Source organism: Magnetospirillum sp. WYHS-4 (genome assembly GCA_039908345.1).
Taxonomy (GTDB): domain Bacteria; phylum Pseudomonadota; class Alphaproteobacteria; order Rhodospirillales; family GLO-3; genus JAMOBD01.
In genome coordinates this window covers 1-104293 of the sequence record JAMOBD010000003.1, presented here as the reverse complement: position 1 = coordinate 104293, position 104293 = coordinate 1, and the positions used below count along the sequence as shown (strand labels likewise).

Here is a 104293-nt window from a genome sequence, read left to right as displayed (position 1 = left end):
ATTGTAGCCGATAGGGAACCGGGGTCCAGCCGCAACTATTTCACGGCCATATCCGCGCTCGGCATTATTGTAGCCGATAGGGAACCGGGGTCCAGCCGCAACTGCGGCGGCGGGCGGCCGAGGAACGGCTTTATTGTAGCCGATAGGGAACCGGGGTCCAGCCGCAACGGGTGAACAGCATCTACGCGCGGCCTTGCGATTGTAGCCGATAGGGAACCGGGGTCCAGCCGCAACCTACTTTGTTGGTCATGCCGATGAAGTCGCATTGTAGCCGATAGGGAACCGGGGTCCAGCCGCAACGGTCCTTGATGGTGGCCGCCAGGATGCGGAATTGTAGCCGATAGGGAACCGGGGTCCAGCCGCAACAAGATGGTCAACCCGCCGATGACCGGGCCAATTGTAGCCGATAGGGAACCGGGGTCCAGCCGCAACAAGGGCGCGCCCCTATGCGTTCAAGTCTATATTGTAGCCGATAGGGAACCGGGGTCCAGCCGCAACTGGGCCCGCTGCGAGGTGAGGGCGCGCAGGATTGTAGCCGATAGGGAACCGGGGTCCAGCCGCAACCAAAACACCTCCACGGCGGTGATGCAACGGATTGTAGCCGATAGGGAACCGGGGTCCAGCCGCAACCGGACGTGCCGACGAGGACCTGCGTAAGCTATTGTAGCCGATAGGGAACCGGGGTCCAGCCGCAACTTCGGGCCGACACGCGGGCCGACGCCATGATTGTAGCCGATAGGGAACCGGGGTCCAGCCGCAACGCTATCTCTTTCACGGTCCACCACGCCAATATTGTAGCCGATAGGGAACCGGGGTCCAGCCGCAACCCTGCCCGTTCCATCCATCGTCCGCCCCTCATTGTAGCCGATAGGGAACCGGGGTCCAGCCGCAACTTTGCCGTGGGGCTTTCCGCCCCCGGCAAGATTGTAGCCGATAGGGAACCGGGGTCCAGCCGCAACCGAACCATTCGTTCAGTACCACGGCGGTGCATTGTAGCCGATAGGGAACCGGGGTCCAGCCGCAACAACCGACAACGACCGCCGGGATGCCGTCACATTGTAGCCGATAGGGAACCGGGGTCCAGCCGCAACGTCCGCATAGATCGGCAGGACGAAGCCCAGATTGTAGCCGATAGGGAACCGGGGTCCAGCCGCAACTCCCGCCTCGTCGGCGATTGCGTAAATTGCATTGTAGCCGATAGGGAACCGGGGTCCAGCCGCAACCGCCAGGGCGGTTAAGGCCGCCTCGTGGTCATTGTAGCCGATAGGGAACCGGGGTCCAGCCGCAACATGGAGGAGGAGCTGGAGAACCCGATCGGATTGTAGCCGATAGGGAACCGGGGTCCAGCCGCAACGACGCGCTGCGCCGCCTCGTAGGCCGGATGATTGTAGCCGATAGGGAACCGGGGTCCAGCCGCAACGCGTCCGCCGTGTTGCGCCGGACCCGGATGATTGTAGCCGATAGGGAACCGGGGTCCAGCCGCAACAGCTGCACCTGGATGGTGGCCTCCCGCATGATTGTAGCCGATAGGGAACCGGGGTCCAGCCGCAACGATCCGGCGCGAGACAGGAAAGTCGAAAAGATTGTAGCCGATAGGGAACCGGGGTCCAGCCGCAACTTCCGACACCCGCTGCCAATCGGCCCCACGATTGTAGCCGATAGGGAACCGGGGTCCAGCCGCAACACCGTACTGCCGGCCCCGGAAGCTGGACCGATTGTAGCCGATAGGGAACCGGGGTCCAGCCGCAACCCACCACCGGAGCGGGGTCTCGCAATGATCATTGTAGCCGATAGGGAACCGGGGTCCAGCCGCAACTTTATCAATCAGTTGCCCAGGTAACTCAGTATTGTAGCCGATAGGGAACCGGGGTCCAGCCGCAACAGTTTTCTCGACACCACCAACAACCCGATGATTGTAGCCGATAGGGAACCGGGGTCCAGCCGCAACACGCTAGCCCGTGCGGGGCTTGGCAACGCCGATTGTAGCCGATAGGGAACCGGGGTCCAGCCGCAACCCGCGCGCCTCCAACATCAGCTTGACCCGCATTGTAGCCGATAGGGAACCGCCCTTCTTGCCCCCGTCCTCGCCGGGCGCTATGAAGGCCGGTATGTGCGGGATCGCCGGACTTTTCGCTTATGGCAGGGAGGCGCCTCCGGTGGATCGGGCGGGGCTGGAGGCCATGCGCGATTCCATGGTCCGGCGCGGGCCCGATGGGGCCGGTACCTGGATCGCCGAGGATGGACGGGTCGGATTCGCCCATCGCCGCCTCGCCATCATCGGTCTTGGCGATGCCGGGGCCCAGCCCATGGTCTCGGCCGACGGGCGGTTGGTCATCGTCTTCAATGGCGAGATCTACAATTACAAGGTTTTGCGGGCGGAGTTGGAGGCCCAGGGCGTGCGCTTCGCCACGGCGACGGATACCGAGGTCTTGCTGCAACTCTACCGTCGCGACGGGCGGGCTCTGGTGGAACGCCTGCGCGGCATGTACGCCTTCGCCATCTGGGACCTGGACAAGCGGGGGCTCCTGCTGGCGCGCGATCCCTTCGGCATCAAGCCTCTCTATTACGCGGACGATGGGCGGGGCCTGGCCTTCGCCTCGCAGGTCAAGGCTTTGCAAGCCGGCGGCCTGAGCGGCGGACTGGACGCGGCGGGGGCGGTTGGCTTCTTCCTGTTCGGCGCGGTGCCCGAGCCCTTCACCATCGACCGGGCGGTCCGGTCCCTGCCGGCCGGCCATACCCTCTGGGCGGACGAAAAGGGCTCGGCAGAGCCGTCGGCCTTCTTCGATCTGGGATGCGAACTGGCAGCCCCCGGGCCGGCGAGCGACTTGCCGGAGGCCTTGCGGGACAGCATCGCCCATCACTTGGTGGCCGATGTTCCTGTCGGCGTGTTCTTGTCGGCGGGTCTGGACTCGGCGACCATCGCCGCCCTGGCTTCCGAGGCCCATGGGGCGGGGCTGCATTCCTTTACCCTGGGGTTCGAGGAATTCCGCGGGACCGCGAGAGACGAGGTTCCTTTCGCCGAGGCCGCCGCCCGCGCCTTCGCCACCGCCCACCGGACGCGTCGGGTGGCCGCCCCCGATTTCGCTGCCGCTCGCGATGACCTGTTGGCTGCCATGGACCAGCCGACCATCGATGGCGTCAATACATACTTTGTGGCCAGGGCGGCACGGGAAACCGGACTGAAGGTGGCGCTATCGGGCCTGGGTGGCGACGAACTGTTCGGCGGCTACGACACCTTCCGCCAGGTTCCCAGACTGGTCGGCGCGCTCGGCTGGATTCCCGGCGGACGGGTGCTGGGCAAGGGGCTGCGGGCAGTCTCCGCTTCCTTCCTCAGGGGACGGACCTCGCCGAAGTGGGCGGGAGTGCTGGAATACGGCACTCGCTACGGCGACGCCTACCTGCTGCGGCGCGGCCTCTTCATGCCCTGGGAACTCCCCGAGGCGCTGGACCCCGACCTGGTCCGCGAAGGCTGGCGGCGGCTCGATCCCCTGGCGCGGTTGGACGCCTTGCAGGCGCCCCTGGCCGACCCGCGCCGCAAGGTCCAGGTCCTGGAAACGAGCTGGTACATGCGCAACCAGCTTCTGCGCGACGCCGACTGGGCCGGCATGGCCCATTCCCTGGAAATCCGGGTTCCCCTGGTGGATATCGGCCTGTTCCGCGCCATCGCGGCCCTGGAGGCCGGCAAGCGCGACATGGCCCGGGCGGTCGGGGCGCGGCTGCCCGAGGTGATCCTCAACCGCCCCAAGACCGGTTTCTTCATTCCGGTGCAGGACTGGTTGCAGGGCGTGGGCGCCGAGCCGGGCTACCGGGGCTGGGCCAAGCGGGTATTCGCGGCATTCTCGTGAAGAGGCTGGATGGCGGAGGGCTGTCGAAGGTGGTATGATGCGAGCCTACTCTTAGGATAAGAGGGACTTGAAAGGGCAGAAGCCCATGGTCGACAATACCGAACTCAGCCGTATCGACGTCGTCCATTCCACCGACGCGCGGCCGCGCTGGCAGCGCCGTCAACCTGGCGGCCAGCAGCATTCCAATCATGGCGCCTACAGGGCCCCGGCGCGTGACGCGACCGAGTTTCTTGGTCTTTCGCCGCGCGAGTTGACCCCCGCCGTGCAGAAGGCCATCGCCGGCCTGATGGCCGAGTTGGAGCACGAACGCCGCGATGCCGACCTCGCCCAGGAGCGGGTTGCCTACTTGGAAGAGCTGATCACCCACCATTCCTACCTTCCGGTGCTGAACCGCCGCGCCTTGTTGCGCGAGATAGGAAAGGCGGCGGAACGAGCCCGACGCACGGGCATCGCTTCCGTCTTCGGCCTGATCCATCTGCGCAATACCGAGGCCGTGCGCCGCCGGTTCGGCCGCCGGACCGCCGATGCGATGCAAGTCTTCGCCGCCGATCTGATGAACGACTCGGTACGCGAGACCGATGCGATCGGTGCGATTTCCGATGGTGATTTCGGCATCGTTCTGGCCCTGGCCTACGAGCAGGGGGCTGCCGAGAAGATCCGCGAGATTGTGGCGACGCTCAATCGCCAGCGCGTCACCTGGGAAGGCACGCCGATCCCCTTCGAGGCGGAGGGGGCCGTCCGTCCAATCTCCGCCGGGGAGACGCCGGAAAGCGTGGTGGCCGATGCCGACCGGGACCTTGTGGAGATGGAGGACCGGTTGCTGGAGGCCAAGCTTGCCTCGCCCTGGGAAACGCCGGTCAAGCGATGATGTCGGGAATCAGCATGTTTTCGAGGGCGGATATCTCGTCCTTGAGCAGCAACTTGCGCTTTTTCAGGCGCTGCAGGCGTAGCCGGTCGACGGTCGGGTTTTCGGTCAGGCGTGCGATCACGTCGTCCAGGTCGCGGTGCTCCTGGCGCAGGCGTTCCAGTTTGTCGAGAGTGGCCCGGTTCTCGTTCATGGGCCCGATCTTACCAGAAACGGTCACCGGTCGGTGAGCTTGAACTCGATGCGGCGGTTGCGGCGCATGGCGGCTTCGTCCTTGCCGGAGTCGAAGGGCTGGAACTCGCCGAATCCTGCCGCCACCATGCGTTCCGACGGAATACCCTGGCCGTTCAAGTAGCGGACCACCGAGATCGCCCGCCCGGCCGACAGTTCCCAGTTGGAGGGAAAGCGGGGCGTGGCGATGGGCACCCGGTCGGTATGGCCGTCCACCCGCAGTATCCACTGCAGGTCGGCCGGGATGCGCGCCGAGACATCCTTCAGGGCCTTGGCGAGCCGGTCGAGCTGCCTCTTGCCGGCCTCGCCCAGGTCGGCGGATGCGGTATCGAACAGTACCTCCGACTGGAAGACGAAGCGGTCTCCCACCACCTGGAAGTCGCTATGGCTGCCCAGGGCCTCGCGCAAGCGGCCGAAGAATTCCGAGCGGTACTTGACAAGTTCTTGCACCTTGCCGGCCAGGGCGGCGTTGAGCCGCTGGCCCAGGGCCTCGATCTGGACGTTCTGTTCCTTGGCCTTGGCTTCGGACTCGGCCAAGGTGGCGGTGAGGGCCGCCATCTGCTGGTGCAGGGCGGCGATCTGGCGGTTCAGCAGGGCGACCTGGGCGGCGGCTTCGGCGGAGACGTTCCGTTCGCCGGCCACCTGCCTTTCCAGGTCTTCCTTGAGGGCCTTGAGGGCGGCGACTTCCTGGATGAGGGCCGCGGCCTCGGAACGCTCCTGCTCGGTGGCGTCGACCGCCAATTTGAACTCGTCACGTGCCCGCACGGTGGCCTGCAATTCCTCGGACAGCATGGCCAAGTTACCCGAGAGGTCCTGATTGGCCTTGCGCTCCAGGGCAAGGAGGTCGGCCAATTCGCCCACTTGGCCCTGCAGGCGCTTGAGCGCCTCGTCGCGACCTGACAGGGCCTCGGTCAGCAGGAACTGCGCCACCACGAACAGGGTGAGCAGGAAGATGACGACTAGAAGCAGATTGGCCAAAGCGTCGACGAAACCGGGCCAGATGTCGGCACCTGCGCGCAAACGACTGCGGCTGATACTGCCCGCCATGGCCTAGCGGCCCGGTCCGGGGCCGGACGACGGCCGGTCCGCGGCGGCGATGGTGCGGGCGAGCAACTTGATCTCGCTTCGGATCTGCTGCACCAGTTGGTCCCGCCCGGCATGCAGGTCCTCGACCAGCCGCGCCATGTAGAGATCGATGTTGCGGATGTGGGTGCGCGTGGTCTCGTCCATTGCTCCCGACGGTGCCGCCACGGCAGCGGCCGGTCGGGCCTGGGAGGAATAGGCTTCGGCCAGGCGCATCAATACCGGGCGCAGTTCGGCTTGGCCTTCGGCCAGCTTGAGCATCAGGGACTGCTCGGTGCGCATGTGGTCGGTCAGGGTGCCGATGCGGTCGCCCAGGGCCATCAGGTTGTTGTTGGCCGCGATGCGTCCTTCTTCGCCGCGGGCCAGGGTCCGTTGGAGGTTTTCCAGGCTCTCGGCCGTTTGTTCCAGCAAGGCCTGGACGTAGGCCGGTACGCCGCCGGTATCGCCCTCGCTCGAAAGGGCGCCGCTGGATAGACGGGTGAGGCTGGACAACCATTCCTCCAGGTCGTTGTAGAAGCGGTTCTGGGCCTGGCCCGCCTGCAGGTCGAGGAATCCCAGCACAAGCGATCCCGCCAAGCCGAACAGGGAGGTGCTGAAGGCGGTGCCCATGCCCGCCAGGGGCGTTTCCAGGCTTTTTTTCAGTTCGGCGAAGGTGGAGGCGATATCGTTGCCCGAAACGGTCATGCCGGCGATTACCCGGTGGATGGACCCGACGGTTTCCATCAGGCCCCAGAAGGTCCCCAGCAGGCCGAGGAAGATCAACAGGCCGATGGTGTAGCGCGACATGTCGCGGGATTCGTCCAGTCGCGAGGCGATACCGTCCAGCAGCGAGCGGGTCGACAGGGCCGAGAGGGTGAACTTCTCCCGCTTCTCGCCCAGCATGGTCGCCATGGGGGCCAACAGGCGCGGAGGCTTGGCGCCCGACATGGCCGGCCGGTCGCGCATGAAGCCTTCCAGCCAAACGGCCTCGGGATAGAGCAGTGCGACTTGGCGGAAATTGAAGGCGATGCCGATGATGAACACGCCCAGGATCAGGCCGTTCAGCGGCACATTGTTCATGAAGGCGGCCAGCAACGGCTGATGCAGCAGGCCGATCAAGATCCCCACCGCCAGCACGAACATAATCATCCGTACCAGGTAGCGCCGCGGTTTCGCCATGGCGCCCGTCTCCTCTGTCATCGGGGACGGGGGCATCCCCATTACGGGTTAGCGGTCGACGATCATCACATCGACCCGGTTGGCTGGCTCACCAGCCGGCTTGTCGCCCAGGGCGCGCACGTCGATGCGCGTACTCCGGACACCATTGTCGATCAGCAGGCTGCGCACCGCAAGGGCCCGCGACAGGGACAGCCGGCGGGCGCTGCTCGGCGTCACGGCGGGGCCGGACGCATAGGCGACCAGTTGCAGCCGTTGTTCCTCGTTGGCGTTGATCTTGTCGGACAGGGCCTTCAGCGAGTCCTTGGAAGCGGCGGGAACGGAGGCGCCCTCGCCCTGGAAGACGACCTTGTGAGCGACGGTTCCGGAGACTGCCTCCGACCCGGCGGGGGGGGCTGTGGAAGTCGACTTGGGTTCCACCCGGGCGAGTTCGGTCGGTTGCGTCGGTTCGACCTTCTTCAGGGCCGGCGGTGCCGGCGGTGCGACCGGCTTTGGAGCGGGAGGCGGTTCGGCCTTTCTGACCGGAGGTGCCGGAGGCTCAAGCGGGGCCGGCGGCGCGGAAGGCCTCTTGGCGGCCGGCGGTTCGGGGGCGGCCGGCGGCGCCGAAGGCAGCTCGATGGCCGGCTTGGCCGGCGGAGCGGGCGGAGCCGCGGGAACGTCGATCTTGGCCTGTGGCGCCGGGGCCCTGGCGACTTGCTGCGGCACCGCTTCCTTTTTCTTCCTGCGTGGCTCGGCCGTCGTCCTGGGGGGCGGTGCGAAATCGGAAACGCTTGCCGCGCCGCCGGAAGCCTGGGGCATGGTCAAGCCGGCCGGCGGATAGAATTGCGATTGGGGGATCGCCGATCCCGGCATGCGAAGCTGTCCGCCGCCGTAGCTGGGACCGGAATAGGTGGTGACACCAAGAACGGGCGCGCCGGACAGGCCACCCGCGCGGCCACCGTCGATGACGCTATAATCGACCACCACCGAGTCAGAATATTGGGCCGATGCCGTTCCCATGGCGGCAATAACCAGGGCTCCTGCGCCCGCTGCCGTCAGAAGCCTGGACCGGATGTGCCGCCGAGCCTCGATCATGAACCGCCTCCCCTGCCCCTGGCCGCCTTTACGCGCCGGGGCGAAACTCTCCCGTCCCAACATAGCCAAGGGGCCGCTCGCAGACAACCGCTTTGCTCAATCGGCCGGACCGGGCGCCGCCTTGGCCAGCAATTCGCCCAACGGCCCGTGCAACCGGCTGCCGGCGCAAAGCACGCTGCCGGTCTCCATCATCTTCTGGCCGCCGGCCAGATCGGTGACCAAACAGCCGGACTCGCGGGCGATCACGATACCTGCCGCCATGTCCCAGGGACGGATGTCGGTTTCCCAGTAGCCGTCGAAGCGCCCGGCCGCCACATAGGCCATGTCGAGGGCCGCCGAGCCGAATCGACGCACGCCGGCCGAAACCGCCATGACGCCTTCCAGTTGGCGCAGGAAGAGCTTGTGGTCGCGGGTGCCCTTGAAGGGGATGCCGGTGGCGAAAACGCATTCCGACAGGTCGGTACGAGCCGCAACCCGCAGGCGGCGGCCGTTCATGAAGGCGCCGCTGCCCTTTTCGGCCCAGAAGAGTTCGTCCTGGACTGGAGAATAGATCACGCCCGCCACGACCTCGCCGTCCCGCTCCAGACCGATGGAGATGGCGAAATGGGGTATGCCATGCAGGAAGTTGGTGGTGCCGTCCAAGGGGTCGACGATCCAGGTGTTGCAGGTGTCTTCGCCGCAGATCTGACCCGATTCCTCCAACAGGAAACCGTACTTCGGGCGCGCCTTCGCCAATTCGGCGCGCAGCATCTCCTCGGCGCGGCGGTCGGCGGCGGAGACGAAATCGGCCGGCCCCTTGCGGGAAACCTGGAGGTGTTCGATCTCCCCGAAGTCGCGCACCAGCTTGCGTCCTACCTTCTCGGCGGCGCCGCACATGATGTTGAGCAACGCCGACAGGGGTTGCCGGCGGTTGACGCGGGCGGTGGCGGTCATGGGGCGTCAGTCCTTGGCGCGTTCGACGTATTCGCAGGATTCGGTATTGACCACCACGCGGGTGCCCGTACCGATGTGCGGCGGCACCATGATCTTGACGCCGTTTTCGAGGATCGCCGGCTTGTAGGACGAGGAGGCCGTCTGGCCCTTCACCACGGCGTCGGCCTCGACGATGGCCAGGGTCACGGTGACCGGCAGGTGGACGGCCACTGGCCGGCCTTCGATCAGGTCGATGGTGACCGCCATGTTTTCCTGCAGGAAGACGGCCGAATCGCCGACCACATCCTCGTCCATGGTGAGTTGCTCGAAGGTCTCGCTGTCCATGAAGGTCAGGTGGGTGCCGTCCTTGAACAGGAAGCTGCACTCGCGTTCGTCGACGTTCAGGCGTTCGACGGTGTCGGCCGTGCGCCAGCGCTCGTTGGTCTTGTTGCCGGAATCGAGGGCGCGCATTTCGACCTGGATGAAGGCGCCGCCCTTGCCGGGCTGGATGAGCTGGATCTTGAGCACCGTCCAGAGCTTGCCCTGATGGTCGAGCACCATACCGGGACGAATCGTGTTGGCTTGGATCTTCATGGCGGAACCGTCTACAAAAATACCGGGGAATTGGGCGCGGACCCTAACAGGTCGCCTCCCGGAAGGCAACCGGCCGAAATCGCTTCAGGCGCGGACGATGGACTTGATCTTGGCGCGGCGCATGCCCGACTGGGCGGCGATCTTGTTGTCCTGGTCCTCGATGAAGGTGCGGGCCGGGGCTTCGCCGTCCAGGCCGTCGAGCAGTTCCGACGGCACGCGGCGGTTGGATGTCAGGGTGCCGTCCTCGTAGACGACGTTGAACATGACGAAGGCGGCCTTGGCCGATTGTTTCTTGCGAGCCATGACTTACTGTCCTTCTTGGGCCTGAAAAGCCATGATCCACCCGGCGGCGGTCCGGATGGCGGCGTTCCCGATAGGGAAAAGGGGATGGAATTCCACGTCCACCCTAGCGCCGTGGCCCACGAATTACAACGTCCGTGGCCGAATCGGTTCGGGAATAGCTTAGAACTGCAATACAGCTACCACGGCGTGGATCAGCAGCGTCACCGAGACGCCGACCACGATGGAACGGGCGATGGCGTAGTTGATGCTGATCACCGATTCCTGGCGTCCCATGCCGATGCGGATGGCGATCCAGCCGGCGCAGGCCACGCTCAAGACCGTTTTCAACGATACCCAGCCGATGCTTCGCCACAGGATGTGAGGGGTGCGGAAAAGGCCATGGAAAAAGTGCTCGCGCCACAATTCGAAAGGCTGATCGGGGAACAGGACCTGCCAAGTCTTGAACGATGTCCAACTTGCCACCGCCATGGAGGCGGCCGCCAGAATCAGCGCCCCCCCCACCATGTTGATCATGATCGAGGCGGTCAGGTAGCGCCTTCCGGGCACATGCAGGTTGCGCATGGCGCGGAACTGGGAACTGAGCACCCGGTTGCCGAGATCGGCGGTGATGACGGCGTTGTTGCGGGCCACCATCAGGATACAGGTGATGAGCGGGACGGCCACCGTGGCCTCGATGAAGCCGATGCCCATCAAGGCGTCGTCGTGGACGAAGGACCGCACGTAGTCTCCCAGCAGTTCGTAGTTGAAGCCGAACCACAGGGTGACGAAGCCGACGATCGTCGCCCCGGCGAAGGTGTACATCAGCATCAGGGGCGAGGCGCAGAGGATCCAGAAATACTCGTTCAGATACCGGAGGAACCAGCGGGACGGGGAACGGGGCACGGCTCCCGCCGTCCAGGCGGCGGCGAAGTTGCGCGCCGCGCCGGGCACGGGCGCAATGTCGGAAGCCCCCAGCACTTCCATGGCCTGGCCGACTTCCTCCAGGGCATGTTCGATCGCCGCACGCTTGGGCGGCAAGACCCGCAGTCGGCGGCTGCTGGGGTCGAGCAACAGCACGGAATCGGCCAGCGGCAGCAGATCGTCGAAATGATGGGCGACCACGATGGCGGGCCGGCCCATGCGTCGACAGATGTCGCGGATCAGCATCGCCAGCTTGAGCGCCGCATGGCGATCCAGGCCCGAATTGGGTTCGTCGAACAGCAGTAGCGGCCGGTTGGCCAGCAGGGTGCGGGCGATGGCGATGCGCTGGCGCTGGCCGCCACTGGAGGAGGCCACCGTCTGGCGCGGGTCCAGGTCGGCCAGCAGGGCGGCGGTCTGGGCCACCAGTTCCGGGTCGGCGCGGCCCGTGTGGTCGATGGCCATGGCGATGTTCTCCGCCGCCGTCAGGTCGTCGAACAGGGCGTTGCCCTGGAAGACCAGTCCGCCCACGTCGCAGCGTTCGCGCGCCAGATCGTAGGTTTGCCCTTCCTGGTGCAAGGTACCGGTGACCCGCCATGAATCGCCATCGTCTCCCAAGAGGCCGGACAGCACGTTGATGATCGTCGATTTGCCGCTGCCGCTGGGCCCGACCAGCAGCACCACCTCGCCGGGACTCAAGGCGAAAGCCCCGTCCTCGAGCAAGGTCTTGCCGGCCGGGGTGACGATGCCGAGGTCCTCGACGATCAGGCTGGGAGTCCTGGCGGTCATCGGCCCTCCGCCACCAAGCCGATGCCGGCCGGAAGGTCGCCGCGCACCAGCAGTTCCTGCTGGGCCGGGGTCATGAGCAGGACCAGGAAACCGCTGCGGCCGCGTATCAGGTTCTTGACCACCTGGGAGACCAGGGGATTGTGGTCGCGTTCGTGCCGCAGCCGCATCAGCCAACGCGGCAGATCGCGGGTCAGGCGCTTGCCTCCGAGCGGGGACGGCGCCGGGGCATCGCCCAGCAGCCGGGAATCGGTGAGCATCCGGGAAGCCAGCGGCAGCATGCGCGGATCGTCGAGCAGCGCCATGCCCATTTCACTGGCCAGCGTCGAGGCCAGCCCGGTCATCTCGCCGCTGGCCGCCAGGGCGGGCAGGGTTTCGACCAAGTGGGCGTGGACGCGCTCGTCGCGCAGCAGGTCGACCGTCACCCGTGTCAGGGGCGAACCTTCCGTCTCCTTCCCGCCGCCCACCAGGCTGCCGGCGTAGCCCTTGAGGGTCTGCCAGAAGGTGCTTTCCGCCCGTTCCAGGACGATGGGCAGGAGCCCGGCGGTCACCCGGTCGACCAGATGAGGGTCGAGGGTGCGCGCGGCCCGCGACAGAGTCACCTGGGTGACCGGGGCGTACCAAGCCCGGCGGAGCGCGGTGCGGATGATGTCGGCCAATACGGGCCGATATTCCAGGTCGAAATAGGGCGAGGCCACGGCGGCGAGGATGGAGCCCCGCAGGTAGGCCATGGCCTCCCGCCCGAAGGCCTTCAATTCGGTGCGGTCGGATTCCGGGATCAACGCCCAGGGCACCCGCAGATCGGCCTCGTAGAGGCGGACCAGACGGGTTTCCAGATGTTCGGCGCAGCCGCGTTCCTCGAAGGCGCGGATACGCACCGAGAAGGGCGCTTCCACCAAGGCGGATCCGCACTGATAGGGAAACAGATCGTCGCCGATCAGGAACACCGCTCCGCCGCGCCCGGCCCAATAGCCCATGTTGTAGGTGGAGCGGAAGGCGGTTCCGGCTTCCTCCCAGGGCAGAAAGCGCGCCGGCAGCACCCGGTAGCCGGCGGCCACCACGCCGGCCAGGATGAACAGGCTGACGAACGCCATTACGGACCGTTGTTCCAGCCAGGCCGAAAGCCGGTTGAAGCGACGGGCGGCGGCGGGTGTCACCGCCCAAACCTCCCACCTTCGCTCCGTGCCGCGATGACGCTCTCCATGCCGTCGAGGCGCAGGGAGACAAATTCGATCAAGGCCATCAGGGCCTTCTCGGTGATGGCGGCGCGGGCGCCCTGCAAGGCCTCGCGCAGATGGGTCTCCAACTTGGGCCGGTTGCGGATGGCGTCCATGCGGTCCAGCACCTGCCAAGCCATGGCCCAGTTCGAGACCGCGAGGCCCGTCGCCCGTGCCGGGACGTAGGCCCAGGAGGCCGGTAGGCCGAATCCCTCCAGGAAATGGACGGCGCCCGCCGTCGATACGGCCGCCTCCACGGCGATATCGGCGATGGGGCGGCTGATTTCGGACAACAGTTCATGCACGGCCATGGACGGATCGGCCAACTCGGCCAGCATCTTCTCGTCCACCACGTAATGTCCGCCGTCGGCCATGCGCAGGGTGTGGCAGAGGGAGCGGAAGGTGGCGTTCTCGGGACTCCAGATCGGATCGGGCCGCCAGCCGCTGGCATTGTCCAGCACCTCGATACCGGCCGCATGGGACTTGAGGAAATCGCGGAAAGCGCGGTCGTAGCGGTCGCAGTTGCTGAGGAGGTCGCGTCGCAGTGCCCCGTATGCCCTGCCGATGGCGTTGCGCACCGGACCCAGGGTCACCTCGGGCGACAGGACGACCTTGCGATAGCGCTGTACCAAGCCGCGCACGATTTCGCCGTGGGTGCGTTCGACGGCGGCCGGCCGGGCGGTGGCCTCGATGGCGCCGTCGGTAACGGCGATGGCATCGTAAAGCAGGCCGGCACTGGTGGAATAGGTGAACAGCTCCTCGGCAAAGGCCGGAATGCGGGCCGGCAGAAGCGCCAGGGCCGGTTCCAGTTCGGCGCGCAAATGTTCGGCGGCGATCAGTCGCAGGCGGGCCCGGTCCTCGTCCATGGTGCGGCGCAGGGCGGCAACGAACTCGTTGAAGTCGCCGGTATCCACTTGGCCGCGCCGGGACACCGCCTCGGCATCGTGCCAGAGCACCACCGCCTGCATGGCCGGGGAGGCGGAAAGGACGGGCGGTTCCGGGCGGGCGGGGGCCACCGGGGCCGCATCCTCGGCCCACAGGCGGCCGGCGGCTTCGCGCAGCTTGTGGACTCCCCTTTCGAAGTCCTCGCCGATGGCTGCCGCATGCCGATACAGATCGCCGCTCCGGTTGCGGGCGTCGGTCAGCAACTCGGGGCAGAACAGATAGACCAGCGCGGAACTCAGGCTGGCCACGGCCAGCAGCGCCACCGTCGCCCGCAAGGCAAGGGACCGGGCCGGCCGGCTCGGAGCGGCGGGGATCACCATGCTAAAGGACCTGCACCTGGCGGTCCATGAGATGTTCGATGCGTGCCTTGATGATGTAGAACATACGGTTGTCGATAAGGCTCATGAGCATGGCGTTCTCGGCCATCATGTCCCTGGCGTCGCTGCCCGTCAACTCCGGGGCTCCGGGGTAGGAAATGCGCACGTAGCGGAAGAAGAATGCCGGCTTGTCGAATTCGATGGCCGAGATCAGGTTCACCCGGATGGTCCGTTCGACGAAACCGCCTTCGATGCCCAGCAGGGTGACCAGAATGCCGAACCAGCCGCCCTTGGTGATGCGCAGCCGGTTGCCGTCCAACTCGAGCCGGCCGCCCGTCCCCTTGGCGACCAGGATACCGGGCCGCGGGTGATGGGAAGGCAACTCTTGCCTTGTCCAGTCCAGAAGCTTGGCGAACAGCTTCTTCACGGGGCCTAACTCGATCCGGGGAAGAGCGATCATGATACCAAATTTCCGCCGCCCTAACCCACGGCCTCCACCCGGCTGGGGAAGATGCTGAAGATCTTCGAGAAGCCGCTGATCTCGAAGACTTCGCGCACTTCCGGCCGAATCGCGCAGATGGACAGGCGGCCCTGCGCCGCCTTCATGCGCTTGGCCGTCACCAACAGGACTCGCAGTCCGGCGCTGCTGATGTATTCGAGACCGGTGAAGTCGAGCACCAGGGCCTGGGTGCCGCCGTCCAGCAGGGCCACCAGACGGTCTTCCACCGGCTTGCAGGTGTTGCTGTCGAGGCGTCCATTCAGTTCCACGACCACTTGGCCGCTTTCGTTGCTTTCCCGCAGTTCCATGTCATTCCCCGTCTTGGCTGCCGGCCCCGCTCAAGGCCTTGCGCAAGGTGATGATATTGAATCCGTCTTCGCGGCGATAGTCCACCCGATCCATGACCTTCCGCACGAAGAAGACTCCCAGGCCGCCGATCGGCCGTTCGTCGATATCCAGGGACAAGTCAGGATCGGGGATTTCCAGCGGATTGAATGCCTTGCCGTCGTCGCGGATCTCGCCGACCAGGTGATCGCCCTCGACCGCCAGGCGGACCACGATCTCGTGGCGGCTGTCCGCCTCGAAGCCGTAGGTGATGGTATTGGTCAACAGCTCGTCGAAGGCCAGGGTGAAGTCGAAAACCACCGGAGGCGGTGCGCTACAGGATTCTCCGAATTTCTTCACCTCGTCCATCAGGCGACCGATTTCGGGCAGTTCGTTGGCGAGGCGGACCTCAAGGCGATGGGTCATGGCGCACCGGCCGTCAAGGGGCGGGTGAAGTGCAGGGCGACGCAGGTGATGTCGTCGGATTGGGCTGCTCCGGCGGCGAAGCCTTCCACCGCGTGGACAACCTTGTCGACCAAGTCGGCGGCGCCCAGGCTTTGGCCGCCGTCCAGTACCCCGGCCAGCCGTGCCTCGGTGAACAGCCGGCCTCCCGTATCGAAAGCCTCGGTAACGCCATCGGTGTAGAGGAACAAGGAGTCGCCCGGTCCCAGGTCGACGGCGCCCTCGGCGTAGCTTTCGCCCTCCAGGACCCCCAGGGCCATGCCGCCGGTGGTCGGCAGGGCCCGGCCGATACCGTCGGCCCCGATCAGGAAGGGCGGGTTGTGTCCGCCGTTGGCATAGCTCAGATGGCCGGTCGCCGTGTCGAACACCGCATAGAACAGGGTGACGAACATGCCGGTGTCGTTTTCCTGGGACAGCAGGTCGTTGGCCAGGGCCAAGCAGGGGCCGGGGCCGGCGGTGGTGGGCGCGGTGGCGCGCAGCAAAGTGCGGGCCACGGCCATGAAGAGCGCCGCCGGCACGCCCTTGCCCGAGACGTCGGCAATGGCGATGCCCAGCCGGTTGGCATCCAGCCAGAAGAAATCGTAGAAATCGCCGCCCACTTCCTTGGCCGCGATCATGCGGGCGTGCAACTGGACGTCGGGGCGGCTGGGAAAGCGGGTCGGCAGGATCGAATGCTGCATGCGCCGGGCCACGTCCAGTTCCTGGCGGATGGAGACCAGTTGGCCGTGGTCGTTGAAGATGCGGGTGATGGTCTCGAACCAGGGCCGCCAGCCCTCGGGCACGTCGGGAATGCCGACTGCCGCCGCGCGGCTTTCCAGCTCGATGTGATCGACCAGCTTCTGGGCGGGGGCGATAAACTCCCGCCGGGTGGCCCGGGTCGCCATCAGCAGCATCAGGGACAGGCCGATCAACAAGGCCGCCACATCGGTGCCGGCGTCGACGAACAGGTCGCGCAGCATGGCCAAGCGGTCGCCGACGTAGACCAAGCGCCAGGGGGCGTCGGCCAGCTTGCGCGACCAGACGTAATGGGCGCCGACGGCGTCCAGGCTCTGGGAGGTGCCGGCCAGAAGCGTCGCCGGATTAAGGCTGGCCAGGGCCGGGGGCAGGGCGTCGGCGACGGTCTTCACCGCCTTGTCGGCGGAAGCGACGGCCGTCGGATGGGCGAGCAACTGGCCGCGTTCGTTGACCACGAAGAGCGTCCCGTGCGGAGAGGAAAAAGCCCGCACGAACTCGTTCAACACGTCCAGGGTCAGATCGAGGGCCACGGTGCCGCGAAAGCCGTCGCCTTCATAGACCGGGGCGCCGCAGGTCACCATCAGGCCCTTGCCGGCCTGATCGATATAGGCCTCGGTCCAGAAACGGCGGCGCTCCCGGTTGTTCTCCGGCAGGCCTTCCGTATAGAAGCCGTGGGTATAGAGTTCCGGAGTATATTTGAACTCGCTGGACGGCACCCAGGGATGGATGAGGATGAAGTTCCGCTTCGAGGTGTAATAGGACCAGGCCGCATTGGGGATGTTCTTGGCGATCACCTCGAACAGCGGATTGAGGGATAGCGCCATTTCCAACTCGTACCGCAGGCTGTCGTCGAGGGGTTGCTCCAGGCCGGTCAGGTTGCCGGTATGGCGGCGCTCGTAGGGCTTGGGGATATCGTCCAGCCGCCACATGCCCTCGCTGGCCTGGGCGAGTGCCGCTTCGAGCAGCGGCGGGCGGGCAGGGGGGCGGGCACCCTGGACCGTATACCAGGATTCGCCCGCCAGGCGCATGGCTTCGACGTAGTCGGCGCTGCTCTTCATGATGAAGTTGAGCGCCTGGGCCCGCTCGTCCAGGCGTTGGACCAGCAGGTCGCGCTCGGCCCGGCGGCGCTCGTCGAACTGCAAGTAGGCCAGACCGCCCGAAATGAACAGCACGACCGTCAGCGTCAGCCGCATGATCCGGTTGAAGCGGGCGGAGAAGCTCGAATCCCTTGCCGGCGAATCGCTCATTCTGCCCACCCTTCTCCGCGCAAACCGTCGATCCTCCCGCGAAGATCGGCGGAGAGTCAAGTATGCCATCCGGCCGTTTGCATCGGGGCTACTCTTTCTTTACCATGTCGGAAAATGTCAGAATAGTTGGGGGAAGAAGATGTCCGTCTCGGCAGCACGCGTCGGGCGCTGGTTGTCCGGTTTGGCCATTCTACTCCTGGTTCCGCAGGCCGCGGCGCAGCCGCCGGGCGAGGCGATCGAGGAATTCGCCCTGCGCAAGAACTTGGCGATCGCCGCTCCCGCCGTGATGCGCCCCTATGCCGAAGCCGCGGCCCAGTACTTCGTGGCCCGTCGGCAGTTCCCTGTTCCCGCCATCGACTATCAGACGGCCACCAATGCCTTTGCCCGTTTCTGCAAGGGCATCGGCGTCGAGTATCCCGACGTGGTGGTGGCGCCCCGGCGGATCAGCCGCAACGAATTCCGGGTCTGCGGCGAGCAGGGGGTGTCGGAGATCGTCGAAGTGGCGGTCGGGCACGAGGTGCTGGTGCTGGCGGCCCGTCAGGGGGCCCTGCCCTTCAACGCCACGGCGGAGACGCTGTACCGGGCCCTGGCCCTGGAAGTACCCCGAGACGGGGTCTTTTATACCAACGCCGCGCGGCGTTGGACGGACGTCGACGCCAAGCTGCCCGACACGGAAATCCAGGTGGCCCTGCCTCCGGGGGGCAGTGGACTCCGGCATCTGTTCGACGACCGTGCCATGGAAGGCGGCTGCCGCTACGTGCCCGAGATCCGGGCCATCTACGGAGCCGGAGACCGGGTGCGCAAGTGTATCGCGGCGCGCGAGGACGGGCGCATTTCCGAATCCGGAACGGCGGAGGCGATGACCAACTTCCTCAATAGCATGCCGCCCGGCGCGCTGGCGGTCGTGCCGCGCCGTGTCCACGACAGCCTGATGCCGACCTCGCCGTTGTTGCCGTTCGAGGGCGTCCTGCCCACCCAGCAGAGCGTGGAAAGCGGCGAGTACCTGCTGAGCCGCAAGATATATTTTTATTTCAAGGTGGGTCACATGCACGGCCGCAAGGGCTACGGCGTGACGCGCGGCCTGCGAGAGTTCCTGTTGGACACGGCCAGCGAGCAGGCTGTCGATCCGGGCGGCTTCTTCGAACGCCTGGGCCTGATGCTGCTGCCACCTTCCGACAGGGCCCGCCAACGTCTGGAAGCGCTGATGCAACGCCCCATGAGCCGCTAGAAGGAAGCCCGCCATGAAATTCCCGTTGCCGCCGGCTCTTGTAACTGTCCTGTGGCTAACGTCCGCGTCCTCGGCCGGGGCGGGGCCCAACAACGAGGCGGCGACGGCGGTCCCAGAACCATCCCTGGTGCTGACCATCGAGGAAAAGGCGCTGTCCGCCTGGGCATCCACCAAGTCGGCGGTGGGCTCCTTCCTATCCGCCTTCCTGCCGCCCTCGCCGGCCGAATTCGCCACCCGTATCGGCAACCACGAGACCGAGTTCTGGTCCTTGCTGGCCGACGCCGGCTACCGTATCAAGGAGGTCGAGACTTCGGTGGGCTTGGTGCCCGGCGTGTCGGCGACCTTCCAGATCGCCCGCGAGATGTCGGAATCGGACCGCGAGTTCCTGGAACGCCGCCTGGACGGTTTCGCCAAGCGGGACGGCAGCGTGGTGGCACGCCTGCAACGGTCCATCATCAACGTGTTGTTGGAAGCGGCCGAGACCGAGGTCTACCGGATCGAGACCCTGGACGTGGTCATGTTGCCGCTGCCCAAGGCGCGCTTCGTCCTCACTCCCACCGACCGCCTTTACGATGGCGACCACCAGTCCATCCTGCGGGCCATCGATACCCTCAAGCGGCACGCGTCCTGACGGCAATGGTCTCCCGGCGTCTGCGCAATGGTTTACTTCTGACGGGAGCTTTGGCGGCCGGCGGTTTTGCTTTGGCGTCGGTGCTGCCGGTCGAGAGGTTTTCGCGGGGCGATGCCTGGGCCAAGGCGCCGGTCCCCAGCGGCAAGGCAGCTTACGAATGGCGGAAGTTCGCCGCCATTCGCCTGAGCCAGATCGACGACGAGGCCCGCGCCCTGCTCGGCCACGCAGAGCTATCGCTGGATGCGGTTCTCGACCCTTTGTTCGACCGCTTCGCCGGCCGGGTGCCCGAATTCGGTGCCTGGGCTTTTCGCTGGCGGACCAGTTACGTCCTGTTGCGTGAAGGAGTGGGGGCCGCTGCAGCCTGGCCCGGCAGCGACCGGCATGCCGGCTTTCGCGAGTCGATTCAAGGAGCCTGGGACGACGTGGTGGTCGGCCAGTTCGAGAGTCTGGTCCTGCAGCCGGGCGGGGGAGGGCGGGCCATCGAAGATGCTCATCGGCGCTGGTGGGACCGGGTGACGCGGGCGATCCGCGATTCCGCGGCCGACGGCCTGCTGGTCGTCGCCCTCTACCGGCAGCGGCCGATGGATGCGGGGGCGGAATTGCCCGAGGCCGCCGCCGCCCCGCCGCTGCCCGATGACGGATTCCATCCGCTGAACGGGACTCCGGGTGAAATCGAGGGCCGCATGGCCCGCCCGGTGATGGCGCGGCTCGCCTTTCGAGGCCCGGCGGTGGTGACCGCGGGCGTGGTCGGCGAAACGCTCTCCGGTGCGGCCGATGTCGCGTTCCTGGGCGGTCCCGCCAGTCTGGCTCTGACCGTGGCCGGGGTGCTGGGCATCGACTACCTGATAAGCCGCCTGGATGAGGCGGTGAGCCGGCAGGCTTTCGAAGAAGACGTTCAGGCCAAGCTCCGCCGTGCCAAGGCCGACCTGCGGGCTCGCTGGCTGGATCAGGCGCGGCGGGAGATCGACCGGCAACTGGATTACGCCCGCGCGCAGTTGGACCGGGCGGTCAAGGTGCCAGTTGCAACAGGGCCTTGAAGGGGCCGCTCGGCCCCAAGTCGGCAAGCAGGTTCCGTACCTGGGCGAAATAGGCGTCGGCGTGGTTCAGGATGACCGGCTCCAGTTCGGCACGGGTTTGCTCGAAATCCAAGGATTCCAGGCCGATCCAACTGCCCCAGGCGAAGATCTCCCAGGCCAGCCAGCCGATCAGGGCGCCGAACAGGTTGATCGGGATTATCCCCAGGTGCACCAGGATCAGCAATCCGACCCAATAGACCACATAGGAACCGAAATAGAGGCCGACATGCTGGCCGACGGCGAAGATGCTTTCGCCCTTTGGCGTGACGAGGCGCGCCTTGTCGACGATGGACGGGACCCGTTCGAACCGCGATGCCAATCCCGCGCCGATGGCGGCGCCCAGGTCGTGCCAGACCGGATCGGGAGCGGTGAGGGCGTTCAAGGTCATCCGGATGGGTTGGCCAGCCGCTCCGGTGAAGTTTAACGGCGGCAAGTCCATCAGGCGGCGGTTCCACTGGGCGAAGGAGATGCCGCGTTCCTCCTGGAGCAACTGGAGGGAGCGGGCGACACGGGAACCGAATTCCTGGGCGGTCTCGCGTCCGATGCCTTGCAGGCGGCGGCGGGTGTCTTCCGGCTTCATGACCTGTTCGGAGAACTGTTCCTCGAAGGTGGCCATCAGGGCCGGGGTCCCGGAATCGCGGGTCTCGCCGGTTGCCAGGTTATGCAGCCAGTCGACCGCATAGTAGTTGTAGGCTCGCAATTCTTCCAGCTTGCGCCGAGCGAAGGAAAGGTACCAGGGCAGGAAGGCCGACGACACCCGCTCGTTCAGGGCGTGGGCCAACTCGCTTATCCGCTTCTGGGCCAGGGCCTGGCTTTCGCGGCGGGCGGTCAAAAGGATTTCCGCGATCTGCCGGTCGACGGATTCCCAATCCTCGGCGGATGGCGGCGGCAGGGGAGCGGCGAAGGCGGATGCCACCGGGGTGGGCATCGGGGGGATTTCGGGCCCGGACGCCGGCCGGTCATCGAGCAGTGCCAGGGCTCCCGCTCCCAGCAAGGCCGCCAGGGCCAGTAGTCCGGCACGGCGTTGGTTCGACGAACGAGGGGGTGGGGCGGGAGGGGCGGGAGGCGGGACGGTCATCGGCCCCTATCAGGCCGCTTCGATGCGGTTGTACCACTTGCGCGACCCCAGGCGCAGCCAGTCGCGCTTGGCCTTCAGGCCGCGGCGCTTGGCGATGCCCTTGACCCGCTTTTCGGCTTCCGCCTTCTCCAGGGTCTCGTGGGTCATGGTCTGGTAGATCTTGACCGCCTCGCGGAATTCCTTGCGCGAGATCTTGCCTTTCTTGGACATGCGTTCCAGGAAGGGCTGGAGGTAGACCTCGACCTGGCTTTCCAAGGTGGCGTTGCCGGCATGGGCGGTGTTGAACAGGATGCCCTTGGCCTCGTCGAGGGTCAGGCCGAAGTCGGAGACCCCGTCCTTGAGCATCTGGTGCTCCTGCTCGACATAGATCACCTTGCGTTCGCCGCCATGCAGCCGGACGTAGTCGGCGAAACGCCGCGCCTTGCCGGAGGCAAGCCCCGGATCACGCGAAAATGCTTCCTCGACCGCCATTCGTTTGCCAACTCAACGGTTGAAATCCCAGGCGAAACCATACCGCGCCGCCCCGAGAAAGCAAGACTTTCAAAGTTCAGGCCGTCTCGGTGGGAGCCTCGCCCTTGAACCGGAGCGCAAGGCAGGTGGCGTCGTCGGCCTGTTCCAAGCCGGCGGCGAAGCTTTCGACCGCAGTAATCGCTTCGACCACCAGGGCTTGCATGGACAGGCTCCGGCTGCGGCGCATCACCTCGGCCAGCCGCGCCTCGCCGAACAGGCTGCCGTCGGGGGCGAAGGCTTCGGTCAGGCCGTCGGTGTAGAGGAACAGGGTCTCGCCCTTGCCTAGCTGGACGAGGACTTCCCGGTAGGTCTCTCCGTCCATTACGCCTAACGCCATGTCGCCCGTGCTGGGCAAGGTGGAGATGGTCCCGTCGGCTCCCAGGCGCAACGGCGGATTGTGGCCGCCGTTGGCATAGCGCAGATCCCCGGTGGCGGTGTCGAGAATGGCGCAGAACACGGTGACGAACAGGTTCTGCGGGTTGCTGCGGCAGAGCCGGTCGTTGACCTGGGCCAGCAGCGTTCCGGGCGAGCCCTCGGCGCTCGCCATGTTCTGCATCAGGGTACGGGTCAGGACCATGAAGAAGGCGGCCGGAACGCCCTTGCCCGACACGTCGCCCACCGTCACCAGTACGTGGCGGCCGTCAAGGGCGACGAAATCGTAGAAATCGCCGCCCACCTCGCGGGCCGGCGCCATCAGGCCGAACATCTCGTAGCGGGGATGGCGCAGGAAATCCGTGGGCAGCATGGCGATCTGCAGCGCCTGGGCGACTTTCAGTTCCTCGTCGATGCGATGGTGCGCCTGGACCAGAAGATCGGTCTTGGCTTCCAGGTCGCGGGTCCGTTCGCGGACCAAGCCGTCCAGTTGTTCCTCGCGGGCCAGAACGTCTGCGGCCATGCGCCGGAAGACCGCCGCCAGACGGCCGATTTCGTCGGGGCGGGCGGCGGTGTCCGCCAGGGCTTCCGGCTTGAAGCTGCGGGCTTCCATGGCCATCGCCGCCTCGGTGACGCGGGTGACCGGTCCGGTGACGCGCTGAGCGGCGAGAACCGAGACCAGCGCCCCGACGGCCAAGGCGATCAGGACGATCACCAAGGTGATCCGAGTCTGGGAATGCAGCATGCCGCGCAGCTTGTCGGTGGGCAGGCGCACCAGGGCCAGTCCGATGGCCCTGCCCTCGTCGATTACCGGGGCCGCCACGGCCAGATGGCCGGGACGTAGCCTGCTATCGGTCTCCCCGGCCGCCAGAACCTCGCGCAGCAGGGCGAGTTCGGCCTCGTCCGGCTGTGGGTTGGTCTCGGAGCCGTAGACCGAGGCGTGGGCGATGGTTTCCAGGTCGTTTCCGATCACCCAGATGGCGTTGATGTCGCCCCCGGCCAACAGGCTCTTGACCATGCGGTGCAGGCCGACCCGGTCGGCGACGGCTTCCAGGAAACCGACGTCGACGCCCAATTGCACGATGCGCGGCCCGTCGACGCCCGGCACGCCCACGTATTTGAAGACCCGGTTGTCGATCTCGCGTTTGCGGGCTTCCTGCACCACCCGGTCGGCCTTGCCGGTCAATAGGGGCCAGAAGGCGTGGGCCTGGGGCTGTTTGGCCGGGTCCGGATCGAAGGTGAAGTCGACCCCCGGCAGGCTGTGCAGATAGGCGTGGCCGTTCCGGTCGGTGATCCAGAACTCCGAGATGGTCGATTGGCGGACGATGTCCTCCAGCATGGCCGCGATTTCACCGGGACCACGACCCGCCGCTTCCGACTCGGCGATCAGGCGGCCGGCGATGCGGGCCGCCGAGACCATCATGTCGCCGACCACATCCTCCATCTCGCGCGGGAGTTGGCGGGCGAGGACGGCGCTGCGCGCCAGGACCTTGGCGACCAACTGGCCGGACATCTCGGCCTCTTCCAGCATGGCGCGGTGGCTGCTCCAGGCCAGTAGGCCGGAGACCGCGGTCACGGTCACAAGCAGAAGAGCGGTGACCATGAGGGTCAGACGGCGACGATAACTCACCGGGACTCCTTAAGACATCTAGACGTCGGAGACGATACCGGTCCGGGCACGAGTCGTCGAGCAATGTGGTAACCCATTGTCCTACCGGCAATACCCCGGTAGGTCTATTGCATCGCTTCGGGCCCCATGGTACTCCTCGGGGTGACGATTCTCCTACTTAGGATTGCGCATCGCCCTGCATTTTTTGTGCAGTGGTTGTTCGGAGGTAATTATGGGTACTGTGCGTTCCAAGGGCGGCTCGAAGGCCGCCGATCTGCCGGAAGTCCCGGCGGATGACACGACGGCGGAAACGCTGAGCACCAAGGCGCCTGTTTCGATTTCCTCCGCGGAACTCGACCAGTTGCGGCACGAGGTCGGGCGTCTCGATTCGCGAGTGCTGACCAGTCTGGTGATCGGCGCTTTCGCCATCCTGATTGCCGCGCTGTCGCCCATGTGGGGTACTCAACTGGTGGCCAATGATCCCGGATCGGTGCGGTCCTCGTTGCTGGCAACCGTTCACCTGCGCACCGCGGCCGCCACTTCCCAGCCCTTCGAGAAGGACTGGGTCCTGTTCGCCAAGGCGGTCCCGTTCAAGGATCGCGAGTTGGCGACCCTGTTCAACAGCCTGGGCGGAATCGCCAAGACCGGCGCCCCGACGAAGGACGAACTGGTGCGCCTGTTCTCCGGCATGCCCGATCAGATGCTGGTCGGCAAGGTCATGGGCCGGGACGAAGGCTGGGTGAACTGGACCGCTTCCAAGGTGGCCTCCGCCGTGCGCCTGGAGTCGGTCGTGTCCATGGTCGGGCCGGCGAACAGTTCCACCGCGGATCTGAAGGTCGTTCACGAGGCGGATCGGAGCTTGGCCGCCGGCGACTTCAAGGGCGCCATCGTCCACCTGGAAGGCCTGACCGAGACGGCGGCCGAGGTGGTTGCGCCTTGGGTGGCCAAGGCCAAGGCGCGTATCACTCTCGACGAGACCCTGGCCAAGATCGAGGCGCTTGCCCTTGATCGGGCCGGCAAGGGCTCGCGATTCACGTTCAATTGACGCGGCGAGCGCGTCCCGGCATCATTCCCCGCGCCCCCCGGCGCGGGGGGTGCCTTTTTCCTTTTCGGCCCAAAAAAGACCATGAACCCAGAGTCCATCAAGGCCGCCTATCGCCGCTATGCGGCCGTCTACGATCTCTTGTTCGGAAGCCTTTTCGCCCCCGGTCGCCGGGCGACGGTCCATATGGTCAACCAGCGGGCCGGCCAGCGCATTCTGGAGGTCGGCGTGGGCACCGGGCTTTCGTTGCCCTTCTATCGCCACGATGCCTCGGTCGTTGGCATCGACCTTTCCATCGACATGCTGGAGGTGGCGCGTGATCGGGTGGAGCGGGACGGCCTTGCCCACGTTCACGGCCTCCTGGAAATGGATGCCCAGCACATGGCCTTCGCCGATGGTTCGTTCGACGCGGTGGTGGCCATGTACGTGGCTTCGGTGGTTAGCGATCCGGCCAGACTGATGGCCGAGATGCGGCGGGTCTGCGTTTCCGGGGGCGATATCGTGGTGGTCAATCATTTCACCTCGACCCATCCCCTGTTGCGGGCCGTCGAGATGGCCTCGGCACCCCTGTCGGGACTGATCGGATTCCGGCCGCATTTCGAACTCGACGCCTTGCTCGGCATGGCGCGCATGCGTCCGGTCGAGGTGCGGAACGTCAACATGTTCGGCTACTGGCGTCTGGTTCGTTTCCGCAACGAGATCGTGGGCACCGAGGCATTGGCGGCGGCCCATTCCCGCGAAGGCCTGGGCCCCTTGGGCCTGGACGCGTCGGGTATCTGAGCGTCGGCGGTCGCCAAGCGGGGCAGGGAGGACGACGTGGAATTCTCCATCGCCCTGTTTCAAATCCTGGCGGTCGTCGCCTTGCCTCTCGTGGTGGCGAACGTCGGCACCCACCTGCTGCACCATGTGGCGACTCCCGATTTCGGGGCGGTCCCCATCCTGACGACCATGTCGCGCCTGGAGGGCGTGCTGATCGGCGGGTTGCTGCTTTACGGCAACTTGGAGGCCAGCCATTTCGATCTGGAAGGCCTGTTTGTGCCGGAAAGTAGCTGGAATCTCGGTTTCTTCGAGTTCCTGACCGGCCGGGGCAACATCTTCTCCTATGAAGTCTGGCCGGTTCTGGCCGCCGTCCGCGACCAGTCCCTGCCCGAGGTGCTGGTGGCGGTCGCCGCCAGCTTGGTGTTGCCGGTCGTGGTGACGGTCTGGGTTCACCGGTTATGGCCCCGGCGGGACGCTTGGCGGGCACTGCTTTCCTGCCTCGGCACGACGGCCTGGACTGCCTGGATGACCGTCTACTTGGTCTCCCTGACCTTCTGGGCGCTCTACAAGCTGAATTTCTGGGCCTTGGCCCTGTTCGCCCTATACTACCAGTACCGGCGCAGCCATCACTGAGGAATCACGCGGTCGGCGACCGGCCGGGGAACGGAGGGCATGCGATTGGCCTGGGCGCGCCGATAGATGTAGTCACCCACCAGGGCGCCGCCCACGGCACTGGATACCGCATAGACGCGGCTGACCGCCACCGCCCCGGTGGATGCGGAAACCGCCGTGATGCCGCTGCCAGCGGCCGGCATGGCTTCCGCCATGAAAGGCAGGGCGGCGGTCCCGCCCATGGCGAAATTGAACAGAACGACACCGCCGATGGCGCCCAGGCCGGCGGCCAGGAGCCGACTCTCCACGGCTTCGACTTGGGTGTCCTTGTCGCCCATGGCGCCCAAGTCCTCGCGAAGCGTGCGCCCGGCGGACGGAGACTCGGCCGGTGCCTGGGCCACGACTTGCCCGCGCGGCTGTTCGGCCGCCGGGGCGGGGCCCGCCCAGAGCATCGTTCCCGTCAGGGCCAGGGCCGTCGCAGTCATGAAGCGTACCATGGTCGTCTCCATCCCTTCCCCGATGAACCTAGGACTTCCTGCCGATAAGATCGAGAGCCAATCCGGCCAGGCCTTCCGTCGCCGCGTCGACCGCCAATCGGGCGCGGGCCTCGACCAGCCAGCGCTGGGCCAGGGTCGCCGGCGGACCCTCCAGTTGGGTCAGGACATCGATGGCGCCCTTGAGGTCGTCCTCGGCCAGTTTCTGGACCGTGCCGTCGATCAGCTTGAGATTGGGATCGCGGTCGGCCGGACGCGGGCCGGTCGGTGCGATGGCGGAACTGACCCATTCCCGCATGCGGTCGCTCCAGGGACGGTCGCCACCGTCGGCCAGGGCGCGCAGCTTGGGTACCAAAATGGCGCTGAAGCTATCGCGCAGTTCGGCCACCGTGGCGACGCCGGTATCCGAATGGGCGTTCAAGCGGTCCAATGCAGCGGCGAGGCCCGCTTGGTCACCGGCCAGGCGGCGCACTTGTTCGACCTCGCGGGCGAAGGGCTTGTGGGTCTGCGATAGGGTGCCGAGTTGCTGGATGGCGACCGCCAGGCGGATCGCGCGAACGAGGCCGCGGTCCTCCCTGACTCCGCCTTCCAGGGCAGCCAGGCGGCCCTCGGACGCGCCGCCGAGTCCTTCCAGGGCGGCAAGGCGCTGGTCGATGGCTCCTGCCACCGTGTTCAGGTTGTTCAGCCCGGCCAATAGGTTGCCGGTCGCCGTGCCGACCTCGGCCATCTGGGCCTGGAGACCGGCGAGACCGGACTCGGTACCGTTCAGGCGTTCGGTGACGGTGCGGATATTGCCGCCAACCGCATCGAAGGCTTCCAGGCGCTTGTTGACCGTGATTATGCGGGTTTCGAAGGCGGTCAGACGGCCGACCGCGTCGTTGATTCCGGATTCCAGCATCTCGACGCGCTTGGCGATGGTGTTGCCCCAGGCCTCGATCTCGGCAGGCGCGGCAGGCATGGCGCCGCTGGGGACGGGTGCCGCCAGTGTTTCGACGCGGGCCGCCAGGCCTTCGGTGGCCTTCTCGATCCGCCCGAGGCGCGTCGCCGTGTCGGTGACATTGGTCTCTCCAGCCTGGGTGCGCGAGGCCAACAGGGCGATCTGCCCACGCAGGCCATTCATTTCGTCCTTCAGGATTTCGATCTCGCTACGTGGCCCGATCAGGAAGGCCACGACCGGCTCCTGCCCGTAGTTGGCCTTCAGCCAGGGCTTGAAGGTCGGCATGGCGAGGGACGCCGCCGCCCCCACCAAGGCGAGGAAGGCCAGAAGAAGGGCGAACCAGGCGCGTTTGCGGATAATCACCGTCTGCGGCCGGACCTGCTCGGGCTCGATCTTGGCCGCGGCCGGCGGGAACTGCTTGGCCAGATCATCCAAGGCCTCGGGATCGACCCCGGGAATTTCGTGTTTGTGCGTCATGGTTCCTTACCGCAATCCCTCGTCATTTCGGCCAGAAAATGGCCTCGATCTCGTGGGCCACTTGCGCCACGTCCACGGCGGCGGCCCCTTTGGGCGCCAGGACGGTCGGCGATGTGCCGTAGAAGGTCGCCTCCTGAAAGATGACCCGGTCGTTGAACTGGGCCGTGAGCGGCGCAACCTTCAAGCTTTCCAACTGCTTGCGGGCATGGACCGCCACCTGGGACCGTTTCACCCGGCAGAGCACCGCGCGGGAGTCGATGGCGCGGCGCGACAATTGCGAGGCGCTTTCCACCAGCTTGCGGGTCCGCATGGCCTCGAAGACGTTGGCCTCGTCCGTCATTGCCGGGATCAGCACCAAGTCGGCCGCACCGATGGCGAAGATCATCGCCTGGTTCTTGAAACCCGCGCAGTCGACCAGCACCAGATCGTGCTCGGCCGCCAAGTCGACGATGGCCGGAATGATCGCGTGCTCGTCCGTCTCGGTGCAAAGGGTCAGCCCCGACAACTCGCGGCCCTTCTTGTGCCAGCGGGTCAATGTCTGGTTGGGATCGGCGTCGACCAAGGCCACCTTGTGTCCTTCGGACGCCCAGTAGGTCGCCAAGCAGGCGATGGCCGTCGACTTGCCGGCCCCCCCCTTTCCGGTGGCGGCAACCAGTACCTTGCCCGGCCGCGCGCCCCGTCCCGCAGAGGCCGTCTTTCTATCCTTGCGTGCCAACGGTCGCTCGCTCCCCCAAAAGCTCCGGCTCAGAGGCCCGAGTCGGCGGCGCCGACCCAACGGATGCGCTGAGTCTCGTTGCCGGGAATATGGGTGACCGCGAAGTGGCTGGGCTTGCGGTAGTTGAGATTGGCCGCCGCCTGTTCGGCTTCGTATTGCCGGTACCACCAATGGCCGCCCAGGCCGCCCACGATAGCCGAGATGGCCGGCGGAACGCAGAATGCGCCATGCAGCACCGCCAAGCCGGCCAGGGCACCGACGCCGACGGCTGCCACGTTTCCGGTGGTCAGGAACGAGGAATCGCCAGCGGCGGGAGCCGTCGGCTGGGCGGCCGCCAAGGTCTCGGCGTGGGCGAAACCGGGCAGAAGGACGATGCAGAGGGCAGCAAGCAACCGCTTCATGGCGAACTCCGTTCCTGGTTGTCGACCCGCTTCGCTCCCCCGCGGGGAAAATGTAGCATAACCGCCCTCGAATGAGAAAGCATTCTAGCCCCCGTGCCCGGCCGGCAGCAGGTATTCGAAGGGGCGCGGGGAAATGGCCAGGGCCCCGGTGAAGGGGTGGTAGAGCAGCAAGGTCATATAGACGATGGTGGCGATGCCCGCCGCCAGCAACATGGCCATCGCCACATGGGCCAGAAAGCTGGGGCCGGCGAAGAACCAGTTGAACATGATGGATAGCAGGGAACTGAACAGCAGCACCCCCCAGATCAAGGTCCGGAGCTTGGGCCGCACCGAGGCCAGCCGTTGCTGTCGGCTGTCCATGGCGTCGGCGAGGAACTGGTCGGCCTGAAGACGGGTCAGGCGTTCGTGCTCGTCGACGTTCTCCAGCTTGGCGTAGCCCCCGAGCAGGCGCTGGAAGGCGGCGCGGGCGCCCAGGCTTTCGCGGCCCAACTGCATGGTGATGAACTCGTTCTCCACCACATTGATCACGTAGGTGCGGACCAGCCCGCGGATTTCGGGGACCTGGGGATTGGCAAGCTGGGCGATGGTCGAATCGAAAAGGCGCAAGGCCGTCGCCTCGGTCTGCACCTGGGTGCGTGCGTCGGTGTACCGGAAGGCGGCGGCGATCAGCACGAACGCCAGCAAGGCGGCGTAGACTTCGGACAGGAACTGGTATTTGGCCCCGCTTACCAGGTTATTGTCGGCCAGCACGAGGGGATCGGTCACGTGGCCGACGAAGGCCGCCCCGACCAGGGAAATCAGCATCGTGCCGCCCACCACGGTCGCCATGCCTAGCCAGACCGGCTGGCTGGCCACCCAGAGCAGCAGGGTGTCGAGCAGCGGCAGGACATCGTAGGCGAGATCGACCGAGGCATTCATCGCGCCAACTCCAGGAAGGGGCTTGGATCGACCGCCAGGTCGCCGGCGAAGGGGTTGCCGAGCACGAAGGCGAGGAAGACGTTGACGAAGATGCCCAAGCCCAGGACCGCGCCCATCCAGAGCTGTCCACGCAGGCTGTGCATGCCGAAGAAGGCGTTGAAGGCCACCGAAATGAGCACCAGCGCCAACAGGGTGAACCAGGTGAGCGTCGCGATCCTGTTGGAGACGTTGTTGCTGAAGCGACTGGTGCGGGCCTCGACCGCCTGGGACACCACCAAGTTACCCAGCGCCAGCACCGATTGCTGGCGGGGGTCGGACGGCTCGATGGCAAACCAGCTGTTCAGCAGGGTCTCGAAGGCGGCGACGGAGATCGGGCTCTCGTCGCCGGTTTCCATGGTCGGCCATTCCGTCCGCACCACGCTGTCGGCGTAGCGCGACAGGTTGGCGCGGAAGGCGGCGGCTTGTTCGGGCGGAAACTCGGCGACGATCTGCGACAGATTGCGCCACGCGGCGGCCTCTACCTGGACGTAGGTGTCGGCGTTGCCGTAACGGGTGCCGGCCTCGACCATGAAGAAGGCCATCAGCCCGGCGAAGATTTCGGCGATGAAACCCAGCTTGAAGGAAGCCACCAGGTTGTTCTGGATCAGGCTCGCCTGGGTGACGTAGTTGTTGACCGCCAGCACGCAGAGCAGCGAGAACAGGATGCCGCCCGCCAGGATGACCGCGGCCACCGTCCAGGTCGGCAGGTGGATCAGCCAGAGGAACCATCCCCCGGCGCCGGAAATCTCGCCCACCAGATCGGTGATGAAGTCCATCCGTCTCCGTTCCTATCGCGGCGGCCCAGCCGCCCTGGCGGCCGCACGCGCCACCTCGGCGTAGGGCTCGCTGTCCATGCCGGCATAGCCGCCCAGGGGATTGGACAGGACATGAATATACATCAGGATCACCATGACAAGGGCGACGAAGAACCAGCCCATGACCAGCTTGGTGAACAGCGAGGGCAGGCCGGCGAACCAGATGAACAGCAAGGTGGCTCCCAGGGTCAGGTACAGGAAGATCTGCAGCCCCTGGGCCAGGGGAAAGAGCGCGGACTCGATGCGGGCCTCGCGCGCCGCCGCCAGTTCGCGTACCAGCCGGTTGGCAAGGCGCAGATGCAGTTCCTGGCGGGGTGTCGCCACCTCGGTCGCGGTGACCGTGGCCGCCAGCCTGGACAGGGCGTCGGCCGCCGCCTGGGAACGGCCACCTTCCCGCATCTGGCGCCAATCGGCATCGGCGATGGTCTCGGCATAGGCGGCGATGGCCAGGAGCGTGCGGGGGCGTGCCGGCTCCGGCATCGCCTCGGCGGCGCGGGCCAGCAGCCCGAGGCGCGTCGCCTCCTGTTGGATGCGGGCGTTGACGGTGCCGTAGTGCAACCAACTGATGCTGACCCCGAACAGGATGGCCAGAAGAACGATCTTCTGGAACATCGGCATCTTGGTCTGGATCAGGTCATTGTTGTCGGCCAGCTGGCGCTGGGTGGTGTACAGATCGAAGGCCAGGGTGCCCAGCGTATGGACCGCCATCCCGCCCAGGATGAACAAAAGGGTGAGGGGAAGCAGGTCGAGGTTGAGCAGCTTGACCATCATGCGGGGGCTGCGGCCTTCGGGTCCGTCTCGCGTCCGCTATCGGCCAGGATGGCGAAGCGCCGCACCAGCCAGACGATGCGTTCGAACAGGGTGGTGGCGTTGAACAGCACGTCCTGGGCCCCGGGATCGCTGGCGCCTTCGCCGTGCATCAGGGTGCGGCGGATGTTTTCCATCAGGTCGGTCTTGTCGCCGGTCAGGACTTGCAGGAATTCGGCGTCGTCGCGATCTCCCGCCAGTGCGGCCGGCAGGGTGGTGAGGATCAGGTGCAGGGTCTCGGCCAGATGGCCGAACAGCCGATGTTCGATGCCTATCCGCCGCGCGTCGGCCAAGATCCCGGCGAATTGGTGCAGGCTGTCCTGCAGGGATGCCAGCAGGCCGTTGCGGTTCTGCAGGGTGATGACCCGCTCCAGCATCACGCCGTGCAGATTCTGGGTCAGCAGCGACTTGAGGAAGGCGTCGGTGTCGCGCATCACTGCGGAATTGGCATCGCGCAACTCGGCCAGCGGAATGGCCGGGGCGCCTTCGTCCGCTTCCTCGCGCACCGTGGCCAGGTAGCCGGCCAGGAAGCCGACTTGGCGCAGTTGCTCCCGTTCCGCCAGGTCGGCGGCGGTGACCGCGTCCAGCAGGGCGTGTTCCGAGATGTACTTCGGCCGCGACAGGGTCTCATGCACGGTCGGCGGCGCTAGACGGGCCAGCAGCCGCAGCAACGGGTCCTCGAAGGGCCAGGTGAGCAGCAGGGCCACGACCTGCACCAGCAGGTAGACCACCGCCACCTGGAGGCTGAGGCTGTCGCCGACCAGGGCCAGGGTGGACAGGGCCGGCTTGCCGGGCAGGACGTAGTCGAGGAGGAAGAAGGGCAGAACCCCCGCCACCCCCACCACCTTGAGCCCGGCCTGATAGAGCGAAAGCTGCCGGCTGGTGCCGACGATGTTGGCCGACATGAAGGCGACGTTCAGGCAGGACGAGAAGTTGGCTCCCAGCACGATCATGATCGCCTGGTCGATGCTGAGCAGGCCGGACGACACCATGGCCACGGCGATGGCCGAAACCGTCTTGGCCGTCTGGACCACCGGAGTGAGGGCGGCCCCGAGGGCGAAGGCCAGCCAGGGGGAGCCGTGGGCGTAGACCAGGAATTCCCTGAGCCCCTCGACATTGCGCAGCGAGACCGAGGCCTCGCGGATCATCTCCAGGCCCTGGAACAGCAGGGCCACTCCCAGCAGGGCGCCGACCATGTGGCGGAACCGCGGGGACTTGTCGAGATTGAGGAAATAGCAGGAGCCCGCGATGCCCACCAAGGCCAGCACCGCGTCGTGGATATCGACCGTGGCGATGAAGACCAGGACCGAGGTGCCGACGCAGGTCCATGCGATCAACGGCAGGCCCTGGCGCACCTGCATCACGCCGCTGGACACCAGGCCGACGGTGATGAAGGTGACGGCGTTGTTGCTTTGGGTCACCGCGCCGGCCACGGTGCCGATCATGGCGGATAGCCAGCGATTCCCTGTCGCCTTGCGCACGGCGGCGCGCAGCTTGAGACTGGCGAGCTGGGTCAGGCTCGACGTGATGAGCTTGACCCCGATGAAGAACAGCCCCAGGCCGGCGAAGATGGAAATGGCGACGGTCAGCGTCATGCACCGCTCCCGCGGCTATATCGTGCCGTCACCCGCCGGTCACCCGGGCGTCGAGACGGTTGCCGGCGCCAGTTCCACCGCCGCCCCCGCTTCCGCCCCATGGCGCCTTCCGCGCAGCCGTTGTGCCGCCAAAGCCAGGGACAGGGCGGCGGCGACCCCGCCACCGGCCAGGACCGGCCAGGACCCGAGCAGGTGTCCGTAAGCCATCCAGGTGCCGCCACTGGCGACAAACAGCAAATAGGTGAGCGCGGTGGCCGGACGCAGGCCGGTGCCGCCCATCTGCCGCTTCAACTCGATCAGGAGGCCGATGGCGAGCAGAGCCAGGGCGCCGCCCAGCAGCCAGTCGGACAGCTTGAAGCCGGCGAGGCCCGGCTCGCCGGGCGCCGATGCCGTGGCGGGTACGCTGCCCACCCGGCGACTGACGCCCATCACCTTACGGTCGACCTTCTGGATGGCGCGCATGAGGGCGCTGCCTTCCTCGCTGAGCGCGCTCACCTTGGGCGAGACGCTGAAGGCCACCTTGGGCAGGGGCAGAAGCTGGACCTTCAGTTCGGAAACCAGGAATTCGTCGCCGCTGTTGATGGCCATCACGGTGCCGACGATGGTGCGCTGGACTTCCGTATACAAGCCGGGATCGCGGATCTTGGACTTTTCCAGGCTGGCGTCGAGAAAATCGATGTCCGCCGCCGACAGTTCGCGGATCATGGCGAACTTGAAGGCGATGGTGGGGATGATGCCCACCTGGGTATCGATCTCCTTCAGCTTGTAGCCGGCGATATTCAGCAGCTTGAACAACTCCGCCTTATCTTCTTCCGATACCGAGCGGGCCAGATGGCTCGGGGGCGGCGGGGCGATGACCGAAAGCCCCGACTTGACCATGCCCCAGGTCCAGCCGACGGCGGCCAGGGCGCCGTCGAAGGCGGTGACCGCCAGGTTCGGCCGGTCCTGAATCAGGTCGGTGGGAATCCTCGAAGCCGCGGCCGGTTCGGCCGCCTTGGCCGATGGCCCTGTCAGGAGGGCGACGAGGGCGAAAAGCGAGACGAACGTCCGGACCTTCATGGGATGGCTCCTTGGGGCTGTCGGCGCGGTCATCGTTCGAACCGGGCCAGGCGCAGGCTGGCGTCGCGGACGGCGATGCGTTCGTCCTCCGGCATCGGGACCACCCCCAGCGGTATCAGGTATCCTTTGGTCCCGACCGTGGCGTCCCGGGTCATCTCGGTAATCAACTCGCGCAGGCCGCCGACCAGGCCCTTGCCCGTGTAATCCTTCACGTGGGCCTTCTTGACGTAGTAGTAGAGGGGGCGGACGAATTCGTATTCGCGGTTGGCCACCGTCTCGCGGCTGGGGATAACCCCTTCGAAGGCCACGATCTTGGCGATGTCCGACAGTTCCGTCGCATGGCGCAGCGACATGGTGGCGATGGTGCCCGGGGGCGCCTTCGACAGGGCGGCGCGCATGTTATCCAGGAAGGGCACGCCGACTTCGACGACCCGGCCGTCGCGCCGCAGCGTGGTGCATTGGCGGACGCGTTCGGCGGCCTCGAAGATTCCTTTGAGTTCCGAGATGTTGCGGCAGGCGCCCTGCAGGACACGATCATTGAAGAAGCTGCGTGCGCCCAAGGTGCGGACCGGCAGGATGGCGCGGATCTCGGTCTTGGGCAGCTTGGAATCGACGTCGCTCCACAGCTTGTGGGTGTTGGGCACGAATTCGTCGTTCTGCGGCAGTTCGTGGGCCAGGGCGTGGAACACCGCGTCCATGGTCAGAGGCAGGTCCTTGTCGTCCTTGCGCTGCACCAGCACCACCGCCTCATAGCCGACCAGGATCTCGATGATGTCGGTGACGCCGTTCTTCTGGCAACGTTCGAACTCGAAGACCCGCATGCGGCGCGAAACGGCCACGACATCCGGGGTGTCGAGTCCCTCGCCGCTGCAGAAGGCTTGCATGCCTTCGGTGGTGCCGGTCTTCAGGATGCGGGCGGGAGGCAGGCTGGCGTTGGCTGCCACCCGTTCGGCCATCGCTTCGCTGAAGGGCGCCATCAAGGTCGATCCCGTGATTACCATCTCGGTCCGCGGCCCGACCGGCGGCGGCGTCTCCGTCGCCTTGACCGCCGGCCCGGCGGCGGCCAATTCATCGCTCGCCACCAGTGCGAGAACGGCCCACAAGCACCTGGCAAAACGCTTCATGTGATCCCCCAGTTGATGGCGAGGTCCGGAAAATATCCCGTCCCGTCAAGATCCTACACGAATTTCCGTCCCGCGGAAGGCCGATCTCACCGGCCGGTCCGTGGCGCGAACGCGAACTCGGGGCGTTCTGGACTCGAGATGGAAACCCTGAGGATGGAATGCAATGGCGAGACCTTGCGGACGGGTAAGGAAATCGGAGAATCGGTCTCGAAGTAGCGGTCGTAAGCCATCAGGACGGCAGGGGTCAGGGCTTGGCCGACGGCGCAGAAGGAAGCGAAGACGACCCCCACCAGCGAGATGTAGAGCACCGCCTGGTTGGCGGGAAAGACCAGTCCGCCGGCGATCACGTTGATGACGTTCGTCCCGTCGGCAGCCATGGCGATGCCCATGCCGGCCGTACCGGCCGCCAGGCAGCCGATGCTTTGCTTTTCCCCGTCGCTTAAGCTGCCGCCGGGCCTGGAGATCGGCGGGCGCGGAACGATCCGGCCGTAGGGCGCCGGTTCGCCGTCTTCCGCGACCGGGGCCTCGGTGGTGGTGCGGAAGATCGCCGGCCGGGATGGGATGGCGGAGACCGATGCGGTGCGCAGATCGGCGCGGAACATGGCGTAATGGGAAGGGGCCATGTCGGCTGCCCCGGCCGCGGCCGCGCCCGAAATCCAGCCGGCGAAGCTCAATGACCAGAAAACTCCGCGCATGGCGCTCCACTCCCGTTAACCATAGCAGAGCCCCATATTGCCATTCCGGTCGTTCGCGGCCAAGCGGACTCTGGTCGGTCAGGCCCAGGGTTTCTTGATTTTGACCAGGTACCGCTTCTGGACCTGTCCGCTGAGCCGGGTGGCGATATGGGGCCAGGCGAGGCCGATGCCGAAAAACGTAGCCACGCAAAGCAGGGCGATCAACTCGACCACGATGCGACTGCGCGAGCTCTCGGGAAGCAGGTCGAGGATTTCGACCGCTGCCAGGATGCCGATCAGAGCGCCGGCACCCACGCCCCAGATGCCCAGGGAGGCCAGGACCACCCAGACCATGAATACGTAAACGATGAACAGGGCCACGCTCACCACGGCCTTCAACATGATGTCACCGCCTTCCGGCTCGCTCACCCAATGCCAGAACGAGTAGTGGAAGGGGTTGTAGGTCAGGAACACCACGAAGACGCTGGACAGCCAGCGCAGGAGAAACTGGGGAAGGGTGAAGGGGGGCGTGGCGGCCATGGCGGCGGGGATGTTCCGGAGGGCGGCGGGCCAGGCCAGAATAGCCAGCCGGCCAGTCGGCTCCAAGGACAATCGCAATTCGCCGAATCGGGAGTTTCGCCACACCCGGCGATGCGCTATCCTCGCGACCCGATCGGAACGAGGATGCCGCTATTCATGAGGCAAGGCTCTGAAATTCCAGTATTTATGACGAGAGCGGCGCTCTTCGTGGCGCTCGCGGCGGTGTTTTTCGCCGATCCGGCAGGGGCAGCGGATGGTTCGGCCGACTCCGAACGGCCTGTCAAGTCTTTTTCGCGTGCTCGCTTCAACGCCGAACTGGAGCAGGCCGCCATCGAGGCGGCACCGGCTTCCGTTTCGGCCAAGGCGCGGGAGAGCCAATCCTTACGCTTCGATACCGGCGACCTGATGCGGCAGGCGGAGGAAGGCTGGACCCGCATCAAGGCCGCCGTTCGCGACAGGCTGCGCGTTCCTGCCATCGAAAGGGCGCGCGCCCTGGGAGAGTTGCCGGCGACCGCCGTGGCGGAGGAGGGGGAATTCAACGACCGCCTGTTCCGTCTGCCGCCCGACGAGGAATACAGCGCCCTTGAAGACCCGATGGAGTCCCTGAACCGGCAGATCCATGCCTTCAACATGGGCTTGATCGACAATCTTTTCGAGCCGGTCGCCGACTTCTATTACGCCCAGACCACGCGGCCGACCCAGATCGGCGTCTCCAATTTCTTCAGCAACCTGCGCGAACCGATCACCATCGGCAGCGCCCTGTTGCAGGGCGACTTCGACGATGCCGGGGCTTCGACGGCCCGCTTTCTCATCAACAGCACCTACGGCATTCTGGGGATCTACGATCGTGCGGCTGAATTGGGCTATCCGCGCAAGGTCCGCACTCTCGACGAGACCTTCTGCAGCTACGGCGTCGCTTCGGGGCCCTATTTCGTGATGCCGGTCTTCGGGCCATCGACGGCCCGCGACACCACGGCCCGCCTGACCACCATGTTCGGCCAGTACCTGGTGCTCGGGCTCTATGTGATCCCCTACCGGGTGTTCGACACCGCGTCCCAGTACTTCGACGTTCGCGAACGCATGCAGTTCATCAACACCCTGGCCGTCGATTCCTATTCCCGCTATAGATCGGTCTACGCGCAGGTGACCCAGTTGTCCTGTGAACACCAGCCGGAAATCGAGAAAGAGATGTTCACCCGCTGAAGGAACGAGAACGCGCCGTGGCATCCCCCCCGCTGTTCAGCTACCCCAATCTGGTGATCCGGTGGGCGGCCGCGCTGTTCCTCGTCTTCGCCACCTACAATCCGAGCGGCAATTCCTACTACCACTGGCTGGTCGATCCCGACGATGGCCGGTGGTCGCTCAAAGCCCTGGTCGGCCTGACCCTGGCGATTGCGCATCTCACCTTCGTTTTCGCTACCTTGCGCGCCATCGGGGTGACCGGGATGCTGACCACCGCCGCCCTGTTCGCCACCGTCGTCTGGGCCCTGATGGACCACGGCTACCTGCTCAGCATCGGGTTTTGGACCTGGGTGACGATCATCCTGGGGCTGGTCGGCAGTCTGCTGGCCGTTGGCGTGTCATGGTCGCACATCCGCGCCCGCCTGGCCGGCCAGATCGATTCCAACGACGTGACGTTGTAGCTATTCGCCCGCCAGGATGCGTTCGACCAACTGCTGGACGGTCGGGATGAAACCGTCCCGGTACAGAGGGTCGGTGGCGAAGCGGTAGGCGTTGTGGCCCGAGAACATCAGGTTGTTGTCGATGTCGCCCCCGTGGGCGATGCTCTGCAGGGTCTTCTGGATGCAGAAGCTGCGGGGATCGGCGGGCTTGCCGGTCGAGCCATCTTCCGACTGCGACCAGTTGCTGAACCGGCAGGCCGACAAGCAACCCATGCAGTCCTGCTGCGCCTTCAGGATGCGTGTCGCCTTGTCCGGGGCAACGAAGATCAAAGTGGAATCCGGAGTCCGCATGGCATCCGTGAAGCCGGCCGCCATCCACGACTTGGCCCGATCGACGTCCTGCGGTTCCAGGAAGACTTGACGGCCACGGGCCCCGATGGGCAGGGCTTCGGTGAGCACGCCTTCCGGTTCGCGGGCGTAGGGCACCTGACGGGCATTGCGTTCCTCCAGCTCGCGCAGGAAGGCGTTGCGCACCGCCGACGAATAGAAGCCGGTGGGACTAAAGCGGTTCAGCGACACGTCACCCGGCTTCAGGTTGAGCAGGACCCGCTTCCAGGCCTCGCAGATGGGGCTTTCCCGGGTCAACAGGGGGCGAGTACCGAATTGGAAGGCGACGGGCCCCAGGTCGGGATTGTCGATCCAGTCCTCCCACTCCTTCAGGCTCCAGACACCGCCGGCCATGAAGATGGGAATGGCGTCCAGCCCGAATTCGCGCATGGTGGCGCGCAGTTCGACCACCCGTGCGAAGGGCGGCTCCGGCCTGCGCGGGTCCTCGGAATTCGACAGGCCGTTATGTCCGCCCGCCAACCAGGGGTCTTCGTAGACCACGCCGCCCAAGAATTCCCGGTGCTTGTGGTAGGACCGCTTCCAAAGCGCCTTCAAGGCGCGGGCGGAGGAAACGATGGGGTAGTAATAGACGCCATACCGGCTGACGATCTCGGATACCCGGTAGGGCATGCCGGCGCCACAGGTGACCCCGTGCACCAAGCCCTTGGCGCCTTCAAGGACTCCCTCCAGCACCCGTTCGGTACCGCCGGCTTCCCAAAGCACGTTGAGATGCAGACGCCCCCGGCCTTGCGAGACGTCGTGGGCGATGCGGGCCTGGGCGATGCCGCCCCGGACGGCGTAGGCGATCAGCTCCTCGAAGCGGTCGCGGCGGGTCTTGCCCGAATAGGTCTGGGGGATGACGTTGCCGTCTTCGTCGTAGGAATCGGCGTTGACCGCCGAAAAGGTGCCGACGCAGCCGGCGGCGGCGAAAGCGCCGGCACTGCGCCCGTTGGAAACGGCGACGCCCTTGCCCCCTTCGACGATGGGCCAGACCTCGCTCCCCGAGATCAGGATCGGCTTTACCGGCTTCACGCCCATTCTCCACGCCGGCCGCCCCCGAGGCGGCCTTCCATTCGGATATATATGGAGGCGCGAGCCGAAAGACGACTCGCGCCCCCCATTTTTCAAATCAGTCGTCGTGGTCCTTGCGGCGCTTCTGGACCTTGTCGGAGATGTCTTCCCCGGTCTCCTGGTCCACGCAGCGCATGCTGAGCTTGATCTTGCCGCGGTCGTCGATGCCGATCAGCTTGACCTTGACCTGATCGCCCTCGTTGACCACATCGGTCACCTTGCCGACCCGGTCGGCGGCCAGTTCGCTGATGTGAACCAGGCCGTCGCGCGAGCCCATGAAGTTCACGAAGGCACCGAAGTCGACGACCTTGACCACCTTGCCCTTGTAGATCACGCCGATCTCGGGTTCGGCCACGATGTTGCGGATCCACTCGATGGCCGCGTCGGCGGCGCTCTGGTCGACCGCCGCCACCTTGATGGTGCCGTCGTCCTCGATATCGATCTTGGCTCCGGTGACCTCGCAGATTTCGCGGATCACCTTGCCGCCCGGTCCGATCACTTCGCGGATCTTGTCCTTGTTGATGTGCAGGGTGGTGATGCGCGGGGCGTTCTTGCTCACTTCCTTGCGGCCCGAGGTGATGGCCTTGGCCATTTCACCCAGGATGTGCATGCGCCCGTCCTTGGCCTGGGCGAGCGCGATCTTCATGATTTCCTCGGTGATCGAGGTAATCTTGATGTCCATCTGCAACGAGGTGATGCCCTTATCGGAACCCGCCACCTTGAAGTCCATGTCGCCCAGGTGGTCCTCGTCGCCGATAATGTCGGACAGCACGGCGAAGCCGTCATCCTCCTTGAGCAGGCCCATGGCAATGCCCGCCACCGGACGGACCAGCGGCACGCCGGCGTCCATCAGTGCCAGAGAGGTACCGCAAACGGTCGCCATGGAGGACGATCCGTTGGACTCGGTGATCTCGGACACCGTGCGCATGGTGTAGGGGAAATCTTCCTTCTTCGGCAGGACCGGGTGGATGGCGCGCCAAGCCAACTTGCCGTGGCCCACCTCGCGCCGGCCGGTGAAGCCGATGCGCCCGGTCTCGCCGACCGAGTACGGGGGGAAGTTGTAATGCAGCATGAAGTTTTCGCGGTACTCGCCAGCCAGGGCGTCGATGATCTGCTCGTCCTGCCCGGTACCCAGCGTGGAGGTGACCAGGGCCTGGGTTTCGCCGCGGGTGAAGAGTGCGCTGCCATGGGCGCGCGGCAGGACGCCGACTTCCACGGCGATCGGACGGATCGTCTTGGTGTCGCGGCCGTCGATACGGTAGCCGGTCTCCAGGACCGACCGACGCACCACGTCGGACTCCAGATCCTTGAGGATGCCGCCGAGATTGTCGGCGACCAGGGCCGCATCGAAGGCTCCGGACGCGTTCAGGTCGGCGGTGACCTTCTGCTTGACGGCCGCCACCTTGTCCTGGCGGGCCAGCTTGACGGTCTCCTTGTAGGCGGCGCGCAGGCCCGCCTCCGCCAGTTCGCGCACCTTGGCCGCGAGGGCATCGTAACCGGCCGGGGACTCGGGCAGCGGGCGGGGCTCCTTGGCGCAAAGCTCGGCCAGATCGATGATGGCGTCGATCACCGGCTGGAAGGAGCGGTGGCCGAACATCACGGCGCCCAGCATGACATCCTCGGACAGCTCCTTGGCTTCCGATTCCACCATCAGAACGCCTTCGCGGGTACCGGCGACCACCAGATCCAGGGCCGACAGGTTCAGTTCGTCGATCTGCGGATTGAGGACATACTGGCCGTCGATGTAGCCGACACGGGCCGCGCCGATGGGCCCAAGGAAGGGCAGGCCGGAAATGGTCAGGGCTGCCGAGGTGCCGACCATGGCGGCGATGTCGGGATCGTTTTCCATGTCATGGCTGAGCACGGTGCAGATCACCTGGGTCTCGCAGGCGAAACCGTCGGCGAACAGGGGGCGGATCGGCCGGTCGATCAGACGCGAGGCCAGGATTTCACGCTCGGACGGCCGGCCCTCGCGCTTGAAGAAGCCGCCGGGGATCTTTCCCGCGGCGAAGCTCTTTTCCTGGTAATTGACCGATAGGGGGAAGAAATCGATGCCCGGCCGAGGAGCCTTGTCGCCGACCACGGTGCAAAGGACCTTGGTCTCGCCGTAGGTCACCATGACGGCGCCATCGGCCTGGCGGGCGATCTTGCCGGTCTCGAAGACCAGCTTGCGACCGCCCCAGTCGATCTCTTTCCTGAATTCCTTGAACATGTCTCTTTTACCTTCCTACCTGCACGGGACAACGGATAAGGCGGCTTCCGGGGCTTCGTGCCCCGCCGCGCGCCGTCCCGCTGGATGCCCCTTCGGCATCCCTGACCAGAGAAAACTAGCGGCGCAAGCCGAGCCGCTGGACGATCCCCTCGTAACGCTTGACCTCCTTGTCGCGGAGGTAGTCGAGGAGACGACGCCGCTGGCCGACCATCATCAGCAGGCCGCGACGGGAATGGAAATCCTTCTTGTGGGTCTTGAGGTGCTCGGTCAGGTTCGAGATGCGCTCCGACAGGATCGCGATCTGCACTTCCGGCGAGCCGGTGTCGCCTTCCTTGGCGGCGAAATCCTTGATGACTTGGGTCTTGCGTTCGGCAGTAATCGACATCGTCTACTCCATGATCTCGAGGTTCAACACACGCAGGGGACGGATTTCCCCACCCTTGATGGAGGCGATGGCGACCAGGCGATCCCCGGACATGGCACGGAGAATATCGCCCTGCACCACTTTTCTGCCGGAGAGTCTGGCCAGCACGGGCAGCGCCGGAAGGGGCTGGCCGTGGTGGAGACGCCGAGCCTCCGCTTCCGTCAGGGCCAGCGCCGGGATGTCGGCCAGCGCGGTCTCGACCGGAAGCAATAGGTCAAGAGGGGGCGCAATATGCCCCAGCTCAAGTAACTTATCCAGGGAAATCGCGACGCCTTCCGCGAAGGGGCCGACCTTGATCCGCCGCAGCGCCGCCACATAGCCCACCGTTCCCAGGGCCAAGGCCAAATCACGGGCCAGACTGCGCATGTAGGCGCCCTTGCCGGAATGGACTTCGAATTCCGCATGGTCGGTATCGTGCTGGGCGATCAGCGCCAGGCGATCGATGCGCACGATACGCGGTTCCAGTTCCACCGGCTGGTCGGCGCGCGCCAAGTCGTAGGCTCGTTTCCCATCCACCTTGATGGCCGAGAAGGCGGGGGGAACCTGCTCGATTTCGCCGACGAATGTGGGAAGAATGGCTTCGATGGCCTCGCGGGTCGGGCGGACATCGCTGGTGGCGGTTACCTTGCCCTCTGCATCCTCGGTATCGCGGGCCTCGCCCCAACGGACGGTGAAGCGGTAGGTCTTGGCCCCGTCCATCACGAAGGACACAGTCTTCGTCGCCTCGCCGAAAGCCAGGGGCAGTAGCCCGGTGGCCAGAGGGTCCAGGGTGCCGCCGTGGCCGACCTTGGCGGCGTCGAACAGGCGACGCGCCTTGACTACCACGTCGTTCGACGTGACGCCCACCGGCTTGTCGACCACCAGCCAGCCGTTGATCGCCCGGCCCCGCCGCTTACGTCCCATGATCGTCCTCGTCGTCGCGCGACGCCAGATCGCGGGCGACCGCCGGGTCCTTGAGTAGGCGGTCGATGCGGCCGGCCTCGTCGAAGGTCGCGTCGGCCTTGAAACTCAGGTGGGGAGCGAAGCGCAGCTTGACCTCGGCGGCCAAACGGCGGCGCAGGAAGGGGCTGGCCCGGTTGAGCGCCGCGACGACGTCCTCCAGGTCTTCCCCGCCCAGGGACATGACGAATGCCGTGGCGTTGCGCAGGTCCGGGCTGATCGCAACCTCGGTCACGGTGACCGGTTTGCCGTGCAGGCCCGGGTCGCGGACTTCCCCGCGCTCCAGAATCCAGGCGAGAGCGTGGCGCAATTCCTCGCCTACTCGCAGTTGCCGCTGGCTGGACATGGTGTCGACTCCGGAAGGGGCGGGCGAGCCTAAAGCTCGCGCGCCACCTCCTCGACCTCGAAGCATTCGATGACATCGCCAACCTGGATGTCGTGATAGTTGGCCAGGGCCATGCCGCAGTCGTAGCCTTCCTTGACCTCGCGGGCGTCGTCCTTGAAGCGCTTGAGCTGCGACAGGGCGCCTTCGTGGATGACCACGTTGTCACGCAGCAGGCGGACCTTGGCGCCTCGCTTGACCACGCCCTGGGTGACCATGCAACCCGCCACCTTGCCGACCTTGGAGATGTTGAACACCTCGCGGATTTCGGCGTAGCCCAGGAAGTTCTCGCGCAACGACGGCGCCAGCATACCCGACAGGGCCTTTCTCAGGTCGTCGGTCAGGTTGTAGATGATCGAGTAGTAACGGATGTCCACGCCGTCCCGGTTCGCCATCTCGCGGGCCTGGGGGTTGGCGCGCACGTTGAAGCCGATGATCAGGGCCTGGGAGGCCCGCGCCAGGGTGACGTCGGACTCGTTGATGCCGCCGACGCCGGAATGCAGCACCTGGACCTTGACCTCTTCGGTGGCCAACTGCTCGATGGCGCCGCAGATGGCTTCAACCGAGCCATGCACATCGCCCTTGACGACCACCGGCAGGACCTTGGCCTGGCCGTCCTGGATACGCGACAGCATCTGCTCGAGCGAGCCGCGCGCGCCTGCCGCGGCGCGGGCTTCGCGAGCCTTGCGCTGGCGGAACTCGGCGACCTCGCGGGCCTTGTTCTCGTTCTCGGCGACGATGAAGTCGTCGCCGGCGGCGGGCGTCCCGTTGAGGCCCAGGATCTCGACCGGCATGCCGGGCTGGGCTTCATCCACCTTCTCGCCGCGCGAGTCCGAGAGGGCGCGCACGCGGCCCCATTCGGAGCCGGCGACGAACACGTCGCCGACGCGTAGCGTTCCCTTCTGCACCAGAACCGTGGCGACCGAGCCGCGGCCCCGTTCCATCTTGGCCTCGACGATGACGCCCTGGGCCAGGCGGTTGGGATTGGCTTTGAGGTCCAGAACCTCGGCCTGCAGCAGGATGGCTTCCTCCAGCTTGTCCAGGTTCAACCGCGCCTTGGCGGAAACCTCGATGGACTGGGTGTCGCCGCCCATGTCCTCGACCACGATCTCGTGGCTGAGCAGTTCGGTGCGGACCCGCTGGGGATTGGCGTCCGGCTTGTCCATCTTGTTGATGGCGACGATGATCGGCACCCCGGCGGCCTTGGCGTGGTGGATGGCCTCGATGGTCTGCGGCATGACGCCATCGTCGGCCGCCACCACCAGGACCACGATGTCGGTCACCTTGGCGCCGCGGGCGCGCATCTCGGTGAAGGCCGCGTGGCCCGGCGTGTCGACGAACGTGATCTTCGCGCCGTTCGCCAGGGCAACTTGGTAGGCGCCGATATGTTGGGTGATGCCACCGGCTTCGCCCGACACCACATCCGTCGCGCGGAGGGCGTCCAGCAGCGATGTCTTGCCGTGGTCGACGTGGCCCATGACGGTGACCACGGGCGGGCGGGACATCAGGGTCTCGTCGTGATCGGTGCCGCCTTCCAGGCCGATTTCCACGTCCGACTCGCTGACCCGGCGCACGGTATGGCCGAATTCGCCAGCTACCAGTTCGGCGGTGTCGGCGTCGATGACCTGATTGATGGTGGCCATGACGCCCATCTTCATCAGGATCTTGATGACCGCGGCACCGCGTTCGGCCATGCGGCTGGCCAACTCCTGGACGGTGATGACCTCGGGCAGGACGACTTCGCGCACGATCTTCACCGTTTCGATTTGCTGTTTGCCCGCCTTCTTTTTTTCCTTCTCGCGGGCTCGGCGAACCGAAGCCAGGGAACGTTGGCGTTCGCCGGCCTCTCCATCCTCCGAAACGTTCTGGATGCTCAGACGTCCCGAACTGCGGCGGGCCTCGTCGTCGATGCGCCGTACCACGGGGGCGCGACGGTGCTCGGGACGGGCGGCGCTGCCGGGGCTGCGCCTGGGACCGCGACTGTCGTCTTCCTCCTCGGCATCGGCCGGGCGGACGTGGGGCTTGGCGGCGGGAGCGGCGGCCGGGGCCTTGCCGTCCTCGCGCGGGGCCGGGGCGTCGTCCGGCTTGCGGCGCTTGTCTTCTTCCTCGACGTTGCGGCGCCGGGTCTCGTCCTCGGACTGGCGACGGACTTCCTCTTCCTCGACGGACTTGCGGCGATCTTCCTCTTCACGCGCTTGGCGTTCTTCCTCAAGGGAGGGCAGTCCGGCCTCGGCGCGGCGGCGGCGCTCTTCCTCCTCGGCGAGGCGGCGGCGAGTCTCTTCCTCCTCGGCCAACTTCAGCGCCCGCATGCGGGCCGCCTTCTCGTGGGAGGTGAGGTGGGGCTCGATGACCTCGGGGGCCTCGGGCGGCGGCGGCGGGGCTTCCATGGTCAATTCGGGGACCACCTTGACCTCGGCCATATGTCCGCTGGCGTCCTGGGCGAAGGTCCGCTTCTTGCGTACCTCGACCTGCACCATCTTCGAGCGGCCATGCGAGAAGCTCTGCTTGACCGAGCCGGACTCGACCGTCTTCTTCAGCTCGAGCTTGCCGGACTTGCCCAAGGTGAGAGGCTTCTTGTCTTGATCCATCATATCGGTCATCGCTTACCCGTCGACAAATGGCGCGTTGGCGCCTTGAATTTCCTTGCGAATTCCAGCCAGGCGGCCTGCTTCGCGGAGCAGGCTTTCGGCCAGACGTCCAGGAGCGACCGCCACATGGACGATATACTCCCGCCCTAACGCGCGGCCCAGTTCGGCCGCTCGCAGCACCTCGATCCGCGGCAATCCCCGTGCCGCGGATTCCAGCTTGGCCCGGCCGTCTGCCGCCCCATCGGCGGCCTCGACCAGCAAGCCGGCCTCGCCCTTGCCCAGGGCTTCCCGGACCTTGTCGAACCCGGCCACCAGTTGGCCGGCCCGACGGGCCAAGCCCAGAAGGTTTTCGCAGCGTCCGAGCAACAAGTCCTCCACCTGGTCGGAAAGTCCGGGCGGAATCTTGACGCTCGCCTGCGCGGCCTTGGCGAACAGGCCCTTCTTACAAGCCGTATCTATCATATCGCGCGTCGCGCTACACCACAAACCGCGACCGGGCAGTCGTTCGTCCACATCCGGAACGATCGCGCCGCCGGGGTCGACGACGAACCGAACCAGTTCGGCCTTGGGCCGGACCGTCCGGGTGGCGATGCAGCGCCGGAACGGGCTCTTGCCGGTCGGTTCCTCGTCCATCACGGGCTTCAGGCCTTGCCCTCCTCCTCCTCTTCCGCGAACCAGTGGGCGCGGGCGGCCATGATGATGGCGTTGGCCTTGTCCTCGGTAAGCGAACCCGGGGGAGAGAATTCCAGCAGTTCGTCGCCGGCCAGGTCGGCCAGGTCGTCGCGGGTCTTCACACCCTTCTCGCCCAGGGCCACCAGGATGCTGGGGGTCAGGCCGTCGATTTCGGCGAGATCGTCGGCCACACCCAGTTCCTTGCGCCGCGACGTGTATTCCTCGTCGCGGCGGGCCAGGAAGTTGCGGGCGCGGTTCTGCAGTTCGCCGCCGATGTCCTCGTCGAATCCTTCGATGCCGGCCAGTTCCTCGATGGGCACCAGGGCCACTTCCTCGACCGAGGAGAAGCCTTCGGTGACCAGCAGGTGGGCGATCACGTCGTCCACGTCGAGGGCATCGATGAACATCTGCGAGCGGTTGCGGAATTCCTCCTGCCGTTTGGTGCTTTCCTCGGCTTCGGTGAGGATGTCGATGTCCCAGGTGGAAAGTTGCGAGGCCAGGCGCACGTTCTGGCCGCGGCGGCCGATGGCCAAGCTCAGCTGGTCGTCGGGGACCACCACTTCGATGCGGTGGGTCTCCTCGTCCAGAACCACCTTGGCGACTTCGGCCGGTGCCAATGCGTTGACGATGAAGGTGGCCGGATCGGGCGACCACTGGATGATGTCGATTTTCTCGCCCTGCAGTTCGCCTACCACGGCCTGGACGCGCGAGCCGCGCATGCCGATGCAGGGGCCGACGGGATCGATGCTGGAATCGTGGGACATGACGGCCATCTTGGCGCGCGAGCCCGGATCGCGGGCCACCGCCATGATCTCGATGATGCCGTCGTAGATTTCTGGCACTTCCTGGACGAACAGCTTGGCCATGAAATCGGGATGGGTGCGCGACATGAAGATCTGCGGCCCGCGGGTCTCTTGGCGCACGTCGAGGATCAGGGCGCGCACCCGGTCGCCGGGGTTGAAGTGCTCGCGGGGGATGGTCTCGTCGCGGCGCAGCAGGGCCTCGCCACGGCCGAGGTCGATGATGACGTTGCCGAACTCGATGCGCTTGACCAGGCCGTTGACCACCTCGCCGACGCGATCCTTGAACTCGTCGTACTGGCGCTTGCGCTCGACTTCCCGGACCTTCTGCACGATCACCTGCTTGGCGGTCTGGGCGGCGATGCGGCCGAAGTCGATGGGCGGCAACGGATCGATCAGGAATTCGCCGACCTGGACGTCCGGCTTGAGGCGCTGGGCCTCTTCCAGCGTGAGTTGGGCCGCCTCGTTCTCGACCGTCTCCACCACTTCAGTGTAGCGGGCCAGCGAGATTTCGCCGGTCTTGCGGTCGATGTGGGCGCGGATGTCGTTCTCGTGGCCGTATTTGTTGCGGCCAGCCTTCTGGATGGCCTGTTCCATGGCCTCCAGAACCTCGTGGGGCTCGATGCTCTTGTCGCGGGCGACCTGCTCGGCGACCTGCAAAAGCTCGGGGCGGGCGTGAACGGCGTCAGTTGCCATGATCGTTCTGTCCTTCGGTTTCCTGCTTCTCCCGGTGCATGGCCAGAAGCTCATCTGTCAGCACCAGCTTGGCCCGCTGGATGTCGGCGAGCGGCAGGACCACTTCGGCTCCTTCCGCCAGCATCCGTAGCCCGTCGCCGGTCAAACCCAGCAGCCGGCCGCGAAAACGCCGCCGTCCGTCCAGCGGACGGACAAGTTCCACCTTCGCCTCCTGGCCGACGAAGCGTTCGAAATCGCCGGGGCGGGTGAGTGGCCGGTCGATACCCGGCGAACTTACCTCCAGGGTATAGGCATCGCGGATCGGGTCCTCGACATCGAGGATGGCCGACACCGCGCGGCTTACCCGGGCGCAGTCGTCCACGGTGGGCGGCTGGCCGTCGGGGTGCTCGATCATGATCTGCAGCACCACCCGCCGCTGCCCCGAGGTCTGGATTCGCACCACCGTGAAGCCCAAGTCTTCGACGGTGGGGCCGACCAATTCCCCGATGCGGCCCTCCAAAGGGCTATCCATGTTCGTCCTGCACTATCTCGGCGTCGCACGCTTCGTCTTCCGGTGTCGACCCCGAAAAACAAAAGGCGGGCCATTGGCCCACCTTATCGGTTTCGGCCTCGGCCGGCTGGATGGCCGACCGGTTCGCCGGAAGAGGCGAAGTTCCTTGGGCCTACGTATAGTGCGCGCGGACCGGCAAGACAAGCGGTTTCGTCAGGATTTGAGCAACCGGCCCGTGAACCAGCGCAGCAGGGCGAACAGCAGGAAAAAGTCGACTGTCAGGATCAACAAGGTCATGTCGCGCGACCGGTTGGGGCCGCCGCATTGTCCGGCGAACTGCCAGATATCGGCCGTTATGCCGAGGGTCAGGACTAAGGCCGTCGCCATGGCCAAGCTGTAGAGCGCCTGGATGCCCAATCCCCGCGGCGCCGATTTCCACTGCGAGATCAGGAGCAACAGCAGCAACGCCCCGGCAATGCTGTCCCGCATGTCGAAGCAGCCCTCCGACAGAGCCATCGCCACCGCCGTTCCCGTCGCGCCCGCGACCAGGACAGTCGTCGTTTCGTTGCCGTCGTTCGCCATGCTGTCTTCTCCGTCGGTTCCGCCGCGGCGGGATCATACTCTTTCCGGAACGCGACGCATCCGACATCGGAGCGCCCCGCGATTCGATCTCGTCACAAGCCGCTAGTTCCTTCCCATACGGAACCGCGCCCATTCTCTGGCCTGTGTCCGTTCATATTCGCGGTTGCCCGCCAGCGGTGGAACGGTCAACTTGGCCTTGACGTGCGCAGGCACGTAGATCGCCGGGTCATTGGCGATGGCGGGATTTAGTCTTTCCCGCGATGCCGGAACGGCGTTGGCGTATCCGGTTTCGTTGCTGATTTCGGCAATGATATCGGGCCGGAGGATGAAATTCACGAAGGCATGCGCGGCATCCGGATGCGGGGCATCGGCGGGAACGGCCATCACGTCGATGCCGAAAAGCCCCCCTTCCCTGGGAATGACGACGACGATGTCTTGGGGGGGCGTGTTTTTCCGGCCCTTTTCCCGCGCCTGCACCAAATCGCCGACATATCCATGCGCGACACAGATCGAACCTTGGGCGAGATCGTCGATGTAGGTCTGTGCTCCTATCTGGTAGAATGGCCGCAAGGACTTCAAGGATTGCATGGCGGTCCGCATGGACGTGATCGACTGCCGGCCCGCATCTTCCCCCTTGTATATGAGAAAGGCCGACAATGTCTCGACCGGCGTATCCCGTATGCTGACGCCGCATTCCTTGAACTGGCCCAACACCACGGGGTCGAATAGCATGGCCCAGGAATCGCGGGGGGCGTCCGGCATCGCCCTGCCGACCAGATCGACGTTATAACCGAAACCCGATGCGTACATCATATAGGGAACGGCGAAACGGTTGCCGGGATCAGATTTCTCGAGCGACGTCATGATTTCCCTGTCCAATCCCTTGGCATTTGGAATCTTGGAGAAATCGAGCTTCTGGAAGAGGCCGGCCTTGACCTGCCGGGCGAAGAACGGCGTAGCCGAGGGAAAGACAACGTCAAAACCGGTGCGCCCGCTCAACAGCTTGGCCTCCAGTTCATCGTTCTCGCTAAATGTGCTGTAACTGACGTTTATTCCTGTTTCGCGAGTGAATTTTTCAAGAACCGCAGGAGCGATGTAATCCGGCCAATTGTGGACCGCTACTTGGCGGTCGCCTTGCGTTTCCGCCGCCCTGGCGGGCGGAGAACCACCCACCGCCAGAGCGAAGAACAACCCTGCGGCGAAACTCCGAATTCCATGAAGAAAACGTGGCGGCATGCCGCCTCCTGTGCCGGTCGACGGGAATTCTCCGATGCCATGCCCGATAAAGTCAACGACGGATTTTCAGGATATTGGTGTTACCGGTTGGCTCGACGGAACATGGAATTTCTGTTTGGTGCGACTCCGGACGTCGCCTTCCACCATGGATCACTCTCGTGTCAGGTTTTTCTTGCCAAGCCATGCCGCCCTTATTCTATGATGGTGGATATGGGAGGGGGCCGTGGACAAAGTGCGCATCAGGCTCCGTATCGGAATCACCGGGCTGTTCACGGCGGCGCTCGTTCCGTTGACAGTGCTCATGGTGACATTTCTCTACCGGCAGAATGCAGGAATGGCCCGTGAGTTGGCGGTCCAGTCCATGGATGTTTCCGGGCGCGAGGTGTCGGAGAAGATCGAGACGATGATCGACGGTATATCGAAGTCGGTCGATGTCGCAGCGGCGTTCGGACGGGTCGAGGGGGAGAGGTTGCGACGTCCCGACGCCTTGCGTCCCCTGTTGTCGCTGTTGGAGGCGATCCCGGAGGCCTACAGCGCCTATTTTGGTCTGCACGAAGACGGAAGTTTCTATCAGGCCATCCGCCTTTCGGCCGGAATCGAGCGCTTCGGCTTCAAGAAGGAGAAGCCGCCGCCTTCGGCAAAATGGGTGTTGAGGGTCCTCGACTCCAGTTCCGGGGAGCGCCGCGACACCTACATCTACCTTGAGGATTGGGGCAAGGTGGTCAAGATCGAACGGGCGGAACCCGCCTACGATCCGCGAATACGTCCCTGGTACCAGGACGCCTTGCCGACGGAAAGGACGGTCGGTACGGACGTCTATCTCTTTCAAAGCACCGGAGCCCCCGGAATCACCCTGTCCAAACGCGTGCGAACCGACGATGGGGCGATCCTGGGAGTGTTCGGAGCCGACCTCTCGATTTCTGCCCTGTCGGAATTCCTGAGCGCGAGGCAGGTGGGAAAATCGGGCATCACTTTCGTCCTGGACGAAAAGGGACAACTGATCGGCTTCCCCACAACCGAGAAAATCACCAAGATGAACGACGGAAAAGTGTCATTGGTCATGGGGGAAGAGATCGACGATCCGGTCGTGCCGGACGCCATCCGGCGTTTCCGCGGGACCGGCGAGATGCAGTTCAACCTGCCCTCCCGGCATGACGCTTCCACCGTCTGGATGGCGAGATTCATCCAGTTGCCGGAACGGGCCGGCACGAAATGGACGGTTGGCGTGGTCGCCGCCGAAGACGATTTCGTAGGACCGGTCAAGAAGGCCAGCCAGATGACGGTAGCCATCGGCTTCGTGTTCGTCATCCTCGCGATGGGTTGCGTTTTCTGGCTGACGCGCTATCTGGTCCGCCCCATCCTGGCCCTGATCGGAGAAACCGAACGTATTCGCAAATTCGAACTCGGGGCTCCGGTCCTGATCCATTCCAGGATCGTCGAGATCGATGCCCTGATCGCTGCGGTGCGCTCCATGAAGGCCGGCCTGTCCAGTTTCGGCAGCTACGTTCCCAAAACCCTGGTGCACAACATCATCAGTTCGGGCAGTGGCACATCCATCGGCGGGACCCGACGTTCGCTGACCGTCATGTTCTCCGATCTCCAGGGCTTCACATCGGAATCCGAAGCCATGGAGCCGGAGCAAATCCTTAAATGGCTGTCGGGCTATTTCGAATGCCTGTCGGGGGTTGTCGCCCGCCATCACGGAACGATCGACAAGTTCATCGGCGACGCCGTCATGGCCTTCTGGAACGCGCCGATGGACGACCCCGATCATATCCGGAACGCTTGCCGGGCCATGCTCGACGGCCAGAAGGTCCTGGCCCGGCTCGCCGAGAATGGGGGCGCGTCGCTCGTCACGCGCATGGGCCTGCATACGGGGCAGGCGGTGGTCGGCAATGTCGGCTCCAGCGACCGGATGCAGTATACCGCCTTGGGGCCGATGGTGAATCTGGCTTCGCGCATCGAGAGTCTCAACAAGCAGTTGGGAACGACCCTTCTGGTCACGGAACCGGTGGTCGCGGCGGTTCGCGACCATTTCACGTTCCGGCCTTTCGGCCCGGTCACCGTGGCGGGAACGTCGGTTCCCCTACCCGTCTACGAGTTGCTGGGAGAATGCGGCGAAGAGCCCAAGTCCCTGGCCGTTTGGATGGAGGCTTTCCGGGCATACGAAAAGCAGGACTGGGAACTGGCCATCCAAGCGCTCGGACGCTACGAAGCCGTCTGTCCAGGCGACAAGGCGGCGGCCCTGCTGATGGCGAACGCAAGGCGTTTCGCCGTCGAAGGCGCGCCTGCGGATTGGGACGGCTCCCAGCGGTTCGCCAGCAAGTGAAGGGGGAATCATGACGTCGTTCCGGAAGTGCGTGGCGGGGGGCCTTCTGGCTATTTCCATCTTCGGCCTTCCGCTTGTTTCGCGCGCGGCGGAAACCATCGAGTTGCTGCTGGCCCACGATCAATCGCAAGTGCCCGACAATACCTCTCTGGCGGTGGTCGCGGACGAATTTCGGAGGCAAGCTGGTGAAGTGTCTGGGGGCCGGATCAAGGTCGATATCCTGCCGAACTCCATGCTCGGAACCAACCGTGACATGGCTCTCCTGGTAGAGAGGAACGTTCTGCATTCGGCCGTGGTGCCGATCGGCGCGGCGGCATTCGTCTTCCCTCCCATGCTCGCGGCGGCCGTTCCATTCTCCTTCGAGAGCGTCGATGTGGCGCGCGCGGTAATGAACGGCCCGTTCAGGCAACGTCTGAACCAGGCGATGGCGGCGGGCACCAACTTGCGGCTTCTGGGATTCGTCGACGTAGGAGGATTCGATATCGTAACCAACTTCGACCGCGATATCGAATTCCCCGACGACATGTGGGGCCTCAATATCCTGTCTTCTCCCGACCTTCCCGAGATGGATGCCCTTATCAAGGCGACCGGCGCCAGGGCGGTCAAGGTATCGGCGCGGGAAAAATTCAACGCCCTGGGGTCGCACGCGCTCGATGGGCAAACGGGCACCATTGATCTTGCCCTGGCGCAAGGACTGTCCGCCGTTCAAGGTCATGCGACCCTGACCAACCATTTGTACGCTCCTTACGCTTGGTTGTTTTCGAGATCAGCGCTCGATGCGCTGGCGCCTTCCGATCAAGCGCTGATCTTGAAGGCGGCCGAAACGGCATTGTCCAGGACACTGGAAAGGACGATTGCCGCCGAGAAGGCGGGGACGAGCTTGAGTGCGCTATATCAGGCGATGAAAGTCCGCGTTCTTTCTTTGGATGAACGCGAGAAATTCCGCGCTGTCATGCAGCAAGCCGGCGAACAGGCTATTCTCTCCTCGCTCGGCCCGGACGGCGTGCGCCTTGTCGAGGAGTTCAAGGATGCCGTTCGGGCGGCGCGGAGCCCCTGATCCGGGCGCGGTTCGTTCTGTATCTAGCTGGAATATCCACGCGTCTTGCGTCGGAAGGACAGATAGAGGCAGGCGGAGCCGGTCAGGGCTTTGGCCTCGTAGCGGGTGGGGAAGCCGTCGGCCGGGCGGCGGCGCCAATCGTCGGGGCGCTCGGCCGTCCATTCGAAGGCCGGATGCCGGCCGGCATGGAACAAGGTCCAGCGGACGTAATCCATATGGTCGGAGGCGAAGCGCAGTTCCGCCCCGTCCTTCAGCACGCGCGCCATCAGGTCCAGGTTGGGCGGCGAGACGAACCGCCGCCGGTGGTGGCGTCGCTTGGGCCAGGGGTCGGGGAACAGCACGAACAGGCGCCCGATGCTGGCCTCGGGCAGGGCGGTCAGCAAAGGGCGAGCATCGTCGTCCAGCAGGCGGACGTTGTCCAGGTCGCCTTCGTCTATCAGATGCAACAGGCTGGCGACCCCGTTGACGAAGGGTTCGCAGCCGATGAAGCCGATATCGGGATGGGCCTTGGCCTGTTCGGCCAGATGCTCGCCCCCGCCGAAGCCGACTTCGAACCACAGGTCGGCGAGGGGCCGAGAAAACAGGCCGGCCGGGTCCAAGACGCCACCGCCTGCGGGTACGGGTACCCGCAGGCGGGGCAACAGGGTATCGACCAGACGGGCGCGGCCGGGCTTCAGCTTGTGGCCCTGCCGACGCCCGTACCAGTTCAGGCGGTCGCTGGCCTCGCTCACTTGGCGCCGAAAGTCCGCTTCAGGCCGTCCACCAGATCCAGCTTTTCCCAGGAGAAACCGCCGTCCGCGTCGGGCGAGCGGCCGAAATGGCCGTAGGCCGCGGTGCGGGCGTAGATGGGGCGGTTGAGCTTGAGGTGCTCGCGGATGCCGCGCGGGCTCAGGTTGACCATCTCCTGCAGGGCGGCGGACAGCTTGTCCTCGTCCACCTGGCCGGTGCCGTGGGTGTCGATATAGACCGACAGCGGCTTGGAAACGCCGATGGCGTAGGCAAGCTGGATGGTGCAGCGGGCGGCCAAGCCGGCGCCGACCACGTTCTTGGCCAGGTAGCGCGATGCATAGGCGGCCGAACGGTCGACCTTGGTCGGGTCCTTGCCCGAGAAGGCGCCGCCGCCGTGCGGAGCCGCGCCGCCGTAAGTGTCGACGATGATCTTGCGGCCCGTCAGGCCGGTGTCGCCGTCGGGGCCGCCGATGACGAAACGGCCGGTGGGGTTGACGTAGAATTCGGGCTCGGCGCACATCCAGCCGTCGGGCAGGACGTTCATCACGTGCGGGCGGACGATTTCGCGCACATCGTCCTGGGTCAGGTTGGCGGCGTGTTGGGTGGAGACCACCACCGAGGTGGCGCCCACCGGCCTGCCGTCGACGTAGCGGAGCGTAACTTGGCTCTTGGTGTCGGGCTCCAGCCCCGGCTCCGAGCCGGTGTGGCGGGCGTCGGCCAGGGAACGCAGGATGCCGTGCGCATAATGGATCGGGGCCGGCATCAGTTCGGGCGTCTCGTCGCAGGCATAGCCGAACATGATGCCCTGGTCGCCCGCGCCTTCATCCTTGTTGCCGGCGGCGTCGACGCCCTGGGCGATGTCGGCCGACTGGGAATGGACGTGCACCTGCACGCGGGCCTTCTTCCAGTGGAATCCGTCCTGCTCGTAGCCGATTTCCTTGATGGCCTTGCGGGCCACGTCTTCCAGCATTTCATGGGTGATGGAAGCGGGGCCGCGCACTTCGCCGGCCAGGACCACCAGGTTGGTGGTGCAGAGCGTCTCGACCGCGATGCGCGCATGGGGATCGGCGGTCAGGTAGGTATCGACGATGGCATCCGAAATGCGGTCGGCGACCTTGTCCGGATGCCCTTCGGACACGGATTCGCTGGTGAACAGGTAGTCCTTCTTCGACATGGCTGACCCCTCTCGCTAGGTAAGGTTACGTCCTGTTGGACCCTCGGGGCCTCGCCGTCCGTCGGTGAGCCCACTTAGCCGGCGTTTTGCGTGGTGGCAAGCGGTCCAAATCCGTCCACGGCGGACGATACCGTCCGCGGCGGCTCTTGTTGCAGCCTTTTCGGCAGGCGTCAAGGGGCCTGGAAACGCCTTGCGCCGGAAGCCCTCCTGCCTATAATCCGCCCCTTCCGCGAGCCAAGGGAGCCTGAAGACATGAGCGATTCCCCCGTCATCGGCATCATCATGGGCAGCCAGTCCGATTGGTCGGTCATGCGCCACGCCTCCGAAACCCTGAAGGAATTCGGCGTCGCCCACGAATGCCGGGTGATTTCCGCCCACCGTACCCCCAAGCGCCTGGAGGAATACTGTGCCTCGGCGCGAGAGCGCGGCCTCAAGGCCATCGTCGCCGGGGCCGGCATGGCGGCGGCCCTGCCCGGCGCGGCGGCGGCGATGACGCCGCTTCCGGTGCTGGGGGTGCCCATGGAAGGCAAGGTGATGGGCGGCCTGGATGCCGTGCTGGCCATGGTGCAGATGCCGGCCGGCATCCCGGTGGGGACCCTGGCGGTGGGCAAGGCGGGGGCGGTGAACGCGGCGCTGCTCTCGGTGGCCATCCTGGCGCTTTCCGATCCCGGCTTGGCGTCCAGGCTGGACGACTTCCGCGCCCGCCAGACGGCGGGCGTTCCCGAAGTTCCCCAGGACTAACCGATTTCCACCACCCTGCCGTCCGTGGCGTAGTCCAGGGTGACACGCTGGAGATGGGCGAGCATTTCGGGGCCCAGGTGGGTGAGGATGGTCCGCCGCGCGCCCAAGTGGGGCAGGCGTTCCGACAGGGTCCGGTAGTCCAGGTGGTTGGGCGTGCGGGGTACGAACCAGTAGCATTCGGCGATCAGCAGGTCGGCGTCGCGCGCGACCTCCGGCAAGCGGTCGGTCCACCCGGTGTCGCCCGTGTAGGCCACCACCTTGCCACCGATTTCGACGCGCAGTGCCGTCGGATTGACGTCCGGCGAATGGACCACCGGATAGGGCGTCACTCCCATTCCCATCACCTCGTGGCGGGTTTCGGGTGTCATCTCCAGGAAGGTCAGGTCGAAGAGCGCTTGGCGTTCCCACATGCCGGCGAACAGGGCCTCGCCGGCCCGGCGCACCCGCTCCTCAGTTCCTTCGGGGCCGGCAACCGTCAGGGGTCGCTTGCGGTTGCTGGCCACCAAGGCGTCGAGGACGAACAGGGGCACACCGCCGAAATGGTCGCCGTGCAGGTGGGTGAGCAGGATGGCGTCGACGGAGTTGGGATCGAGACCCTGTCCCTTCAGGGCCGACAGCGAGGTCATGCCGCAGTCGATCAGGCAACGGCGTTCGCCATCGTCGGCCAGGATGCAAGTCTGCATCCGCCCGCCGCTGCCGAACGCATCTCCGGAGCCGAGAAACCGTAGGCGCACCGTCATGGGGGAAACCATAACCGGGTCTCGGCACGCTCGCAATCGCCACGCCCTTGCCAAGGGCGAAGAATATTTCCAGCGTGCCCTGGTCCGCATCGACGATGCCTTGCGAGCCCTTTATGGCGCTGAGGAGGTAAGCCTCCAGAAGCTGTCCGCCACCTTCCGGAGCCGCAATCTCCGTCCATGTTCCGCCGCCCGACTTCAGCCCACCCGGAACACCCCCGCCAGCAGCGCATCCAGGCGGAGAATGAGCTGGTCGGTCATCTCGCGCTCGAAGTCCTCGCGGGCCGTGGCGCGGGCGCGCCCGACGCGGTACTGGGGACCCTGGGCGCGGATGATGTAGTCGCGCATCGCCTGGCGCTGGATTTCCAGGGTCTGTTCGCGCGACACCCCGAAGCCGCGGGCATGCCAGACCAGGCGTTCGTCCACGTTTTCCATGGCGAAGTGCCAGAACTTGATGTCGGCGAACCATTCGGCGAAGTCCTCCGACGACAGGATCTCCAGCACCTCCAGCAGGGTGGCGCGCATGACATAGACGCCGTCGTGGCCGGTCAGGTCCTCGACCAGCACCCCGTCGCGATGGCCGGGGCCGTCCTGGTTGCCAACTTCCAGGGCCAGCAGGTTCTGTTCGGCGAAGCGGCTCATTTCATCCGGTTCCACCGCCCGCATGGCGGCCTTGCCGCGGCCCTTGGGATTGGTGGTCAGGCGCGGCACCACGCGCACCAAAGGTCCCAGCGGATACTCGCCGCTGCGGCTCGTCTGGGCCAGGCGTTCGACGGCGGCGCCGGCCCCGGTGATCTCGGGTTGCTCGGGGTCGGAAGGATCGCCGCCCAGGATCAGCACCAGCACGTTGCGCCGGGGTCCGCGCGGGTTCACAAGGGCGGGGCGGATCTGGCAGACGTTGCGTTCGAAGGTCTCGTGCTTGCCGACGAAAGCGTTGGACGCCTTGGCCTTGGCATAGGCGAATTCGACGAAGCCCTTGTCCTTTTCCGTCAGGTTGGGCCGCGGGCGCTGGTAGATGATGCCGGCGATGTAGTGGGCGAAGTTGACCGCCTCGTTCAGCTTGAAGGGCACCCCGCGCGCCAGCAGGAAGGCGGCGATGGAAGCGGCGAAGCCGTCGCCGCAGCCGGTGTCCTCGCGCACGGCCGGATCGACCTCGATGGAGTTCTCCTGGATCAAGGGCGAGTAGACGAATTCCACCCGTCCGCCGCGCGCCTTGCGGGCCAGGCTGGCCCCCTTGGCGCCGTCGGTGATGACCACGTGGTTGGCGCCGTCTTCCAGCACGCGGCGGCTGATTTCCTTGGCATACATGATGCGCAGTTCGGTGGCGTCCTTGTGGCGGCGCTTCAGGGGCTCGAAGCCGAAGAACTGGGCGGCTTCCGCCAAGTTCAGGCTGACCACGTCGGCGATCGCCAGGAAGCTGCGGTATTCGGTGTAGAAGCGCTTCAACTGGTTGCCGCCCACCAGCCAGAACACCGACAGGCCCTTGTCCTTCAGCTTGCGCGCCAGGACGTAGTCGAACTTGGGCGAATCCACCGGCTCCTGCCCGACGAACAGGAAGGCGTCGCCCTGGCCGTAGAAGTCCTTCTCCACCTGCCAAAGATCGACCTTGTCCTTGTCGTAGGCGGGGCCGCGTTCGGTGAGGATCAGCTTGTCGAAGCCCACGTCCTTGAACACCAGAGAGGTGCGCGAACGGCCGGGCACGGTGGTTTCGGGGAATTCGTCGGCGGCGTCGGCCCATGTCAGGTGGCGGATGTCGGGCCGGCGGTCCTCGCGGTCGCAAAGGATGGGCAGGACGACTTCCAGATCCTTGGCCAGGTTGCACAGCCCGCCGCCCAAGGTGCGGACGAAGCCGCCGCTGTCGGCATCGGGGACGAACAAAGTCTCGCCGCCGGCCAAATCGAGGGCCACCTCGTAGCCGCCGTCCCGTCTCTCGACGGCATCCACCGCCACCTTGACCCGGTCGGGCGCGCGCGAGCGCAGCGCCTCCAGATCATCTCGCAGCTTCCCCGCCACCTTGGCCGCGTAAAGATCGACGGTCTGCGAGCGGACCAGGGAAACCAGGACCTTGTCCGGCTTGCCGTTGATCTGCCGGATGGCGTCTTCGCGTCCGGGCACCGAAGGCTTTCCCGCCATGTCGTCTCCTATTCCGCCGCTTCGCGCTTGCGCCGGCCTCGGGAGGCCAGCACGTTCATCGCCTCGGTGAAGATCGAAAATGCGATGGCGAAGTAGATGTATTCGCGCGGGATGTGGAAGTGGAAGGAATCGGCCACCAGGGCCAGGCCGACCAGCAGCAGGAAGCTCAAGGCCAGCATCTTGGTGGTGGCGTGGCGCTGGATGAAGTCTCCCACCGGGCCGGCGGCGAACATCATCACCAGGATGGCGACCATGATGGCGGCGACCATCACCGGCAACTGGTCGGTGAGCCCGACGGCGGTGATGATGGAATCCAGAGAAAACACCAAGTCCATTATCATCATCTGCACGATGGCCATGGCAAATCCGGAATACTTGGAATCGCCGTGGCCTTCGCCATGGCCCTCCACCTCGTTGTGGATTTCGAGCGTGCCCTTGACCATCAGGAACAGCCCGCCGAAGAACAAGATGATGTCGCGCCAGGAAAAGCCGATGTCGAACAGGGTGAACAGCGGGGCGGTCAGCTTGGTCGCCCAGACCAGGGTGTAGAGCAGGGCGACGCGCAGGACCAAAGCGCCGGTCAGGCCGATCTTGCGGGCGAGCGGCCGCTTTTCCGGCGGCAGCCTGGCCGAGATGATGGTGAGGAAGACCAGATTGTCGATCCCCAGCACGACCTCGAGCGCCGCCAGCGTGAGAAAGCTGAGCCATACCGCGGGATCGAACATCCACTCCATCGCCACCCTCCTTGTCCTGACGGGCCGCAAGATACCTCGAACGGCGCGGGATGCAAACCGGCTTCCGCCGGGCTGCCCTGCCGACGGACAATCGACGGGCTTGGAGAATGTCGTTCTCTGGCCTACACTGAGACGATGGAGTTCGAGTGGGACGGATCGCGTTGTCGAATCCGATGACCGGCTCGACTATGGCGAGGCGCCCCATCGTATCCTCGGACGGATCGGTAGCCGTGTCTTCGTGGTCGTCTACGCGGCGCGCGGCAATCGGTTCCGGCTCATTTCGGCCCGCAAGGCCAACGACAGGGAGGTTCGGCGCTATGTCGCGAGTCCGCGTGGTCCTGACACTTGACGGCATGCAACCGGCAGGGCGGATCGACGAGGCGAAGGTGGATGCGACCACCGAATCCGATCTCGTTCGGCAAGCCGAACAAGACGAGGAACAGGCTAGGCGCGATGCCGCCAGCTACGCCCGCCGCGTGCGTCGCCGCACCGGCCTGACCCAGGCCGCTTTCGCGGCACGGATCGGCGTTCCCGTCGACACGATCCGCAATTGGGAGCAAGGCAAGCGTTCCCCGGCCGGACCGGCCAAGGCCCTGCTGCGCGTCCTGGACCACGCCCCGGAAACCGCCCTGGCGGCTTTGGAATAGGGGGCATTACTCGTAGCGCAAGGCCTCGATGGGTTCCAGGCGGGACGCCTTGCGCGCCGGATACCAGCCGAAGAACATGCCGACCAAGGCGGCGAAGCCGAAGGCCAGCAGGATGGCGAAGGAAGGAATCGCGATCGGCCATTGGGCCACCTTGCCGACGATCCCCGCCGCCCCCAGGCCCAGCCCGATCCCCACGGTCCCGCCGATCAGCGACAGGGTGGTGGCTTCCACCAGGAACTGGGCCATGATGTCCTTTCGCCGCGCGCCCACCGCCATGCGCAGGCCGATCTCGCGGGTCCGTTCGGTGACCGAGACCAGCATGATGTTCATGATGCCGATGCCCCCCACCACCAGGGACACCGCCGCCACCGCCGCCAGCAGGTAGGTCATCACCTGGGATGCCGCCTGGCGGGCCGCCAGCACTTCGGACAGGTTGCGCAGGAAGAAGTCGTCGTCCTGCCCCGGCTGCAGGCGGTGGCGCTGGCGCAACAGGTTGCGGATCTGGTCCTCCGTCGCCTTCATGTCGGCGCCTTCGCGCACCTTCACCGCGATGCCGTTGACCGCCCGCTGCTTGGCCTGGGTGGCCCCCAGCAGGCGCTTGCGCGCGGTGGTGATGGGCACCAGGATCACGTCGTCCTGGTCCTGGCCGATCATGCTCTGGCCCTTGCGGTCAAGCACGCCCACCACCAGGAAGGGAACCTTGCGCAGCCGGATGGTCTGGCCGACCGCCTCCCCGTCGGGAAACAGGTTCCTCACCACCGTCTGGCCCAGCAGTGCCACCTTGGCGGCCCCGTCGATTTCATCTTGTTGCAAGGGCCGGCCGGCGGTCACCTCCCATTCGCGGGCGTCCAGGTATTCGGGGGTGACGCCCTGGATCACCGTCGACCAGTTCTGGTTCCCCGCCACCGCTTGGGCGGAGCCCCGGTTGCTGGGCGCGGCCACCTGGACCTCGGGGATCTCGCGCTGGATGGCGTAGGCGTCGTCTTCGCTGATGGTGAGCTGGCTGCCCGATCCCAGGCGCACGCCCCCCGAAGTCACGGTCCCCGACAGCAGCACCAGCAGGTTGGACCCCAGGCTCTTGATCTGCTCCTGGATCTGGGACTGGGCGCCGGTGCCGATGCCGACCATGGCGATCACCGCGCCAACCCCGATGACGATGCCCAGCATGGTCAGCGCGCTGCGCAATGCGTTGACGCGCAAGGCCCGCAGCGCGACGGGCAGGCTGGCGACCAGGTTCATGGCGCCTTTCCCCGCTGGGCGTCCGCCGGATCGGGGTTGATCCGGTCTTCCACCAGCCGCCCGTCGCGGAAAACCAGGATGCGCCCGGCAAAGGCGGCGATGTCGGCCTCGTGGGTGACCAGGACGATGGTCAGCCCCTGGCGGTTCAGGGCCTGGAACAGGGCCATGATCTCCACCGAGGTGCGGCTGTCGAGCGCCCCGGTGGGTTCGTCGGCCAGCAGCAGGACGGGATCGTTGACCAGGGCGCGGGCGATGGCCACCCGCTGCTGCTGGCCGCCGGAAAGCTGGGCCGGCTGGTGATGGGCGCGATCCGCCAGCCCCACTTCGGCCAAGCGGGCCAGCGCCAGTTCGCGCCGGCCGCTGCGGGGCGGATGGGCGTAGACGAGCGGCAGTTCCACGTTGTCGGCGGCGTCCATGCGGGGCAGCAGGTTGAAGTTCTGGAAGACGAAGCCGATGCGCCGGTTCCGAATCGCCGCCAGGTCGTCCACATCCAGGCACGAGACATCCTCGCCCGCCAGGCGGTAGCTGCCCGATGTCGGCACGTCCAGGCAGCCCAGCAGGTTCATGAAGGTGGACTTGCCGGACCCGGACGGCCCCATGACGGCGACGAATTCGCCATCTTCGATGCGGACGGCGACGTCGCGCAAGGCGGCCACCCGGTGCTCGCCCAGGCGGTATTCCTTGCCCAGCCCGTCGGTCTCCAGCAAGGCCATCAGAATCCGAACCTCGGCCCCGGCGGCGCCTTGGTGGGGGCGGAGGCACCCCCTTCGGTGGCGACGATCACCGCGTCGCCTTCCTTGATGTCGCCTTCCAGCGCCTCGGTGAACTGGCCATCGCCGATGCCGAGGCGCACCGGGACCGCCCGCGTCCCCGCCCCTTCGGGCAGGTGGACGCGGCCTTCGCCGCCCGCCGCCTTGCCGGCTCCCCGGCTCTTGGCGGCAGGCGCCGGTTCGGCGCCCGGCGGGCGGAAGCGCAGCGCCGCATTGGGGATCTTCAGCACGTTGTCGCGGCGGTCGGTGACGATGCGCACGTTGGCGGTCATGCCGGGCAGGAGGTCCTGGTTGGGGTTTTCCGCCGAGACGATGACCGTGTAGGTGACCACGTTCTGCACCACGGTGGCCGCTTTGCGGATCTGGCGCACCTTGCCGGAAAACGCTTGGCCGGGAAGGCTGTCGACGGTGAAGTTGGCTTCCTGGCCGACGCGCACGCGTCCCACGTCGGCCTCGTCGACGCTGGTTTCCACCTGCATGTGGGCCAGGTTTTCGGCGATGGTGAACAGCACCGGGGCCTGCAGGCTGGCCGCCACCGTCTGGCCCAGTTCTATGTTCCTTTGGATGACGGTGCCGCCGACCGGCGCGCGGATGACGGTATGGTCCAGGTCGACCTGGGCCTGGCGCAAAGCGGCTTCGCGCAGGGACACCAGGGCTTGGGCATTGACGATCTGGGCTTCGTTCATCCGCACCGCGGCCTCCATGGCGGCCAGGCTGGCCTGGCGGGCCTGCACCTGGGCGTCGGCCGAGCGGGTGGAGGCGGCGGCGGAATCAAGGGCGGCCTGGGCCTTGTCCCGTTCCGCCTCGCTGATGACGCCTTTCTGGGCCAGGCTGGCTTTGCGTTCCAGGTCCCGGCGGGCTTCGGTGCGCCCGGCTTCCGCCTTGGCCACTTCGGCGGTCCCCGACAGGGCGACGGCGCGGGCCTGCAGGACGTCGGCGCGGGACTTTTCCAAGGCGGCTTCCTGGATGCGCACGCCGGCCCGCGCCACTTCCAGGTCGGCGGCGGCCTGGGCGAGCCGGGTTTCGAGCACGGCGGGATCGAGCCGGGCGATGACCTGCCCGGCTTCCACCTCGGTATTGAAGTCGGCGAGGATCTCGCGGATCTGGCCGGAGATCTGGCTGCCCACCTGGACCGTCACCACGGCGTTCAGAGTTCCCGAGGAGGAAACCGCCGCCACCAGCGGGCCGCGCGTGACCGGCTGGCTGCGAAAACGCGGGGCCTCGCCGCCGTCGCGATGGAGAAAAATGGCGCCGCCGACGATCGACGCAGCGACACCCAGGCCAGCCAGCCAGCGCACCGACTTCGCGGAGAAGGGAAGGTAGGGCATGGAGATGGTCGATCCAGCAATAAACCAGAAGCGCGATCTTACGGTTCTCGGCCAGGCTTTTCCAGTCGCCTCACTGGAGCCGCACCGCCACATGGTCGCTGTGGTCGGCGGCATCGACCACGGTGACCCGGACGAAGCCCGGCCCGTCGGGCAACCACGAAACGGCGTCCCCATGGGGATCGGTGGGCACCGGAAGGCCGTTGACCAGCCAGCGTAGCGGGTTCCTTCCGCCCGCTGCCCGCAAGGGCAGGCGATCCAGCCGTCCGTCGGCCTCGGGAAGCTCGACCACGCCGCCATCGGGCGGGAAGACGATGCGGAGCGGCTGTTCCCCCGGCATCCGGCCTCCTCCGCCTTGCGGCCGGAAGACCCGCAGGGTCGGGGGCAGGTCTTGGGTGGTGGCGGCCAGGAGAGCTTCCGCTGGCGGGGGCACGACATCCAGCCCCTCGCCATCCGGCAGGCGGTCGAAGACCTGGAACAGAAGGGGTGCCGCGGTGTTGCGTCCGTGGTGGCCTGGGCGCGGCGTGCCGTCGGCCCGCCCTACCCAGACCCCGACCGTGTGACTGGCGGTCCAGCCCATGGCCCAGGCGTCGCGGAAGCCGTAGGAAGTCCCGGTCTTGTAGGCAATGCGGCGTCGCGAGCCCTGGGCGGCCAACTGGGCCAGGGAGTCGGGGCGGGCGGCATCGGCCAGGATGTCGGTCAGGTACCAAGCGGAGACGGGCGACATCAGACGCCGGCCTTCCGCCGGGGGATCGTCGGCGAGCCGGCGCGGCGCGCGGGCCCGACCGCCGTTGGCGATGCCGGCATAAAGTGCCGTGAGATCGATCAGGCGGACCCCGAGTCCTCCCAGCGCGACCGGCAGGCCCGGCGCTTCGATAGCCCGCGGCAGGCGGAATTCAGCGCCCGCGTCGCGCAACGTGGCGAGGAAGCGGGAAGGCCCGAGGCGGTCGAGCACGGCGATGGCCGGCAGGTTGTAGGACTGCTGGAGAGCTTCGCGCACGGTCACTTGGCCGTGGAAGCCATCGTCGAAGTTCCTGGGCGCATAGTCGGAAAAGCGCAGGGGGCCGTCCTCGATCCGGGTTTCCGGATGCAGCATCAGGTCGTCGAAGGCCATGCCGTAGACGAAGGGCTTGAGCGCCGATCCGGGCGAGCGCACCGCCCGCGCCAAGTCGATACCCTCGGCCCGTCCGGCCAAGCCGCTGCCGCCCAGGTAGGCCTTCACCTGGCCGCCGGCATTGTCGATGACCACCAGGGCCAGGCTCGCCCCGTCCGGGAAGGCTGCCGCCTGCTGGCGGGCCAGGGTCTCCATACGGCGTTGCAGAGTTCCGTCCAGTGTGGTGCGGATCGCCGCGCCGCCGGGTGCGTTTCGTGCCAGGTGCTCCGCCAAGTGGGCGGCGGCCATAGGCATGGCGGAACGCCGGGACGGCAGCGGCCCGGTCCGCACCGCCTCGACTTCGAAATCCGACAGGAGACCGTCGCGCCGCAGGCGCTCCGCCACCTGGACGGCCGCCACCCGCGCCGCCTCGGGATGAATCTGGGGCTGGCGGCGCGTCGGCGACTGGGGCAAGGCCACCAGAAGGGCCGCCTCGGCTGCCGTGAGGCTGCCGGGCTCCTTGCCGAAATAAGCCAACGAGGCTGCCCGCACCCCTTCCAGGTTGCCGCCCATGGGCGCCAGGGTCAGGTACATGGAAAGGATTTCGTCCTTGGAGAAGCGGGCCTCCAACTGGAACGCCCGCAACGCCTCCGCCAGCTTGGCGCTCAGGCCGCGAGGCCGGGGCTCGAGCAGCCTGGCCGTCTGCATCGTCAGCGTCGAGGCCCCCGAGATCACCCGTCCTTGGCGTGCCCATTGCCCTAGGGCCCGCAGGATCGCCAGGGGATCGACACCGGGATGGGAGAAAAAGCGCTTGTCCTCGAAGGCGACGAGCATGTCGCGGTAGCGGGAGTCCACCGACCCGGCCTGTACGGACAGGCGCCAATATTGGCCGCTGCGGGTACCGAAGGCGCGCAGGATCTCGCCCCTTGCGTCCGTCACCACCCGCGAGGCGTCCGCCAGCCGCGACAGGTCGGGCGGCAGCAGGCGGTCGAACAGCAACGCGATCCCCGCCACCGCAAGGGCCGCCAGAACCGCGATCCGTCCCTTCCGGCCCATGGTCAGGGCACCTTGACCTCGGTCCGGCCGGCCGGGGTGCGGGCCATGAGCTGCGGCCGGTACATGTCCTCGATCACCGCGGCCGGCAGGGTGAAGCGGCCGGGAGTTACGGCGCGCACCAGGTAGGCGGCCTGGAATGTCCTGTCCGTCGATCCGCTTCCCAGGTCGAAGGCGGCGACGAAACGGTCGTCGCGGGCTTCGCGAGTCCGGAGGGGGGAGAGCTTGCCCAGGAACGGATAGGGTGAATGGCCTTCCTCGTCCCGCCGTACGACGGCTTCGATTTCCCAGCCGGCCGGCAGCGGGTCAACCAGCACGGCCTGATGGCCGAATCCGTCGGTCGAGCGGCCCGAAAGACGGACGATGAAACGATCGTTCTGGCGGATGGCCAGAGGGTCGATCTCCTCGCCCTTCAGGTTCAACAATCTCTTTTCAAGGGAGAAGCCCTGGGCGAGAGGCTGGGGGGCCTCCAAGGGGGCGCCGTGGATCACCAGGGATCTCCAGACCGCCTTGTCGCCCGCGTTGGTCACGGCGAATCCGGAGTCGATCTGGGCCGGATTCGGCGTCAGGCTGCTTGGCAACCGGGTCGGTCCAGAGCCGGGGCTCGAAATCGCGAGGTTCCCGGTCTCGCCGGCCGCGAGGGCGGAGGCCGCCCGCAACAGCCAGGCCTTCTCCTGGGTGTTCATGAGCGAGCCGTCGGTCGGCAGCGATCCGAGGCGTTCCAGCAGCCTGGTCGTCACATCGTCCTGCTTGGTTTCGGCCGCCAGAGCCAAGGTGCCGGCGAAATCGCGTAGCCACGTGCCGTAGTAATAGTAGGGGCGCGTGGAATGGCTCGGCCAGCCGGCGGCATCCTTGCCCAGGCGCTGGGCCGCCTCGACGAAGGCGTGACCGGCCCGTGTCCGGTCGCCACGTAGCGCCAGGGCCGCCCCCAACTGGGCCAGGGGCAGGGCTCCGGTCATGGTGGACAACCGGGTATCATGGAGGTAGCGGGAAGCGGCGATGTCGCCCACGCCTTCCCGTGCCTGCAGATAGTGGACATAAGCCCGGTCGCCCAGCTCCAGCGTGTGACGTTCCGCCAGGGTCGCCAAGCGGCCCAGGGCCGCTTTCGCGCCCCGGTCGGGAACCGTGAATCCGAGCGAGCGGGCCCGTAGCAGGAAATCGATGGCATAGGCCTCGACGAACGGTCCGGCGGCGCCGTCTCCGGGTCGCCAGAGGCCTATGGCGCCGTCTTCGTCCTGGCGATCGAGGACGGTGAATACGGCCTGCTGCACCCTTTCGCGGATCGCGTCGCTTCCCGGGGCGGCCTTGGCGCCGATCAGCGCCGGATCGTTGAAGAAGAGCAGCGGAAAGGCGACGCTAACCGTCTGTTCGGTACAGCCGTGGGGATAGCGCGACAGGGATTGCAGCAGTGAAGGCACGTTGAGGCCTTGCAAGCCGCCGTAATTGACCGTCACCGCGACCGTTCCCGGCTCGAAGGGCGCCAAGAGGGCAGGGTCGACCTTGAATTCCTCCCCCTTATCCTGGAGAGCCACCTTTTCCAGGGTGATCGGATAGTGTGGCGAACGGACGGCGATGGGCCAAGAACGCTCCACGGACCAGCCGTCCGGACCGGCCACCGTCACGGCCACCGCGCCGATGCCGCCGCGCAGCCCCTTGATGGCGATGGTTTCCACCTTGCGGCCGTTGACATCCAGTTCGTAGCGGCGCGCCCCGTCCTCGCCCAGGGCTACCGCTCCGGACGCCGAAAGGTCCACCCGGTAGGTGCCGGCCGGGCCGTCCAGATTGTGGGCCAGCAGGGTAAGGCGTCCCTCGTCGCCGGGGGCGAGGAAGCGCGGCAGGGAGACGTCCGCCGCCAGCGGGTCGCGCACGGTGACGAAACCTTCCGCCCGTCCCACCGCCGTCCGGCTGTGGGCGATGGCCATTACCCGCAGGCGCCCGTTGAAGTCGGGCACCGCCAGGGAAACCGTGGCTTGGCCGTTTCCATCCACCTTCACCAGCCCGGAGAACAGGGCGGTGCTCCGGGTGGGGACCACCGGCAATCCCTTTCCGCCGATACCGTCGCCGCCCGACCTCGTCTGGCCCGGCGCATCGATGCCGGCGCGCAGCAGGGAGGCGTAGTCGTCGCGCATTTCGACTCCCAGACGGCGCTTGCCGAAATAGTGGTCGGCCGGGTCGGGGGTGCGGAAGCGGGTGAGTTGCAGGATACCTTCGTCCACCGCGGCGACGGTCATGAAGGCGGTCTCGCCGGACGGAATTCCGCCTATCTTGATGGCCAGGTCCAGGGAACGGCGCGGCGCCATCTTCTCCGGCGCGCCCAGGTCGACGGTCAAGGTCCGGTCGGACGGATCGATCCCCACCCAGGCCAAGCCCATCGCCCGCACGGGGTCGCGGGGCTTCAGCCCCGCGAGGGGACGTACCAGGGTTGCCATCACGTAGGCGCCGCTGCCCCAGTCGGCGCGCACGGGGATGGAAACCTCCACCCCGTCGCGGGGCAGGTCGACGGTCCGGGTCTCGAAGACGCGATCGGACGCCACCATGATCAGCGCCTTGCCGGCGAAGGGGGGACGGATGTTGAGCCGCGCCGTCTCGCCCGGCTTGTATGCGGTCTTCTCGACCGTCACCTCCAGCTTGTCCGGGATATCGGCCGCCTCGACCGTGGCGGCCCAGCCGCCGCGAAAGCGCAAGCTGGTCTGGGCCTGGGCGGCCGGGTCGTGGACGGACAGCTCGTAACGCCGCCAGCCGGCCTTGTGGGCCAGCAGGGCCGGCCTTTCCGTCCCCAGATCGAAGGTGCCAGAGGCCACCACGCGGCGGCGCGCGGTGCGCTCCCAGGTCCAGCGGCCGTTGATCTGGGTCCAGATATGATCGCTCTCCTCCTCGATCACCGAATAGTGCAGGTCCGAACGGGCCACTGGTTTGCCTTCGGCATCAAGGGCGATCACATCGAAGCGGGCTTCCTCGCCTTCCTCGACCCGGCCGTCCTTGAACTGGGGCCGGATGCCGATCAGCAGGTCGGACGGCCGGACCGGAACGCTGAAGTGGGTAGCGGTCAGGCGGCCGCCGGGCTCGACCAGCCCTGCCGTCACCTCGGCCTTGAGCGGCGCCGTGGTCTTGACCTCCGGGATGGACGCCTCCCCACGGGTCTTGCCCTGGGCATCGGTGGGACGGGCGGGAATCGGGAATTCCTCGCCCGCGAAGGCGTCGTCGGCACGGCCGAAACGATAGGCCTTGTAGGCAGGGAATGGGGCCGGATCGCGTACCAGCTTCGCCCTCAGTTCCGCCTGCAGGTCGGCGGCCGGCGCCCCATAGAGGAAGGCCCCGTCCACCTCCACGGCCAAAGGCCGGCCGGGCCGCCCGAGGACGGTTGGGCTGGAGGCGATGACCTTGAGGCGCTGGGGCACGAAGTCCTGAACGTCCACCTGGACCTGCCCCACGGCGGGGGCCTTGGGGTCGAGGAAGGCAGTCAGGGTCCACAGGCCGCGCGACGCATCGCGCGGCAACTCCAGGTCGGCTAAGGCGGCGCCCGATCCCTGGGATTCCAGGGTGCGGCGAGAGAACTCGGTGCCATTGGGGCGGTTGACCACCAGGGTCGTCGGCGGTCCTTCCATGGCGACCGTCGCCGCGTCGCGCAGCAGGACGCCCAGACGGACGGTCTCGCCCGGCCGGTAGATCCCCCGGTCGGTATAAAGGAAGGCGTCGGCGGGGCTCGGTGACGGCCGCCCCCCCACGCCACGGTCCGAGAGATCGAAGGCGGCTCGGCTCAGGCTGGTCAGGGAGAAATCGCCGTCGGGGCCGAAGGCCATCACCTGGGCCGCCGCCAAGCCACCCGCGCCCTTGAGCAAGCCCGGCGGAAAGGCGGCGCCGCCATCCTCGCCGGTCGTCGCTTCGCCCAGGATATCGTTGTTGACCGCCACCAGGTTGAGCCTCGCGCCGGCCACCGGATCTGCCGAGGACAGGCGTCGGACGAAGACCCGCAAGCCGTCCGCCCCTTTGAAGCTGGTCAGGGCCAAATCGGTGTCGACCACAAGGCGATAGGGTTTGCTGCTGTAGCCGTAGACGCCATCGTCGTCGTCGGCGACGCCGCCCTTCGTGTCGAGGATCACCAGATAGGCGCCGGGCTTGCGTTCGGGGATGACGCCGGCCAAGGGAAAGACGGTGCTGATCTGTTCGTTGCGGCGATTGGCGATCGTCAGGTCTCCGGACCAGACCAGGGCCCCCTTGCTCCGATGGATTTCCCGCAATTGATAGCCCCAGATATCGCCGCCCCGGAACAGGTCCTGCCACTCGCGGCCGATCAGCCGCTCGCCGATGCGCAGGACCTTGAGCGCGACCTTGTCCAGGTTGACGGTCTCGATGGCCAGGCCGGAGGTGGTGCCGCGCGGAAGGATATGGCCGGAGCCGGCGAAGGCGGCCGAGGCCGGCTTGTCGCTGAAGGTCACCGGGACCGTCATCGGTTGGGCCAGCATCCCGCCGTCCGCCGCCGGGAGACCCTCGGCAAGGGCGACCTGATAGCGGGCGCCGAAAGGCAGACCGCCCAGGCAGAGCCGGTCGCCCTCGGCGCGTATGGCCGGCTTGGGGTCGGGTGTCAGGCGGACGTAATCTCCATAGGCGGTCTTGCCCGAGGCGTCCAGGCGAGCGGAGAAGGCCAGGCAGACCTCCGCCTGGGGCTTGGTCAGATCGATGTCGTAGCGCTTGAAGGCGAAGGGCGGGGCTTTGTCTTCGGAACGGATGGCGGGAACCGCCGGACCCGGATCGGCTTCCCCCGAAGCCGCGGCCGGCGTCACCTGGATGGATGGGGCCGGGGCTTCCGCCTGCCGGGCGAGCGGCGGCGGAGCAGGGGGCTTCCCGTCCCGCGGCCCCAGGGCCAGGAATCCGGCGCCGACGACCGCCAGGCCAGCCGCCGCAACGATCAAGGAACGCTTCATTTCCAGTCCCCTTCAAGCCAACCACGGTCCACCCGAGGGCGGTCCCATGATAGCCCGACGGGCAGTCCATGAGAACTCGTCATCGCCGAATGGATTCTCCGAAGTCCGGAGTTTTCCCTATGTATTTTGTGGTTATGCTGCGGTTGCGAAGGTCAAGGGAATAAGGTTATAGTGCTGCCCGAGGACGCTTTCCGAAAATTCCAAAAACCGGCTCGCGTCCGCACCACATCAACCGAGTCCGGGGTCTTGACCATGGCCGTTACCATCACCCGCCGCCGCGCGATCACCGTTTTGGCCGCCGCCGCCGGCCTGCCCTTGCTGGCCCACGTCCGCGGCGCCGAGGCCCGCTTGGTCCGCTGGGAAGGCACCACCCTGGGCGCGCCTTCCACCATCCAGCTCTATCATGAGGACGAGACCAAGGCCCGGGCCGCCATCGAAGCGGCGTTGGGCGAATTGAAGCGCCTGGAGGCGATCTTCAGCGTCTACCGCGCCGATTCGTCCATCTCGGCGCTGAACCGGGACGGCGTCCTGAACTGGGCCCCGGCCGAGTTCGTCGAACTGGTGAGCCACGCGCTCCGCCTGTCCGAACTCAGCGAGGGCGTCTACGACCCGACCATCCAGCCGGTCTGGCAGCTTTATTTCCGCCACTTCACCGCCGCCAACCCCGATCCGGCCGGTCCCTCCGCGGCCGACTTGGCCGCTGCCGTGAGCTTGGTGGGCTGGCAAGGGGTCGAGGTCGATGCCGGCGCGCGGCGCATCGCTTTCACCCGCCGCGGCATGGGCCTTACGCTCAACAGCGGTGCCCAGGGCTACATCACCGACCGCGTCGCCGATGTCCTGCGGGCCCACGGTTTCGACCGCATGCTGGTCGACATGGGCGAGCCTCGGGCCCTGGCGGCCAAGCCGGACGGTTCCGCTTGGCGCATCGGCATCGCCAATCCGGCCGATCCCAGCCGCGCCGTCACCCACCTGGACGTCGTGGATACCTGCGTATCCACGTCGGGCGGCTATGGGACGCTGTTCGACGATGCCGGCCGGTTCACCCACCTGATCGATCCGCGCAACGGCCGCACCGCGCCGGCCTTCGAGAGCGTCTCGGTCGTCGCCGATACCGCCACCCGCGCCGACGGCCTGTCCACAGCCATGCTGCTGGCGGCGCCCGAGAAGCGCCGCTCCCTGTTGAAGGCGGCCGGGGCCCGCATGGCCATCTACGTGACGCCGCAAGGCGTGGCTTCCACCGTCGAGGCCTGATTCGATGTACCAACCGGGCGATTCGATCCCCGATCCGCATGGTCAGGATACCGTCGAGGGCTTCGCCCGCGTGGTGTCGACGGAAGACGGCATGGCGTGGCTGGAGCCGGAACAGACCAGTTCCTGCGGCAGTTGCGTGTCGTCCAAGTCCTGCGGCATCGAGGCCGGCCATCCGCGCCTGATCGCCCGCCGCTTCGCGCTGCCCAACGATCAGGACCTCAGGGTCGGCGAGCGGGTGGTGGTCGGCGTATCGGATCGTGGCCTGCTGCAGGCCTCGGTGACTGCCTACGGCCTGCCTTTGCTGACGACCCTGGGCGCCGGCTTGATCGCGCAAAGGGCATTCGGCGCGGGCGACGCCATGGCGGCTCTGGCGGCGGCGGCCGGCTTGGCCGTCGGGATGCTGCTGGTTCACCTGCGTTCGCGCAGGCTGGCCGCCCGGGGCGAACTGACGCCCCATTTCATTCGCCGTGCCGAGGACGAAGGCCTGGGCGGCAGTTGTCACGGAACCGTTGGGTAAGGAACGATCCCGATGCAGGACATCATCTTGCTGATCGTAAGCGCGGCGTTGGTCAACAACGTCATCCTGGCGCGCTTTCTCGGCCTCTGCTCGTTCATGGGCGTCACCACCCGGGTCGACACGGCGGTGGGCATGGGTTTCGCCACGACCTTCGTTATTACCATTTCTTCCATGGGCGACTGGCTGATCGAGGAATACCTTCTGCTGCCCTACGGCCTGGGCTACCTGCGCACCGTGGCCTTCATCCTGGTGATCGCCTCGGCGGTGCAGCTGACCGAAGCCATCTTCCGCAAGTATTCGCCAACCCTGTTCAAGCTGTTGGGCATCTACCTGCCCCTGATCACCACCAACTGCGCGGTGCTGGGCGTGGCCCTGCTGCTGGTGGAACAGAAGTACGGCTTCATGGACAGTGTGGTCTTCGCCTTCGCGTCCTCGCTGGGCTACAGCCTGGTGATGATCCTGTTCGCCGGTCTGCGCGAGCGTGTCGCCCTGGCCGATGTTCCGCGCCTGTTCGCCGGTCCGCCCATCGGCTTCATCACCGCCAGCCTGCTGGCGTTGGCCTTCATGGGCTTTTCCGGCATGAGCACCCACTAGGAGGACCCGAACCATGTTGCTTGCCGTTGGCAGTCTGGCCGTCATGGGCGTCACCCTGGGTGGCCTTCTCGGTATCGCCGCCCGCCTTCTCCATGTCGAGGAGGACCCGCTCGAAGTCGAACTGGTCGGCATGCTGCCCGGGTCGCAGTGCGGCCAGTGCGGTTTCGTCGGCTGCAACCAGTATGCGGCCGCCCTGGCCCACGAGCACGCCCCCGTGACCCTGTGCGCTCCCGGCGGCAAGGCGACGGCGGAGGCCCTGGCCAAGCGCCTGGGGGTCAAGGCCGATCTGTCGGAACACGAGGATGTGGGACCGCAGTACGCCTCGATCAACGAGGATCTTTGTATCGGCTGCCTGCGCTGCATCGGCGAATGCTCGTCGGATGCCATCATCGGGGCGCCCAAGCAGATGCATACCGTGATGGCCGAGGCCTGCCACGGCTGCACCAAGTGTTTCCAGATCTGCCCGACCGAAGCCATTACCATGTGCAAGGTACCGGTGACGCTGAGCGCCTGGCATTGGGACAAGCCCCACCCGGAAGTGCTGCATTGAGGAGTGAACGGCGATGAAGTTGTTTCCCGTCCGCGGGGGCGTCCACCCCGAGTATCGCAAGGAGCAGACGAGCGAATGCGCCATCGTTCCCTTGCCGATGCCCGAGGCGCTTTTCCTGCCGCTGCAGCAGCATATCGGCGCTCCGGCCGAACCGGTGGTGTCCGAAGGCGATCGGGTGAGGAAAGGCCAGTTGCTGGCCCGCACCGGCGGGGCCGTATCGGCGCCCACCCACGCGCCGACCTCCGGCATCGTCAAGGCGATCACCGAGATTCCGGCGCCTCATCCGTCCGGACTGCCGCAGCCGACCATCGTGCTGGAGCCGGACGGCAAGGATGAATGGGTCGACCTGCCGGCCCCCATGGCCGATCCCTTCACCGCCGATCCGGCGGCCATCCGCCAGCGGGTGGCGGAAGCGGGCATCGTCGGCCTGGGCGGCGCGGCCTTCCCTTCGGCGGTGAAGCTCAACCTGGGTACCCAGCTCAAGATCGAGACCCTGCTGATCAACGGCGCCGAGTGCGAGCCCTACCTGACCTGCGACGACCGGGCGATGCGCGAATATCCGGACCAGATCGTCGATGGCGCCCGCATCATGGCCCATGCCCTGGGCGCGCCCCGCGTCGTCATCGGCGTCGAGGACAACAAGCCCCAGGCCCTGGCCGCCATGACCGAAGCCGCCAAAGCCTTCGCCAACGTCGAGGTGGTAGGGGTCCCGGCCCAATATCCGATGGGGTCCGAACGCCATCTCTGCCAGGCCATCACCGGCGAGGAAACCCCGGCCAAGAAGCTGACCGCCGACCTGGGCGTGGTGGTCCATAACGTGGGGACGGCGCGTGCCGTGCACCATGCGGTGCGTTTCGGCCGGCCGCTGATCTCGCGTGTGGTGACGGTGAGCGGCGGCGCCGTTGCGGCGCCCAAGAACCTGGAGGTGCCGCTGGGCACCCTGGTCTCCAAGCTGGTCGAGTTCTGCGGCGGTCTTTCCAGGCCGCCCCGGCGCATCGTCAACGGCGGCCCGATGATGGGCCAGCCGCTGCCCTCCTTGGAAGTGCCGGTGGTCAAGGGCACTTGCGGCATCCTGGCACTCACCGAGGCCGAAACCAACGAGAAGCCGTCCGGTCCCTGCATCCGCTGCGGCACCTGCGTCACCATCTGCCCTTGCGGACTGGTGCCGGTCGAGATGGCCGCCTACATCCGCAAGGACCATCTGGAAGCCGCCGCCAAGATCGGCCTCATGGACTGCGTGTCTTGCGGCAGTTGTTCCTACATCTGCCCGTCGCACATTCCCCTGGTGCATTACTTCAACTATGCCAAGGGTATGGTCAACGCCGAGGACCGCGAGCGGCGCAAGCAGGATACCGTCAAGGCTCTGGTGGAGGCGAAGGCCGCCCGCCAGGAAAAGGCCGCCCAGGCCAAACGCGAGGCCGCGGCGCGCAAGGCCGCCGAAAAGCAGCAGAACAGTGGGGCTCCGGCATGACCAGCTTCGTCGACAAGAGCGCACCCTTCATCCACGCGCAGACCAGCGTCCAGAAGACCATGACGACGGTGCTGCTGGCCCTGGTGCCGGCGACCCTGTTCGACGCTTGGCTGTTCGGCTGGCCGGCGGTGTTTCTCTACATCATCACCATCGGGTCCTGCATGGCTGTCGAGGCGCTGGTCCTGCAGGTGGCGGGCAAGCCTATTCAGCCGACGCTGTCCGACGGGTCGGCGGCCCTCACCGGCTGGTTGCTGGCCATGAGCCTGCCGCCCTGGGCCCCCTGGTGGATCGCGGTGCTGGGCGCCGTGTTTTCCATCGTTCTCGCCAAGCACTTCTTCGGCGGCCTGGGCCAGAACGTGTTCAACCCCGCCATGGTGGCCCGCGTGGCCCTGTTGGTATCCTTCCCGGTGCAGATGACCCTGTTCGTGGCGCCGCACCCGCTGTTCGCCGCCGGTTCTCCGGGCTTCCTGGAATCGCTGGCGATCACCTTCGGGGCCGGCACCTCCGACGCGGTCAGCGCGGCGTCCGCCCTCGGCTTCGTCAAGAATGAGCTGGCGCGCGGCATCCCGGTGGCCGAGACCCTGAAGCAGATGGGCCGCATCCCCGCCGACGGAGCCATGGCCGCCATTCCCGACATGATGGACCTGACCTGGGGCTTCAAGCCGGGCAGCATGGGGGAGACCTCGACCATCCTGATTCTGGCCGGCGGCCTGTTCCTGATGTGGAAGCGCATCATCTCCTGGCATATCCCGGCGACCGTTCTGGGCACCCTGTTCGTCATGGGTACCCTGTTCAACGGCGTCGATCCGGGCCGCTTTTCGCCGGGCTATTTCCACGTGGTGTCGGGCGCCTCGATGCTGGGGGCCTTCTTCATAGCCACCGACTATGTCACCTCGCCGGTGTCCAAGCAGGGCCAACTGGTGTTCGGCGTCGGTGTCGGGATGCTGACCTGGATCATCCGCACCTTCGCCGGCTATCCGGAAGGCATGGCTTTCGCGGTGTTGCTGATGAATTCCCTGACGCCGATCATCGATCAACACTTCCGTCCGCGCGCGTTCGGCCGCACCCGCAAGGGCGAACCTCTGCCGGTAAAGGGGGGCAAATGAACCAGCGCATGATGATCCACGGCGTGATCCTGGGGGCCTTCTGCCTCGGCTTCGGGATCGTGCTCGCCGCCACCGACATGGTCACCGCCGCGCCCATCGCGCAGCGGGCCCTGGAGGATAAGCAGAACTCGCTGACCGCGGTGATTCCGGCCAGCATTCACGACAACAATCCGGTGACGTCTTCCATCGCCTTGAAGACCGCCGAAGGCAAGGACATGACCGTCTACCGCGCCACCAAGGGCGGCAAGGTGACGGGCGTGGCTTACGAGATCGTCGGCCATGGCTACGCCGGCCCGATCAAGCTGATGCTGGGCGTCGACACCGAAGGACGGGTGATGGGCGTGCGCGCCCTGGCCCATAAGGAGACGCCGGGCCTGGGCGACAAGATCGAAGTGAAGAAAGGCAACTGGATACTCGGCTTCGACGGCCTGTTCCTGGGCAACCCGCCCAAGGAAAAATGGAAGGTCAAGAAAGACGGCGGCCAGTTCGACCAGTTTTCCGGTGCCACCATCACTCCGCGCGGGGTGGTGGGCGCCATCCGCGGCGGCCTGGAATATTTCGCCGCCAACAAGACCCAGTTGCTGGAGGTGCGGTGATGTCTGGCAAGTACACGACGATCGTCAAGGACGGCATGTGGGACAACAACGGCGTCCTTTGCATGCTGCTCGGCATGTGCCCCACCATGGCGATGACCACCAGCGCCACCAACGGCTTCGGCATGGGGCTGGCGACGGCGGTGGTGATGGCGGCCTCCAATCTGCTGGTGGCGATCTTTCGCAACTACATCACCCACGAGGTCCGCGTTCCGGTCTACATCCTGATCGTGGCCGCCATGGTGACCCTGGTCGATCTGACCATGAACGCCTGGATGCACGAACTCTACAAGGTGCTGGGCCTGTTCATCCCCTTGATCGTGTCCAACTGCCTGCCGCTGGCGCGCCTGGAAGCCTACGCCTCCAAGGAGCCGGTGCTGCCTTCGCTGATGGATGGCATCTTCATGGGCCTGGGCTTCACCCTGGCGCTCACCCTGATCGGCGCCATGCGCGAGATCGTGGGTTCCGGCACCCTGTTCGCCGACGCCTCGCTGCTGTTGGGCCCGGCCTTCAAGTTCATGGAACTGCGCCTTTTGCCTCCGGAATCCAACGTGCTGATGATGATCCTGCCGCCGGGCGGCTTTCTCGCCACCGGCCTTCTGATCGTCGGTAAGCGCATCCTCGATGTCCGCGCCGGGAAAGAGATTTCCATGGGCGGGGCGCACGCGGTCGGTTAAGGAGGCATCTATGAAGGTTGGAGTCGTCTACGCCAAGCCCGGCCGCCATGCCATGCTGAACATCGAAATCCCCGAAGGGGCGACGATCAAGCAGGCTATTGAAAAGTCCGGAATCCTGGGCCGGTTTCCCGAGATCGACCTGGGGACACAGAAGGTCGGAGTCTTCGGCAAGCCGTTGCCCCTGGAGACCGTGGTGGAGGAGGGGGCGCGGATCGAGATCTACCGCCCCATCACCGCCGACCCCAAGACCGTCCAGCGCCGTCCCAAGGCGACCGGTGAAAAGGGCGAGGCGGAGGCGTGATTCCGCCAGCGGCGGTGGTTGATGGCTCTTGGCAGGGGCCGGGCGTTGTGTATCATACCGGCCCGACCCCTCCAGGAGAGCCGCCATGAATATCCTCGAAGCCCTTACCTTCGACGATGTCCTTCTCGTTCCCGCCGAATCGGACGTGCTGCCGGCCGATGCCGATACACGCACGCGCCTGACCCGCAACGTGGAACTGGGCATCCCCCTGGTCTCGGCAGCCATGGACACGGTGACCGAAAGCGGCATGGCCATCGCCATGGCGCAGGCGGGCGGCATCGGGGTGATCCACAAGAACCTGGAACCCGGCGAACAGGCCGGCGAGGTCCGCAAGGTCAAGAAGTTCGAATCGGGCATGGTGGTCGATCCCTTCACCATCTCCCCCGAGGCGACTCTCGCCGACGCCCTGCGCATCAAGGAAACCCACAACATCTCCGGCATTCCGGTGGTCGAGAAGAAGACCGGCAAGCTGGTGGGCATCCTGACCAACCGCGACATACGCTTCGCCGACAACCTGGAGCAGCCGGTGCGCGAGTTGATGACTTCCAATGCCGGCGAGCAGCCTTTGGTCACCGTGCGCGAGGGGGTCAGCCGCGACGAGGCCAAGCGCCTTCTGCACAAGCACCGCATCGAGAAGCTGCTGGTGGTCGACGACGACTTCCGCTGCATCGGCTTGATGACGGTGAAGGACATCGAAAAGGCCCAGCGCTATCCCACCGCCTGCAAGGACGCCCAGGGGCGCCTGCGGGTGGCCGCCGCCACCGGCGTCGGCGAGCCGGGGCTCCGGCGGGCCGAACGGCTGATCGAGGCGGGTGCCGACGTGATCGTGGTCGATACCGCCCATGGCCATTCACGGGGCGTGCTGGAAGTGGTCCGCCGCATCAAGGCCTTCAGTAACGAGGCCCAGGTGATCGCCGGGAACATCGCCACCGCCGACGGTGCCAGGGCCTTGATCGAAGCCGGGGTGGACGCGGTCAAGGTCGGCATCGGACCGGGCACCATCTGCACCACCCGCATGGTGGCGGGCGTCGGCGTTCCCCAGTTCACCGCCGTGATGGAAGCCGCCCATGTCTGCCGCGATCTGGGGATTCCCGTGATCGCCGATGGCGGAATCAAGTATTCGGGCGACCTGGCCAAGGCCATCGCCGCCGGGGCGTCTTGCGTGATGATCGGCTCCCTGTTCGCCGGCACCGACGAGAGTCCGGGCGAGGTGTTTCTTTACCAGGGACGTTCCTACAAGTCCTACCGGGGCATGGGTTCGCTGGGCGCCATGGCGCGCGGTTCGGCCGACCGCTACTTCCAGCAGGACGTGGGCGACCGTCTGAAGCTGGTGCCGGAAGGCATCGAGGGCCGTGTGCCCTACAAGGGTCCGGTCGGCGCCGTCATCCACCAGATGGTGGGCGGCCTGCGCGCCGCCATGGGCTACACGGGCAACCGCAGCATTCCGGACATGCAGACCCGCTGCCAGTTTCGCCGCATCACCACGGCGGGGTTGCGGGAAAGCCACGTGCACGACGTGACCATCACCAAGGAAGCGCCCAACTACCGTTCGGGCGATTGAAGTGACGCCGGACGCGCGGCTGCAGGCGGCCATCGAGGTGCTGGCCGAGGTCGAGGCGTCGCGCCGCCCGGCCGACCGGGTGCTGGAACTCTATTTTCGCGCCCGCCGCTACGCCGGCGCCAAGGATCGCCGCGCGGTGGCCGAAGGCGTCTATGGCGTGCTGCGCCGCCGGGCCCGGCTGGACTGGTGGCTGGAACGCCTGGGCCTGCCCGGCGAGGCCCGGACGCGGGCCCTGCTGGCGGCGTCCCTGGACGGCTATCCCCTCGACTTCCAGGGCGCCCACGGGCCCTCGCCGCTCTCGGATGCCGAACGGGCGCTGGCCGGGGTACCGGCTATCGACCATCCGGACATGCCCGAAGCCGTAGCCCTGGAATGTCCGGCCTGGCTGGAGCCGCCCCTGCGGGATGCCTTCGGGCCCGATTTCGCCGCCGCCTTGCGGGCGCTCAACCGGCCGGCACCGGTCGATCTGCGGGTCAATACCCTGAAGGCCACCCGCGAAGCCGCCCGGGCCGCTCTCGCCGCGGAAGGGGTCGAGGCCTTCCCCACGCCGCGCTCGCCCATCGGGTTGCGCCTGGCCGAACCGAAGGCCCTGGGTAGCCTGGGGGCCTTCCGCGAGGGCTTGGTGGAGGTGCAGGACGAGGGCTCGCAGTTGCTGGCCCTGGCGGTCGGGGCTGCGCCCGGCATGACGGTGGTCGACTACTGCGCCGGGGGGGGCGGCAAGACCCTGGCCCTGGGGGCCGCCATGGGCAACCGGGGACGCCTGATCGCCTGCGACAGCGACGGCCGGCGCCTCGCCAAGCTGGATGACCGCCGCCGCCGCGCCGGCCTCGGCATCGTCGAGACGTGGGTCCTGGACGGCACGGCGCCCGACCTGGCGGCCGACCGGGTCCTGGTCGACGCCCCCTGTTCCGGCACCGGCACTTGGCGCCGCGCCCCCGAGGCCCGCTGGCGCCTCGATGCCGCCGCCCTGGCGGCGCTCCGGGAGACCCAAGGCCTCATCCTGGACCGGGCGGCGGCTCTGGTGGCGCCGGGGGGATGGCTGATCTATGCCACCTGTTCGGTTCTGGCGGCGGAAAACGAGGACATCGTCGCCGCCTTCCTGGCCGCCCACCCGGATTTCGCCCTGCATCCCGTCGACGCGGCGACTCCCCACCTCCGCCTGGCCCCGCACGCCACGGGAACGGACGGGTTCTTTGCGGCGGTTTTGCGGTTTGCGGCGAACCGCTTATAATCGAGCCATGGATCGCGAAACCGCTATCGCCGAACTGAAGGCCCGCGAACGTCTTCTCCGCGCGCGGGGGGTGCGGTCGCTTTTCGGTTTTCGATGTTATCGGCATCAAACAGTTCCTGGAGGATGAACTCCAGGTTCCCGTGGACGTAACCACAAGGGGTTCGCTTCATCCGCGTCTCAGGGATCGGATCGTCGCCGAGTCGGAGCGGATATTCTGATGGCCGTTCGTTCGATCCGCTTCCGGCTCGAAGACATGGCGGAATCCCTTGCCCGTATCCACGAATATCTCAAGACCGAGCCCCTGGATTCCTTCGAAGCGAATCCCCTTGTCTACCGGGCTGTGGAACGGGAGCTTGAAATCGTGTCGGAAGCGAGCCGGCACCTTGGCGACGACATCAAAAATCAGCATCCGCGAGTCGCATGGCGGCGCTTGGCCGACATCGGGAACGTGCTTTGTCATGCCTACCAGTCGATCGAACCTGAACTTCTGCGCAAGGCGATCCGGGATGACCTTCCTGCCCATCGCCGATGCCGGCCCCTTCATGCGACGGGAACGGACGAGTTCTTTGCGGCGGTGCTCGCAAGGCGGTAGGATGGTCCCCCGTTTCCAGATAGGATGGCCGGCATGGACAGGGACGGCGACCCTCTCGATTTGATCCGCCGATTCCGGCAGCGGGCCGAAGCGGCCCTGCCGGGACGGGTGGTGGAGGTCGTTCTGTTCGGATCGCGGGCCCGCGGGGAAGCCGCCGCCGATTCCGACTGGGATGTCGCCGTATTCCTGACGGGTCAGCCAGGTTCCGCCGAACGACGGACGCTGTCCGATATCGCCTACGACTTGGTGGTCGAAACCGACCACTACATCCAGCACCTTCCGCTGCCGGCGGATCGTCGCCATGACGATACCCTGCTACTCGGCCATATCCGGCGGGACGGGATCGCCCTATGAGCCCTGAAATCGCCAACCGCCTCGCCAAGGCGCGACGCTTTCTGGACGAGGCGGAGAGAGCGGATCCCGCCACAAGTCCCCTCAGCATCGTCCACGACTGCTACTATGCCATGTTCCATATGGCTCTGGCCGTGCTTGCCGAGCGGACCGGCTCGATTCCCGTCCGCCACGGCAGCGTTATCGGGGGATTCGGCCGCTTGGTCAAAGACATGGGAGAAGAAGCCAAACGTCACGGACGTTCCTTCAATGATCTCCAGGAGCTTCGCTTGGTCTCCGACTATGCCCCCGAGAGCACCCCGACCGAAGACGATGCCTTTCAGGCTCGCCAGGCAGCCCAGGCATTCCTGGTCTTCTGCAGCGGACTCCTGGACGGCGGAAAGTGATTCATTTTCTTCCGTGTCCGCCGTCTCATCTGCTAAGGTGTCGTGCGAAGATTTCCGGAGGTCGAGAGCCGTGGCCATCCAGTTCACCAATCAGGTACCCACCGATCTGGCCGAGCACTTCATGGAGTGCGGCAAGCTGGGGCGTTACCTGACCGTCTACGACGAAAGCCGTTTCGTCATCACCGACGATTTCGGCGAACGCCATCAGGTGCTACCGGCCGCCGCCGCCATGGCGACCATTTGTTCCAAGGATCTGCTGGTGGCCCAGGCCGCCCTGATGCCGCTGGCCCGGCGGGCCGACCGCAGCTCGAGCCGCGACAAGGGCCGCTTCGAGGAATTGTTCCACCTGATCGAGCAGCAGGCCTTCTCGACCGAGGTTCGCGAATCCGCCCACCTGATGGTGGAATCCGGCTTCCGCATGGCCCGAATCAAGGCCATCGAAGCCGAACTGGGCGGCAAGATCACCCCGGCCCGCAAGCGCTACCTGACCTTCCTGGTCATCGTCCGCCAACTGACCGAAGGCAAGGTCTCGGCCGGCGCCTTCCGCGACGAGTTCATGGACTTCACCTACGCGGTGGCCGGAAAGCTGGATTTCGGTATCTACAGCTTTTGCCTGGACCGCATCTTCGGCAACGTCCGCATTCCGCTTAGCGCCAAGCAGATGCTGGTCGACGAGATCTTCAAGTACCCGCCGCTCATCCGTCGCGAATTGCTGACCAACATCCTGGTCACCAATGCCCAGCAGAACGAGTTGGGGGACCATGTTCGGGCCTGTATTCGCCGCGACCTTGACGAGAACGTGGCGATGGAGGTCTACCTCCTGGAGCAACTCAAGCTTTCCCGCCTTTCGGTCAACCAGATCGAGGACATGCTGGCCCGTCCCGCCAGCGCCGCGGTGGCGGCGTCCGCTTCGTTCTGATCTCATGGCTTTTCCGTCGCGCGGCGAGGCGACAAGGGCCGCGGCCATGGCCGTGGCGGTCTGGCGGGGCGGCGGCACCTTCGCCTTCATCCACGCCGATGGTCGGATCGACGATCTGGATTGGCCGCCGGAAGGTCGAGAACCCTGGGCCTATTTCGTGCTGCTGGCCGAGTCGCGCGGCCGTCTTTGCGAGTTGAAGGAACTGCGCCGCCGCCATCCCGAGGCCTGGCCCGCGGTGGCCGCCGCGTTTGGCCTGCCTCCCGGCGGGCCGGACGAGACGATGCGGGCCGCCGCCGTGGCCGCGCTCAACGCCCCCAAGGTCTGGACCTTGGTTCAAGGAGTGGCGGGAGCCTTGCTGGCACGCAGCCCCTTGCCCTTCGCGGAAGTGGCGGCGGCCGGCGAGAGGGTGGTGCTGTCCCCCTTCATCCCTTCGCCGGAGCCTGAGGCGCCGCCGTAGCGGCCGTCGGGGGCGGCGGGGGCGGCGGAGCGGGTTCCCACGCGGGCTCGAAGACATGGACGGGCTCGGGAATGCCCTTGAGCAGCCGGGTTCCGTGGTCGACGAACTTGATGTCCTTGCCGGCGCACATCGCCTTGACCGCTTCCGAGACGATCACTTGGTTGGGCTGGGCTGCGGCGCAGAGGCGGGCCGCCATCTGCACCGTGACGCCGAACAGGTCGTTGTTCTCCTGAATCGGCTCGCCGACGTTGAGGCCGATGCGCAACGTGAGCGGCAAATCCTTTTCGGCCCTGTTGTTTGCCGCCACCCGCTTCATGATGACCAAACCCGCCTTGACCGCGTTGGAGGTGTTGGAAAAGGCCGCCATGATGCCGTCTCCCGTATGCTTGACCTCCTTGCCGTAGTAGTCGGCCAGCACCCCCCGGACGATGCGGTTGTGGGTATGCACCACATGCTGGGCGCGAGCGTCGCCCACGGTCTGGTTGAGATCGGTGGAGCCCACCATGTCGGTGAACATCACCGCCACGGTGCCCGACTGCGATTGGTCCTCCTTCTTGGGCTTGTTCCAGCCCTGGAGGGCGGGTCCCAGGCGATGCGACCCCTCGCTGTCGCCTTCGAGGAAACAGTTCACCGCCAGGCGGCCGTGTTCGAACATCTCCATGTAGCGGGCGTTCAGCAGGTAGCTTTCGTAGGACTCGGCGAACTTGGTGGCCTGATCCGAGGGGGTGCCGAGGGATTCCACCGCTGTCCGCAGCAGCAGGGCGGTCTCCTCGCGCGGCAGGCTTTTGTCGTTGGCCAGGGATTCCACGGCACCGGCGACGAACAGGCTGACGCCGAAGCGGTTGAAGGAGTCGACCCGCGGCAAGGCTTGGGTCAGGTCGCGGAGCGCCATCTCCATGAAGGAAGACATGAGCGCCCGTTGGCCCTCGGCGGCCTCCGACATGCCGGACGCCGGAACCTCCTCGACCGGGACTTCCGAAGGGGGGTCCTCCTGAGGCGGCGGCAAGGGAGGCTCGGGAGGAACCTCCTCGACCGGCGGCGCCGGCTCCCAGTGGGTCTCCTCATCGGGAATCTCGGTTTCGGGTAGCCGTTCCACCCCCTCCGCCCTTCGATCTTCCAGCCATTTTCCGGCCGCCCGTTCCTTCAGCATGGCATCGGCGCCGCCGCCCTTCGCGGGGGGCGGCTTGGGGGCCGGGGCGGCGGCCGGCACGCGAGGCCCGAGGGTCAGGTAATCGGACAGCAGGACCACGGCGAGCGCCAGGAAGCTGAGAATGAACAGACCCATGAAAATGGTGACCAGGACGTCCGTATGGGCCTCGAAGCCCAACGTACGGCGCAAAGCCTCCAGGCGCTGCTGGGACCCCGAAAGGGCCCAGGTGACGCCGCCCGACACGACGAAGCTCAGCAAGGTGACCAGCAGGACGCGCAGGATCAGATTTCCGGCGCTTCCTCCCCCTTCACCCGCCTTGGCCTTCCTTTTCGGCTTGCGGCGCGGCTTTTCGTCGTCGTCGTCATCGTCGTCGTCGCTCTTCCGTTTGAAAAATCCATCGCCGTCGATGGCGAAGTCGTCGTCGTCGTCGTCGTCGCTATGGCCCGATCGCCCGCCGCCCCAGCCGGAACCGCCGCCGCCCCGGCCGCCGCCGCGCGAAACTGGGGGCTTGGCGGCCATTGCGGTATTGGAGCCGGGCGTGCGGTAGACGACGATTTCCTTGTAAACGCCGCTATCGGAATCGAAGGTCTCGCGCGAGACCTTGACCATGGCTCCCATGGACCGCTCGATCTCGTGGGCCTCCTCGATGCAGGCATCCTTCTGGCTTACCGGAAAGCGGGCATGGATCTCCCACCGCGAACCCAGGCGCACGGAGATCTCATAATGGGATGAATCGATTTCCGCCATCGGCCACTCGAGAACAAAGTTCCGCAAGGATATAGGCATTTGCGTCCCGACGCCAAGCCCCTGCCGAAACGACAGCAGTTCTCATTATGGCGTGGAGCGGCCGTTTCCGGAGTTGAGGGAAATGGCGGCTTGGTTCTCCGGCGATCAACCGGTAACGCCCCGCAGCCCCGCTGCAAAGCCCCGTTGCGCTTGGGGTGGTTTCGTGTATAGTCCGCGGCCTTGTTTCCCTGCCGGTCCTTCCGGGGTCCGGCTATGCCTGTTTTCCGGTAATGTGCCGGGAAAGGCTGAGACAATCCGAAGGGAGTGATCCGAAGTGCCATTCTACGAGAACGTCTTCATCGCGCGGCCGGACATCTCCGGTCCCCAGGTGGACGCCCTGGCCGACGCCTTCACCAAGGTGATCGAGGACCTGGGCGGCAAGGTCGCCAAGCGCGAGTACTGGGGTCTGCGCAATCTCACCTACCGCATCAAGAAGAACCGCAAGGGCCATTATGTGCTCTTCAACCTCGATGCCCCGCCCCCGGCGGTGCGCGAGGTGGAGCGCCAGATGCACCTGCACGAGGACGTGCTGCGCTTCCTCACCGTGCGCGTCGAGGCCCTCGAAGAGGAGCCTTCCGCCATGATGCAGAGCCGTAACATGCGCGACGAGCGTCCGGGCCGCGAGGACCGCTTCGGCCGTGACGATCGTCCGGGACGCGAAGACCGCTTTGGCCGTGACGACCGTCCGGGCCGCGGTCGCCGCGACAGCAGCGAAGTCGAGGGAGGTTTGGAATGAACGGCACTGGTGGTGGAGCGCGGCGTCCCTTCTTCCGGCGTCGCAAGACCTGTCCGTTCTCCGGCGATAACGCTCCGGTGATCGACTACAAGGACCTGCGTCTGTTGCAGCGCTACGTGTCCGAGCGCGGCAAGATCGTTCCCAGCCGCATCACGGCGGTTTCCGCCAAGAAGCAGCGGGAACTCTCGCAGGCGATCAAGCGGGCCCGCTTCCTGGCGCTCCTGCCTTACGTTCTCAAGTAAGGCGGGGGACTCGTCCGGCCTCCGGCTCGGGGGCGGGGCGGGAGGCACCATGTCGAAGCCCTTGCTGATCGTCTTGGCCGCGGGCGTCGCGAGCGCCCTGGCCTCGCTGTCGATGGCGACGGGGTCGGTGTTGGCGCTGCTGATGATGTACGTGGCGCCCTTGCCTCTGCTGCTTGCCGGTTTGGCTCTCGGGCCCCGGTTGGCAGCCTTGGCGGCGGCGGCTGGCTTCGCGGTGACGGGTCTGCTGGGCGGCACCGCCGCGGCTGCGGTCTTCGGGCTGCTGCACGCGGCGCCGGCCTGGGTGGTGGTCCGTCAGGCGCTGGCCTACCGGACGGCGCCCGACGGGACCATCGAGTGGTCTTCGCCGGGCGGCATCGTTGCCTGGTTGGCGCTGATGGCGGCGGCCATGGTGGCCGGGGCGGCGACCGCACTTTCGGGCGGCGATGGCCTGGAAGCCGCGGTGCAGGCTTCGCTGGATCAGGCGTTCCGCCAGCTGTCGCTGCCGGACCCGCTGCGCGAGGGATGGCTGGACATCCTGGTGCCGCTGTTCCCCGGTTTCGCGGGGAGCGCCTGGGTGGTGACGACGGTGGCCAACGCGGCCCTGGCGCAGGCCTTGTTGGCGCGCTCGGGACGGGCTCTCCGGCCCAGTCCGGCCTTCGCCGACCTGACCCTGCCCGACTGGGCGTCGGTGGGGCTGGTTGCGGTGGCGGGCTTGGCGGTGGCGGCGACCGCGATCGAGGCCGGCGAGTTGCGGTACCTGGGCCGCAATCTCGCGGTGGTGCTGATGGTGCCGTTCTTCTTCCAGGGGCTGGCCGTGGTGCATGCCATGGCGCGCCGGTCGATGAACGGAACGATGCTGCTGGCGGCGTTCTATCTCTTGGTTCTCGTCTTCGACGGGGCCAAACTGCTGGTGGCGGGTGTCGGAGTGTTCGAACAATGGGTGGGGATCCGGCGGCGCTTCGCCGGTCCGGTCCCGGCCCGAAAGCCAGACGATGGCGAGGAGGAGTAAGTCATGGAAGTGATTCTGCTGGAGCGCATCGAGCGCCTGGGCAAGATGGGTGACGTGGTCAAGGTCAAGCCCGGCTTCGCCCGCAATTTCCTGCTGCCGCGCAAGAAGGCGCTGAGGGCTACCGACGAGAACCGGAAGCGCTTCGAGGCCGAGCGTGCCCAGTTGGAGGCCACCAACATCAAGCGCCGCGACGAAGCCCAGTCCATCTCGGGCAAGGTCGACGGGATGATGGTGTCCCTGATCCGCCAGGCCGGCGAAGCGGGGCAGCTCTACGGGTCGGTGAGCGCCCGCGACGTGGCCAGTGCGGCGACGGCCGCCGGCGTGACCATCGCCCGCCACCAGGTCGAACTGGGACACCCGATCAAGACGCTCGGCCTGTTCGGCGTCAAGGTGGCCCTGCACCCCGAGGTGACGGTGACCATCAAGGTCAACGTCGCCCGTTCGCCGGACGAGGCGAAGATCCAGGCCGAGACCGGCAAGGCCCTGGTGGCCGAGTCGGAGCGGCGCGAAGTCCACGTCGAGGAGTTCTTCGAGGAAGAAGCCCCCGAGGAGGTCGTCGAGACCGCCGAGGAAGCCGCCTCCGCCGAATAGCGGGGAGGATGGCGCCGCGACCGAACGCGATGGCCGGGCAACGTCCCGGTCATTTGCGTTTGGCGGCAATGGGTTCCAGGGCGATGAGTCCTGGCAGGAAACGGGGCGCAACGGCGCAGGGCACGGGCTGAACCGTGCCGCCGCGCCTTGCGCGCTTCGCGTCGATGGCCTATAAGACTGGCCTGGAGCGCGGGTGTAGCTCAATGGTAGAGCAGAAGCTTCCCAAGCTTACGACGAGGGTTCGATTCCCTTCACCCGCTCCAACAAAATCAAATGCCTGGCGACTTGCGTCGATCCTGTCTCGTACGGGCGGAACGAAGCCCGTGAGGACGACCCGCCAAGTATAACCATCTCCAGGCAGACAGCGGACGGTATCGGGTATCAGCGGATACGACCGGCGGGGAAGGCGATGGTTACCGTGGTTCCCCTGCCGACCTCGCTATGCACGTCCAGGGTTCCCCCGTGCAGCGAGACCAGGGATTGTGTGATGGGCAGGCCCAGGCCGACCCCGTCGATCCGGCGGATGTAGGCCGACTCGACTTGTTCGAAGGGCTTCATGATGCGTTGCATGTCGGCCGGCGCGATACCGATTCCGGTGTCGATCACCTGCAGCACGTAGGCGTCGGGATTGACTTGGGTGACCAGCCGGACGGTGCCGCCGGTACCGGTGAACTTGACCGAATTGGTCAGCAGGTTGAGCAGGATGCGCTTGAGCGCCGTCTCGTCGGCGAACAGGCGGGGCGTGTCGGTGGGAACCTCGTTGACCAGTGCGACCCCGCCGGCTTGGGCACGGTCGGCAACCAGGCGCAGGGTGGCGTCGCCGGCCAGGTGCATGTCGACCTCTGTCTCGTGCAGCATCATCCGGCCGGCCTCGATCTTCGACAGATCCAGGATGTCGTTGATCATGGTCAGCAGCAACAGCCCGCTGTCGTGAATGTCGCGCGAGTATTCCCGGTACTTGTCGCCGCCGAGGGTGCCGAACATCTCGTCCTTCAGCACTTGGCTGAAGCCGATGATGGCGTTCAGGGGGGTACGCAGTTCGTGGCTCATGTTGGCCAGGAATTCGGACTTGGCGCGGCTGGCGTGTTCCGCGTGGGTCTTGGCGCGCCAAAGGTCGCTTTCCGCCTGCTTGAGGTCGTCGATATCGGTCATGATGGCGAAATAGCCGAGCACCGAGCCGTCCTCGCAGCGATGGGGGACATAGTGATAGCGCAGGTAGCGCCGTTCCTCGGTCGGGTGGGCGGATTGCTGCTCGAAGCGTTGTTCCTCGCCGCGCAGGGCGGCGCGGATGTAAGGCCGAAGCAGCTCGTAGCGTCCGGCCCCGACAACGTCCTTCACCCGCCCGCCCATCACCTGATCGCGGGGGCGGACAAACCAGTCGCAGTAAGGCTGGTTGCAGAAGCGGATGCGTTCCCCCGCGTCGACGTAGGAAATCAGAACCGGCGCGGAATCGGTGATGTAGCGCAGCCACTCCTCGCGCGCCTTCAACTCCTTCTGGGTGGTGCGTATCTCGGTCTCGTCAAGGAAGGTCATGATGGCGCCGGAAGGCTTTTCGTCGCGTACCTTGTAGGGCTGCAGGCGCATGCGGTAGATCAGGCCGTTGGCCTGGATTTCCTCTTCTTCCGCCTTGCCGCTGACAACCACGCGGGCCAAGCGGCCGCGCAGGTCCTGGGTGTCGGCGTAGCTGGGCACCGAGGTGATGGTCTGGCCGATGTCGGAAGGCAGCAGCCCGAACAGCCGCACCGCGGGCGGCGTGTAGCGGGTGATGCGCAGGTTGCGGTCGACCACCACCATCGGATTGCCGATGCTGTTCTGGATGTTTTCCAGGTCGTTGTTGGCTTCGGCCAGTTCGGATGTGCGAACCTGCAGCTCCTCGTTGACCGTGGTCAGTTCCTCGTTGGTGGACTGCAGTTCCTCGTTGGAGGTTTCGAGTTCCTCGTTGGAGGATTGCAGTTCCTCGTTGGCGGCCTGCAGCTCCTCGTTGAGGGCCTGCAACTCCTCATTGGAAGTCTCCAGTTCCTCGACCACCGTCTGCAGGTTCTCCTTGGTGGCGACCAGTTCCTGTTCCAGTTCCGCGATGCGGCTTTCGGCATCGCGGTCGCTGATGGCGCGGTCGACCGCGTCGGCCGACGCGGCGACCCTTTCCATTTCGCAGGAGACCAGGTAGAGCGACTCCTTGCCGCCTTCCATCGCCAAGGGCCGGATGACCAGCCGCGCGACGGCCTCGCCGTCCGGCACCTTGAGGCGCTTGCGGGTGCCGTGCACCGGCGCCCCCTCGCGGGTGGCGCGATGCACCAGGACCCGCACGTCGGTGCGGAAATCGGGGATGATGAGGCGCGACAGGTTCATTTCCGGCTTGCCCTTGGGCAGGCGCAGGAAGGTCTCGGCGCTGTCGTGGATGTGCAAGATGTCCAGGTTGTCGTTGACGATCACGCTGGGCGGGGCATAGGCCTTGATGAAGGAATCCTTCATCAGGTCCAGGTAGGAGACCTGGCGCGGCGCGGTGTCGTGCACCATCGGATAGGCGGTGGCCGGGCGGAATTGGCCGAACAGCGGCGCCCCCAGCTTGGCGGACGGGCCGAAGCGCTTCTTGAAGATCTTGGAGGCGCTTTTGACCGGGCGGAAAAGCTCGGTCCCGTGGCCGACCGATTCCGACTTGCCCAGGAACATGTAGCCTTCCGGATTCAAGGCGTAATGGAAGATCGACATGACCCGGCTTTGCAGGTCGGCGTTGAAGTAGATCAGCACGTTGCGGCAACTGACCAGGTCGACGCGGACGAAGGGAGGGTCCTTGGCCAGATCCTGGCGGGCGAAGACGACCATCTCGCGTAGGTGCTTCTTAACTTGGTAGCTCTGGGCCATCTGGTCGAAAAAGCGGGTGATGTATTCGGGCTTCAGGTTCTCGACCGTGGTTTCCGAATAGATGCCCTTGCGGGCATGGGCCATGGCGTCCAGGTCGATGTCGGTGGCGAAGACCTGGATGTTGTAGAAGGTCTTGAGGTTCTTCCCCAGACGTTCTTCCAGCATCATGGCGATGGAGTAGGCTTCCTCGCCGGTGGCGCAGCCGGGAATCCAGATGCGAATGGAATCGCCCGGCTTCTTGACCTTGAGTATCTCGCCCAGGGCCAGATCCAGGTCGGCGAAGGCCTCGGTATCGCGGAAGAACGAGGTCACCGAGATCAGGATGTCCTTGCACAGCAAGTCCAACTCGGTCGGGTTGCGACGCACGAAATCCAGGTAGGATTCCACCGATTCGATGCGGTTGGCGGCCAAGCGGCGTTCCAGCCGGCGGTGGACGGTGCTCATCTTGTACTGGGAGAAGTCGATATTGGTCTTTTTCTGCACCAGGCGGAAGATCTCGGCCACCGTGTCGCGGGCGGCGGGTTCCGGGGTCGCCGGCAGGGCGGGACGCGGGAACTGGGTGATGGAGGCCAACTCGCCGCCGATCTTGTCGGGGGTGAGCAGCATATCGATGCAGCCCGTCTCGATGGCGGCGCGCGGCATGCCATCGTATTTGGCCGATTCCGGTTCCTGGGCGATGGTGAAGCCACCCGCCGCCTTGATGGCACGGATGCCGTGCGCGCCGTCGGTGCCGGTGCCGGACAGGACCACGCCGATGGCGTCCTGGCCCTTGTCCTCGGCCAGGGAGACGAAGAAGACGTCGACGGAAGGCTTGGGGCCGACCGGCGAGGAAGGCTCGCGCAGCCAAAGGGTGGAATTCTTGATCCGCACGTCCTTGTTGGGCGGCGTGATGTAGATGGCGTTGGGCTCGATCTTCTGGCCGTCGGTAATTTCCACCATGCCGAGCTTTGTTTCGCGCCCCAGCAACTGGGCCAGCATGCTGCGGTACTGCGGCGACAGGTGCTGGACGATCACGTAGGCCATGGCCGAGGAGGCGGGCAAGCTCGCCACGAAGGGCCGTAGCGCCTCCAGTCCGCCGGCCGAGGCGCCGATGCCGACCACATAGAGCTCCCCGGTCCGCGCCACTGCCGGAGACGGCGGCGGGCCTTCCTCCTTGCCCTTTGCCTTACCCGAGCGAGCCCCCCGACCGGGCTCCTTGGTAGATTTTGTCATATGTTGTTTCAACCCGTATGGCTGGTTGCCAGTTCTTATTACCATAACAAGATTGGAATACTATACCATTCGGCCGCTAGCGGCTACTATAGTCGCTGGCGGTTCCGGCAACTGGAGGCACGAAGGGCTCGCATGGGGGGGAAGCGGTTGGACGACGGGGACGGCTTGGCGGACGACGCCGCCCACTGGCGTGCGGAAGCCGAGCGTCTGCGCGTCCGCGTCGAGCATATGAAGGAGATCGAGGATCGCCTGGGGGAGACCCTGCAGAATCTCGAAATCCATCAGGAGGAACTGCGGACCCAGAACGAGGAATTGCGCGAATCGCAGCGGGTGCTTCAGGACGTCACCCGCAAATACTACAGCCTGTTCCACAATTCTCCGTCGGGCTATGTGGTCCTGGATTCGCATCATCGCATCACCGACGTGAACTTCGCGGGGGCCGGTCTCCTGGGCCGCGAGGTGGCCCATGTGGTGGGCAAGCCCTTGTTCCTGTTCGTCGCGCCGGAATCGCGCCGTGCCCTGGAAGATCATCTGCGGGATGCCGGAAGCGGCGGTACTCCGCCCGTCGAGGTGGTCCTCGGGATGGCCGAAGACCAGCCGGCCGTCGCCCTGTTCGAAACCTGCGTGCTGGAGGCCGAGGGCGGAGAATTCAAGAGGCTCCTGGTCAGCATCGTCGATATCACGGCGCGCCGGTCCGCCGAACGAAAGCTGGAAGAGGCAATGGACCAGCTCACGCGGTCAAACCAGGAACTCAAGCAGTTCGCTTTCGTCGCCTCCCACGATCTGCAGGAGCCGCTACGCACCGTCATCACCTACCTGCAGCTTCTGGAGCGTCGCTACGGCACCAGCCTCGAAGACGAAGGGCGGGTGTTCCTTGATATCGCCGTCGGGGGAGCCAAGCGTCTTCGGGCCTTGGTGCAGGACCTGCTGGCCTATTCGCGGGTCGATACCCAGGTGGCGGCCTTCGATCATGTTCGGGGCGACCAGGTCGTCACCAACGTGCTGCGCGATTTGTCGGCGGCGGTGGAGGAAGCCGAGGCGAGGGTGAGCTTCGATCCCTTGCCCAGTTGGTACGGCGATGCCGGCCAGCTTGGCCAAGTCTTCGCGAACCTGATCGGCAACGCCATCAAGTACCGCCATCCGGAACGCCCGCCCCAGGTCCATCTGGCGGTCGAAGACCAGGGGCCCCATTGGATCGTCACGGTGGCCGACAACGGCATCGGGATCGAACCCCAGTATTACCAGCGCATCTTTCTGGTCTTCCAGCGTCTGCATACCCAGGAACAGTTCAGCGGAACCGGCATCGGCCTGGCGATCTGCAAGAAGATCGTGGAACGTCACGGGGGACGTATCTGGGTGGAGTCGACCCATGGGGAAGGCAGCCGCTTCCGCTTCTCCCTGCCCAAGGCGCCGCGTGGGTAGCCGACGTCAGGTTTCCGCCAGTTCCCTCAGCATCTCCAGCGCCGCGGCCACCGATTGCCGTCGCACGGCGTCCCGGTCTCCGGAAAACACCATCCGCCGGTGGAGGGTCGGCCCGCCGCGCCGGATCGCCGCCACGTGGACCAGTCCGACGGGTTTGATTTCGCTTCCTCCGCCCGGTCCGGCGATTCCGGTCACCGCCACCGACAGGTCCGCCGTGGAGTGGGCGAGAACGCCTTCGCCCATGGCACGGGCCACGGTCTCGCTGACCGCGCCGGGGTTGGTCAAGATATCCCATGGTACGCCCAGCATGGCGGCCTTGGCTTCGTTGGCATAGGTGACGAATCCCCGTTCCACCACGTCCGAGGAACCGGGGATCGCGGTCAGAACGGCGGCGATCAAGCCGCCGGTGCAGGATTCCGCCGTCGCCACCTTTAGGCCGCGTCCGCGGCAGGCCGCCAGGAGGGCTTCCGCCTGGGCCAGGAGGGCATCATCTATCGTAAAGCTCATGCCAGTCCCCATGCGATTCCGTATAGAGCCGCCCCTGCGTAGAGGCCGGCCAGCATGTCGTCCAGCATGACGCCCAGGCCGCCTCCGACTTCGCGGTCCGCCCAGGACACCGGCCAAGGCTTGAGGATGTCGAACAGGCGGAACAGTGCGAAGCCGATCAGGTAGAGTAGGGGGTCGGGCGCCACGGCCAGGAGGGCCAGTCCCTGGCCCGCCACCTCGTCGATCACCACGGCGCCCGGATCGTCGGTCCCGGTGGCTCGCATATAGGCTCCCGCCGCCCAGATCCCGGCCACGAAGACCGTCGCAACTCCCGCCGCCAGTCCCCAGGGGCCCGCCCACGCCGCCAGGCTCCAGGCCAGCGGCAACGACGCCAGGGACCCCCAAGTGCCGGGCGCACCGGGCAGCCGCCCGACACCAAACCAGGTGGCCAGGAGCGTCGCGGGAGACGAATTGGAAAATCCTGGTTCGATCATGAGTTATGGGCTGTCCTTCATGTGGAGGTTTTGCCTGAGGAAATCAGGACTTGCAAGGTTCGACTCCAGTAGCTACCGTCTTCCCTGGCAGCGCGAAGGAAAGATCAAGACCACGCAACGTGGCGGGCGCGCCACCTAAGGGGGCTCGAGGCGGCCCCCCCCGGATGCCGTCGGGGACGGCATGCGGTGGGTGTGTGGTGTGGTGTTAGAGAGGGGTTCGCATGACCGACGGGTACGAGTGGCAGTCCCGGTTGGACCGGGTTCGTGCCAAGATTCGCGAGTATTTCCCTGAAAGACAGTTCGTCCTGCGTACGGAGGGGCGGGTATCCTTCGTCCGCCTGTCGCCACGCATCCAGATGATGGGCCTGGCGGTCGTCGTGGCCCTGGGCGGCTGGGCGACCTTCGCCACGGTGAACTACGCGATCTTCGACCGCATCCTCGAATCCAAGGAAAAGCAGATCGCCAACACCCGATTGGCCTACCGTGGCCTGCTCGACGAAGTTTCCACCTATCAGAAGAAGTTCGGGGCGATTTCCGCCGACCTGGAAGCCAATCACGGCGTGATCCTGGGGTTGGTCGAGCAGAACGCCTCGTTGCAGCAGAGCCTGCGCTCCGTCGAGACCCAATTGGTGGCGACGGAACGGGACCGCGAGCATATCCTCTCGGCCCGAGAAGGCCTGAAAAACAGCCTGTCTTCCCTGAAGGATCGCCTGCACCATCTGAACAACAACAACTTCGCCCTCAAGGAGAATCTCACCACCATCGAGGAAAGTCTCCAGGGCGTGGTGGCCGAGCGCGACCGCGCGCTCCGCGAAGGGCGGGAACTCAAGAAGCACCGCGATGCCCTGGAAAGCCGGTTGTCCGAAATCCAGGAGACGGAAAAGGGCGCGGTCCAGAAGCTGATGGACCACACCATGACTTATATCGACAGTATGGAGAAGGTGGTCGAACTGGCCGGCCTGGACGTCAACCGCCTGCTGGACGGCGATGCCGACAGCACCCGCAACATGGGCGGTCCGTTCGTCGAAGTGAAGCCGGAGCCCGACACCTTGCCGGGCGCCCAGCTCAAGAATAGCCTGGATACACTGGATGCACGTCTGGAGCGTACCGCTGCCTTGCAGGGCCTGATGAAGCGCCTGCCTCTGGCGGCGCCCATGGACAGCTTCAACCTGTCCAGCGGGTTCGGCAAGCGTCGCGATCCGGTCAACAAGCGCTGGGCCATGCACTATGGCCTCGACCTGACCGGCGCCCAGAAGTCGCCCATTTATGCGACGGCGCCGGGAAAAGTGATCTTCGCCGGGTGGAAGGACAAGTACGGCCGGCTGGTGGAAATCGACCACGGTGCGGGCATCATCTCCCGGTACGGCCACTTGGAGCGTATCTTCGTCAAGCAGGGCCAGGATATCGACTTTCACGAGAAGGTAGGGCTTTTGGGCAATACCGGCCGCACCACCGGCATGCATCTGCACTACGAGGTTTCCTTCAACGGCAAGCCCAAGAATCCTTTGAACTTCATCAAGGCCGGCCGGCATGTTTTCAAAGAGTAGCAAGCCGTCCGCCAAGGCCGGGGCCAAGCCTCCCGTCCAACCGGCGCGTGCGGCGACTCCGTCCATCATCTCGACGGACCTGCGTATTGTCGGCGACCTCAACAGCGACGGCGAGATCCAGGTGGACGGGGCGGTCGACGGCGACATCCGTTCGCGGGTCCTGCTGGTCGGCGAGACGGCGCACATCAAGGGCGAGATCATTGCCGACGCGGTGCGCGTGCATGGTCACGTCAACGGCCAGATCAAGGCCAATACCGTCAGCCTGGCGACGACCGCCCATGTCATCGGCGATATCCTCCATGAAAATCTTTCCATCGAAAAAGGCGCCTTCCTGGAAGGGCACTGCCGCCGGATGAACGAGCGTGTCGACCTTTCGGAAGGTGCGGGAAAGATCACCTTGCTTCTGAAGGGTACGGAGCAGGACATCCTGCCCATTCCCGAAAAGGCCTGATATCTCCATGCCTTTGGCCGGCATCAAGGCCTGCGTGTTCGATGCCTACGGCACCCTGTTCGACGTGGCGGCGGCGGCCAGGCGTTGCGCCGACGCTCTGGGCGGCCGGGCCGACGACTTGGCGGCGCTGTGGCGGACCAAGCAACTCGAATACACCTGGCTGCGCAGCCTGATGGGCACGCCCTACCGGGACTTCTGGCAGGTGACCGGCGACGGCCTGGACTTCGCCATGGCCCGCCTGGGCGTGGCCGACGCCGCCCTGCGCGGGCGGCTGATGGACCTTTACTTGAACCTGGACGCCTATCCCGACGCCAAGGAGACCCTGAAGCGCCTCAAAGGCTCCGGCATGGCCACCGCCATTCTGTCCAACGGATCGGCCGGCATGCTCGGGGCCGCCACCACCACGGCGGGGCTGTGCAAGCTGCTGGACCGGGTATTGTCGGTGGACGAGGTCGATATCTACAAGCCCCATCCCTCGGTTTACCAACTGGCCTGCGACCATCTGGGCGTGGCGGCGGGGGAGGTCTGCTTCGTTTCTTCCAACGGCTGGGACATCGCCGGAGCATCCTGGTTCGGATTCCAGTGCGTCTGGATCAACCGCGCCGGCCAGCCGCCGGAGCGCCTGCCGGGGGGGGCGCAGGCGGAAATCCGGGCCTTGGCCGACCTGCCGCCCCTGCTGGGGCTGTGATGGTCGACTTCCGTGAACGCCGCTTCACGTCACGGGACGGCCTGTCCCTTTATTTCCGCGACTACGGCGATCCGCTTTCGAGGGCGACTCCGGTTCTCTGCCTGGGGGGCCTGACCCGCAATTCCAAGGACTTCCACGGCCTGGCGCTGTGGCTGGCGGGGCAGGGGCGGCGGGCGGTCTGCCCCGACCTGCGCGGGCGCGGCCGGTCCCAGTACGATCCCGACTGGAGAAACTACCATCCGGCGACCTATGTCGACGACCTCCGGCACCTGCTGGCGGTGGCCGGCCTGCATCGGGCGGTCGTCGTCGGCACCTCCCTGGGCGGGGTGCTTGCCATGGCTTTGGGGGCCGCCCAGCCGGCGGCCCTGGTCGGGGTGGCGCTGAACGACGTGGGGCCCGTGGTGGCGCGCGGGCCCCTGGCGCCCATCGTCGCCTACATGGCGGACGACCGTCCGCTGGCGTCGTGGGACGAGGCGGCGGCCAAGCTGCGGGCCACCTTCCCAGATTGGCCGGCCCATAGCCCCGAGGAATGGCTGGCGGTGGCCCGCATCACCTACCGCGAGACGCCCGAAGGCCTCCGCCACGATTGGGACCCCAATCTGGTGCGGCCCCTGCTGGCCGAGGCGGGGGCGGGGGACGTGAAACTCTGGCCTCTGTTTCACAGCCTGGATCGGATTCCGCTGCTGGTCCTGCGCGGCGAGACGTCGGCCATCCTGCCGTCCGCGCTGCTGGAGGCGATGGCTGCCGCCCGACCGGATCTGCGCCGGGCCGTGATCCCCAACGTCGGCCACGCCCCCGGCTTGGCCGAACCGGAAGCCCGTGCCGCCCTGGCGGAATTCCTGGAAAAGATTCCCTAGTCCGGCTATCATGGCTATCCGGATAGCTATCTTGGGATGGGCCATGGCAGAAGTATCGATCGCCGAAGCGAAGAACCATCTGCCACGCTTGGTCCAGCGGGCCGAGGCGGGCGAGCCGGTTCGCATCACCCGGCGGGGGCGGCGGGTGGCAGTCCTGTTGTCGGAACGGGAGTTCGAACGCCTGAACGCGCCGCGCGAGGGACTGGGTGTCTTCCTTGGACGTTGGCGGGCCGAGATGGCGGTTCGGGGCATCGAGTTCCCTGCGGGTCCGGAACTTGAGGGATTACGGGACAACGGCGGGCGGCCGGCGCCGGACTTGGCATGACGCTCGCCTATCTGCTCGATACCAATGTGATCTCCGAACTGGCGCGACGCGAGCCGGTACCAGGAGTCGAGGGGCGGGTGGTGGCCCATCAGGCGGTTGCCGCCATCTCCGCGCCCACAGTGGAGGAACTGGTTTTCGGGGTGGCGCGCCTCCTGCCGTCGGCCAGGCGGGAAATGCTGGATCGTTGGTTGGAAGGGATTCTCGCCGGTTTCGATCTGTTGCCCTTCGACGCCAAGGCCGCGCTGTGGCTGGGCCGCGAACGGGCAAGGCTGGCTTCCCTTGGCCGGACCGTGGGGCGGGCCGACGGGGAGATTGCCGCCATCGCCGCCACCAACGGACTGATCCTGGTGACCCGCAATCTGGCTGGAAAACTGGTTTGACTCCTGACCTTGCGGCCTGACCAAGGCGGCGCTATGTTCGGCGCCTTGTTCGCAATGCACCAGAGGCTGCCATGTTCCAGGGTTCCATCCCCGCGCTCATCACCCCCTTTGCCGACGGCCGGGTGGATGAGAAGGCGTACCAGGCCTTCATCGACTGGCAGATCGGGGAAGGCAGCGACGCCGTCGTGAGGGCGCGTTCCCGTCATCGCCGGCACGGGCTCCAATTCCACCGACGAGGCCATCGACCTGACCCGCCATGCCCAGAAGGCCGGGGCCGCCGCCGCCCTGATCGTCGCGCCCTACTACAACAAGCCGACCCAGGAACATCTCTACCGCCACTTCAAGGACATCCACGACGCCACCGACATCCCCATCCTGCTCTACAACGTGCCGGGGCGGACGGTGGTCGAAATCGGCGTGGAGACGGTCGGGCGCTTGGCCAAGTTGCCGCGCGTCGTCGGCATCAAGGATGCCACCGCCGATCTCAACCGGCCGGCCCTGATCCGCCTCGCCGCCGGCCCCGATTTCTGCCTGCTGTCGGGCGAGGACGGCACGGCGCTGCCCTTCCTGGCCGCGGGCGGGGTGGGCTGCATCTCGGTGACTGCCAACATCGCGCCGCGCCTTTGTGCCGACATGCAGCGCGCCTGGCGGGACGGCGATATCAAGAAGGCCCAGGACCTGCATGTCCGCCTGGCGCCGCTTCATGCCGCCATGTTCTGCGAGGCCAGCCCCGGCCCGGTCAAGCATGCCGCCAGCCTGCTGGGCAAGTGCGCCGCCGATTGCCGTGCGCCGCTCTACGGCATTGCGGAAGCGAGCCGCAAGAAGGTGGAGGACGCCCTGCGCCAGGTGGGCGTCATCGGGTAGATGACCAAGGACAAGAAGACCGTCGGCACCATCGCGGCCCAGAACCGCAAGGCGCGCCACGACTTCTTCATCGAGGAGACCTTCGAGGCCGGCATCGTGCTCGCCGGCACCGAGGTCAAGGCCTTGCGCGCCGGCCACGCCTCCATCGCCGAGTCCTATGCGGCGGAGCAGGGGGGAGAACTCTGGCTGGTCAACGCCCATATCCCCGAATACCAGAACGCCGGCCGCCACCTGACCCACGAGACCCGGCGGCCGCGCAAGCTGCTGCTGCATCGGCGCCAGCTCGAAAAGCTGATCGGCGCCGTTCAGCGCCAGGGGATGACCATGGTGCCGCTCGACATACACTTCAACGCCCGCGGGATGGCCAAGGTGACCCTCGCGCTGGCCAAGGGCAAGCATAACGTCGACAAGCGTCACGCCATCAAGGACCGCGACTGGCAGCGCCAGAAGGCCCGCATCATGCGGGACCGGGGCTAGGGGGATGGCCGGAGACAAGCCCTGCCTGCCGCCCGGCCAGTACCGCACCGACGATTGGCCGGTGCTCGACCTGGGCGTCCAGCCGGCCATCGACCGCAAGGACTGGCGATTGACCGTCGCCGGGCTGGTGGAAAACCGGATCGACTGGAACTGGGACGCCTTCATGGCCCAACCCCAGGTGACGATGACCACCGACATCCATTGCGTCACCACTTGGTCGCGCTTCGACAACGCCTGGGAAGGGGTGACGGGCCGCCACCTGCTGGCGGTGGTCAGGCCCAGGCCGGAAGCCCGGTTCATGATCTTCCACGGCCACGACGGCTACACCACCAACGTGGCGCTGGCCCGCTTCGACGCCCCCGACACCATCCTGGCCCATACCTGGGAAGGCCAGCCCATCGGCCGCGAGCACGGCGGCCCGGTGCGGCCGATCATCCCTTCGCTCTATCTCTGGAAGAGCATCAAGTGGCTGAAGCACATCACCTTCACCGACAAGGACGCGCCGGGTTACTGGGAGGTGAGGGGCTACCACAACGAGGCCGATGTCTGGAAGGAAGAACGGAACGGCTGATCGCAACCCTTACTTGACCAACATTCCGTCCTAAGGCAGGCTGGCGACAGGCGGGGAGGATGGGGTTGCATTTCGACGACGACGGCATGCGGGCGGAAGCCGAGGCCTGGGCCGGGAGCGCGTCGCCCCAGGTCGGAGCCATGGGCGCCAACCTGCGTTGCGAGGAACGGGTGGCCGAGGCGCGGCGCAAGGCCTACGAGGGCTTGGCCGGCGCGGGCAGCCTGACAGGCCGCCACAAGCGATATCTGGGGAATGCCATCTCTGTCGAAAGGGGGAGGGTGCCGGATACCTTCCAGCCCACCAACGACCTTGCCCTTACCCCGGCGATCGAAGGCAACCAGCGGCTCGTCCGGGTGGAGAACCTGGGATTCTGGGTGGACGAACTCGGATTTGCCGGCGACCGGCCGGGATTTCTGCATCGCTTCGCCGCCCTGAAGACGGCTTCCGGCGGCGCGGAGGGCCCACAGGCAGCCATGCTGCTCGGCAAGTTCTTCGCCGAGTGGAACGAGAAGCGCGACGCCCGCCCCATGTTCGCCGCCTTTCGCGACGAACTGCAGGCCGAGATCGCCGCGCCCGACTGGGGGCGTTTCCTGCCGGCCCGTCTGGGCATCGTCTTTCCCAACCCGCCGCTGTTGCTGGGCCTGATGGTCTATCGCGTCGCCGAGGTCCTGGGCGCCTGTCCGGAAGCCGATCACGGCCGCTGCTTTGCCGCGCCCACGGTGTTGGACAGGCATTTCGATCCGCTGTTCCATCCGGCACCGCACACGGCACCGCCGCGCCAGGGCGCCCCGCTGGACCTGACCGGCAAGGCGGCCGGCCTTGTCGCCGAGGTGCTGCATCGCCACATTCCCTATACCCTCGGCCATCTGGTTGCGGTACAAGAAGTAGTCGATCCGGTTGGCGAGGGCGACCTCGACGCCTTGCGGGCCCGCCACATGGGGCTGCTGCGGGGCGGGCGGCCGGGCTTTTGCGCATGACGGGCACGACCATGGGTTTCCTGGCCGAACAGGCTTGGTGGGCGGAATTCGAGGCCGATCCGGAAGGACGGCTGGACGATCTGCTGGATGGCGAACTGGTCGTCGAGTCCCTGGCGGGCATCGACCCCGGCCAGGCCCTGGTGGCGTTGTTCCGCCCCCTGGCGGCGGCCGGCGACACCCGTCTCGACCGGCTGGACGAACAGCTTCTCGCCTGGTTCCGGGCGCGCCTGGGCGACAGCCCGGAAGCCATCGCCGCCTATGGCCGCAACGCCTACGTCATCCGCGCCCAGGAAGCGCTCGGCACCGTTCTGCGCCTGCCCCTGGTCCGCAGCCGCCGCGGCCTGGCGGAAGGCTTCGACGAATTCACCCCTTGGACGGAAGGGGTCCGTTCCGACGGTGCCCGCGACCTGCGCCGCGACTACTGGCGGCTGCTGGCCCGCAGCCAGGAAAGCCGCCGCCTGCTGGGGCTGTGGTACGAACTCTGCGAACAGGCGGGGCGGCGCTATCCGGAAAGCTACCTGGATTTGGGCCTGGCCGGGCTGCGCGGCCTGCCCTGGCCGGAGACCGGGCCGGAACCGGGCGACGAACTGCTGCACGGCCTGGCCCGCTGGGCCCGCCGGCTGGCGGACAGGCCGGCGGACAAGGCCCGCTTCCTCGACCAATGGCACCTGATCGTCGCCCAATACCCGCGCGGCCCCGCCTATTGGCCGGAGCGCCTGGAAAACCTGCTGCCGGGCTACGGCAAGGCCCCCTTCGTCGCTTGGTGGCGGGAGGAACTGGGGTTGGCGGAAAGGGCGCCGACGAATAACTGGGAACCGTCGAAAGCGGATACCGACTCTTTCCTGAAGAAGATCGCCAAGCTATCCGGCGAGGCGCTGCGGTCGGAAGTCGACAAGTATCACGACAAGCATGAAGCCTATGTGGCGCGGACCGGCGACCGCTTCCACCTGCCCATGTCCCTCAACCGGGTCGGCAACGCCGTCCTGGAGAAGGCCCCGGCCCTGGCCCTGCGGCTGGCGCGGACGGCCCTCGAGCACGAACCGAACAACGAACACTGCCGGGCCCTCTGGGCGGAAGCCCTGATCGGGCTGGTCCACCGCCCGCTTTCCCGACGATGATGTTTCCCGAAATGCCCTCGCCAACCTGCTGGCCCGGCGAGGCCGGACGGCGGAAGCGGAGGCTCTTTACCGCGAAACCATGCGCCGCTTCCCCGACGACCGTCACTCCCGTTTGGATTTGGGATTGCTGCTGGTCCGATTGGGGCGACGCGAAGGTGCCGAAGCCTTGTCGCGGGAACTGGAGCGGATGGGAGATTCCGGGGCCGACACGATCAAAGCCTGCTTGGCCGGCGCCAAGGGCACCGAGAAGCCCAGCCTGTCGCCCAAGCCGGCATTGGACATCGCCGCCTGGGCGGGGCTCAAGGCCGATGCGGCGGCTGTGCGCTGCGATTTCCTGCTGTCGGACGGCTTCGCCAAGGGCAAGGGGCTGGTGCTGTCCACCCCGGCGGTGCGGCAAAGCCTTCAGGCCGAGGCCCGCGCCAAGCTGGCCGACCTGATCCAAAAGCGGCCCGGCCACCCCGTGGTGCGGCTGATCGCCCAGCGCCACGGCGTCATGCCGGCCGGCAAAGCCATGCCGCTACCGGACGAGGTTTCCCCCGACGACTATCCCCTGCGTCTGGAACTGGCCCGGCAAGCCAAGGAGCTGCGCGACTTCCCGGCCCTATTCGAGCACTTCGCGGCGGAACGGCCGCTCACCGCCGTCCTCTGGCTGCTGGACGACCATACCGCCGATCCGCCCGCCGGATTCCTGGCCGGCTGGCTGC

At 66.3% G+C, this 104293-nt stretch carries 100 protein-coding genes, 1 tRNA gene, 1 pseudogene and 1 CRISPR repeat array; of the genes and pseudogenes, 47 read left to right on the top strand and 55 right to left on the bottom strand.

Features of this window, described 5'->3' with window-relative positions; all coding sequences use genetic code 11:
• Position 1 precedes the first annotated feature (1 nt).
• Positions 2–2081: a CRISPR direct-repeat array (repeat unit 35 nt; unit sequence TTGTAGCCGATAGGGAACCGGGGTCCAGCCGCAAC).
• A 75-nt stretch (positions 2082–2156) separates the two neighbouring features.
• On the top strand, positions 2157–3845 hold the full coding sequence (gene asnB / locus H7841_02535; protein ID MEO5335761.1) for an asparagine synthase (glutamine-hydrolyzing): 1689 nt from the start codon (positions 2157–2159) through the stop codon (positions 3843–3845).
• An 85-nt stretch (positions 3846–3930) separates the two neighbouring features.
• On the top strand, positions 3931–4713 hold the full coding sequence (locus H7841_02530) for a diguanylate cyclase (GenBank protein MEO5335760.1): 783 nt from the start codon (positions 3931–3933) through the stop codon (positions 4711–4713).
• On the opposite strand, the gene H7841_02525 is transcribed toward H7841_02530, so the two are convergent.
• The 14 genes from H7841_02525 to H7841_02460 all read right to left on the bottom strand — a co-directional run bounded on the left by H7841_02525 (position 4703) and on the right by H7841_02460 (position 17491).
• On the bottom strand, positions 4703–4903 hold the full coding sequence (locus H7841_02525; GenBank protein MEO5335759.1) for a DUF465 domain-containing protein: 201 nt from the start codon (positions 4901–4903) through the stop codon (positions 4703–4705). The genes H7841_02530 and H7841_02525 overlap by 11 nt on opposite strands.
• Before the next feature lie 23 nt (positions 4904–4926).
• Positions 4927–5988, bottom strand: coding sequence for a peptidoglycan -binding protein (locus tag H7841_02520; GenBank protein MEO5335758.1), 1062 nt, complete (start codon positions 5986–5988; stop codon positions 4927–4929).
• A 3-nt stretch (positions 5989–5991) separates the two neighbouring features.
• On the bottom strand, positions 5992–7182 hold the full coding sequence (locus H7841_02515; GenBank protein ID MEO5335757.1) for a flagellar motor protein MotA: 1191 nt from the start codon (positions 7180–7182) through the stop codon (positions 5992–5994).
• 48 nt (positions 7183–7230) lie between these two features.
• Positions 7231–8253, bottom strand: a complete 1023-nt coding sequence (locus H7841_02510; GenBank protein ID MEO5335756.1) for an OmpA family protein — start codon at positions 8251–8253, stop codon at positions 7231–7233.
• 96 nt (positions 8254–8349) lie between these two features.
• Positions 8350–9186: an inositol monophosphatase gene (locus tag H7841_02505; GenBank protein ID MEO5335755.1), complete on the bottom strand. Its 837-nt coding sequence runs from the start codon at positions 9184–9186 to the stop codon at positions 8350–8352.
• Positions 9187–9192: 6 nt separating this feature from the next.
• Positions 9193–9759, bottom strand: a complete 567-nt coding sequence (gene efp, locus H7841_02500; GenBank protein MEO5335754.1) for an elongation factor P — start codon at positions 9757–9759, stop codon at positions 9193–9195.
• 84 nt (positions 9760–9843) lie between these two features.
• On the bottom strand, positions 9844–10062 hold the full coding sequence (locus H7841_02495; protein MEO5335753.1) for a hypothetical protein: 219 nt from the start codon (positions 10060–10062) through the stop codon (positions 9844–9846).
• 159 nt (positions 10063–10221) lie between these two features.
• The gene (locus tag H7841_02490) at positions 10222–11748 is read right to left on the bottom strand and encodes an ATP-binding cassette domain-containing protein (GenBank protein ID MEO5335752.1); all 1527 of its coding nucleotides are present in this window, start codon (positions 11746–11748) and stop codon (positions 10222–10224) included.
• On the bottom strand, positions 11745–12902 hold the full coding sequence (locus tag H7841_02485; GenBank protein MEO5335751.1) for a hypothetical protein: 1158 nt from the start codon (positions 12900–12902) through the stop codon (positions 11745–11747). Before H7841_02485 ends, H7841_02490 begins: the two co-directional genes overlap by 4 nt.
• Positions 12899–14227 (bottom strand): hypothetical protein, encoded by a 1329-nt coding sequence (locus H7841_02480; GenBank protein MEO5335750.1) that lies wholly within the window; start codon positions 14225–14227, stop codon positions 12899–12901. The genes H7841_02485 and H7841_02480 overlap by 4 nt, the downstream gene beginning before the upstream one ends.
• Position 14228: 1 nt before the next feature.
• Complete coding sequence (locus H7841_02475; GenBank protein MEO5335749.1) at positions 14229–14684, bottom strand: hypothetical protein; 456 nt, start codon at positions 14682–14684, stop codon at positions 14229–14231.
• A 20-nt stretch (positions 14685–14704) separates the two neighbouring features.
• Positions 14705–15031 carry an STAS domain-containing protein gene (locus H7841_02470; GenBank protein ID MEO5335748.1) on the bottom strand — a complete coding sequence of 109 codons (327 nt, stop codon included), beginning with the start codon at positions 15029–15031 and terminating at the stop codon, positions 14705–14707.
• A gap of 1 nt (position 15032) precedes the next feature.
• On the bottom strand, positions 15033–15473 hold the full coding sequence (locus H7841_02465; GenBank protein MEO5335747.1) for an ATP-binding protein: 441 nt from the start codon (positions 15471–15473) through the stop codon (positions 15033–15035).
• Positions 15470–17491, bottom strand: coding sequence for a SpoIIE family protein phosphatase (locus tag H7841_02460; protein ID MEO5335746.1), 2022 nt, complete (start codon positions 17489–17491; stop codon positions 15470–15472). Before H7841_02460 ends, H7841_02465 begins: the two co-directional genes overlap by 4 nt.
• Before the next feature lie 139 nt (positions 17492–17630).
• Here H7841_02460 and H7841_02455 point away from each other — a divergent pair, with 139 nt between their 5' ends.
• The 3 genes from H7841_02455 to H7841_02445 all read left to right on the top strand — a co-directional run bounded on the left by H7841_02455 (position 17631) and on the right by H7841_02445 (position 20387).
• Positions 17631–18719 (top strand): substrate-binding domain-containing protein, encoded by a 1089-nt coding sequence (locus H7841_02455; protein MEO5335745.1) that lies wholly within the window; start codon positions 17631–17633, stop codon positions 18717–18719.
• 13 nt (positions 18720–18732) lie between these two features.
• A complete protein-coding gene (locus H7841_02450; protein MEO5335744.1) occupies positions 18733–19350 on the top strand; it encodes a hypothetical protein in 618 nt (205 codons plus the stop codon).
• Between the two features lie 71 nt (positions 19351–19421).
• Positions 19422–20387 carry a hypothetical protein gene (locus tag H7841_02445; protein ID MEO5335743.1) on the top strand — a complete coding sequence of 322 codons (966 nt, stop codon included), beginning with the start codon at positions 19422–19424 and terminating at the stop codon, positions 20385–20387.
• Here H7841_02445 and H7841_02440 read toward each other — a convergent pair.
• The 3 genes from H7841_02440 to H7841_02430 all read right to left on the bottom strand — a co-directional run bounded on the left by H7841_02440 (position 20359) and on the right by H7841_02430 (position 24016).
• Complete coding sequence (locus tag H7841_02440) at positions 20359–21504, bottom strand: hypothetical protein (GenBank protein MEO5335742.1); 1146 nt, start codon at positions 21502–21504, stop codon at positions 20359–20361. The two genes, H7841_02445 and H7841_02440, sit on opposite strands and share 29 nt — an antisense overlap.
• A gap of 9 nt (positions 21505–21513) precedes the next feature.
• A complete protein-coding gene (locus H7841_02435; GenBank protein MEO5335741.1) occupies positions 21514–21975 on the bottom strand; it encodes a hypothetical protein in 462 nt (153 codons plus the stop codon).
• Between the two features lie 76 nt (positions 21976–22051).
• Positions 22052–24016, bottom strand: coding sequence for a SpoIIE family protein phosphatase (locus H7841_02430; GenBank protein MEO5335740.1), 1965 nt, complete (start codon positions 24014–24016; stop codon positions 22052–22054).
• Positions 24017–24227: 211 nt separating this feature from the next.
• On the opposite strand from H7841_02430, the gene H7841_02425 reads away from it, so the two are divergent.
• From H7841_02425 to H7841_02415, 3 genes are all read left to right on the top strand, one after another.
• Positions 24228–25040: a hypothetical protein gene (locus H7841_02425; protein MEO5335739.1), complete on the top strand. Its 813-nt coding sequence runs from the start codon at positions 24228–24230 to the stop codon at positions 25038–25040.
• Between the two features lie 81 nt (positions 25041–25121).
• On the top strand, positions 25122–25817 hold the full coding sequence (locus tag H7841_02420) for a class I SAM-dependent methyltransferase (GenBank protein MEO5335738.1): 696 nt from the start codon (positions 25122–25124) through the stop codon (positions 25815–25817).
• A gap of 36 nt (positions 25818–25853) precedes the next feature.
• Positions 25854–26429 carry a hypothetical protein gene (locus H7841_02415; GenBank protein ID MEO5335737.1) on the top strand — a complete coding sequence of 192 codons (576 nt, stop codon included), beginning with the start codon at positions 25854–25856 and terminating at the stop codon, positions 26427–26429.
• Here H7841_02415 and H7841_02410 read toward each other — a convergent pair.
• The 12 genes from H7841_02410 to H7841_02355 form a co-directional block, all read right to left on the bottom strand.
• Positions 26423–26905 carry a hypothetical protein gene (locus tag H7841_02410; protein MEO5335736.1) on the bottom strand — a complete coding sequence of 161 codons (483 nt, stop codon included), beginning with the start codon at positions 26903–26905 and terminating at the stop codon, positions 26423–26425. The two genes, H7841_02415 and H7841_02410, sit on opposite strands and share 7 nt — an antisense overlap.
• 28 nt (positions 26906–26933) lie before the next feature.
• Complete coding sequence (locus H7841_02405; GenBank protein ID MEO5335735.1) at positions 26934–28316, bottom strand: mitofilin family membrane protein; 1383 nt, start codon at positions 28314–28316, stop codon at positions 26934–26936.
• Between the two features lie 22 nt (positions 28317–28338).
• Complete coding sequence (locus tag H7841_02400) at positions 28339–29031, bottom strand: ParA family protein (GenBank protein ID MEO5335734.1); 693 nt, start codon at positions 29029–29031, stop codon at positions 28339–28341.
• Positions 29032–29060: 29 nt separating this feature from the next.
• Positions 29061–29432, bottom strand: a complete 372-nt coding sequence (locus tag H7841_02395; GenBank protein ID MEO5335733.1) for a hypothetical protein — start codon at positions 29430–29432, stop codon at positions 29061–29063.
• 84 nt (positions 29433–29516) lie between these two features.
• The gene (locus tag H7841_02390; protein ID MEO5335732.1) at positions 29517–30350 is read right to left on the bottom strand and encodes a DUF4239 domain-containing protein; all 834 of its coding nucleotides are present in this window, start codon (positions 30348–30350) and stop codon (positions 29517–29519) included.
• Positions 30347–31165, bottom strand: a complete 819-nt coding sequence (locus H7841_02385; protein MEO5335731.1) for a DUF4239 domain-containing protein — start codon at positions 31163–31165, stop codon at positions 30347–30349. Before H7841_02385 ends, H7841_02390 begins: the two co-directional genes overlap by 4 nt.
• A gap of 12 nt (positions 31166–31177) precedes the next feature.
• Positions 31178–31975, bottom strand: coding sequence for a DUF4239 domain-containing protein (locus H7841_02380; protein ID MEO5335730.1), 798 nt, complete (start codon positions 31973–31975; stop codon positions 31178–31180).
• Positions 31972–33606, bottom strand: a complete 1635-nt coding sequence (locus tag H7841_02375) for a Na/Pi symporter (protein MEO5335729.1) — start codon at positions 33604–33606, stop codon at positions 31972–31974. Before H7841_02375 ends, H7841_02380 begins: the two co-directional genes overlap by 4 nt.
• Positions 33607–33645: 39 nt before the next feature.
• Entirely contained in the window at positions 33646–34665 is a 1020-nt protein-coding gene (locus H7841_02370; protein MEO5335728.1) for a hypothetical protein, read from the bottom strand.
• Positions 34666–34694: 29 nt separating this feature from the next.
• Positions 34695–35789, bottom strand: a complete 1095-nt coding sequence (locus H7841_02365) for a substrate-binding domain-containing protein (protein ID MEO5335727.1) — start codon at positions 35787–35789, stop codon at positions 34695–34697.
• Between the two features lie 86 nt (positions 35790–35875).
• Positions 35876–36484 (bottom strand): hypothetical protein, encoded by a 609-nt coding sequence (locus H7841_02360; GenBank protein MEO5335726.1) that lies wholly within the window; start codon positions 36482–36484, stop codon positions 35876–35878.
• Between the two features lie 78 nt (positions 36485–36562).
• Entirely contained in the window at positions 36563–37069 is a 507-nt protein-coding gene (locus tag H7841_02355; protein MEO5335725.1) for a DUF6524 family protein, read from the bottom strand.
• A gap of 120 nt (positions 37070–37189) precedes the next feature.
• Here H7841_02355 and H7841_02350 point away from each other — a divergent pair, with 120 nt between their 5' ends.
• Both H7841_02350 and H7841_02345 read left to right on the top strand, forming a co-directional pair.
• Positions 37190–38206, top strand: coding sequence for a VacJ family lipoprotein (locus H7841_02350; protein ID MEO5335724.1), 1017 nt, complete (start codon positions 37190–37192; stop codon positions 38204–38206).
• A 17-nt stretch (positions 38207–38223) separates the two neighbouring features.
• On the top strand, positions 38224–38646 hold the full coding sequence (locus tag H7841_02345; GenBank protein ID MEO5335723.1) for a DUF6524 family protein: 423 nt from the start codon (positions 38224–38226) through the stop codon (positions 38644–38646).
• Here H7841_02345 and H7841_02340 read toward each other — a convergent pair whose 3' ends face one another.
• The 11 genes from H7841_02340 to H7841_02290 all read right to left on the bottom strand — a co-directional run bounded on the left by H7841_02340 (position 38647) and on the right by H7841_02290 (position 51104).
• Positions 38647–40044 (bottom strand): nitronate monooxygenase, encoded by a 1398-nt coding sequence (locus H7841_02340; protein MEO5335722.1) that lies wholly within the window; start codon positions 40042–40044, stop codon positions 38647–38649.
• A 97-nt stretch (positions 40045–40141) separates the two neighbouring features.
• Positions 40142–42295, bottom strand: coding sequence for a polyribonucleotide nucleotidyltransferase (pnp, locus tag H7841_02335; GenBank protein MEO5335721.1), 2154 nt, complete (start codon positions 42293–42295; stop codon positions 40142–40144).
• Positions 42296–42410: 115 nt separating this feature from the next.
• The gene (rpsO, locus tag H7841_02330; protein MEO5335720.1) at positions 42411–42680 is read right to left on the bottom strand and encodes a 30S ribosomal protein S15; all 270 of its coding nucleotides are present in this window, start codon (positions 42678–42680) and stop codon (positions 42411–42413) included.
• Positions 42681–42683: 3 nt separating this feature from the next.
• Positions 42684–43622, bottom strand: a complete 939-nt coding sequence (gene truB / locus H7841_02325; protein ID MEO5335719.1) for a tRNA pseudouridine(55) synthase TruB — start codon at positions 43620–43622, stop codon at positions 42684–42686.
• Positions 43612–44004, bottom strand: coding sequence for a 30S ribosome-binding factor RbfA (rbfA, locus tag H7841_02320; GenBank protein MEO5335718.1), 393 nt, complete (start codon positions 44002–44004; stop codon positions 43612–43614). The genes truB and rbfA overlap by 11 nt, the downstream gene beginning before the upstream one ends.
• A gap of 29 nt (positions 44005–44033) precedes the next feature.
• Positions 44034–46640, bottom strand: coding sequence for a translation initiation factor IF-2 (gene infB / locus H7841_02315; protein MEO5335717.1), 2607 nt, complete (start codon positions 46638–46640; stop codon positions 44034–44036).
• A 3-nt stretch (positions 46641–46643) separates the two neighbouring features.
• Positions 46644–47261: an RNA-binding protein gene (locus H7841_02310; protein ID MEO5335716.1), complete on the bottom strand. Its 618-nt coding sequence runs from the start codon at positions 47259–47261 to the stop codon at positions 46644–46646.
• 8 nt (positions 47262–47269) lie between these two features.
• Complete coding sequence (gene nusA, locus H7841_02305) at positions 47270–48796, bottom strand: transcription termination factor NusA (protein MEO5335715.1); 1527 nt, start codon at positions 48794–48796, stop codon at positions 47270–47272.
• On the bottom strand, positions 48786–49307 hold the full coding sequence (rimP, locus tag H7841_02300; GenBank protein MEO5335714.1) for a ribosome maturation factor RimP: 522 nt from the start codon (positions 49305–49307) through the stop codon (positions 48786–48788). The genes nusA and rimP overlap by 11 nt, the downstream gene beginning before the upstream one ends.
• Before the next feature lie 192 nt (positions 49308–49499).
• Entirely contained in the window at positions 49500–49868 is a 369-nt protein-coding gene (locus H7841_02295) for a hypothetical protein (GenBank protein ID MEO5335713.1), read from the bottom strand.
• Positions 49869–49970: 102 nt separating this feature from the next.
• A complete protein-coding gene (locus H7841_02290; GenBank protein MEO5335712.1) occupies positions 49971–51104 on the bottom strand; it encodes an extracellular solute-binding protein in 1134 nt (377 codons plus the stop codon).
• 223 nt (positions 51105–51327) lie between these two features.
• On the opposite strand from H7841_02290, the gene H7841_02285 reads away from it, so the two are divergent.
• Together H7841_02285 and dctP are read left to right on the top strand one after the other, a co-directional pair.
• Entirely contained in the window at positions 51328–53433 is a 2106-nt protein-coding gene (locus H7841_02285; GenBank protein ID MEO5335711.1) for an adenylate/guanylate cyclase domain-containing protein, read from the top strand.
• Positions 53434–53443: 10 nt separating this feature from the next.
• Entirely contained in the window at positions 53444–54490 is a 1047-nt protein-coding gene (gene dctP, locus H7841_02280; GenBank protein ID MEO5335710.1) for a TRAP transporter substrate-binding protein DctP, read from the top strand.
• 23 nt (positions 54491–54513) lie between these two features.
• Here the strand turns inward: dctP and trmB are convergent, their stop codons facing one another.
• Both trmB and metK read right to left on the bottom strand, forming a co-directional pair.
• The gene (gene trmB / locus H7841_02275; protein MEO5335709.1) at positions 54514–55221 is read right to left on the bottom strand and encodes a tRNA (guanosine(46)-N7)-methyltransferase TrmB; all 708 of its coding nucleotides are present in this window, start codon (positions 55219–55221) and stop codon (positions 54514–54516) included.
• The gene (metK, locus tag H7841_02270) at positions 55218–56393 is read right to left on the bottom strand and encodes a methionine adenosyltransferase (GenBank protein MEO5335708.1); all 1176 of its coding nucleotides are present in this window, start codon (positions 56391–56393) and stop codon (positions 55218–55220) included. Before metK ends, trmB begins: the two co-directional genes overlap by 4 nt.
• A 252-nt stretch (positions 56394–56645) precedes the next feature.
• On the opposite strand from metK, the gene purE reads away from it, so the two are divergent.
• Complete coding sequence (gene purE / locus H7841_02265) at positions 56646–57134, top strand: 5-(carboxyamino)imidazole ribonucleotide mutase (GenBank protein ID MEO5335707.1); 489 nt, start codon at positions 56646–56648, stop codon at positions 57132–57134.
• On the opposite strand, the gene H7841_02260 is transcribed toward purE, so the two are convergent.
• From H7841_02260 to H7841_02250, 3 genes are all read right to left on the bottom strand, one after another.
• Complete coding sequence (locus tag H7841_02260; protein ID MEO5335706.1) at positions 57131–57874, bottom strand: MBL fold metallo-hydrolase; 744 nt, start codon at positions 57872–57874, stop codon at positions 57131–57133. The two genes, purE and H7841_02260, sit on opposite strands and share 4 nt — an antisense overlap.
• A 195-nt stretch (positions 57875–58069) precedes the next feature.
• The gene (locus H7841_02255; GenBank protein ID MEO5335705.1) at positions 58070–60004 is read right to left on the bottom strand and encodes a carbohydrate kinase family protein; all 1935 of its coding nucleotides are present in this window, start codon (positions 60002–60004) and stop codon (positions 58070–58072) included.
• An 8-nt stretch (positions 60005–60012) separates the two neighbouring features.
• On the bottom strand, positions 60013–60738 hold the full coding sequence (locus tag H7841_02250) for a TerC family protein (protein ID MEO5335704.1): 726 nt from the start codon (positions 60736–60738) through the stop codon (positions 60013–60015).
• Between the two features lie 317 nt (positions 60739–61055).
• Here H7841_02250 and H7841_02245 point away from each other — a divergent pair, with 317 nt between their 5' ends.
• Entirely contained in the window at positions 61056–61385 is a 330-nt protein-coding gene (locus tag H7841_02245; GenBank protein MEO5335703.1) for a helix-turn-helix domain-containing protein, read from the top strand.
• 6 nt (positions 61386–61391) lie between these two features.
• On the opposite strand, the gene H7841_02240 is transcribed toward H7841_02245, so the two are convergent.
• The 5 genes from H7841_02240 to H7841_02220 all read right to left on the bottom strand — a co-directional run bounded on the left by H7841_02240 (position 61392) and on the right by H7841_02220 (position 71787).
• Entirely contained in the window at positions 61392–62624 is a 1233-nt protein-coding gene (locus H7841_02240; GenBank protein ID MEO5335702.1) for an ABC transporter permease, read from the bottom strand.
• A complete protein-coding gene (locus H7841_02235) occupies positions 62621–63337 on the bottom strand; it encodes an ABC transporter ATP-binding protein (GenBank protein MEO5335701.1) in 717 nt (238 codons plus the stop codon). The genes H7841_02240 and H7841_02235 overlap by 4 nt, the downstream gene beginning before the upstream one ends.
• Complete coding sequence (locus tag H7841_02230; protein ID MEO5335700.1) at positions 63337–64722, bottom strand: efflux RND transporter periplasmic adaptor subunit; 1386 nt, start codon at positions 64720–64722, stop codon at positions 63337–63339. The genes H7841_02235 and H7841_02230 overlap by 1 nt, the downstream gene beginning before the upstream one ends.
• A gap of 70 nt (positions 64723–64792) precedes the next feature.
• Positions 64793–66868 (bottom strand): penicillin-binding protein 1C, encoded by a 2076-nt coding sequence (gene pbpC, locus H7841_02225; GenBank protein ID MEO5335699.1) that lies wholly within the window; start codon positions 66866–66868, stop codon positions 64793–64795.
• Between the two features lie 2 nt (positions 66869–66870).
• Positions 66871–71787, bottom strand: a complete 4917-nt coding sequence (locus H7841_02220) for an alpha-2-macroglobulin family protein (protein ID MEO5335698.1) — start codon at positions 71785–71787, stop codon at positions 66871–66873.
• A gap of 252 nt (positions 71788–72039) precedes the next feature.
• Here H7841_02220 and H7841_02215 point away from each other — a divergent pair, with 252 nt between their 5' ends.
• From H7841_02215 to H7841_02165, 11 genes are all read left to right on the top strand, one after another.
• Complete coding sequence (locus H7841_02215; GenBank protein MEO5335697.1) at positions 72040–73038, top strand: FAD:protein FMN transferase; 999 nt, start codon at positions 72040–72042, stop codon at positions 73036–73038.
• A gap of 4 nt (positions 73039–73042) precedes the next feature.
• A complete protein-coding gene (locus tag H7841_02210; protein ID MEO5335696.1) occupies positions 73043–73555 on the top strand; it encodes a SoxR reducing system RseC family protein in 513 nt (170 codons plus the stop codon).
• 12 nt (positions 73556–73567) lie between these two features.
• The gene (rsxA, locus tag H7841_02205) at positions 73568–74149 is read left to right on the top strand and encodes an electron transport complex subunit RsxA (GenBank protein MEO5335695.1); all 582 of its coding nucleotides are present in this window, start codon (positions 73568–73570) and stop codon (positions 74147–74149) included.
• 13 nt (positions 74150–74162) lie between these two features.
• The gene (locus tag H7841_02200) at positions 74163–74699 is read left to right on the top strand and encodes an RnfABCDGE type electron transport complex subunit B (GenBank protein ID MEO5335694.1); all 537 of its coding nucleotides are present in this window, start codon (positions 74163–74165) and stop codon (positions 74697–74699) included.
• 13 nt (positions 74700–74712) lie between these two features.
• Complete coding sequence (gene rsxC, locus H7841_02195; protein MEO5335693.1) at positions 74713–76170, top strand: electron transport complex subunit RsxC; 1458 nt, start codon at positions 74713–74715, stop codon at positions 76168–76170.
• Complete coding sequence (locus H7841_02190) at positions 76167–77276, top strand: RnfABCDGE type electron transport complex subunit D (protein MEO5335692.1); 1110 nt, start codon at positions 76167–76169, stop codon at positions 77274–77276. Before rsxC ends, H7841_02190 begins: the two co-directional genes overlap by 4 nt.
• Complete coding sequence (gene rsxG / locus H7841_02185; GenBank protein ID MEO5335691.1) at positions 77273–77872, top strand: electron transport complex subunit RsxG; 600 nt, start codon at positions 77273–77275, stop codon at positions 77870–77872. The genes H7841_02190 and rsxG overlap by 4 nt, the downstream gene beginning before the upstream one ends.
• The gene (locus tag H7841_02180; GenBank protein ID MEO5335690.1) at positions 77872–78546 is read left to right on the top strand and encodes an electron transport complex subunit E; all 675 of its coding nucleotides are present in this window, start codon (positions 77872–77874) and stop codon (positions 78544–78546) included. The genes rsxG and H7841_02180 overlap by 1 nt, the downstream gene beginning before the upstream one ends.
• Positions 78547–78556: 10 nt before the next feature.
• Positions 78557–78847, top strand: coding sequence for an RnfH family protein (locus tag H7841_02175; protein MEO5335689.1), 291 nt, complete (start codon positions 78557–78559; stop codon positions 78845–78847).
• 85 nt (positions 78848–78932) lie between these two features.
• A complete protein-coding gene (gene guaB / locus H7841_02170) occupies positions 78933–80408 on the top strand; it encodes an IMP dehydrogenase (GenBank protein MEO5335688.1) in 1476 nt (491 codons plus the stop codon).
• A 1-nt stretch (position 80409) separates the two neighbouring features.
• Complete coding sequence (locus H7841_02165; protein MEO5335687.1) at positions 80410–81639, top strand: RsmB/NOP family class I SAM-dependent RNA methyltransferase; 1230 nt, start codon at positions 80410–80412, stop codon at positions 81637–81639.
• Positions 81640–81805: 166 nt separating this feature from the next.
• On the opposite strand, the gene H7841_02160 is transcribed toward H7841_02165, so the two are convergent.
• Complete coding sequence (locus H7841_02160) at positions 81806–82162, bottom strand: hypothetical protein (protein MEO5335686.1); 357 nt, start codon at positions 82160–82162, stop codon at positions 81806–81808.
• Positions 82163–82264: 102 nt separating this feature from the next.
• On the opposite strand from H7841_02160, the gene H7841_02155 reads away from it, so the two are divergent.
• The 4 genes from H7841_02155 (at position 82265) to H7841_02140 (ending at position 84344) form a co-directional block, all read left to right on the top strand.
• Positions 82265–82585 carry a nucleotidyltransferase domain-containing protein gene (locus tag H7841_02155; GenBank protein ID MEO5335685.1) on the top strand — a complete coding sequence of 107 codons (321 nt, stop codon included), beginning with the start codon at positions 82265–82267 and terminating at the stop codon, positions 82583–82585.
• Positions 82582–82968, top strand: coding sequence for a HEPN domain-containing protein (locus tag H7841_02150; protein ID MEO5335684.1), 387 nt, complete (start codon positions 82582–82584; stop codon positions 82966–82968). The genes H7841_02155 and H7841_02150 overlap by 4 nt, the downstream gene beginning before the upstream one ends.
• 70 nt (positions 82969–83038) lie before the next feature.
• Entirely contained in the window at positions 83039–83887 is an 849-nt protein-coding gene (locus tag H7841_02145) for a hypothetical protein (protein ID MEO5335683.1), read from the top strand.
• 4 nt (positions 83888–83891) lie between these two features.
• Positions 83892–84344: a hypothetical protein gene (locus tag H7841_02140; protein ID MEO5335682.1), complete on the top strand. Its 453-nt coding sequence runs from the start codon at positions 83892–83894 to the stop codon at positions 84342–84344.
• On the opposite strand, the gene H7841_02135 is transcribed toward H7841_02140, so the two are convergent.
• A complete protein-coding gene (locus H7841_02135) occupies positions 84310–86205 on the bottom strand; it encodes an adenylate/guanylate cyclase domain-containing protein (GenBank protein MEO5335681.1) in 1896 nt (631 codons plus the stop codon). The two genes, H7841_02140 and H7841_02135, sit on opposite strands and share 35 nt — an antisense overlap.
• Positions 86206–86554: 349 nt before the next feature.
• Here H7841_02135 and rpsF point away from each other — a divergent pair, with 349 nt between their 5' ends.
• From rpsF to H7841_02110, 5 genes are all read left to right on the top strand, one after another.
• The gene (gene rpsF / locus H7841_02130; GenBank protein MEO5335680.1) at positions 86555–87016 is read left to right on the top strand and encodes a 30S ribosomal protein S6; all 462 of its coding nucleotides are present in this window, start codon (positions 86555–86557) and stop codon (positions 87014–87016) included.
• A complete protein-coding gene (gene rpsR, locus H7841_02125) occupies positions 87013–87258 on the top strand; it encodes a 30S ribosomal protein S18 (protein MEO5335679.1) in 246 nt (81 codons plus the stop codon). The genes rpsF and rpsR overlap by 4 nt, the downstream gene beginning before the upstream one ends.
• Positions 87259–87307: 49 nt before the next feature.
• A complete protein-coding gene (locus H7841_02120) occupies positions 87308–88267 on the top strand; it encodes a DUF2232 domain-containing protein (protein ID MEO5335678.1) in 960 nt (319 codons plus the stop codon).
• Between the two features lie 3 nt (positions 88268–88270).
• The gene (gene rplI / locus H7841_02115) at positions 88271–88858 is read left to right on the top strand and encodes a 50S ribosomal protein L9 (protein ID MEO5335677.1); all 588 of its coding nucleotides are present in this window, start codon (positions 88271–88273) and stop codon (positions 88856–88858) included.
• A 189-nt stretch (positions 88859–89047) separates the two neighbouring features.
• Positions 89048–89121: transfer RNA gene (locus tag H7841_02110), tRNA-Gly, on the top strand.
• A 118-nt stretch (positions 89122–89239) separates the two neighbouring features.
• Here H7841_02110 and H7841_02105 read toward each other — a convergent pair.
• The gene (locus H7841_02105) at positions 89240–92932 is read right to left on the bottom strand and encodes an ATP-binding protein (GenBank protein MEO5335676.1); all 3693 of its coding nucleotides are present in this window, start codon (positions 92930–92932) and stop codon (positions 89240–89242) included.
• A gap of 132 nt (positions 92933–93064) precedes the next feature.
• On the opposite strand from H7841_02105, the gene H7841_02100 reads away from it, so the two are divergent.
• Positions 93065–94354 carry an ATP-binding protein gene (locus H7841_02100; GenBank protein ID MEO5335675.1) on the top strand — a complete coding sequence of 430 codons (1290 nt, stop codon included), beginning with the start codon at positions 93065–93067 and terminating at the stop codon, positions 94352–94354.
• 6 nt (positions 94355–94360) lie between these two features.
• On the opposite strand, the gene H7841_02095 is transcribed toward H7841_02100, so the two are convergent.
• Positions 94361–94861, bottom strand: coding sequence for a CinA family protein (locus tag H7841_02095; GenBank protein ID MEO5335674.1), 501 nt, complete (start codon positions 94859–94861; stop codon positions 94361–94363).
• Positions 94858–95334: a phosphatidylglycerophosphatase A gene (locus H7841_02090; protein ID MEO5335673.1), complete on the bottom strand. Its 477-nt coding sequence runs from the start codon at positions 95332–95334 to the stop codon at positions 94858–94860. The genes H7841_02095 and H7841_02090 overlap by 4 nt, the downstream gene beginning before the upstream one ends.
• Before the next feature lie 221 nt (positions 95335–95555).
• Here H7841_02090 and H7841_02085 point away from each other — a divergent pair, with 221 nt between their 5' ends.
• The 12 genes and pseudogenes from H7841_02085 to H7841_02030 form a co-directional block, all read left to right on the top strand.
• Positions 95556–96881, top strand: a complete 1326-nt coding sequence (locus H7841_02085) for a peptidoglycan DD-metalloendopeptidase family protein (GenBank protein MEO5335672.1) — start codon at positions 95556–95558, stop codon at positions 96879–96881.
• Positions 96865–97332 carry a polymer-forming cytoskeletal protein gene (locus tag H7841_02080; protein ID MEO5335671.1) on the top strand — a complete coding sequence of 156 codons (468 nt, stop codon included), beginning with the start codon at positions 96865–96867 and terminating at the stop codon, positions 97330–97332. The genes H7841_02085 and H7841_02080 overlap by 17 nt, the downstream gene beginning before the upstream one ends.
• A 7-nt stretch (positions 97333–97339) precedes the next feature.
• Positions 97340–98020 carry a haloacid dehalogenase type II gene (locus H7841_02075; protein ID MEO5335670.1) on the top strand — a complete coding sequence of 227 codons (681 nt, stop codon included), beginning with the start codon at positions 97340–97342 and terminating at the stop codon, positions 98018–98020.
• Entirely contained in the window at positions 98020–98877 is an 858-nt protein-coding gene (locus H7841_02070; GenBank protein ID MEO5335669.1) for an alpha/beta hydrolase, read from the top strand. Before H7841_02075 ends, H7841_02070 begins: the two co-directional genes overlap by 1 nt.
• 43 nt (positions 98878–98920) lie before the next feature.
• A complete protein-coding gene (locus tag H7841_02065) occupies positions 98921–99202 on the top strand; it encodes a type II toxin-antitoxin system Phd/YefM family antitoxin (protein ID MEO5335668.1) in 282 nt (93 codons plus the stop codon).
• Complete coding sequence (locus tag H7841_02060) at positions 99199–99582, top strand: PIN domain-containing protein (GenBank protein ID MEO5335667.1); 384 nt, start codon at positions 99199–99201, stop codon at positions 99580–99582. Before H7841_02065 ends, H7841_02060 begins: the two co-directional genes overlap by 4 nt.
• Positions 99583–99653: 71 nt before the next feature.
• Positions 99654–100446, top strand: a pseudogene (gene dapA, locus H7841_02055) (4-hydroxy-tetrahydrodipicolinate synthase).
• Entirely contained in the window at positions 100447–100923 is a 477-nt protein-coding gene (gene smpB, locus H7841_02050) for an SsrA-binding protein SmpB (GenBank protein MEO5335666.1), read from the top strand.
• A 4-nt stretch (positions 100924–100927) separates the two neighbouring features.
• Positions 100928–101494, top strand: coding sequence for a sulfite oxidase-like oxidoreductase (locus H7841_02045; protein MEO5335665.1), 567 nt, complete (start codon positions 100928–100930; stop codon positions 101492–101494).
• Between the two features lie 59 nt (positions 101495–101553).
• Positions 101554–102471, top strand: coding sequence for a hypothetical protein (locus H7841_02040; GenBank protein MEO5335664.1), 918 nt, complete (start codon positions 101554–101556; stop codon positions 102469–102471).
• Positions 102468–103589, top strand: coding sequence for a hypothetical protein (locus H7841_02035; protein ID MEO5335663.1), 1122 nt, complete (start codon positions 102468–102470; stop codon positions 103587–103589). Before H7841_02040 ends, H7841_02035 begins: the two co-directional genes overlap by 4 nt.
• Before the next feature lie 28 nt (positions 103590–103617).
• Positions 103618–104293 (top strand): hypothetical protein (locus H7841_02030; protein MEO5335662.1); only part of this gene is annotated, 676 nt, incomplete at its 3' end.

Excerpts from the sequence above, each read along its gene's own strand:
- H7841_02530 (MEO5335760.1), top strand. The coding sequence starts at position 3,931 with ATGGTCGACAATACCGAACTCAGCCGTATCGACGTCGTCCATTCCACC.
- H7841_02525 (MEO5335759.1), bottom strand. The coding sequence starts at position 4,903 with ATGAACGAGAACCGGGCCACTCTCGACAAACTGGAACGCCTGCGCCAG.
- H7841_02520 (MEO5335758.1), bottom strand. The coding sequence starts at position 5,988 with ATGGCGGGCAGTATCAGCCGCAGTCGTTTGCGCGCAGGTGCCGACATC.
- H7841_02515 (MEO5335757.1), bottom strand. The coding sequence starts at position 7,182 with ATGGCGAAACCGCGGCGCTACCTGGTACGGATGATTATGTTCGTGCTG.
- H7841_02510 (MEO5335756.1), bottom strand. The coding sequence starts at position 8,253 with ATGATCGAGGCTCGGCGGCACATCCGGTCCAGGCTTCTGACGGCAGCG.
- H7841_02505 (MEO5335755.1), bottom strand. The coding sequence starts at position 9,186 with ATGACCGCCACCGCCCGCGTCAACCGCCGGCAACCCCTGTCGGCGTTG.
- efp (MEO5335754.1), bottom strand. The coding sequence starts at position 9,759 with ATGAAGATCCAAGCCAACACGATTCGTCCCGGTATGGTGCTCGACCAT.
- H7841_02495 (MEO5335753.1), bottom strand. The coding sequence starts at position 10,062 with ATGGCTCGCAAGAAACAATCGGCCAAGGCCGCCTTCGTCATGTTCAAC.
- H7841_02490 (MEO5335752.1), bottom strand. The coding sequence starts at position 11,748 with ATGACCGCCAGGACTCCCAGCCTGATCGTCGAGGACCTCGGCATCGTC.
- H7841_02480 (MEO5335750.1), bottom strand. The coding sequence starts at position 14,227 with ATGGTGATCCCCGCCGCTCCGAGCCGGCCGGCCCGGTCCCTTGCCTTG.
- H7841_02475 (MEO5335749.1), bottom strand. The coding sequence starts at position 14,684 with ATGATCGCTCTTCCCCGGATCGAGTTAGGCCCCGTGAAGAAGCTGTTC.
- H7841_02470 (MEO5335748.1), bottom strand. The coding sequence starts at position 15,031 with ATGGAACTGCGGGAAAGCAACGAAAGCGGCCAAGTGGTCGTGGAACTG.
- H7841_02465 (MEO5335747.1), bottom strand. The coding sequence starts at position 15,473 with ATGACCCATCGCCTTGAGGTCCGCCTCGCCAACGAACTGCCCGAAATC.
- H7841_02460 (MEO5335746.1), bottom strand. The coding sequence starts at position 17,491 with ATGAGCGATTCGCCGGCAAGGGATTCGAGCTTCTCCGCCCGCTTCAAC.
- H7841_02455 (MEO5335745.1), top strand. The coding sequence starts at position 17,631 with ATGTCCGTCTCGGCAGCACGCGTCGGGCGCTGGTTGTCCGGTTTGGCC.
- H7841_02450 (MEO5335744.1), top strand. The coding sequence starts at position 18,733 with ATGAAATTCCCGTTGCCGCCGGCTCTTGTAACTGTCCTGTGGCTAACG.
- H7841_02440 (MEO5335742.1), bottom strand. The coding sequence starts at position 21,504 with ATGACCGTCCCGCCTCCCGCCCCTCCCGCCCCACCCCCTCGTTCGTCG.
- H7841_02435 (MEO5335741.1), bottom strand. The coding sequence starts at position 21,975 with ATGGCGGTCGAGGAAGCATTTTCGCGTGATCCGGGGCTTGCCTCCGGC.
- H7841_02425 (MEO5335739.1), top strand. The coding sequence starts at position 24,228 with ATGGGTACTGTGCGTTCCAAGGGCGGCTCGAAGGCCGCCGATCTGCCG.
- H7841_02420 (MEO5335738.1), top strand. The coding sequence starts at position 25,122 with ATGAACCCAGAGTCCATCAAGGCCGCCTATCGCCGCTATGCGGCCGTC.
- H7841_02410 (MEO5335736.1), bottom strand. The coding sequence starts at position 26,905 with ATGGTACGCTTCATGACTGCGACGGCCCTGGCCCTGACGGGAACGATG.
- H7841_02405 (MEO5335735.1), bottom strand. The coding sequence starts at position 28,316 with ATGACGCACAAACACGAAATTCCCGGGGTCGATCCCGAGGCCTTGGAT.
- H7841_02395 (MEO5335733.1), bottom strand. The coding sequence starts at position 29,432 with ATGAAGCGGTTGCTTGCTGCCCTCTGCATCGTCCTTCTGCCCGGTTTC.
- H7841_02390 (MEO5335732.1), bottom strand. The coding sequence starts at position 30,350 with ATGAATGCCTCGGTCGATCTCGCCTACGATGTCCTGCCGCTGCTCGAC.
- H7841_02385 (MEO5335731.1), bottom strand. The coding sequence starts at position 31,165 with ATGGACTTCATCACCGATCTGGTGGGCGAGATTTCCGGCGCCGGGGGA.
- H7841_02380 (MEO5335730.1), bottom strand. The coding sequence starts at position 31,975 with ATGATGGTCAAGCTGCTCAACCTCGACCTGCTTCCCCTCACCCTTTTG.
- H7841_02375 (MEO5335729.1), bottom strand. The coding sequence starts at position 33,606 with ATGACGCTGACCGTCGCCATTTCCATCTTCGCCGGCCTGGGGCTGTTC.
- H7841_02370 (MEO5335728.1), bottom strand. The coding sequence starts at position 34,665 with ATGAAGGTCCGGACGTTCGTCTCGCTTTTCGCCCTCGTCGCCCTCCTG.
- H7841_02365 (MEO5335727.1), bottom strand. The coding sequence starts at position 35,789 with ATGAAGCGTTTTGCCAGGTGCTTGTGGGCCGTTCTCGCACTGGTGGCG.
- H7841_02360 (MEO5335726.1), bottom strand. The coding sequence starts at position 36,484 with ATGCGCGGAGTTTTCTGGTCATTGAGCTTCGCCGGCTGGATTTCGGGC.
- H7841_02350 (MEO5335724.1), top strand. The coding sequence starts at position 37,190 with ATGACGAGAGCGGCGCTCTTCGTGGCGCTCGCGGCGGTGTTTTTCGCC.
- pnp (MEO5335721.1), bottom strand. The coding sequence starts at position 42,295 with ATGTTCAAGGAATTCAGGAAAGAGATCGACTGGGGCGGTCGCAAGCTG.
- rpsO (MEO5335720.1), bottom strand. The coding sequence starts at position 42,680 with ATGTCGATTACTGCCGAACGCAAGACCCAAGTCATCAAGGATTTCGCC.
- truB (MEO5335719.1), bottom strand. The coding sequence starts at position 43,622 with ATGGGACGTAAGCGGCGGGGCCGGGCGATCAACGGCTGGCTGGTGGTC.
- rbfA (MEO5335718.1), bottom strand. The coding sequence starts at position 44,004 with ATGTCCAGCCAGCGGCAACTGCGAGTAGGCGAGGAATTGCGCCACGCT.
- infB (MEO5335717.1), bottom strand. The coding sequence starts at position 46,640 with ATGACCGATATGATGGATCAAGACAAGAAGCCTCTCACCTTGGGCAAG.
- H7841_02310 (MEO5335716.1), bottom strand. The coding sequence starts at position 47,261 with ATGGACGAGGAACCGACCGGCAAGAGCCCGTTCCGGCGCTGCATCGCC.
- nusA (MEO5335715.1), bottom strand. The coding sequence starts at position 48,796 with ATGGCAACTGACGCCGTTCACGCCCGCCCCGAGCTTTTGCAGGTCGCC.
- rimP (MEO5335714.1), bottom strand. The coding sequence starts at position 49,307 with ATGGATAGCCCTTTGGAGGGCCGCATCGGGGAATTGGTCGGCCCCACC.
- H7841_02295 (MEO5335713.1), bottom strand. The coding sequence starts at position 49,868 with ATGGCGAACGACGGCAACGAAACGACGACTGTCCTGGTCGCGGGCGCG.
- H7841_02290 (MEO5335712.1), bottom strand. The coding sequence starts at position 51,104 with ATGCCGCCACGTTTTCTTCATGGAATTCGGAGTTTCGCCGCAGGGTTG.
- dctP (MEO5335710.1), top strand. The coding sequence starts at position 53,444 with ATGACGTCGTTCCGGAAGTGCGTGGCGGGGGGCCTTCTGGCTATTTCC.
- metK (MEO5335708.1), bottom strand. The coding sequence starts at position 56,393 with ATGTCGAAGAAGGACTACCTGTTCACCAGCGAATCCGTGTCCGAAGGG.
- purE (MEO5335707.1), top strand. The coding sequence starts at position 56,646 with ATGAGCGATTCCCCCGTCATCGGCATCATCATGGGCAGCCAGTCCGAT.
- H7841_02260 (MEO5335706.1), bottom strand. The coding sequence starts at position 57,874 with ATGACGGTGCGCCTACGGTTTCTCGGCTCCGGAGATGCGTTCGGCAGC.
- H7841_02255 (MEO5335705.1), bottom strand. The coding sequence starts at position 60,004 with ATGGCGGGAAAGCCTTCGGTGCCCGGACGCGAAGACGCCATCCGGCAG.
- H7841_02250 (MEO5335704.1), bottom strand. The coding sequence starts at position 60,738 with ATGGAGTGGATGTTCGATCCCGCGGTATGGCTCAGCTTTCTCACGCTG.
- H7841_02245 (MEO5335703.1), top strand. The coding sequence starts at position 61,056 with ATGTCGCGAGTCCGCGTGGTCCTGACACTTGACGGCATGCAACCGGCA.
- H7841_02240 (MEO5335702.1), bottom strand. The coding sequence starts at position 62,624 with ATGAACCTGGTCGCCAGCCTGCCCGTCGCGCTGCGGGCCTTGCGCGTC.
- H7841_02235 (MEO5335701.1), bottom strand. The coding sequence starts at position 63,337 with ATGGCCTTGCTGGAGACCGACGGGCTGGGCAAGGAATACCGCCTGGGC.
- H7841_02230 (MEO5335700.1), bottom strand. The coding sequence starts at position 64,722 with ATGCCCTACCTTCCCTTCTCCGCGAAGTCGGTGCGCTGGCTGGCTGGC.
- pbpC (MEO5335699.1), bottom strand. The coding sequence starts at position 66,868 with ATGGGCCGGAAGGGACGGATCGCGGTTCTGGCGGCCCTTGCGGTGGCG.
- H7841_02220 (MEO5335698.1), bottom strand. The coding sequence starts at position 71,787 with ATGAAGCGTTCCTTGATCGTTGCGGCGGCTGGCCTGGCGGTCGTCGGC.
- H7841_02215 (MEO5335697.1), top strand. The coding sequence starts at position 72,040 with ATGGCCGTTACCATCACCCGCCGCCGCGCGATCACCGTTTTGGCCGCC.
- H7841_02210 (MEO5335696.1), top strand. The coding sequence starts at position 73,043 with ATGTACCAACCGGGCGATTCGATCCCCGATCCGCATGGTCAGGATACC.
- rsxA (MEO5335695.1), top strand. The coding sequence starts at position 73,568 with ATGCAGGACATCATCTTGCTGATCGTAAGCGCGGCGTTGGTCAACAAC.
- H7841_02200 (MEO5335694.1), top strand. The coding sequence starts at position 74,163 with ATGTTGCTTGCCGTTGGCAGTCTGGCCGTCATGGGCGTCACCCTGGGT.
- rsxC (MEO5335693.1), top strand. The coding sequence starts at position 74,713 with ATGAAGTTGTTTCCCGTCCGCGGGGGCGTCCACCCCGAGTATCGCAAG.
- H7841_02190 (MEO5335692.1), top strand. The coding sequence starts at position 76,167 with ATGACCAGCTTCGTCGACAAGAGCGCACCCTTCATCCACGCGCAGACC.
- rsxG (MEO5335691.1), top strand. The coding sequence starts at position 77,273 with ATGAACCAGCGCATGATGATCCACGGCGTGATCCTGGGGGCCTTCTGC.
- H7841_02180 (MEO5335690.1), top strand. The coding sequence starts at position 77,872 with ATGTCTGGCAAGTACACGACGATCGTCAAGGACGGCATGTGGGACAAC.
- H7841_02175 (MEO5335689.1), top strand. The coding sequence starts at position 78,557 with ATGAAGGTTGGAGTCGTCTACGCCAAGCCCGGCCGCCATGCCATGCTG.
- guaB (MEO5335688.1), top strand. The coding sequence starts at position 78,933 with ATGAATATCCTCGAAGCCCTTACCTTCGACGATGTCCTTCTCGTTCCC.
- H7841_02160 (MEO5335686.1), bottom strand. The coding sequence starts at position 82,162 with ATGGGCAGGAAGGTCATCCCGGATCGCCTTGCGCAGAAGTTCAGGTTC.
- H7841_02155 (MEO5335685.1), top strand. The coding sequence starts at position 82,265 with ATGGACAGGGACGGCGACCCTCTCGATTTGATCCGCCGATTCCGGCAG.
- H7841_02150 (MEO5335684.1), top strand. The coding sequence starts at position 82,582 with ATGAGCCCTGAAATCGCCAACCGCCTCGCCAAGGCGCGACGCTTTCTG.
- H7841_02140 (MEO5335682.1), top strand. The coding sequence starts at position 83,892 with ATGGCTTTTCCGTCGCGCGGCGAGGCGACAAGGGCCGCGGCCATGGCC.
- rpsR (MEO5335679.1), top strand. The coding sequence starts at position 87,013 with ATGAACGGCACTGGTGGTGGAGCGCGGCGTCCCTTCTTCCGGCGTCGC.
- H7841_02120 (MEO5335678.1), top strand. The coding sequence starts at position 87,308 with ATGTCGAAGCCCTTGCTGATCGTCTTGGCCGCGGGCGTCGCGAGCGCC.
- rplI (MEO5335677.1), top strand. The coding sequence starts at position 88,271 with ATGGAAGTGATTCTGCTGGAGCGCATCGAGCGCCTGGGCAAGATGGGT.
- H7841_02105 (MEO5335676.1), bottom strand. The coding sequence starts at position 92,932 with ATGACAAAATCTACCAAGGAGCCCGGTCGGGGGGCTCGCTCGGGTAAG.
- H7841_02100 (MEO5335675.1), top strand. The coding sequence starts at position 93,065 with ATGGGGGGGAAGCGGTTGGACGACGGGGACGGCTTGGCGGACGACGCC.
- H7841_02095 (MEO5335674.1), bottom strand. The coding sequence starts at position 94,861 with ATGAGCTTTACGATAGATGATGCCCTCCTGGCCCAGGCGGAAGCCCTC.
- H7841_02090 (MEO5335673.1), bottom strand. The coding sequence starts at position 95,334 with ATGATCGAACCAGGATTTTCCAATTCGTCTCCCGCGACGCTCCTGGCC.
- H7841_02085 (MEO5335672.1), top strand. The coding sequence starts at position 95,556 with ATGACCGACGGGTACGAGTGGCAGTCCCGGTTGGACCGGGTTCGTGCC.
- H7841_02080 (MEO5335671.1), top strand. The coding sequence starts at position 96,865 with ATGTTTTCAAAGAGTAGCAAGCCGTCCGCCAAGGCCGGGGCCAAGCCT.
- H7841_02075 (MEO5335670.1), top strand. The coding sequence starts at position 97,340 with ATGCCTTTGGCCGGCATCAAGGCCTGCGTGTTCGATGCCTACGGCACC.
- H7841_02070 (MEO5335669.1), top strand. The coding sequence starts at position 98,020 with ATGGTCGACTTCCGTGAACGCCGCTTCACGTCACGGGACGGCCTGTCC.
- H7841_02065 (MEO5335668.1), top strand. The coding sequence starts at position 98,921 with ATGGCAGAAGTATCGATCGCCGAAGCGAAGAACCATCTGCCACGCTTG.
- H7841_02060 (MEO5335667.1), top strand. The coding sequence starts at position 99,199 with ATGACGCTCGCCTATCTGCTCGATACCAATGTGATCTCCGAACTGGCG.
- smpB (MEO5335666.1), top strand. The coding sequence starts at position 100,447 with ATGACCAAGGACAAGAAGACCGTCGGCACCATCGCGGCCCAGAACCGC.
- H7841_02045 (MEO5335665.1), top strand. The coding sequence starts at position 100,928 with ATGGCCGGAGACAAGCCCTGCCTGCCGCCCGGCCAGTACCGCACCGAC.
- H7841_02040 (MEO5335664.1), top strand. The coding sequence starts at position 101,554 with ATGGGGTTGCATTTCGACGACGACGGCATGCGGGCGGAAGCCGAGGCC.
- H7841_02035 (MEO5335663.1), top strand. The coding sequence starts at position 102,468 with ATGACGGGCACGACCATGGGTTTCCTGGCCGAACAGGCTTGGTGGGCG.